Source organism: Aquisalinus flavus (assembly GCF_014640095.1).
GTDB classification, from domain to species: Bacteria; Pseudomonadota; Alphaproteobacteria; order Caulobacterales; family Parvularculaceae; genus Aquisalinus; species Aquisalinus flavus.
This window is the reverse complement of sequence record NZ_BMGH01000001.1, coordinates 2,426,380-2,541,722: the sequence shown is the minus strand read 5'-3', so window position 1 is coordinate 2,541,722 and position 115,343 is coordinate 2,426,380. Positions and strand designations below refer to the sequence as shown.

Here is a 115,343-nt window from a genome sequence, read left to right as displayed (position 1 = left end):
GGCGCGGCAATCCTATCGCATGAGCGAGATGGATTTCGAGGCGAACAAGAAAGACGGGCACGGAAACGATTGGCCGATCCGCTATGCGGATCTGGCGCCATGGTATGATCATGTCGAACGGTTTGCCGGGATTTCCGGTCAGGCAGAGGGCTTACCGCAATTGCCCGACGGCCAGTTCCAGCCGCCGATGGAGCTGAACTGTGTCGAGGAGATATTCCGCGACCGGCTGCACGAGACGTTCCCGACGCGCCGACTGACCATTGGCCGCTGCGCTCACCTGACGGCGCCGACGGCAGAGCAGCAGGCGCTGGGCCGGGGGCCATGCCAGTCGCGCAGCCTGTGTTCGCGCGGCTGCTCCTATGGCGCTTATTTCTCCAGCCTGTCAGCGACACTGCCGGCCGCCCGCAAGACCGGCAACCTGACCATCGTGACGGACGAGATCGGCCACAGCGTCGTCTATGATGTGGCGACCGGCAAGGCCAGTGGCGTGCGCGTCGTCGATGCGATCACCCGCGAGCACAGGGTCTACACCGGCCGTATCATCTTCCTGTGTGCCTCGGCGATCGGCTCGGCGCATATCATGCTGAATTCGCGGTCGGAAAGATTCCCGACCGGCATCGCCAATTCCAGCGACATGCTCGGCCGCAATTTGATGGACCATGTCAGCGGCCTTGGCGCTGGCGGCTATATGCCGGGCTATACGGATCAATATTACAAGGGCCGCCGCCCGAACGGGTTCTACATTCCGCGATTCCGGAATGTAACCGAGGATGCCGATTTCGTGCGCGGCTACGGCTTTCAGGGCGGTGCCTCGCGCGGCGACTGGCGCCGTGGCGGCGGGCAGGCCGGAATTGGCGCTGCGCTGAAGCAGGACCTGCGCAAGCCCGGCGGCTGGAGCGTCTGGCTCGCCGGGTTCGGTGAAATGCTGCCAAACCCGGACAATCGCGTCACCCTGCATCCCACAAAGGTCGACAAATGGGGCATCCCGCTGCTGCATATCGACTGCGCCTATGGTAAGAACGACCTGAAGATGGCGCGCCAGGCCAACAGGGATGCGGTCGAGATGCTGCAGGCCGCCGGCTTCCAGGGCGTCAATGAGCGCAAGGCCGAACCTGATGAGCCGGGCCGGGCGATTCACGAGATGGGCACGGTCGGCATGGGCCGCGATCCGGGAACATCCGTCCTCAATGGATTCAATCAGGCCCATGACGTGCCGAACCTGTTCGTGACCGATGGCGCATGCATGGCCTCCACGGCCTGCCAGAATCCCTCGCTCACCTATATGGCGATTTCGGCCCGGGCCGCCCATTATGCAGCGGAATTTCTGAAGGAAGGAAAGATCTAGGCGATGAGTGACAACGATCCAATGACCATCAACCGGCGCACGCTCTTGCGGCAGGCCGTCTACATGGTGGGCGGCGCTGCCGGGCTGAATGCGCTGGCGGCCTGTTCCGACCAGAGTGCGGAGGGCGATGCGATACCGCGCCTCAGCGGACCGGGACGCTATTTTACCGGTGTGCGCATGACGCGGCTGAAAGTGATCGTCGATACGATCATTCCGGATACGGATACACCCGGCGCCGTTGCCGCCGGCGTTCACACCTTTATCGACCAGATGATGGCCGACTGGGCCGAGCCGGATACGCGCGATCAATTCGACAAGGTCATCGACGAGATCGACGAGCGGGCCGTCGCCGCGCATGGCGACCGGCTGACTCGCCTGCCGCAGGAGCAGCGGTTTGCAGTCATTCGCGATTATGATGCGGAGAAGCTCGGCCAGCGCAACTGGCCCTATCGCCGGTTCAAGGACCTGGTGCTGGTCGGCTATTACCACTCGCAGATCGGCGCGACGGAAGAGCTGCAATACGAACTGATCCCGGGAGAGTGGAAGGCTTGCCTGCCGCTGGCGGAAGTCGGCTCGGCCTGGGCGGATTGATCGATATAATAGTAAGTATACGACTGAAGATGAAAGAGATGCGTGATGGAATTTGATGCGATCGTTGTCGGCTCCGGCATGAGCGGCGGCTGGGCGGCCAAGGAATTATGCGAGCGGGGCCTGAAAGTGCTGGTCATCGAACGCGGCCAGCATGTCGAGCATGGCGCCGATTATAATGACATGCAGGAGGTCTGGGAGGTAGAGAATCGCGGGCGCATTCCCGAGGCGGAACTGGACGAGCATTACCAGGTCCAGCGCGGCTGCTATGCGATGAACACGGCGAACAAGCACCTTTTCGTCAAGGATTCCGATCATCCTTATGAAACGCCCGAGGGCAAGCCGTTTGCCTGGCTGCGCGGCTATCATCTCGGCGGGCGGTCGCTGCTCTGGGCGCGCCATTCCTATCGCTTGAGCGAGATGGATTTCGAGGCCAACAAGAAAGACGGGCATGGTGTCGACTGGCCGATCCGCTATGGCGACCTTGCGCCGTGGTACGATCACGTCGAGCGCTTTGCCGGCATTACCGGAGAGAAGATGGGCCTTGACCATCTGCCGGATGGCGAGTTCCAGCCAGCCATGGCGCTCAACTGCGCCGAGAGCGAATTCAAGGCCCATCTGGAGCAGACCTATCCGGGCCGCACGCTGCTGATGGGGCGGATCGCGCATTTGACACAGCCGACGGAAGAGCAGCAGTCACTCGGGCGCGGCAGCTGTCAGTACCGGGATCTTTGCTATCGCGGGTGTTCCTTCGGGGCGTATTTCTCCGCCCTGTCGGCGACACTGCCGGCGGCGGAGCGTACCGGCAATCTGACCATCGTCACGGACGCCATCGGCCACAGCGTCGTCTACGACCCGGCGACGGGCAAGGCGAGCGGCGTGCGCGTCATCGACTATCATACGAAAGAGGGCCGTACCTATACCGCCCGCATGGTGTTCCTGTGTGCCTCCGCCATCGGCTCGGCCCTGGTGATGCTGAATTCGACGTCGGAGCGGTTTCCCAACGGCATTGCCAACAGGTCCGGCGCGCTTGGCCGCCACCTGATGGATCACATCTCCGGCATTCGCGCCGGTGGCATCTATCCGGGTCATGAGGATCAATATTATTCGGGCAAGCGGCCCGGCGGCATCTATATCCCACGCTATCGCAACCTGCCCGGCCAGGAGCAGGAAGAGTTCGTGCGCGGTTTCGGCATCCAGGGCGGTATCGGCCGCATGAACTGGACCCGCGGCGGCGGCGAGCCGGGTGTCGGCGTCGACCTGAAGGAAAAGCTGCACATGCCGGGGCCGTGGCGGATTGGCCTGTCCGGCTTTGGCGAGATGCTGCCGGACCCGAACAACCGCGTCACCCTCCATCCGACCAAGGTCGACAAATGGGGTATTCCGCTGCCCGTGATCGACTGCGCCTATGGCGAGAACGAAATGAAGATCGTCGAACGCTGCAAGGCCGATATCGTCGCCATGCTTGAATCGGCCGGTGTACAGAATATCGAGGTCGGCGGCGATCCGGCACCGCCGGGATATGGCATCCACGAAATGGGTACGGCCCGCATGGGGCGCGATCCGTCGACATCGGTGCTCAATGGCTGGAACCAGGCCCATGACGTGCCGAACCTGTTCGTCACCGACGGGGCCTGCATGACGTCGTCAGCCTGTCAGAACCCGTCCTTGACCTATATGGCCGTAACCGCACGGGCGGCCAATCATGCTGCAGATCTGCTACAGGAGGGAGTATTATGATGCGTAAACGGATTTTCGAGGACAGTGTATTGTCGCGCCGCAATTTCATTGTCGGCGGGTCGCTCGCGACCACCGCCGTGCTGGCAGGGTGCGGTCAGCCACAGGCCGTCACCAGTGCTGCGCAGCCGGTGCCGGGCATCCAGCTCTATACCGTGCGCGAGCCAATGGCGCGCAACATGGCCGGAACGCTCGCGCGGATTGCGGAGATCGGCTACAAGGAGGTCGAGTTCGCCGGCTATTTCGACAAGAGCCCGGCCGAGGTCAGGGCGATCCTGTCCGATACCGGCCTTGCCGCGCCGAGCACCCATGTCGGTCATGATGTGATCCGCGACAATCCGGGACCGGCGATCGAGGCGGGCGCGGAAGTCGGCCATGACTGGCTGGTGCTGAACTGGCTCGCCCCCGACCAGCGCGAAACCATCGACCAGTACAAGCGCTGGGCCGAGGTGATGAACCGGTTCGGCGAGCAGGCCAGGGCGGCTGGCATGAAGGCCGCCTGGCACAATCACGATTTCGAGCTGATGCCGATCGACGGCACCGTGCCCCTCGATATCCTGATGGAGGAATGCGACCCTGATCTGGTCAAGTTCGAGCTTGACCTGTTCTGGGCGGAAAAGGCGGGTACGGACATTCTGGCGCTGCTGGCGCGCGATCCGGACCGCTTCACCATGTGCCATGTGAAAGACATGGACGAGTCCGGGAACATGGCCGATGTCGGCACCGGCGTTATCGATTTCCGGTCCATTTTCGCCAGCGATGTGTCCCGCTTCCAGCACTTCTTCATCGAGCGGGATGATGCGGCGCGGCCATTCAAGACGGCGGCGGTTGGCCATGCGACGCTCGACAATGTTCTGCAGGCGGTCAGCGAGAGCCGGCAGTAACAAGAAGGGCAGATGCAATGAGGGGCGCGATGAGAGGACGACTGAGGAGACTGCTGGTGTCCGCCAGTATGCTTGGTCTGCTGGCCGGTGCCTGTTCCGGGCCTGCCGGGCAGGTTGAGCAGGGGCTGGCTGAAGAGGTGCGCGATCTCGGTCAGTTCAACAGCCACGCCGATATCGGCGATGTCGGCGCGCCGGGGTCCGTTACCTATGATGCCACGAGCGGTGTCTATGAGATTTCCGCCAGCGGCACGAATATGTGGGGGGCGGACGACCAGTTCCACTATGTCTGGACCGAGATGAGCGGCGATGTGATGGTCGCCGCCGATATCGGCTTTGTCGGGGAGGGCGTCGATCCGCACCGCAAGGCCGGCGTGATGATCCGGGCCGGGCTGATGCCGGATGCGCCCTATGCGGACATTGTCGTCCATGGCGACGGGCTGACCTCGATGCAATATCGCGACAGGCCGGGCGGCGAGACGCGGGAGATCGTCGCCTCCATCGCCGGTGCCGACAGCGTGCGGCTGGAAAAGGAAGGCGATTATGTCTATATGTCCGTGCGCGAGGCTGATGGCCCGTGGATCACCGGCGGTAATTACCGCCTGGCCTTCGCCGAGCCGTTCCTGGTCGGCCTCGCCGTCAGTGCTCATAATAGTGACGTCGTCGAGACGGCCCGGTTTTCAAATGTCGAGATATCAGCCCTCGACCTCGCGCCGGTGACCGAGACCGGCTATGCTGCGAGCGTGGACTCAACGCTGGAAATTCTGGATGTGACAAGCGGCAATCGCCGTGTTGTGCATGTGAGCGATGACAAGTTCGAAGCGCCGAACTGGTCGCGCGATGGCTCCTTCCTCGTCTATAATGCCGGCGGCAGGATCTATCGCATTCCGGTCGAGGGCGGCGAGCCGGTGGAGATCAATACCGGTCCGTATATCAACAATAACAACGATCACGGGATTTCGCCCGATGGCTCGCAGCTGATCATCTCCGACCAGTCTGGCGCGGATAACCAGTCGCGGATTTATGTCCTGCCGATCGAGGGCTCCGACAATCCGCGCGCGGTCGTCTCGCATCCGTCGGCGCCGTCCTACTGGCATGGCTGGTCACCCGATGGCGACATGATCGTCTATACCGCCCAGCGGCCGGAGGTCTCGCCCGCCTATAATCTGTGGGCCAAGCGCCTGTCGGGCGGCGCTGAGTTCCGGCTGACGGATTCCGGCGGTCTCGACGATGGCGCGGATTTCTCGCCCGACGGGGAATGGATCTATTTCAACTCGACCCGGTCCGGTGCGATGCAGCTCTGGAAGGTGCGGCCCGATGGCAGCGAGCCGATGCAGGTCACCTTCGATGAAAACTATCGGGACTGGTTCCCGCATCCGTCGCCCGATGGCGAGCACATCATCATGGTTTCCTTCGGGCTCGATGTGGATCTTGCCGACCATCCGCCGAACCGGGATGTGTGGCTGCGCATGATGCCGGCGGACGGGTCCGAGCCGCCGCAAATCATTGCCAAGCTGTTTGGAGGGCAGGGCACGATCAACGTGCCGTCGTGGTCGCCGGATTCCAGCAAGGTCGCTTTTGTCAGCTACCGGATCGATCGCGACGACCGCCCGGAATAATTCATTGGTGGGCTGCTGCGCAGCCGCCTCAGGATGAGGACGCAACAAGAAAGGGCCGGTCAGTGACCGGCCCTTTTGCTTTTCGGGTACTCGATACCTTATGCCCGCTTTGCCGGATCGTCGGCCGGCTCGGCGGCGGCGCTCGATACGGGCGCCCCTTCATGGACGACCGCTTCCGGCGCGTGTTCTTCCGGGCGTTTCAGGCGCATGAAATACAGGATCGCGAAGGCGACAATGAGCAGGATCGGGAATACCATCAGCCGGCTGATGACCGCCTGACCGGCTGCGATCTCGGCTGCTGCGCCATCGAGGCCGCTGGTGGTGGCCGCCTCGCTGGCGCTATCGAGCCAGCCGCCGATGACCGGGTTCCAGATCGAGACGCCGAACATGCCGGCCCCGCCCATCAGCGACATGCCAAGGGCACCCGTGCGCGGCAGGTACTCGCCGATAAAACCGATCATGGTCGGCCAGAAATAGGTCACGCCCAGCGCGAAGACGATCGCGGCGACATAGACCATGGCACCGGAGGTCTGGGTGAACAGGAAGAGGCCGAGGGCCGAGAAGATGGCCGAGCCGAGGAGAACCCCGACCGGGTTGAAGCGGTGGACGATCGGTCCGGCGAAATAACGGCCAACAGCCATGAGGCCAGCGGTCAGTGCCAGCACCATCAGGCCGGATGCGCCGGAGCCGGCAAGGATGGTCTGGATCCACTGGCCCGTACCGAGCTCGGTCGTCGCGGTCATGGTCATCAGAATGAGCATGACGATGAAGAGCGGCTTGAACAGGGCACGGATATTTTCCCCCGTATCGGTCAGCGTGAACTCCGATTTCGGGAAGGTTTCGGTGAAGACCATGTAGCCATAGACGGCGGTCGGGATCAGCATGATGCCGACCTGGATCTGCCAGCCCATGCCGATCGAAGACAGCCCTTGCGAGGCGAGGGCGCCGATGAAAATGCCGCCGGGGAACCAGACGTGAAAGCGGTTGAGCATCGCTGTCTTGTTCTTGTGATACATGTCGGCGATCATCGGGTTGCACGCCGCCTCGACCGCGCCATTGGCAAAACCGATGAAGAATGTCGAAATGATCAGTCCCCAGAAGCCGGTGGCGATGATCGTCAGCACCAGGCCGAGAAGATGGCCGAAAAAGGCGACGATCATCAGGTTTTTCGGACCGAGCCGGTTATAGACCAGACCGCCGATCATCATCGCGACGGGGAAGCCGAGAAACGCCATCGAGTTCATCCAGCCAAGCTGGGTGGCGGTCAGGGCGAATTCGTCACCAAGCTGGTTGAGGACGCCGGCGCGGATCGCGAAAGTCATCGCCGTCACGACCAGTGACAGGCATGCCATGATGAAGAGCCGGTTGCGATTGACGGACGGCATTGTCCCCGCCGTGGTAGCTGATGCTGTATTCATTGTAGTCCTCCCTCAAGCCGCCGCTTGTTATTGTCTGGTGGCGGGTGCTGTTTTCAAATTACCCCTGGCCGCTCCGAGCGGCCAAGGGATTAGTATTGTCCTCAGTCGAGACCGAGTATGCGCCGGTTGCGGGCCGAGTCGCTGTCAGCCCCGGCGAAATCGTCGAATGCCTTGTCGGTACGGGTGATCATGTGCGCGGCGATGAACGGCGCGCCCTCGGCGGCGCCCTGTTCCGGATGCTTCAGCGCGCATTCCCATTCCAGCACCGCCCAGCCGTCATAGCCATATTGGGTCAGCTTGGAGAAGATGCCGCCGAAATCGATCTGGCCGTCGCCGAGCGAGCGGAACCGGCCCGGGCGCTCGACCCAGCCCTGATAGCCGCCATAGACGCCTGACTTGCCGTTCGGGTTGAACTCCGCATCCTTGACGTGGAAGGCCTTGATGCGGTCGTGATAGAAGTCGATGAACTGCAGATAGTCGAGCTGCTGCAGCACGAAATGGCTCGGGTCATAGAGAATGTTCGCAGCCGGATGATCGTCGACGGCGTCGAGGAAGCGCTCGAAGGTCACCCCGTCATGCAGGTCCTCGCCGGGATGCAGCTCGTAACAGGCGGCAACGCCATTGTCCTCGAACACGTCGAGGATCGGCTTCCAGCGGCGGGCAAGCTCGGCAAAGCCTTCCTCAACCAGGCCGGCCGGGCGCTGCGGCCACGGATACATGGTGTGCCACAGAAGCGCGCCGGAGAAGGTCGCGTGCGACGTCAGCCCGAAATTGCGGCTCGCCTTTGCGGCCATCTTGCACTGCTCGATCGCCCAGTCGGTACGGGCCTCCATATTGCCATGGACCTGTTCCGGTGCAAACGCGTCGAACATTTCCGTATAGGCCGGATGCACGGCGACGAGCTGGCCTTGCAGGTGCGTCGACAGCTCGGTGATCTCGACGCCATTGCCCTCGCAGATGCCGGCGATCTCGTCGCAATAATCCTTGCTTTCGGCGGCTTTTTCCAGATCGAACAGGCGCGGATCGTCAGAGGGCAGCTGCACCCCCTTATAGCCATGGCCGGCGGCCCATTTGGTGATCGTGTCGAGATCGTTGAAGGGTGGCTCGTCGCCCATGAACTGGGCAAGGAAGATGGCGGGACCTTTCATGATGTCTCTCCTGTGCTAGCTGTTCTCGTTTATCTGTTCTCGATGCCGGACAGAGGTGTCCAGGCGGATTTGTTCTTGCTGGAATTCACCGCGGCACGAATGAAGCGCATGGTGGCGATGCCATCCTCGATCATGGCAAAGCCTGGCTCTTCGTCCGTGTCAGGATAGGTCTTCACGGCGGCAGCGAAAGCGCCATAAATATTGGCGAAGGCCTCGATATAGCCTTCAGGGTGGCCGCCGGGCGTGCGGCAATTGGCGAGCGCGCGCTCGCTCAGGAACGGCATGTTGACGCCAGGGCGCAGGATCTGTTCCGGCTTGCCGCGGGTCTTCACGATCAGCTCGTTCGGCTGTTCCTGCTGCCAGTGCAGGCTGGCCTTGTCGCCATAGATCTCGATCTTCAGCGCATTGATCGCGCCGGAGCAGACCTGGCTGGCGGACAACAGCCCGGAGCCGCCGCCCGACAGGCGGAACATCGCCTGGCCGTCATCGTCGATGGCGCGGTCCGCAATGACGGAGCGCAGCTCGGCAGCGACATCGGTGATGCGCTCGCCGGTCATGTATTCGACAAGGTTGAAGGCATGGGTGCCGATATCGGCAAAGGCGCCGGACTCGCCGGAGCGGGCCGGGTCGGTGCGCCACGAGGACTGCTTGGAAGAGGCCGTGTCTTCGGCCTGCGACAGCCAGTCCTGCAGATAGGCGACGGCAACGCGCCGTATACTGCCGATTTCGCCGCTGGCGACCATGGCGCGGACCTGCATGACGAGGGGATAGCCGGTATAGGTCTGGGTCAGGCCGAACAGTCTGCCGGATTTCTTCACCGCCGCCTCGATGGCGAGCGCATCATCCAGCGTGCCGGCGAGCGGTTTGTCGCAGATCACGTGAAAGCCGGCCTCCAGCGCCGCGATGGCAACCGGCGCATGGGTGTCATTCGGCGTGACGATGGAGACGCACTGGATCCGCTGGTCTTCCGGCAGGGCGTTCTCGGCATCGAACATTTCCTGATAGCTGCCATAGGCGCGGGCGCCATCGAGACCGAGCTCGTTGACGCCGAATTCCTTCGAAGCCGCTGCATCGCGGCTGAACGCCCCGGCGACAAGGTCGATGTCTCCCGCGATGTTCGCGGCGAGGCGGTGGATTGCGCCGATGAAGGCGCCCTTGCCGCCGCCGACCATGCCCATGCGAATTTTCTCAGCCATTCATCCTCCAGCTTTCCGTCAGTTTTTTACCAAACTACGGCACTATGAGACCGCTATCAAGCAAGACCCATGCTGCACCTGCTCACGGCAGATATTTCGCTTCCGGCATCGCCAGTCCCAAGCTCGTCAGTACACGCTCGAGATGTTCGATCGCTTCCGGTGTCGGGCCGGGATAGGGGCCGATGACGGGCTTGTTGCCGAGATAGCCGATATCCTGAACGCCGGCTTCCGAGGCGAAGAACGCCCCGATGGCGATGTCGCGGAAGGAGCGGAATGCCGCCGCCATGGTATCGAGGCCATCCTCGACGCGGCCGTACCAGGCAATCCGGTCGAGGACCTGCTTTTGCTGGTCCACGCTCGCCTCGGCAAAGCCGGTGTCGAACTGTTCCTGCGCTTCCTGCTCGAGCCAGTCGAACAGGGCAAGGAAGCGCTCGCGGTCATATTGCTGGTTGTCATAGGGCGCGCTGATCCATTCGTCGATGAAATCGGGCACGCCGACATCGCTGGCGGCGGGGGAGCGATCATCGGCCGGGAGGATCAGGTCGGACAGGCGCGCGGCGACGTCGAGCTGGTCCTGGCTCATGGACTTTTCCCAGGTCAGCGCAGGCTCGACAAGGTGCGGATCATAGCCATAGGTGGTGCCGCTGACAGGCCGCGCCGGGGCGAGGGTTTTGCGCTTGGCCATCCGCTCGGCATAGTCTTCTTGCGGCGTCGTGCGCTCAGGGCCGCAGGCGGTGGTGGCGCTGACGCCCATGGTCGCGGCGAGCCATTTCAACGTTGTGCGGCGGCTGATCCTGCTTGTATAGCTCATCAGATTTCCCTCGCGCGCATTTTCTCGATCAGATGGTCGCAGCTGCGGTCGGCGAGCGCCATGATCGTCAGCGTCGGGTTCTTGTGCGCCTTGGAGGCGAACATCGCGCCATCCATGATCCACAGGTTCGGCACATCCCAACTCTGGCCCGAGCCGTTCAGCACGGAGGTCGCCGGATCGTCGCCCATGCGCGCGGTGCCGACCTCGTGAATGATCTGGCCGCCCTTGGCCATCATGTCCTTCGGGTCGTCCTGCGTGCCATAGGTCGGCGTGCCGCCGAGCCGGTCGATGATCGCCAGAATGTTTTGCTGGAAATGCGCCGTCTGGTTGATCTCGTGATCGGTGTGCCGATAGTGGAAGCGCAGGATCGGGATGCCGAAAGCGTCGCGCTGGTCCGGGTCGAGCTCGGCATAGCAATGCTCGTTGGGGATCATCTCGCCGCGCTGGGAGAAGTGGATGAAGCTGCCATAATAGCGGCGCACGTCTTCCTTGACCTGCGGGCCATAACCATCGACGCGGCCGCTTGCCCCGCCCATGCCGATACCGGGCTCGCCGAACTGACCGCCGATCTCGATATGATAGCCGCGCGGGAAGTCGAGCGCGCCCGCCGCCTGGCGCTGGTAATCCCAGAAGGGGATGTAAAGATGCAGGCCCATCGTGCCGTCTTCATTATAGCGCGGGCGGTTCTCCAGCGCGGGCACCTGCGCGCCGATGCCGGCACCGACCGTGTCCATCAGATTGCGGCCGACCTGGCCGGACGAATTGGCGACGCCGTCCGGGTGTTGGGCGTTTTTCGAGTTCAGCAGGATGCGTGCGCTCTCGCAGGCACTTGCGGCGAGCACCACGACCCGGGCGGCAATGAATCGGTGCTCGCCGCTGATCTTGTCAATGTAATGGACACCGGTCGCCTTGCCCGACCGGTCGGTCTCGACCTCATAGACCATGGCATTGGTCAGGATTTCGAGATTCCCTGTCGCCCGGGCCCAGGGGATCAGCGATGTGGTCGACTGGAAGGCCGCGCCGATATTGCAGCCACGCCCGCAATTGGTGGCGTTGAAGCAGGCCTGGCGCTCGCCCATGTTTTTCGTCAACACGGCACGGCGCGAGGCGACGCAGGGAATACCGAGATCATTGGCGGCGGCCTTGATCGCCAATTCGTTGATGCGCGGCTTTGGCGGTTCATGCAGCACGCCCGGGCCTGAATCCGGGTGGTTCTCGAGCCCGTCATTGGCGCCATAGACGCCGATCAGCTTTTCAACGCGGTCGAAATAGGGCGCCATCTCGTCATAGCTGACCGGCCAGTCGACGCCGAGCCCGTCGCGTGTATAGGGCTTGAAGTCGTGCGGCCCCATGCGGAAGGAGTTGCGCGCCCAGTGATTGGTCCGACCGCCGAGCATGCGCGAGCGCCACCACATGAACTCGTTGCCCTCGGCGCTGACATAGGGTTCGCCCGGCAGGGTCCAGCCGCCGATCGAGGCGAGGTAATAGCCGAAATCCTTTTCCGGCGTGCCGCCGCCGAGCAGGGGCGCTTCCCGGCTCCAGTTGAACATCGGTGTCTCGGAATAGGGATCGTAATCGCGGCCGGCCTCGAGCATCAGCACCTTGACGCCGGCCGCGGCGAGCCGCCAGGCGGCCATGCCGCCGCCGGCACCGGAGCCGACAACGATGACATCGTGTTCGCCGCTTGGTGCATTCATGCCCTGTTCCTCCCGGCCGGGTTTTCCCGGCTATCCTTTGGCGCGGAGCATGCCCCAGCTCGGCAGGAATTGGTAGGGCTAGAAGCCGGCTTTGCGGCGGATTTTGGCGAGGGCCCGCCCTGGCTGGCTGATGGCGCGGCGCAGATTATTGACGAAGCGCTGCAGCGTCGACTGGCCCTTCAGCGCATCGGCCATGGCCTTGATGAAGGCAGGCTCCAGGCCGCGTCGCTCGGCCTCGCGCATACTCTCGGTCATGAACGAGCGGGTATTGGTCGCGACGATTTTCAGGGCGCGGATATTCTCGTTGCGCAGCGGCTCCGGGAAGGTCCGGCACCGGTCGAGCGCGCCGACGACCTTCAGCGCGATCATCGTGCGGTGGCACTTCTCGCAGCGGCAGCAATTATAGGCGCTGTCCGGATTCATCCAGCAGACGCGCAGCGTGTCGAGCACGATCTGGTGGCGGGCGATCGCCTCGACCTTGCGGATACGCCGCGCTTCAGCTCCGTCATTGACAATGTCAAGATCAGACAGGCTCCACAGCGGGTCAAGCAGCGGGTGCGAGCCGAAGGCGAACAGATGGGTATAGTCCTGCGAGGACGGGATGTAGATCTTGTCGAACTGGTCGGACAACAGATAGGCGGTGGCCGCGAGCGCCGGGCCGTGGCCATAGTCCCAGCCGATATAGCTGTCGAGGACCGGGCGGATATTCGTCTCCAGCCTGATCAGGTTTTTGCCGGTCTCGCCGGCGATATGCTCGATCATGGCGAGGGTCTCGCGATAGAGCGCCTCGTCCCCAAGCTTGATATCGAAGCCATGCACGAAGATGAGATCGGTGATCTCCTCGCGCCGCTTCATCAGCGTGTAGAATGAATCGACTCCGCCGGAGAAAAACGCCGCGACCCGTCCCGTCCCGGCGCGTGGCCGGGGCGCGGCAGACTCGAAGGCTTTTGCCGGCAGGCGGGTCAGGCCCGGCACCCAGGCGAGATAGAGATCCTGAATCTGCTCGAAACTGGCCAGCAGGCGCGGGTCCAGCGGCGCGGGCGCGCGAAAGGCGCGGCCCTTCTTCATGCAGGGCAGGATCGAGGTGACGAATTCAATCTCCGGCCGCGACGCGAGCCGCATGTCAGTCGACGCGAAATAAACCTGATGGCGGGTCTCGCCATCGGTGATCCCGAAGGTGACCCGGCTGCCCGGTTCGGCATTCGAACTGTTCGCTGTCATGGTCGCCCGCATGGCTGTCCCGCTGGTCTGCACCCGCAAGCGGGCAAAGCTGCAGCGGATTATGCCGGAGATTGACCAACATCCTGTTAATGGCGGTGGAGGGGGCGATATTTCAACCGAGCCGGTCGATCAATGCCATGGCGGCGAGGGGGTTCAGCGCCTTGTGGCCGCTGATGACATAGCAGAACACGTCGCGCGGGGCGGTTTTCATCGGTTTTGCCAGAAGCTCCGCCTTATCGTCGGCCTTTCCGGCGGCGAGGGCCTTGAGCTGTGCGGCGCGGTCATCGAGCGCCTTTTTCGAAAGCCCGAGCTTTTGCTTCTCCGTCGTGCCCATGCAGCGCAAATAGACGAAATCCGCCGTCACATCGGCGATCTCCGGAAAGCGCGAGTCAGAAGCGCGCACGATGGCGACATCATGCTTGCGGGCGAGCGCGATCATCTCCGGCGTGCAGAAGCTGGCATGGCGCACTTCCAGCGCATGGCGCAATTCGATGCCGCCAGCCTTGGCCGGCAGCATGGCGAGATAGGCATCGATCTCTTCCGGCTCGAACGTCTTGGTCTCGGCCAGCTGCCACAGGATCGGCCCGAGCCGGTCGCCCATTTCGGCGATACCGCCGGTGGTAAAGCGCTCGATGCTCTCCCCTGCCTCGCGCAAATCCTTGCGGTTGGTCGCATAGCGCGGCGCCTTCAGGGAAAAGACGAAGCCGTCCGGCACGCTTTCGGCCCAGCCGGCATAGGTCGCCGGTTTCTGGGCACGATAGAAAGTGCCGTTGATCTCGATCGTCGAGAGTTTTCCGGCAGCATAGGACAGCTCGTCCTTCTGCTTCAGCTCGTCCGGATAGAACACGCCGCGCCACGGGGCGAAGGTCCACCCGCCAATACCGATCCGAATGTCACCAGATTTTGCCATGGCAAGAGGATCGCCCGTCTGCGCAGAATCCGCAATTGCTGCATGCGCCCAAGGCAATTTTTATCCACCTCTTCTGGCCCGTTATGCAGGTTTTGCACGCCTCTCTTACCGAGTGGCCCGTTTTCAGGGGCGCAAGGGGAAGGTTTCCAGATGACTGTGATTTTCAAGACGAGCCTCAAAGCGCGGCTCATGCACTGTGCGGCGGCATCGGTTTTCGGTGCGGCCCTGGCGGCCGCGACACCGGCTGCGGCCCAGCAGACCCTACCGGGCATCAGCCCGAATTGTCCCATTGTCGATGGCGAGGCGGTCTGCGAGGGCGACCTTGAAGACGGCATCTATGCCGGGCCGGGCGGCACGCCGTTCGATACGATCACGATCCAGAACGCGACGACGCCGATCGCACCGCCGGGCTATTTCGGCATCGGCGTGGTGCGCAACACGGACACGACGATCACCATCGCCGACGACATCGTCATCGATGTCTTCGACAATCCCAATATCGCCGGTCCGGCACAGGGCCTGATCGCCATCGTCGGTCAGGGCGGCGACCTTTCCATCGATACCGGGGCGGATGTTACCGCCAACGGCAATGGCAGTATCGCGCTGGGGATCGAGGCCGTAACCCAGAACGGTGACGGCAATCTTGACATTGTCAATCGCGGCGATATCGAAGCCTTTTCCAGCTTTCAATCGGCGATGGCGATCCAGGCGCGGCAGATCAATTCCAGTGGTGCGATCAATATAGACAACAGCGGCGCGCTGATCGCGACCTCCGGCGGCACCGGTGAGCGTGACTTCGTCACCGCCGGCATCCTCGCCCTTCACGATAATGGCGGAGGTGATATCGACATCAACAATTCCGGCGCAATCACCGTGTCGTCAACGACGACCGATACCGACTTCAACGGCATCGCGGCGGGCATCGTGACCAACAGCTTTGTCGGCGCCAACACCACCTCGATCACCAATTCCGGCGTGATCAGCGCGACCGGACAAGCCACCCATGGCATTGTCGGCTTCACGTCGAACAGCAGCGTCACCGATACTGCAATGCTGAATGTCATGAATGAGGCGTCCGGCGCGCTGTCGACCGACGGCAGCGGGACGTATGGCATACTGGTCCAGACGGCTGGCACGCATGTCAATTCCTCGGCCAGCAACGCCGCTGCCATCACCATGGCGAATGGCGGGGGGTCAACCGGGATCATGATGCTGAGCACGGCGCAGACGGGCTCTTTCAGCCTGTCCAATGAAGGCGACATTGCCGGCGAAGGCTCGTCCCTGCGCGGTCTTGGCATCTTCACCTTCGATGCGCCGGTCGGCGGCGACTATGACATGCAGATCACCAATGAGGGCGACATCACCCTCGACACGCCGCTTGGGCGCGGCATCAGCATCGCGGCGACCGAGGACGATACGGTTGTCGCCACTGTCGTCAATAATGGCGCCATCGACATGGCGAATACGACCGATGCCAACTCCCACGGTATCGGCCTGAACATGGAAATCATCGACCCGAACGCCGCCGGTGCGATGGCCGGCAGCGCGATCGACCTGACCAATTCCGGCGACATCACCATGGGCTCTGGCGCGGGCATCTGGCTCGTTGCGGACACTATCACGGCTGAGAACAGCGGTGACATCGCCATGACCGATGGCACGGGCATGCTGATCACCGATTTCGACCAGCTTGCCCTGACCCATTCCGGCGCGATCACCACGACCGGCGCGAACAGTGACGGCATCGTTGTGGATGCAAGCAATTCTGCTGACTGGGAAGTGCTGGTCACCGAGACCGGGTCCGTCACCACCAGCGGGCCGGGCAGTGTCGGCATCCGGGTGACCGGGGTGACCGACGATTACCGCGAAACCCTGATCCACGAGACCACGGATGCGGTAACCGTTGAAAAGGCAAAGATCGCCGACCGCGCGATGAACGCGATCACGCAATATGTCACCTCCTCGGCGCCCGGTAATGGCGGGGTCTCATCCGCGTCGTCGGCGAGCAACACAGCGGCAGGCAGCGTCGCACCGGCCAGCCATGGCGGGGCGACAGATGTCGGCAGCGTCATCGTCCACGGCACCGTTACATCCGATGGCGGTGCAGGCGCGATCCTTGGCGAGGGGGCGCTGCGGGTCAGCTCCGACAATGCAGGGGCGGTCATCTCGACGACCGGCGACAATGCCCCGGTCATCTCGGCCCAGTCCTCGCTGTATCTGTATTCCGATGAGGGCCTGACCCTGTCGAGCACCGGCGCGAACGCGTCACTGTTCCAGGTGCTCGGTGGTGCCGACAATACAGCTTTCGTTACGCTGGATCATGTCAACGCGTCCACGACCGGGGATGGGTCGACTGCCTTCTGGCTCGACGGGCAGGGCGGGGATTCCGTCGCCCTGTTCGAGGTCGCCGCCCTCGACGCTGCGAGCCCCTCTACGATCTCGACCATGGGCGACAGTGCCGATGCGGTGCGCTTTGTCACCGCCGGCGGATCGACCTTTGCCGGGATTGTCGAGGACACGGACATTTCAACAGCCGGTAACGGCTCAGCCGGATTCAACCTCGATCTCGGCGGCACGAGTTCGGCGAGTCTCGCCCTCGCCGATACCAGCGTGACGACCGGCGGGGCGAACAGCGATGCCGTCCATGTCGGCGTCGGCGACAGCAGCGATGTGCTCCTGCTGGTCGAGCGTTCGACCATCGCCACCACGGGCGCAGGCAGCGATGCCATCGACATCCCGCAGGTCGCCAACAGCTCCGTCGGCGATGCGGTCATCATCGACAGCAGCATTTCCACCACTGGCGACAACGCCAGCGGCTTCGTCTTCGCGCAGCAGGGCGGCGCTACATCGAGCCGGACCTTTTTTGCGACCGGGAGCAATTTCACCACTGCAGGGGACGGATCGACGGCGCTTCTGCTCGGTGCCTTCGGCAATAGCTCAAGCAGCACGGCGACTATCTTCGACACGACCATTTCCACGGCCGGGAATGACGCAAGGGGGATCGACCATTCCCTGTCTGGCGATGGCAGTGCGGTGGAATTCACCATCGCGAACACGACCATTTCCACGACCGGCGGCGCCAATGCCGGTGCCCTCGTCATGGACGGCGCGGTTGACGGCGACTCGGCCTTCACGGTCCAGCTGACGGATGTGGACTTCTCCACACAGGGCAGCGCGTCCGACGCCATCTTCGTCGGTGGTGGCGGTTTCGACAATTCGGTCTTCAACATCGATGTTGCAGACGCGGTGCTGAGCACCGGGGGAGACGACTCGCGTGGACTGGTGATCGATCAGTTCATCGCCAGCCAGGACAGCATCTCCGTCTCCACCATGGACAACATCATCGTCTCTACAAGTGGCGCGCGGGCGAGTGGGATCGTCCTCGGCTCCAGCGCCGATGGTGCCATGGTCAACAGCTCGACCACGGTGACATTCGACAATCTCGACATCACCACCACGGGCAATAATGCGCGGGGCCTGCAGGTGCAGGGTCTGTCGGCGAACCTCACCGGCAACATTACCGATTCCGACTACGCCCTGTTGCTGCAGAACAGTACGATCTCCACGGCCGGCGATAACGCCAATGGCGTCGAGATGTTCGGCCTTGGCGGGACGGTGACGGGGTCCGATATCACCATCGTGTCGAACGGCGTCGATGTAACCACGACAGGGGCCCGCTCCGACGGGTTCGTTGTTGGGTCCATCCCGGAAGTTGTTGCCGGCGATGAGACCCGAACTTCTCTGGCGCTCTCCTTCGGGACGATTACCACAACCGGTGAGAATGCCGATGCCATTCGTATCGGTGCCGGCTGGGGCAGCCCGGGCGCTGACCCGAACCGGCCATCGACCGAAGACTCCCGCCTCGCCACGCTGGAGATCTCCGAAGATGTCTCGGCGACGGGTGCCGGCAGTGACGGTCTCGTCACCGGCAGCCTGATCAATGCGCTCAGGCTGACCGCCAGCGGCACGCTCACCGCCGACGGCTTCGCCATCCTGTCCCAGGGGGCGGGCGGCATCGAGGACCTGATCAATGACGGCACCATCACCGGCGATATCCGCCTCGGCGATGAAGACTCAGACCTGACGAGCGCCGGCACCATTACCGGCAATATCGACATGGGCGGCGGTGCAAATTCGATCATGATCGAAGAGACGGGCGTGTTGAACTCGCTCGACGAGATCCTGCTCGGCGACGGCAATGCCATCACCGTGGCGGGGACGATCGCGCCGGGCGGTGACGGACCGATGCAGACGACGATGATCGGCAGCAACCTCGTCTTCGAGGCGGGCTCGTCCTACCTCGTCGACATCAGCGGCACGATGGCAGATCCGTCGCTGGTTGACATTGCCCTGTCCGACCGTCTGGAGGTCGATGGCTCTGTCACCATCAATGGCGGCGACGTCGTCGTCTCCTCGCTGACGCCGGAGGGCAATTTCACCGACATGGCCGATTACCGCATCATCGGCGGGACCGACGGGGTAAGCGGCATGTTCGAGGGGCTGGAGGCCGACCTGCCCTTCCTCACCCTGTCGCTGGTCTATAATCCTGACAGCGTCCTGTTGCGGGCAGAGCGTCTCGGGTTCGGCAGCGATGCCGTGCCCTTCGCCTCCATCGCCCGCACGCCGAACCAGCAGGCGGTGGCCGAAGCTCTCGACGTGATCGAGGACGATGCGACCGGCGACATGGATGTGGTCATCGACCAGCTGGTCTTCTCCAGCGAGGCGCAGGCGCTGACCGCCTATGACCTGACATCGGGCGAGGTCTATGCGGCGCTGCTGAGCCAGTCCTCCCACAGCGCTATCGCCAGCGCCCAGCGCCTGGTCGCCCGCGCCCATGCCCGCTCGGGCGAGGGCTGGGGCCTCTGGGCCGGGGCGTCGGGCCGCGACGGGTCCATCGATGGCGACGGCAATGCCGCCGGTCTCGCCCATGACGAGACCGGTCTCGATTTCGGCGTCGACTATGCCGGGCCGGGCAACGCCTGGGCGGTCGGCGCGAGCGCCGGGATGATCGAGGGGTCCGCCAGTGTCAGCGACCGGATGAGCTCAGCCGATTATGATGGCTGGCGCGCCGGCCTCTATGCCCGTCACGGCAATGGCAATAAAGGCCTCGGCCTGACGGCGGCGGTCGATTACGCCGAGACCGATGCCGATGTCAGCCGCGACATCACCGTCAACGCGCTGTCGCGCATGGCGGTGGCCACCCTTGGGGCGGAGACCCTGGCCGTCTCGGCCGAGGCCCGCTACGGTTTTGCCGCCGTCGGCGGCTGGGCGCTTGGCCCCGTCGCGTCCGTCACGAGCGCCAGCAGCGATCTTGACGCGATATCGGAGAGCGGCGCCGACAGCCTCAACCTCGTCGGCGGTCTCGCCTCCCATGACGTGACCCGCTTCGGCGCCGGCATGTTCGCCAACTGGCAGGGTGCCCGCGGCACGGTCGACATCGCCGCGCAATATGTCGATGGTGACAGCGACACGGCTCGGCTCGAGACATCCTTCGCCGGCGCGCCGGGCAAGGCCTTCACCGTGATCGGCCCGCAGGTGGAAAGTGCGGCCACGATGCTCTCGGCCAATGGCAGCTATGTCCTCGGCGGCGGCTGGACCTTGGGCGGCGAGGTCAGCGCCCTGACCGGCAATGATCAGGAAAGCGTCGCTGGCGGCCTGACGCTGGGCTGGACCTTCCCATAGGGGGCACGGGCCCGCCGGACATCAATGGCCGGTGCCTCACATCACTACGAACAATCATCGGGACGGCGCGGCAACGCCCGTCCCGAACCTCATTCAGGCCACGCCGTCATCGAGGCGCGGGCGACGGCGAGCAGGGCCTCCCGATCCGCCCCGTCGCGGGCGAGGACGGACATGCCCTGCGTCACGGCGAGGGCGAGGTCGGCAAGGACGGGGGGTGCGGTCTCCGGCGGCAGACGTCCGGCCGCCACGTCTCTTTCGATCCGCCTGACGATGATCGCCCGGATGGCGCGCCGTTCCTGCGCCACCGCGTCGCGCACATCGGCAGCATTCTTCGATCCGGTGGCCGTGGCGCTGGCGAGCAGGCATCCCCGCGGGGTCGCGTCGCCGGTATAGAGCCGCGCCGCGTTTTCGAGCATGCCGGCCACGGCCTGCCGCGCCGAAGACGCGCTGGCGAAGGCCGCCGCGAGATCGGCTGGATCGCCGGCATAGCGCCGCATCGCCTCGAGGAACAAGCGCTTCTTGTCGCCGAACGCCGTGTAGATGCTAGGCGCGGTCACGCCCATCGCGGCGGTCAGATCGCTGATCGAGGTCGTCTCATAGCCATGTTCCCAGAAGGCGAGCATCGCTTTTTCGAGCGCGGCGTCGCGGTCGAAGGACAGGGGGCGGCCGGTCTTGCGGCGCGGTGTCGGCGGGTGTTTCATAGTGCCCACTATTAAAGTCGTTGACGCCTTCGATCAAGGCGTCCATAGCTGTTTCATAGCGTTCGATATGAAACAGGAGAAAACCCATGTCCCTTGCCAGCTATCGCGCCCTCGGGCGATCCGGCCTTGTCATCAGCCCCCTGTGCCTCGGCACCATGACTTTCGGCTCTACCGGCCCCGGCGGCTGGGGGGCGGACGAGGCTGCATCGCGCGCGATCTTCAACGCCTATCGCGACGCAGGCGGCAATTTCGTCGACACCGCCGACATCTATGCCGGCGGCGTCAGCGAGACATTCGTGGGCAAATTCATCCGGGAAACGAACTCCCGCGACGCCATCGTGCTGGCCACAAAGTTCGGCTTCAACGGATCATCCAGCCCGCTGACCGGCACGGCAGGCGGCACCGGCAACCCCCATGCCGGCGGGGCCGGATCCAAGAACATCCACCGGGCGCTCGACGCCTCGCTGCAACGCCTCGGCACCGATTATATCGACCTGTACTGGATGCATGTCTGGGATGGCGTCACGCCGGTGGAGGAGATCGTCCCGACGCTGGGCGATCTGGTCCGCGCCGGGAAAATCCGCCATTACGCCTTTTCCGACATGCCGGCATGGGTGGCGATGAAGGCCGCAACGATCGCGTCCGAACGCCGGGTGCCCGGCCCGATCGCGATGCAGGTCGAATACTCGCTGGTGGCGCGCGACGTCGAGGCGGAGCATGTCCCCGCCGCGCGCGAGGGCGGCATGGGCGTGATGGCGTGGAGCCCGCTCGCCGGCGGGTTCCTGACCGGCAAGTACCGGCGCGGCGAGACCGCCGGCACCGGACGGCTGAGCGGGGCGAACCCGTTCGGCGACAGCAAGTTCACCGACCGCAACTGGGCCATTCTCGATACGTTGGGAGAAGTCGCCGCCGAGCTGGACTGCGATCCGGCGCAGGCGGCGCTGGCCTGGGTCATGGCGCGTCCGGGCGTCGCCTCGACCATTGTCGGTGCCCGCACGGCGGCGCAGCTGGCCGGCAATATCGCCGCGGCGGGCCTTCGCCTCACCGACGAGCAGATGACCCGGCTGACCGAGGCGAGCACGCCGGCGGCGGGTTTTACCGCGTCGCTCGCCTCTGCGATGATCCGGAAGATGATCTATGGCGGTCATGACGTGACCGGATGGGGAGAGTAGGGCCAACGCTGTCCGCATTGCAAAGCCGGGGCAGGCGGGCGGTGCGGCGGGTCGGGGACCAGGCCCGGACCGGGCTGCTCGATATCCCCTTTTCGGGGGATGGCGGGCGCCAGTGGCATGGCGCAAGCTTCGCGTCAGACGGCGGCCCGTCCGCCGCACTCGATCCGGAGCTGTCACATGATCCTTTCCCAGCTTTGCCAAACAGCCCGGCGCACCGGGATTCTCTTTGCCGCCGCCGCTGGCCTCGCCTTCATCGCATCTGCGCCGGCGCTGGCGCAGCAGGACGCCGAGGCGCTCTACACGCAGGGTCAGACGTTGCTGGCGAACGATAATCCTATCGACGGACGTATCGCCCTGCGCCAGGCCTGCGAACTTGACCATATCGAGGCGTGCAAGGCCTATGGCGACGACCTCAATATGGGCGGCTTCTTTGGCGACACCGAAGCGGTGCGGGATCGCTACTGGGCTTATGGCCGCGCCTGCGATCTCGGCGACGGCGAAGCGTGTCTGAAACTCGGGGATGCGCGCGCTCCGATTGGCTTGTTCTCCGCCCCGCGCACCCCGGAGAACTGGGCCGGGGCCGCGGCGGCCTATCGGCGCGCCTGTGACGAGCATCGGATCGCTGAAGGGTGCACGAGGGCTGGCGCGGTGCTCGGCGATAATTCCAACCCTGACCGCGACGCCATGGCGAGCCTGACCTATCGCGACCGCGCCTGTGAACTGGGATCACAGACCGCGTGCGATGCTTCCGCGAACGAACGCGCCGTCGCCAATGTGCGCGCCCGCGAGGCGGCGGCAGTCGAGGAACATGAGCGCCTCTATGGAACGACCGACAGCCGGGTTCCGGTCGGGCAGGCCTTCTACGACGTGCTGGCGCAAATCCTTCAAAGCGACGGGCGTACCACCTGGAGCGAGGCCAAGGTGACCGCCCTGCGCGGTCACATTCTGGCCGACGGGGTGGTCGATGGCGAGGAGCGCGACCTCATTGTCGAGATGACCTTTCCGCGCCTGCGGGTCTTCGTCATCTATCCCTCCAGTCAGCCTGACCCTTTCTCGGGAGACTCCCTGTCGACCACCCCGGTCAGAGATGAGGCGCTGCGGTCAAGCCTTCTGGCGCTGCTGGACTATACACCGGCCGATCTGAGCTGGGACGAGACCGACCGGCCGGGAACGATGCGCCGTCTGTTCGACGCAAGCCTGCATTCGCCGGAACTGGCCGCGCCGGCGCAGGCGGTGATCGCCGAACAGGTCGCACGCCTCGCCGCCGCCTCGACGGTGGAAAACGCCTACGGGCCGCTGCGCGGATTCATCACCGAAGCCATGGGCGTGGTGAACACCTATGAGGGCGAGGACAACGCCGCCGTGCGCGGACTCTTGTACGACGCCATCGTTGAGGGCGTCGAAGGCGCGCCGCTGACCATGCCCCGCTTCCTCTACAACTGGATCAGGCCGGGCGGTTATGGCGGCCCCGAAAGGCCCCGGACGCCGTGAGAGCGCCGGTGAAGTCCCCGAGCACCGGGGATGGCACACCAAGCGGCTGCGTCTTGGAGTTGAGGGCATATGCGGCTTGCAGGCCGCCTTGGAGAGGGGGGCCATGCCGATGAGACAGGTTTGCAGCATAAGGGTGAAGGCAAGGGCGATCCTGGCTCTGGGCATAGCGATAGCCGTGTCCGTCAGTTTCGGGACACCCCTACGCGCGCAAAGCCCGGTGTTTGAAGCGGGCGTCAACGCCGAGACATGCTTTCTGGCCTATCGCTCCGCCTCCCAGATCGCCCGGAACATGCGTGCCCAGAACCGAATGTTCCGCTTGCGCCAGATCATGGAGAGCGAGCCGGAGGCGCCTGGCGACGAGCCTGCGACCGCCGACACCGCGCTCGTGACGACCCTGCACGCCTGCGAGCGTTCGCTCGCGACCTCTGGCTCGCCCTTTGCCGATTTCAGCTTTCTTCTCTGGCGCACGCGTGGCCCGGACGGTGGATGGACGCGGAGCAATTTCCAATGTGCGGCGACCTATTTGGCCCATGCCGAGATCGCCAACCGTCCCGCCAGCGCGACCCGCGGCGAGCTGTCTACGCTGCTGGCACTCTCGCAGCAGGCCTTCCGGGCGAGGCTGGCGGAGTTTCCCCTTGACCCCCCCGAGATCGTCGAGCAGGCCGTTATGCGTGAGGCGGCGGCGATCCTCGATCGGCGCGGGCTCTTGCCCGACGCTCGGGCGCAGGCCGATTTTGATCGAGGCCGCACCGATTGCGACACGCGATTTTCAACCCAGGCCCCACCCGGCTAGAGCCGCCGCCCCTCGGCCGGGACGTGCTCGGGGAGCGCGATGCCCCTGCCCGGGCGGCGCGGGCGAGCGGGGATAACCGAGCGTGCAGTGCGGCGAAGATGGCTTCGCAAGGGCTGGCACTCCTGTTCCGGATTTGAGTGTTCATCTAGTCATGCCGTGCCGCACACTGGAACGTTTCTCGGCGCGGCGGGTTTTGCAACGCAGGGATTAGACCATGAACCGAAAACATGAGCTTGGGCGACAATGCATTCAGAACGCGGCACTCGGCTGACAACCCTCAATAGCTTCGGAACTGACCCGGGGTCGTTGAGCGCGGATATCTATATCCCCGAAACCGTTCAGAAGGACGGGCCTCTTGTCGTTGTGCTGCATGGCAGCGATCAATCGGCAATGAGCTATGATTACGGGTCAGGCTGGTCGACTCTTGCCGACGAACGGGGGTTTGCGCTTCTGTTTCCGGGACAAAGACTGAGGAACAATGCCATTGGCAGCTTCAATTGGTTCAAGTCAGGCGACAACCATCGCGGTAGTGGCGAGGCGCTCTCCATTCGTCACATGATCAAGCAGGTCGTCAAGGATCATGCTGTTGATCCGTCGCGCGTGTTCATCACCGGACTGTCTGCCGGGGGCGCGATGACATCCGTGATGCTGGCAACCTATCCGGAAGTGTTCGCAGGCGGCGCGATCATCGCCGGTCTGCCTTACCGCACCGACAGCCTCCTGCAAGCGTTGGTTCGCATGAAGGGCTATGGCAGTGCGTCGGATCAAACCCTTGATGAATTTGTGCGCGGCGCCTCCAAGTTTTCGGGCCCCTGGCCGACAATTTCCGTCTGGCATGGCGACACCGACAGGACAGTCGACATTTCCAATGCTGGTGCAATTATCCGGCAATGGCAGAAAATCCTCAAGGTCGGCGACGCCCCGACACGCAGGGAAGAAGTCGACGGTTTTCCAAGGAAGGTCTGGTGCGACGCGGATGGAAGGGAGGTCATCGAGGAATACATAATTAGGAATATGGGGCATGGCACCCCGATCAATGCCGAGGGCAAAGAGGGCCTCGGCAAGGAAGGCAAATATATGCTGGAAGTGGGTATTTCCTCGACACGGCACATTGCGGATTTCTGGGGCCTGACCTAGCGATCTGCGAACGCAGCAATTGCCTTTCACAAGCGACAAGATCAGGTCGCCCAATGTTGGGCTGGGTCCTGAGAATATCGGCGCCCGGAGACCGCTTCCAGGCCACCTGGCGCCGAAGCCAGTGCGCAGCCCTCATAGCCCTCGAAACGACGGAAAAATCCGGCCGCAGCCGGATGGGGGAGAACGCATTCGCGAGGGCAAGTGGCGGAGGGGATGGGGCTGCCGCCGGGACCTGTGAATGGTCAGGGATAGCAATTTGGCTGCGTGCGGAACCACAATGGCTTCGGGAGTGTTTTATCCGGGTTAAGCCTCGCCACGATCGCGCTCCATGGGGGGGCAGGCTGGCGTCGCTAAAAGAGGAGGCGGAAAATGCTTATTCGTTCCATACTGGCGTCCGGCGTTATGATGACTGCACTGGCTGTTCCGGGTCATGCCCAATCCCAGGAAAACGCTGCGCCGTTTCGCGCGGCAGAGCCCCGGCAATTCACGGCCGAGGACATGCAGCGCTACGGTCTCGAAGAACAAGAAGCGGCGCGGGGCGCCGAACTGCAAGAGCAGGGCTATCGCATTGTCGCCCTGACGCCGGAAGAGGCCGAAGCCTATCAGGCTGGGGCTTTCACCCAGACCGAATGGATTCTCATCGGCGTCGGCGCGTTGGTTCTCATCGCCGTATTATAGTGATCTTCGCTGTATTGCGTGGATTGGCGGTGCTCGCTCTTGCGGCGGGCGCCGTCGGCTGTGCGATCACCCCGTCTTCGGATGTATCGACATTCGCGGAACGCACCGCTGCGAACAGTTTCGAGGTTTTCGACCGCTTGGTTACGCCAGAACAGGCGCTTGTCCTGCCCGTCGTGCACGACCGCCAAACGCAGGGGCCGGCCTGCGGTGCCCATGCGCTGGCGAGCGTGGTCAATTACTGGCAGGGCGGGCAGACGGTCACCGGGCGCGAGATCTTCAGCGAGACGCCACCCGCCCGCGAGACCGGCTATTCGATGGCCGAGCTGGTGGCGCTGGCGCAGGCGCAGGGGCTGCTGGCCAGCCCGGTCCGGCTCGCGGAAGGCGCCGTGATCGAGGAACTCGAACGGGGGCGCCCCGTGCTCGTGCCGGTACGCCTGCCCGCGGTCTATATCCAGCACCGCGTCCTGCCCGGCGGCGACATTCCCCTGGTGGGAATGGTGCGCAACGCCGTGATCGACCGGGCGGGCTATGTATCGGAGCTCGGCGGCATGGGCATGGTCGCCCATTATCTTGTCGTGGTCGGCCATGACGAAGACAGGATCGTCGTCGTCGAACCGATCGGGGGGTATCGCACGATCAGCAGCCGGAAGCTGGAGCGCTACCGTCGTGCCTTCGGGGACGCGGCGATTGTGTTCAGCGCACCGCCGCAAAGCGACTGAGCGAAGGTCCGGGCAGGAGGTTCCAGCCGGTCGCCTACGCCAGGCATTCGCTGCGTCACACATCTGCGACCCGGCGCCGCGTGAGTAATTGAAATGTTATGAGCTGAAGGCTTGTGGCGGAGGGAAAGGACTCATCCTCCAACTCTCTGATAAGGCGAGGCGAATAGCATACAACTCCCGCCATCCCTCGCATTTCGCCGTATGCGCAGCGTTACGTTATTCGAAAGGATGACGGGCCACGAAACTCATCGGCAATCTGCTCGACATGTTTTTCGACAATCGTTTGCATCTCGCTTAAGCGTGACGCACTTTTTTCTGCTGAGCCTAGACGCCGATTGTCGTTACAGAGTTTTCCATATGGTTTTTGTCCGAGCCACAAGGTTAGTCAGCATGTGCCGGCGGGATGGCAAGAACATCTACCGCCGAAGCCCGCAGCACCTGTTCCGTTACGCTTCCAATGACGAGCTTGGCGAGCCCGCCGCGACCATGGGTCGCAAGCACGACAAGATCGGCGCGCTCTTTCTCTGCTACTTTCAAAATCTCAAATGCCGCTGGGGCCTCTTCGTTCCGGAGTATGGTTTCTAGGCCGTGAATTCCCGCAGAAGACAGAAAGTCCGATAGCTGTTGTGCCGCATTCATGCGCTCGTCCGCTAGGTAATGCTCGCGCTCCTCCTTGACCACCGTATTGACCCGCATAAGGTGCAATGCGGGTGCATCGAACACGTACAAGACTGAGCGACGGGCTCTCGTGCCTATTCCGAGTGCCTCAACCCGCTGCATCGCATTGCGTGACCCCTCGGAGAGGTCAGTGGTCCGCATGACATGCCGGTATTGTCCCGCAGGTGGCGCATTCACCATAAGAACAGGGCAGCCGACCGACCGTATGATTCTCTCGGCTGTAGTGCCTACAAAAACGTCCCTGAGAATTTGACGCCTGTGGGGCCCAACGATCAAAAGATCGGGCGCCGTCGCCTCAGCGGCCTCCGCGATTCCAGCGAATGGCGAGCCGAGAATGACGCGAGCATCGCTGCGAATGCCGTCTACGTCACGGAGCGTGGCAGTCATCTGCCACAAAAGTTGCTCCGCCTCGGCCCGTTCAGCATCGACGATACGTCGCGGCTGATCATCGTCCACGACATGGATCAAGCTGATGCTGGTCGCCAATTCGCGCGCAAGAAGGGCTGCACGCCTTAGCGCGCGATCCGATCGTTCAGAAAAGTCTGTCGCCACCAGAATTTTTTTCATCGTCTTGCCCGCCTCCTCGGCGCGGACACGGACGCGCAAGGTCCGCCGCGAGTCTCTGTCCCGGTCATCGAAAATACACTATGGTACTCTAAACGACGCCAGAGTGCATTGAAAGGCGTTGATTATGCCCCGTGAAGGAGATCGCCGACCTTCTGCAGGTCAACGAGGTCACCGTACGACGCTGGATCAAGGACGGCGAGTTGAGGGCGATTGATATCGGTAAGGGATGGCGAATCGGCCCGCAGGACCTTGACGCCTTTCTCGAAGGTCACGCGACGGGGCCCGCCGCCAAGCAAAACGGCGAGACGAACACGGCTCCGGATTTGTCCGAAGAAAAAAATACAAAGGAACCGAAGAATTGATGGAAGTGATTGTTCAGTCGCCATTTGCGGAGATCGCTGCACTGCTCGTGCTTGCGGCGGTGATCGGGTTTCTCGGGATCCTCCTGCGCCAGCCGCTCATCGTCAGCTTCATCGCGGTCGGCCTGATCGCGGGCCCTTCGGCGCTGGACCTGGTGCGGTCGGACGAGCAGATCAGCCTGCTGTCCGAGCTCGGCATTGCGGTCCTGCTGTTCCTCGTCGGCATCAAGCTCGACGTGAAGCTCATCCGCTCCCTCGGGGCGGTCTCGCTTCTGACCGGGCTCGGGCAGGTCGCCTTCACCTCGGTCTTCGGCTACCTGATCGGCCTCGGCCTCGGGCTCGGGCATGTCACCAGCCTTTATGTCGCCGTGGCGCTGACCTTCTCCTCGACCATCATCATCGTGAAGCTGCTGTCGGACAAGCGCGAGATCGACAGCCTGCACGGCCAGATCGCGCTCGGCTTCCTGATCGTGCAGGACCTCGTCGTAGTGCTGGCGATGATCGTGCTCTCGGCCATCGGCATCGGCGCGGCAGGGGACGGCGGCCATGGCGGCGGGTCTGTGTCGCTTGTACTGGGCTCGGGGGTGGCCATGGTGGCGCTGGTGGTCCTCTTCGTCCGCTACGTCGCCAATCCGCTGACCGAGCGGCTGGCGCACGCGCCCGAGCTTCTCGTGATCTTCGCCATCGCCATGGCGGCGATGTTCGCGGCGGCGGGCGACATCGTGGGGCTGGGCAAGGAGGTGGGCGGCCTTCTCGCCGGCGTCGCGCTCGCCTCGACGCCCTATCGTGAGACCATCGCCGCGCGGCTGGCGCCGTTGCGCGATTTCCTGTTGCTGTTCTTCTTTATCGCGCTCGGCTCCGCGCTCGACCTGTCGCTTCTGGGCGCGCATGTCAGCGGGGCCATTGTGTTCTCGCTCTTCGTACTGATCGGCAATCCGCTCATCGTGCTCGCGATCATGGGGGCGATGGGCTACCGCAAACGCACGGGCTTCCTGGCGGGCCTGACAGTGGCGCAGATCAGCGAGTTTTCCCTGATCTTCGTAGCCATGGGGGTGTCGCTCGGCCATGTGCAGGAAGACGCGCTCGGTCTCGTCACCATGGTTGGGCTCGTGACCATCGCCGCCTCGACTTACATGATCACCTATTCGCATCAGCTCTATGCCGTGTTCGAGAGGTTCCTGGGTGTATTCGAGCGCAAGGGCACGCCGCGCGAGCCGTCCGAGGCCGGGGCGCATCGCAACGACGGTCACACGGTGATCATTTTCGGGTTGGGGCGCTTCGGTACCGCGATTGGGCTCCGCCTGCAGAAAAGGGGTATCAAGGTCCTGGGGGTCGACTTCAACCCGCTGGCCATTCGACGCTGGCGTGAGCTTGGCCTCGAAACCGAGTTCGGCGACGCGACCGACCCGGAGTTCGTTACAGAACTGCCACTCGCGCGGGCGGAATGGATAGTTTCGACCGTGCCGATTCACCCAACCGGCCTCAGCCACGAGGACACGCGCACGACGCTGATCCAGCTCACACGGACCGCCGGTTTCCGCGGGCGCGTGGCCGTCGCGTCTCATCACCCCAAGGACACCGAGGAGCTCTTCGCCTCCGGCGCGGACATGGTGCTGGAGCCGTTCCATGACGCAGCCGACCGCGCCGTCGATCTCCTCTGCGGCGCACCGGAGGAAGAGCGGACCAAGATCCCGCCCATCAATACGGAAGAGAAACAGACGGACTAAAAAGCGGCGTCCGACGGGTCTGTTGCGAAGGATCTGATAGTTTATTCGAAACCAGGCGAGTTGCGGACAACCGCAACGAACTTCTGCGAAATGGCGGAGAGAGAGGGATTCGAACCCTCGGAACGCTTGCGCGCTCAACGGTTTTCGAGACCGCCCCGATCGACCACTCCGGCACCTCTCCGCGGGGAAGGCAGGTCGTATCTTTTCCGTCAGTTTAATGCAAGAGCTATATGAGAGTAACGTGGTCGATCTCACTGAGAGCTAGCGCGCTTTGCGCGCGGGCGACCACTCCGGCACCTCTCCGATAAGCCAATTCTGTCACGCGCGGTCGTTCCGCATGCCTCGCCGGATGGATGACGTCCTCCGCCGGAAACGTCTTTCGCGCGCTGTGCGCGAGCGCCTGTTCCGGTCTTCATGGCGAGAAAAAGGTCTCTATCCATTCCATCGCCGGAATGCAAGAGCAGATCGGCCCCTCCGGGCATCCGGAGTGTCGGGGGCGGAGCTTTCCGTGGATTGTTGGCCGGACACCGCGGATTTTACCCGCTGCAATCCCACTTGCACCGACCCGAGCGGCGCCCAAACACCATTTCGTGGAGAAAAGTTCCAATAATTGATCGTCCTCGGGAATCTTCGTGCGCGCAATACGGCTTATTTAGTTGGCGGCGCAAATGCTTGTCAGGCCTTTGATTCCCGTGCAACTCTTGTGACTGCAATCAGTTAAGAGGGGCAGTTTGATGACCAAGAATTCTTTGCTCGCGCAGCCATTTTATGCGCTGCTGGCCGGCGTTGCCAGCTTCACCAGCGTGGCGGCGCTGGCGACCGTGATGACCGTCCAGCCGGTCTTCGCCCAGGACGATGAAGACGAGGAAGACGAAGACAAGACGATCGCCGATGTGGTCGAGGATTACGAAGAGCTCGATGGTCTGTTCCCGATGTGGCAGGACCCGGAAAACGGCGACCTCTACATGGAGATCACCGAGGACCAGCTCGGAGAGGAGTTCATCGCCTTCTCCTATACCGAGAACGGTGTTCTGGGCGCGGGCCATTTCAAGGGCGCCTATCGCGACCAGCGCATCATCTCCTTCGAGAAGCGCTATGGCACGATCGATGTCGTCGAGGTCAACACCGCCTTTTATTTCGATGAAGACAACGCCCTGTCGCGCGCATCCGACGCCAATATCTCCGATGCGATCCTCGCCAATGTGACGATCGAGGGCGAGACGGCGGCCTCGGGCGAGGGCGAGGAGGCGACCCCGGCGCGCTATCTGGTCAAGGCGAACGATCTGTTCCTGACCGAAAACCTGCATCAGGTCAAAGCATCCTCCGGCCCCAACGATCAGCCGACGGATTTCCGCATCGGTGAGCTGTCCGCGTCCAAGACCCATTATGACGAGGTCCGCAATTATCCGGAAAATACCGACGTCATCGTCAGCTATGTCTATGACCTGCCGCGTCCGACCAATTATGGCGGCGCTGACGTGACCGACGCGCGCTCGGTCACGATCCGCATGCAGCATTCGCTGATCGCCATGCCGGAAGAGGAGTTCACACCGCGCTTCGACGATTACCGCATCGGCTATTTCTTCGATCAGGTCACCGACCTGACCTCGCCGGATGCGACGCCCTATCGCGACATGATCAACCGCTGGCGCCTGGTCAAGCAGGACCCGAGCGCCGCCGTGTCCGACCCGGTCGAGCCGATCACCTGGTGGATCGAGAACACGACCCCGGTCGAGTATCGCGACATCATCCGCGACGCCGCGCTGGCGTGGAACGAATCCTTCGAGGCGGCCGGCTTCTCCAATGCGATGGAAGTGAAGGTGCAGCCGGACGATGCCGAGTGGGACGCGGGCGATATCCGCTACAACGTGCTGCGCTGGACATCCTCGCCGAACCCGCCCTTTGGCGGCTATGGCCCGAGCTTCACCAATCCGCGCACCGGCGAGATCATCGGCGCCGACATCATGCTGGAATATGTCTTCCTGACCAACCGTATCACCTTTACCGAGCTTTTCGGCGAGGATGGCGCAGCATCGCAGGCGGCGATGGCAGCCCTGCATGAGGCAAATGCCAGGGGCAAGGGCCTGTGCGATGTCGGCACACGCCTGCACCAGGACCTGATGTTCGCCCGCACCGCGGCGATGCAGGCCGGTGCCGGCGAGGATGACGTCAGCCAGCTCGTCGAGGACGGGCTCTATTACCTGATCCTGCACGAGATTGGCCATACGCTGGGCCTCAACCACAATATGAAGGCCTCGATCATGTGGGACGCACAGGAAGTCCACGACAAGGAACTGACGCAGGGGATCATCGCCGGCTCCGTCATGGACTATCCCGCGCTCAACGTCGCGCCGCAGGGTGTGACCCAGGGCGACTATGCCAACCGCCGCCCGGGACCCTATGACAATTGGGCGATCACCTTCGGCTATGCGCCGCAGATTGACGACCCGGCCGCGCGCGCCGCGCTGCTGTCCAAGTCGACCGAGCACGGGCTTGCCTTCGGCAATGACGCCGACGACATGCGCTCTGCCGGCGGCGGCGGTATCGACCCGCGCGTGATGATCGGCGACATGTCTTCCGACATGGTCACTTATGGCAAGGATCGCATCGATCTCGTCCAGTCGCTGATGCCGGGCCTGAAGGAGAAATACTCCAGTGAAGGCGACAGCTGGGAAGCGCTGCGCAATGCCTATCTCATCCTGACCTCCAACCAGGCCAGCATGGGCGGCGCCGTGTCGCGCTATATCGGCGGCGTCTATGTCGAGCGGGCCGCGATCGGCCAGGACGGCGAGACCCAGAGCTATACGCCGGTGTCGAAGGACTATCAGAAGGCCGCAATGAAGCTGCTCAAGGACGAGATCTTCGCCGCCGACGCCTTCGATGTGCCGGCTGACCTCGTCGCCAGCCTGCAGCCACAGCGCCGCGGCTTCGCCCTGTTCGGCGATACCGAGGACCCCAAGGTGCATGAGCGCGCGCTGTCGATCCAGTCGAGCGTCCTCAACCACCTGATGAGCGCCAATGTCCTCGACCGGATGACCAACTACCAGCTCTATGGCGGCGAGTATAAGCCGGCGGAGATGCTGCTCGACCTCAATGACGCGATCTATGGCGGCGACCTGACCGGCAAGCCGAACACGTTCCGCCAGAACCTGCAGGTCGAGTATACAAAGCGGCTGGTCGGCATCGTCGGCAATGGCGGCTATGGGCCGGTGGCCCAGTCCGCTGCGCTTGCCGCGATCAAGGATGTGAACGGGCGTATCGGCTGGTTCGCCTTCGGCCAGGATGCGGCGTCCGCGGCGCATCGCGAGCACATCAAGGCGATCATTGCGCCCGTCATGGAAAAGATCTGATGGAAACGATCTGAGGGAAAGGCGCCGCTGGCGTTTTGAGCCTGAAGAAGGCTTGAGGAAGGAAAGGCCGGGCACGCCCCGGCCTTTCCGGCTTTACGGGGGCGTTTTGTGGCCCCCTCACTATTGACGGACCCGCATTATTCTCGTATGACGCCGCCTCTTTTGGCGTATTCCTTGAAGGAAGCGGCAAACAACGCTGGCAGCAGTCCGGCGGATGAAAAAGGACTTCTCTTTATTAACCGCCCTGAAATCAGAGGGCATTTGAAAGGTCGCAAGATGTACGCAGTCGTCAAGACAGGGGGCAAGCAGTATCGCGTTGCCCAGAATGATGTGATCAAGGTAGAGCGCCTCGATGGCGATGCCGGTGACACGATCACCCTCGAAGAAGTCATCATGGTCGGCAATGGCGCAGACGTGAAAGTCGGCGCGCCGAAAGTCGATGGCGCATCGGTCGCCGCGGAAATTCTCGAGCAGGCGCGCACCAAGAAGATCACCGTCTTCAAGAAGCGCCGCCGCCAGAACTATCGCCGCAAGGCCGGTCACCGCCAGCACCTGACAGTCCTGCGCATCACCGACATCCTGACCGACGGCGCCAAGCCGGCCAAGAAAGCCGCCGCGAAACCGGCTGCCAAGACAGCCGAGCCGAAAGCCGAAACGGCGCCGAAAGACATCGCCGAGACGCCGGCAGTCGCCACGCAAGCGGCCGACTTCAAGGACGATATTTCGCTGATCGGCGGCGTTGGCCCGAAACTGAAGGAAAAGCTCGAAGGCTACGGCATCACCTCGCTCAAGCAGATCGCCGGGATGGATGACGCCGCTGTCGCCAAGATGGACGATGAGCTGTCCCTCGGCGGCCGCCCGGCCCGCGACGAATGGGTCGAGCAGGCACAGGAACTCGTCGCCGGCAAGCCGCCGCGCGCCAAAACAGACCAGAAAGCTGCGAAAGCTGACAAGGAGTAACGGACAATGGCACATAAGAAAGCAGGCGGTTCATCCCGTAACGGTCGCGACTCAGCTGGTCGCCGCCTCGGCGTGAAGAAATTCGGCGGTCAGTCCGTCGTGCCGGGCAATATCATCATCCGCCAGCGCGGCACCAAATATCACCCGGGCGACAATGTCGGCATCGGCAAGGATCACACCATCTTCGCGCTCGTCGAAGGCAGCGTCTCCTTCCGCAAGACCCGCGACGACAGGTCTGTCGTCAGCGTCCAGCCGGCCCAGGCTGCTGAATAAGGATATCCTCGTTGAAGGATTTCTGAGAGGAGGGCCCATCCGGCCCTCCTTTTTTATTGGACCAGAACGCGTAGAGACGATGCCGCATACGATCCGTACCGAGAGATTGCTGTTGCGCCAGCCCGTTGCGCGGGATGCAGGTGCCTTCACGCGCCATTGCAACGATCTCAGGGTGACGCGGATGACGGCGCGCTGGCCGGCCCGGTTCACCGAGGATTTTGCCCGCGCCCGCCTCGTCAGGGCTGCATCCTGGGACCCGGCGCGTGACGTGCTGTTCTCGATCCTGTTCAGGGGCGACTGTATCGGCGTCATTGGCCTGCATGCCGAGACGGAGGGCACCGGCCGGCTCGGCTACATGATCGGGCTGTCCGTCTCCGGCCAGGGCCTGATGACCGAGGCGGTCAACGCCGTCTGCCGCTACGGCTTCGCCGTTATGGGGCTGAAGGCGATCACCGCCGACCATTATCTCGACAACCCGGCATCAGGCCGGGTTTTGCAGAAGGCCGGGTTTGACTGTATGGGCTATGATCCGCCTGTGTGGTCGCAGGCGCGGGGCCGCGCCGATCCGGGCACGAAATATGCGCTGACGCGTGAAAGGCTGAAAAGATGAAGTTTCTCGACCGGGCCAAGATCTATATCAAAAGCGGCAATGGCGGTGCAGGCTGTCTATCCTTCCGCCGGGAGAAGTTCGTCGAGTTCGGCGGCCCGGATGGCGGCGATGGCGGCCGCGGCGGCCACGTCTTCGTCGAGGCGGTGGAAAACCTCAACACGCTGATCGATTTCCGCTACCAGCAGCATTTCAAGGCCGACACCGGCATCCATGGCATGGGCCGCAACCGCACCGGTGCGGCGGGCGAGGATATCGTCATCAGGGTGCCGGTCGGCACGCAGATCTTCGAGGAAGATGAGGAAACGTTGATCGCCGACCTCGACGTCGAGGGCGAGCGCGTGCTGCTCGCCAAGGGCGGCAATGGCGGCTGGGGCAATGCCCGCTTCAAGACCTCGACCAACCAGGCACCGCGCCGCGCCAATCCGGGCCAGGTGGGCGAGGAGCGTACCATCTGGTTGCGCCTGAAGCTGATCGCCGATGCCGGGCTGGTCGGCCTGCCCAATGCCGGCAAGTCGACCTTCCTTGCCGCCGTTTCCGCCGCCAAGCCGAAGATTGCCGATTATCCGTTTACGACGCTTCATCCCAATCTCGGTGTCGTGCGCGTCGGTCCGGCGAACTCCTTCGTGCTTGCCGACATTCCGGGGCTGATCGAGGGCGCCCATGAGGGCGCGGGCATCGGCGACCGCTTCCTCGGCCATGTCGAGCGCTGCGCCGTGCTGTTGCATCTCGTCGATGCCAGCGCCGATGACGTCGTCGCCAGCTGGCAGACCGTCCGCACCGAGATGGAATCCTATGGCCATGGCCTGGCCGAGCGCGAGGAGATCCTTGCCCTGAACAAGTCCGATATTGTCGGCGATGGCGATCTGGAAGAAAAGCGCGCTGCCCTGGCCGAGGCCAGCGGCAAGGATGTCTGGGTGATCTCCGGCGCGACGACGAAGAATGTCGACAAGCTGCTCGGCAAGCTGCTGGAGGTTATCAAGACGACCCGCGGCGAGGAAGCGGTGGTGGAGGTTGCGGCAGAGGCCGAGGAGGACGACAGCGACGACAGCTGGGTGCCGTAGCGCCGGCGATGGCCATCACCCTGAATCGTTTGCGTGTGGCAGTGGGCTGATTTGGCATTCAAGGTGTGTAAGGACAGACCTGTCCTTACAGACCTTGGCTGATGGTGATTTCAGAGGGCAGAGCCTGTCAAGGCCGCCTTCGGCGCCGCGCAGCGGTTACAGCCTTGACAGGCTCTGCCCTCTGAAATACGCCGGCTACTAGCTGTAGCGTCCTGAAGATCTGTAGACGAACCGCCTACACCGTCTCCGGTGAGAACTGGCCGTATTTGCGATAGCGCACCAGATAGGTCGGCAGGATGGAGAGCAGCGTCGCCGGCTCGATGCCGAGATCCTGGATCGTGCCGATATTGTCCTCGCCGCTAATCCCAACGATATTGTCGCGCTTCAGGAGCTTGACCTGATCGGCAGTGATTGGTGCGCTGACGAAGGGCAGGATGCTGGCCATGTCGCCCGCGGCGCCCATCATGCCGGCGATCGGGAACGGTACCGGCACCAGCGCGCGCTTGCGGCCGATGATCTTCAGCATCATTTCCATCAGTTCCCTGAAGGTCTTCACGTCCGGCCCGCCAAGCTCATAGGTCCGGCCATTGGCGGCCTCGCTTTCGAGCGCGGCGCAGACGGCGTCGGCGACGTCGTCGACATAGACCGGCTGGAATTTCGTCTTGCCGCCGCCGATCAGCGGCAGCGCCGGGGAAAAGCGGGTCATCTCGGCAAAGCGGTTGAAGAACTCGTCCTTGGCCCCGAAGATGATGGACGGGCGCAGGATGGTCGCCGATGGCAGCGCCTCGCGCATCGCGGCCTCGCCTTCGGCCTTGGTGCGGGCATAGTCGCTGTCGCTGTCGCCATCGGCACCGATGGCCGAGACATGCACCACATTGGTGATGCCTTCGCGCGCGGCCAGCTCGGCGATATTGCGCGCGCCCTGCGCCTGGACGCTGTCGAAATTCTGCTTGCCGGCCTTGGACAGGATGCCGACGAGATTGACCACGGCATCAGCGTCTTTCAGCGCCTCGGCGATCGACGGGCGATAGCGGACATTGCCCTGGAACAGCTGGATCTGGCCGACGGCACCCATCGGCCGCAGGAACTGTGCGTGGTGCGGCCGGCGCACGGCAACGCGCACGCGCCAGCCTCTCGCCGCCAGTTCGCGCACGACATTGCGCCCGAGAAACCCCGACCCACCGAATACGACTGCCAGCTTGCTCGCCATGTGTCTCACATCCTTGATGTTTCAATCCCGAGCGGGTTAGCCCAAAAGACGGCCCCGATCAATGCACGCCATCCTGATTCACAAACGTGCCGCAGGAGGTCTGTGTTCCGCCGGTCGAAAATTCCTCAGGCGGGTCCGCAATTGTGTTTGACATGCCTGCATTGGATGCCTAAAAACCGCCTCTCCGAAAGGGCCCAGGTGGCGGAATTGGTAGACGCGCCAGCTTCAGGTGCTGGTATCCGTAAGGATGTGGAAGTTCGAGTCTTCTCCTGGGCACCAAATCATTCTCCAGAACAATCCAGCTTTGTGCGTTAATCTCGTAAAATCAACGAGTTAACGCCATTTTGCGCCGTTTTCAGTCCGATGTTGTCCGGCTGGAGGTGTTGGTATCCCGGAGATTTGTTGGTACATTTGTTGGTACAGCACCCCTATATTGGGTTGGAAAGCCAGATGTACCAACAAATGTACCAACAAACAGGTGCTAAGTGCCTCTTTCCGATATCCAAATCCGCAACCTGAAACCCGAATCAAAACCCTATCGACGCAGTGACGGCGGCGGATTGTTCCTCGAGGTGCGCCCTGTCGGCTCGAAGCTGTGGCGTATGGCCTACCGGTTCGACGGGAAGCAGAAATTGCTGGCCATCGGCACCTATCCTGAAACGGGCCTTGCCGTGGCGCGGGAGCGGCGGCTGGAGGCGAAGGGGCTGTTATCGGACGGGATAGACCCCAACGTCCATATCCGCGCTGAGAAGGCCCGCCACCGCGCCCTGTCGGAAGATACCTTCGCCAACATCGCTGCCGAGCTGATCGCCAAGGGCGAGAAAGACGGGCTTTCACAGCGCACCTTGGACAAGAAGCGGTGGGTTATCGACCTCGCCTTGCCCGACCTGGGCAAGCGACCGATCACCGAAATCGACGCGGCGGAAATCCTGAAGGTGTTGCGCAAGGTCGAGGCCAAGGGAAACTATGAGACCGCCCGGCGCATGCGCTCCACCATCGGGCAGGTATTCAGATACGCCATCGCCACCGCGCGGGCGAGCAATGACCCGACTTTCGGACTGAAGGGCGCGCTGATCGTGCCGCGAACGTCCCACATGGCGGCGCTGACCGACCGGGACGGCTTTGCCGGGCTGGTAAAGGCGATCTGGGCTTATGACGCTGGAACGCCCGAAACACGCGCCGCGCTGAAGCTGATGGCGATCCTGTATCCGCGTCCCGGTGAGTTGCGGCAGGCGCGGTGGGCGGAATTCGATCTGGAGGCCGGTGTCTGGACCATCCCGAAAGAGCGCATGAAGATGCGCCGGGAGCATGTGAAGCCACTGCCACCGCAAGCCATCGAAATCCTGAAGGAATTGCGCGCCCTGAAGCCGGAGAGCGATCTTGTCTTCGCCTCGGCATGGGTGCCGGGCAAGCCGATCAGTGAGAACACGCTGAACACCGCCTTGCGGCGCATGGGCTTTACCAAGGAAGAATGCACCTCGCATGGCTTCCGCGCCAGTGCGTCCAGCCTGTTGAACGAAAGCGGGAAATGGTCGCCTGATGCCATCGAGGCCGAGCTTGCCCATATCGGCAAGGACGAAGTGCGCCGTGCCTACCACCGCTCGAAATATTGGGAAGAGCGGGTGCGCATGGCGGATTGGTGGGCTAGTGAAATCGAAAGCATCGTGAACACTGGTGCGAACTTGACTTGCTCAGACACAGAATCAGGTTATTAAACACTTAATAAAAATATGAGGGGATCTTTGGGGCGTCCAATAGTGGGCGTGGTACGACGCGACAAAGGAGTTGCATGCGTGCCGTCTTTTCCCCAAACCGGCTTTGTCCGGCTCAAGCAAATCCTCGCCCCTGTCGGGCCGATACCTGTTTCCAAGTCCACCTGGTGGGCCGGTATCAAGGACGGGCGTTTCCCCCAACCTTTGAAGCTTGGCGCACGGGTGACCGTGTGGCGGGCTGAAGACATTCACGCGCTGATCGAAACGGGCGTGACGGTCGATGGCGCGTAGGCTCAACGGGCGATCCTTCAGCATCCACCGCGCCTACACCGTCAGCGAGATTGCCGACAAGCTGCAAGTGCACCGCCAAACCGTCTTGCGGTGGATCAGGGCAGGCGAGTTGCTGCCTGTCGATGGAAGCCGCCCGATCCTGGTCGAGGGGGAAACCCTGAAAGCCTATCTCAAGGCGCGCCAGCCCAAGCGGCATAAATGCGCGCCCGATGAATGGTTCTGCATGAAGTGCCGCACGCCCCGGAAGGCCGCTTTTGGCGAGTGCGAAATTCTCACCGGCAATCGCGCTTCCTGCAACATCCGGGCACTGTGTGAAGACTGCGCAACTCTCATGCACAAGCGATTCTCTCTCGCCAGGCTGCCCGCGCTTGCCACCGCTTTCACCGTATCAGCGCCGCAGCACCTCAAACACCTAATGGATAGTATTCACCCCTGCCTGAATGTTCACTACAGAGAGGATGGCAAGACATGCCCAAATCATCCGCCAAGTCACCGGCAAAAAACACCCGTCTGAAGCGCGAATACCTCACTTGGCTGGAGGGCGCGAAGGGCCAGGACGAGAAGACCACGACGCAGGTCGCGGCGGCGCTGTCACTCTATGAAAAGTCCATCGGCCACCGCGATTTTGCGCCCTTCCATTTTGAACAGGCGCGCAAGTTCAAGCGTGATCTGGAAGCGGCGAGAAACGAGCGCACCGGCAAGCCGTTGTCGCAGGCGACCATCCGCGCCCGCCTGAATGCGGTAAAGGAATTCTTCCGCTGGCTCGCCATCCAGCCGGGCTATCGCCAGAAGGTCAGCTATGCCGACACCGAATATTTCAGCATGAGCCGGAAGCAGGAACGGGTGGCCACCGCGACGCGGGGCAGGCCCGTCCCGACCCTGGACCAGATACGCCATGCCATCGCCGCCGCGCCCGCCGCAAATGCGGTGGAGCGGCGCGACAGGGCGCTTCTCGCCTTCGCCATCCTCACTGGCATGCGGGACGCGGCCATGGCGTCCCTGCCGCTTGGCAATGTCAGTATCGAGCAAAGAGAGGTGTTTCAGGATGCGCGCCTTGTGAAGACCAAGGCGTCCAAGACCATGCGCACCGCCTTCTTCCCTGTCGGCGAAGACCTGGTCGCCATCGTCGCAGATTGGGTGGCCTATCTGAAATCGGATCTTCTCTATGCCGAGACTGATCCGCTGTTTCCCCAGACGGCGGTGGCGAGCGATGGCGGCCTGTTCACGGCGGCGGGCGTGAAGCCGGAATACTGGAGCGATGCCAGCGCGATCAGGCGCATTTTCCGGGAGCGGTTCGAGGCGGCGGGCCTGTCCTATTTCCATCCCCACAGCTTCCGCCACACGCTGATGCAAGAGGCCTTCCGGCTGAAGCTGGGCGGTGAGGCACTGAAGGCGTGGAGCCAGAATCTGGGCCACGAGAATTTGGGGACCAGCCTGAACAGCTATGGCAAGGTCGCCGACTTCCGCGTCGGCGAAATCATGTCCGGCCTGTCACAGCCGGAGACGGGCGCGGCGGTGGAAGCCGACATGCCGCCGGAGGCGCTCGAATGGATGGAAAAATTGCTCGCGGCGCGGAAGGGGAGGTAGCGGTGGCGCTTGCGCTTTAGAGTGATGGCCAGTTTCAACTTGCGGTCCGGGGCGGCTTCCGATTTGATTGCGGCCTTCGTGATGAATAATGAATGATAGGATAGGCGATGCCGACGCTGGACTGGATCGGGAAACAGGCGGTTGTGAACCACCACCGGGACGTGCCTTATCGGCTTATCCACTGCGATAGCGAGCTGTCAGCGGGCGATCCGGATGCGGGCAACCTGCTAGTGCAGGGCGACAATCTGGAGGCGCTACGCGCACTGCTGCCATACTATGCCGGGCAGGTGAAGTGCATCTATATCGACCCGCCTTACAACACAGGCAATGAAGGCTGGGTCTATAACGACAATGTCAACTCGCCGGAAATCAGCGCTTGGCTTAATTCCGTAGTTGGCAAGGAGGGCGAAGACTTATCGCGCCATGATAAATGGCTTTGCATGATGTATCCGCGTCTACGTCTTTTAAGCGAATTTCTCAGAGACGACGGGGTCATTTTGGTCAGTATAGACGATAACGAAATTCATGCGCTACGTTATCTGTTACAAGAAGTTTTCAAGTCAAATTTCATTAGTTCATTGATATGGGTGAATGAAGGTAACGTCGATAACCAAAGCAAGATTAAGCAATATCATGAGTATATATTGATATTTGAAAAGCGTCGCGGCAGCTTCGGCCTACCTGCTTTGGTTGATCCTAACATCGACGACGACTCTAAATTATCAAACCCAGAAATTGTAAATACAATTGTTAAGAACGGGCCAAAAAATCCAGTTTCAACAATTACCCTGCCGGAGGGTTTCCCGGCAGATTTTGAGAAGGGAGTTATAGATGTCCCTTCAAGCGATTTTTGGCCTCAATTCGATCAGCCAATAGAGGTTGAGAACTTCCGTCTTAAACATCCAGTCGACCTTCGTAGCGGGTGGAGCTCGAAAGCCATGTGCGAGCTATTTATTCAGTCAAGGTTCAACCCGTTACTTGACCGCAAAGGGCAACTTACAAGTTTCTATATCACGAAGTCAGGTGCGTTGTTCAATCGAAAGAAACGAAATGAAAGCCAAAGCCACGTGCTTTCCGTCCTGCACAACATGGGTTCGGTGCAGGAAAGCTCCTCCGAGCTAAAGGAACTCGGTATTGAGTTTACTTATCCAAAGCCGCGACGGTTGATTGAGTACCTACTAAAAATGTCTACGAAGCCCGGCGACATAGTCTTAGATTCCTTCGCTGGGTCAGGTACTACTGGTCATGCAGTCCTCGAACTCAACCAACAAGATGGCGGTAAACGCCGTTTCATCCTTATAGAGATGGATAAAAATATAGCTTCCGACGTTACCGCTGAGCGGCTGCGTCGCGTCATTGACGGCTATAACAAAGGCGGTGACAACGAGAAGCCTTTAGAGGGGCAAGGCGGGGGCTTCCGCTTCTGTAGCTTGGGCGTGCCGCTTTTCGACGAATTTGGCGACATAGAGAGCGAAGTCACCTTCCCGGACCTTGCTGCCCATATCTTCTTTTCCGAAACCGGTGTGCCGATCCCACAGCGGGCGCAATCGGAATTTCTTGGTACTTTTCAGGACCGGGCGGTTTATCTGCTCTTTGACGAAACCCATGCCGAAACGCCACGCGAGGCGGTGGGCAACGTGCTGACGCCCGACCGGCTCGATGCCCTGCCGCCTGCGCCGGAAGGCTTTGGAGGTACACGAATCATCTATGGCGAAGGGTGCACCGTTTCAAAAGATCGCCTGAAATCGGCGGGCGCTGTGTTCAAGCAGATTCCGTACCAGATAAATGGGGCTTGACGGTATGGCGAAAGTCAACTTTGAGCCCCGCAATTATCAGTTACAGGCGCTTGACGATTTGTCAAAATATCTCAAGCGCATAGGCGATATAGCGTCATCGCAAGGCGATGCGATTACGCCTGCAGCGCAAGCCTTCGCTGCGCGTACCGGTCGCGGCTATGTCGAAGCGCCTGATGTGGCCAGCGGCACGCCGTATGTCTGTGTGCGTATCCCGACCGGCGGCGGCAAGACATTGGTTGCCGCCCATAGCGTAGGTGTTGTGGCGCGCGATTATCTCCAGACGGACAATCCCATGGTGCTATGGCTTGTTCCCTCCACAACAATTCGCGACCAGACGCTGAATGCGCTTCGCAATCTGGACCACCCCTACCGCGCTGCACTGGAAGAAAATTTTGGGCGCAATTTGAGTGTCATGACGGTGGATGAGGCGCTTTCCCTCTCGCGCCCTGATGCGGAAGGTGGCGCGTGCATCATCGTCGCCACGATGCAGGCTTTCCGTGTGGAACAGGACAAAGACAGTGATGCCCGGCGGGTCTATCGCGACAATGGCAATCTGATGGACCATTTCAGCGGGCTGGATGCTGCACAGAAGATGCGTCTCGAAATGGTCGAGGGTACGAACCGCCCGGTTGCCTCGCTGGAGAATGTTCTTCGCCTCCACCGCCCCATGGTCATCGTGGACGAGGCGCACAATTCGCGTACCCCGCTATCCTATGAAACCCTGTCGCGCTTCCAGCCGGCTGTGATCCTGGAGCTGACGGCAACGCCGCAACTGAAGAATGACCCGGATAACGGGCAATATGCGTCCAACGTGCTGTTTCACGTTTCAGCGGCGGAACTGAAAGCGGCCGAAATGATCAAGATGCCGATCCGGCTGGAGACCGATCCGGACTGGCGGCAGACTGTTGGCAAGGCACTCGATGCCCGCGCCAAGCTAGAAGAAATGGCGAAGGCGGAAGAAGCCGAAACCGGCGCCTATATACGCCCGATTATTCTCTTTCAGGCACAGGCGAAGTCGAAGAACGATCCACACCGGATCGTGCCGGAAACGCTGCTGGAGCATCTGACAAATGACAAGAATATTCCGCGCGAACAGATTGCGCTGCATGGCGTCGGTTTCAAGGAGCTGGACGATATCGAAGATATTGAAGCGCGGGACTGCCCGGTTCGCTATGTGATAACGGTGCAGGCGCTGAAGGAAGGGTGGGATTGCCCGTTTGCCTATGTGTTGTGTTCCGTTGCCGAGCTTGGTTCGGCCACCGCTGTTGAACAGATACTGGGCCGGGTGCTGCGCATGCCGGGAACCGTGCGCAAGCGCCGGGAGGAACTGAACAGGGCCTATGCCTTCGTTGCCTCCAAGAGCTTCCAGTCTGCCGCTGCAAGCCTTCGCGACGGATTGGTGGATGGGGCAGGTTTCGAGCGGCTCGAAGCCAAGGACATGGTGCAGAATCATGGCGGCTATGACCTCGCTGAAGATCCTGCCGATTACGTGTATGATGCCGAGCCATTACCGGAAGACGAGACCACGACACAACAGGCGGTGGAAACGGTGCTTTCCAAATTGCCGCCGAAACTGAAGGAGCGGGTCAGTTACGATGGCGGGACACGCAAACTTTCCGTGCGCGGTCGAATGTCGAAAGAGGATCGCAACCTGATTATCCTGACCACCGCAAAAGTGAAGGGAGCCGACCGGCAGGTTGACCGGCTGTTCAGGCGCTCAAACAGGATCACAGAGACCGAATTGCCGGAGGGCGATGCAGAAAAGCCGCCTTTCATCGTGCCCCGCCTTGGCGTCTTTCGGCAGGGTGAACTGGAGCTGTTCACGCCCGATCATTTTCTGGACCTGCCTTGGAATCTTGCAGCATGCGACCCGGCGCGTTTCTTGGAAACCTTCAGGATCAAGGACGGTGGTATTGGCGGTGAAGTCGATATTGACGAGAAGGGCAAGCTGCGGATCAGTACGATTGAACAGGTGCAAGGCCAGCTTGCCGCTGTAGTCCGTGAACCCGCCTGGACCTTGCCGCGCCTTGTGAACTGGATTGACAAGGGTATTCATCATCCGGACGTGACGAAGCCTGCCGCCAGAATTTTCATCCAGACCGCTCTTGAAAAGGTCATGGAGGCGCGCGGCTATTCGCTGGATGAGCTGGCGCGCCATAAATATGCGGTAGTACGAGAACTGCGAACAGCCATCGAGGACTTGCGCAAGAAGCGTGAACAAGAGAGCTATGGCGCATTGTTCGCGGCGGATGCCTCCCGCTTCGAGACGAGCGCTGAAATCGGCATAGTTTTCGATGAGATCAAATACATTCCCGATCCGCCTTATCGGGGGGCGCGGAAATTCGACCACCACTACTTCCCCATTATCGGAGACCTGAAATCCCATGGGGAAGAATTCGATTGCGCCTGTCATCTGGATGAGCATCCAGACGTCCGGTACTGGCTGCGAAATGTGGACCGCAAACCGAACAGCTTTTGGCTGCAATTGCCGAGCGCAAGATTCTATCCCGACTTTGTTGCCATGCTGCATGATGGTCGAATTCTGGTAGTCGAATACAAAGGTGCCGACCGGTTTGATAATCCATCCGAACAGGAAAAGCTGAAAATCGGGAACCTTTGGGCAGACGCAAGTGGCGGGCAATGCCTGTTCGTGATGCCAACGCGCCGGGATTTTAAGGCTATCGACCGGGTGATAGAGACCGGCAAGTAATGCCAAGCGGATAAATTTGTTGGTACATTTGTTGGTACAGGCAAAACCAAATTTAAAAAATCGTTGAAAAAACAACGCACTGAATTGTAAATTCGATGCCTCTCCTGGCACCATCAAAAGTCGGTCCGCGACGCGGATCAGAAATGCCGGTGACATTTTGACGACTTTGAATGCCCCGGAAGGGGCGCGGCTTCTTCAACAGGTCAAGTGAACATATAGTGCCAGGGGCGTTTTTCGGCGGCAAATGCCACGGAAGGCGCGACGACAAGCCGGCCTTCTCTTCAAAAACATTGACCATCAGGCGCTCGCGCCCCTATCAATGGCTTTTGGAAATGTGCGAGGAGCGACCCGCGGTGACAATCCACCTTCACAAGAACGACCTGCCAGACAATCTGACCTTCTCCGGAGCTGTGGCCGTGGATTCCGAGACAATGGGGCTCAACCCGCTGCGCGACAAGCTGTGCCTGGTGCAGCTGTGCGGCAGTGACGGCGATGCCCACCTCGTCCAGCTCGACCGCTCGAGCTATGACGCGCCGAACCTGAAAAACCTGCTGGCCGATCCGGCCGTCGAGAAGATTTTCCACTTTGCCCGGTTCGACTTTGCCGTTTTCCGGCAGTATCTCGGCGTGGAGACCAAGCCGATCTATTGCACCAAGATCGCCTCGCGGCTGGTGCGCACCTATACCGACCGGCACGGGCTGAAGGAACTGGTGCGCGAGCTGATCGGCGTGGAGATGTCCAAGCAGCAGCAATCCTCCGACTGGGGCGCGGCCGAGTTGAGCGATTCCCAGAAGGAATATGCCGCGGCAGACGTGATTTACCTGCACGAAATCAAGTCGCAGCTGGACCAGATGCTGGAGCGCGAGGGGCGCACCGGGCTGGCCCGGGCCTGTTTCGGCTTCCTGCCGGCACGATGCTATCTCGACCTCGCCGGCTGGGACGATGTCGATATCTTTTCCCATTCGTAATCCAGCGGGCCGAATTCTGCCTTAAATTATGGTCAGTTATGATGAAAATGCTGCCCAGTGCATATAAATGTGTGCTCAAGTTTGTTATGCACTGCACAATGATTTGAGCGTGTGGAAGCCAAGTGGATCTGAACCGATGGGCCCGTCCTTAAAAAAAGCGAACCTCCCCGAACGGCGCTGTTCGAAGCGTCAGGCGCGCCGGCACAGCGTGGTCGTGCGCTCTGCCCGTGTCGTGCTGCCCGTGTTCATCGTCGCCCTCGCCTCGACCTATGTCGTGATGGCGACACCGCAGACCATCGACAACAGCTTCGTCAACCAGTTCGAGAATCTTGACGTTGCGACCGAGGATATGCGCCTCGACAAGCCGCGCTTCGTCGGCGAAGACGCCGCCGGCCGGACCTTCGAACTGCTCGCCGACGCTGCCCAGCAGAGCCCGGATACGCCAGACCTCGTTGCCCTCGCCAATCCTGAAGCGTTCAAGGATCTCGGCACGCAGGGGCTAGAATATATCAGGGCCCTCGAAGGGCTCTACAGTGCCGAGAACAAGACCGTCGACCTGCGCAACAATGTCCAGATCCGGCAGGGTATCGGCGCTGACAATTTCGAGTTGACAACCGAGACCGGCAAGATCGGCCTCGAAAACCGGACCTTCTCGTCCGATGTCCAGGTCTATGGCAAGAGCGCGCAGGGCACGATTTCGGCCGAGGGCATGACGGCCTATCGCGATGAAGACAAGGTTGTCTTCCGTAACGCGCATATGCGGTATAATGTATCCGAAGAAGAGACTGATGACAGCGACGCCGATCAGGCCGGGGCGGATGCGCCGGACGGGACTGACGGGGATGGCGATGCGGCAGCAGGCACTTCGGATAACGGGGATTCAGAATGACAACGGCCATTTCGCTGTTCGAGAGAGGGGAATAAGCACATGTTTTCAATGTTCAGGGATGTGGGGTCAAGCGCCGCGGGCCGTGCCGGTATCGTCTGCGCGCTGGTACCGGCCATGCTGTTCGGGACCGCTGCCGCGCAGTTCTCGCAGAATTCCAACGCGCCCATCGACATCACCGGTGCCCAGTTCGAGGCCTTCCAGAACGAGGATTATGCCCTGTGGACGGGTGACGTCCAGGTGGTCCAGGGCGAAGTGATCCTGACTGCGCCGGAATTGAAGATCTACGGCATTGGCGGGGGCCGCTTCAATCGTGTCGATGCGACGGGGGGCATTCGCTATACCAATGGCGTCGAGGCGATTTCCGGCGATCAGGCGATCTACCGTAAGGAAAACGAGACCATCGTCGTGACCGGCAATGTCGTCGTCGTCCAGGGCCGCCAGGTCATGACCGGCGAGAGAATGACCTATTTCCTCGATAGCGGTAAGATCATCTTCAACAATGAAGCAAGCTCGCGCGTCCGTGGTGTCTTCTTCACCGAGGATCAAGCCCCTTCCAACTGACGGCTGACTGCCGTATCACCGCATCACCCAGAGAAATGACAGGTTGACTGCACAATGCCGGATGGTGCCATGAGCAAGACCGAAACAGCGAGCGAGACCGATACCGGACCTGAAAAGGGCCTGGTCGCGACCAATTTGCAAAAATCCTATCGCCGCCGCGCCGTTGTCCATGGGGTGAACCTGTCGGTGCAGCGCGGCGAGGTTGTCGGCCTGCTCGGTCCGAACGGCGCCGGCAAGACCACCTGTTTCTACATGATGACGGGCCTGGCGCCGGTCGATCGCGGCAAGATCTATATCGACGGCTTTGACGTCACCAAGCTGCCGATGTATCAGCGGGCGCGGCTCGGTATCGGCTATCTGCCGCAGGAAGCCTCGATCTTTCGCGGCATGACCGTGGAACAGAACCTGCGCGCTGTTGTCGAACTGGTGTTCAAGGACGCCAAGGAGCGCGACCAGCTGATCACCCGGTTGTTGCAGGAATTCAAGATCGAGCATTTGCGCAAATCGCCTGCCCTGGCCCTGTCCGGCGGCGAGCGGCGGCGTCTGGAAATCGCCCGGGCGCTGGCAACCGGCCCTGAATTCATGCTGCTCGATGAGCCGTTCGCGGGGATCGACCCGCTTGCCATCGCCGATATCCGCGAACTGGTCGCGGAGCTGAAGGACCGTGGCATCGGCGTCCTGATCACCGACCACAATGTCCGTGAGACGCTGGAGATCATCGACCGCGCCTATATCATCCACCAGGGTGAGGTGCTGGCCGAGGGCACGCCTGACGAGATCATCGTCAACGAAGATGTCCGCCGCGTTTATCTTGGAGAAACCTTCGCGTTGTAGAGTGTCCCCTGATGTCGGGCCAATCAGGGCCTGTATGGATGGAACAACGGGGACACGTGGCGCTTTCACCCAAACTGGAGATGCGGCAGGGCCAGCAGCTGGTGATGACACCCCAGCTGCAGCAGGCGATCAAGCTGTTGCAACTGACGAACCTGGAATTGCAGGAATTCGTCGAGACCCAGCTGCTGGAAAACCCGTTCCTCGAGCGTGACGAGCGGGCCAGCAAGCCGGAACGCGGCGACGGCGCCGCCACCACCCGCGAGGACGGCCAGAGCAAGTCTGCCGACAGCGAGATTTCCTTCGAAAACGGCCATTCCAGCCAGGCCGACCAGTCCATCGACAGCGATTATGACAGCGTCGATCCGGATGCGTCGCGGGCCGAAAAGCTGGAAACCCAGCGCGCCGATGCAAGCCTGACCGACTGGTCGAGTACCGGTCAGCGTCAGTCCGGAGATTATTCCGACCTCGACAGCGCGGCCAATATTTCGCGCGAGAAAACCCTGCATGACCACCTCACCGACCAGTTGATGCTGGCGACCCGTAACGAGGTCGAGCGCCTGATCGGGGCGCATCTGATCGACATGATCGACGAGGGCGGTTACCTGCGTGCCGATATTCAGGAAGTCGCGGACCGGCTCGGCATATCCCACCAGGATGTGCGCCGGGTGCTGACCTATATTCAGGGCTTCGAGCCCGCCGGCGTCGGGGCCCGCAATCTGCAGGAATGCCTGAAGCTGCAACTGATCGACCGTGGCCGCTTTGACGGCGAGATGGAACGGTTCCTGGAAAACCTGCACCTTCTGGGCGCGGCTAACCGGATCGGCCTGCGCCGGGCCACGGGTCTTGGCGAGCCGCGCATCGTCCAGCTGATCACCGAGGTTCGCTCGCTGACACCAAAGCCCGGCTATGCCTTTGGCCGCGACGACCTCCAGGTCGTCATCCCCGACGTGATCGTCACCGAGGGCGATGATGGCGGCTGGCGGGTCGAACTGAACGCGGAAACCCTGCCGAAAGTCCTTGCCAACCGGCAGTATTTCGCCCGGCTCAGCACGGACCGGAAACTGCCGGAAAACGACAAGACCTATCTGTCGGAACAGATGGCGAGCGCCAACTGGCTGGTCAAAAGCCTCGACCAGCGTGCCCGCACCATCCTCAAGGTCGCGTCGGAAATCATCCGCAAGCAGGATGCCTTCCTGTTGCAGGGAGTGCGGTATCTGAGGCCGCTCAACCTGAAAGCGGTCGCCGAAGCCATCTCGATGCATGAATCGACGGTCTCACGGGTCACCGCCAACAAATATATCCAGACACCGCGCGGCATTTTCGAGCTGAAATACTTCTTCACCGCCTCGATCGCTGCGGCAACCGGGGAAGTGACCCATTCCGCAGAGGCCGTGCGCTATCGCATCAGGGAGCTGATTGACGCCGAGGACCCGGACGCGATCCTGTCGGACGACCGGATCGTGGAGCTGTTGAAGATCGAGAATATCGATATTGCCCGCCGCACCGTGGCGAAATACCGCGAAGCGATGCACATCCCGTCGTCGGTTCAGCGTCGGCGGATGAAGAAACAGGCGATCTGATTTCCTATATACAGTGGTGAACCCTGCGGCTGCCTCGAATGTTTTGCGATGGCAGGTCCTTGAAATATATTATACTTATAAACAGAAGGAGCACTCCCATGGACGTGAATATCACCGGCAAAGGCATCGAACTCGGCGAAGCGCTGCAGACCCATGTACAGGACCGGATCTCCAGCGGCGTGCATAAGTATTTCGACCGCCCGGCCGAGGCGCAGGTCACCTTTGCGCGCGATGGCTCGTCGATCCGCTGCGAGGCGACGGCCCATCTTGCCTCCGGCGTGTTCCTCAACGCCCAGGGCGATGCCCACGATGCCTATGGCGCCTTTGACGATGCCCTTGAGAAGCTCGAAAAGCGCGTCCGCCGCTACAAGCGCCGCCTGAAGGACCATCACGCCAATGGCAAGGAGGCGCTGCCGGCGGAGACGACCCCGTCCTATATCCTGCAGCCCCTGGAAGCCGATGAGGACGAGGATGACGTTGGCCATGATGGCGCCGATCCGCACCCGATCATCATTGCCGAAAGCACCACGGAACTGCGCACCATGACCGTTGGCACGGCGGTTCTGCAACTCGACATCTCCGACCAGCCGGTGATCGTTTTCAAGAATGCCGCGAATAACCGGATCAGCGTCGTCTATCGCCGTCCCGACAATAATATCGGGTGGATTGACACCGGTAAGGATGAGGCGTAAACGCCCCACCCTTATGCCGATAATTGGGCAATAACAAATTATCAGGCCAGCGTGCCGCCTTGCCGCGGCACGGTTCTGGCATCAAAGGCAGGATAACGCATCAGGCAGTGGGACCACCCTGCTTGGAGGTTTGAGTAAGAATGAGTGAAATCAAGGGTATGCTGGCGCCTGACCATGTCATGGTCGATCTTCATGCCAACTGCAAACGCGAGGCGTTGACGCTGCTGTCCCAGAAAGCCAGCAAGCTGACAGGCATCGCCGCAGAAACCATCCTCGATACGTTGATCGCCCGCGAAAAGCTGGGCTCGACCGGCGTTGGCGGCGGTGTTGCGATTCCCCATGGCAAGTTCGCCGATCTCGACGACATGGTCGGGATCGTCGCAAAGCTGGCGAGGCCCGTCGATTTCGATGCTGTCGACGACCAGCCTGTTGATCTCCTGTTCATGCTGCTGGCGCCGGAAAGCGCCAATGCCATGCACCTGAAGAGCCTGTCCAAAGTCGCCCGCCTGATGCGCAGCGACGAGGTGCGCGCGGCCATGCGCGGGGCCTCTTCCGACGATGCGCTGTTTGCGATCGTCATTGAACAGGAAAAACCCCGCGCTGCGTAGCGCGGGGCCTGCCTTAATGCTTTGATGATCGTCTGGCCAGGCGTCGCGCCTTGTGGACACTATGCCTTGTGGACACTGGCTCTAATGGACGCTGACCGGCGTCATCTCGTTCTGGCGCGCCGCAGCGAAGGCAAGATCGCGGTCGCCGGCAAGGGCCAGCCGCACACCGTCTGCCGCGTGCAGGGCATACAGCACGGTCTCGTCGGTAATGTGCGCGGTAATCTGCCGGTCTTCCTCGTCGGACAAATCGTCCATCACGTCGCGGGCGATGACCGGCTTGACGTAAACGAGGTTGCTTGAGCCAAACTCGGCAAAGGCCTGGTGGCTCATATCACGCATATTATCGGTGTTCTTATCGGTTCTCATTTCACAAGCTCCTTTCACCCCGGCGCATATGACATATACAGTCGGGAACGCCGCAACGCTGCGAACGCATTCCTCACAGTTCAGTGACTGACTTGAAACAGAGTGCCCAACGACTGATGCTGAAACTGTATCAGAGAACTTCTAGCAAACCGTAAAGGCTTGTCAGGATCACCGAGATGCCTGAAGGCGGATGCAACATCTATACCGTCAATATAGTGTAACTATATAACATTGCAAGTGTAACATTCTATATCAGTGCAACCGCAATGAGAATTGTCCCGAAAACCAGCCTGTAAATGACAAAGGGCGTGAAGCTCATGCGCTCTGCCATTTTCATGAACACGAATATGGCCGCATAGCCGGCGAGGAAGGACAGGATGACGACGATCAGGGCATCGCTTGCCGTGGCGGTCGCTCCGCCGGCGATTATGTCGAGCGCGACGACGGCACCGGAAATGAGAATTGCCGGTATCGACAGAAGCATGGAAAAGCGCGCCGCTTCGGGCCGCGCCATGCCCAGGAAGCGGGCGGCTGTAATGGTCACGCCCGACCGGCTTGCGCCGGGAATGATCGCGAGTGCTTGGGCAAGCCCGATCAGCGCCACCTTGCGGATCGACAGCGTGTTATTCGCCGGTTCCGGCTTCGGACGGTCGGCGATCCACAGCAGGATGCCGAACACGATGAAGGACGTGCCGATAATGAAAGGGTTGCGCAGCAGCCAGGTCGCATCGAGCAGGTAGAGAAGCCCCCCGGCGATGACGAGCGGCACCGTCGCCAGCGCCAGCAGCAGGAAAAGCGTGCGCTCCTGACTGTCGCGCAAGCGCAGTACATCAATGCCGCCGGTTACAAGCTGGCCGGTCTCCTTGCGGAAATAGATCATCACCGCGCCGAGCGTGCCGACATGGGCGGCGATGTCGATCAGTGGTCCCTGATCCTGCCAGCCCGGCACGAGATAGTGCGCCAGAACCAGATGGGCCGAGGAGGAGACGGGAATGAACTCCGTCAGGCCCTGGATGATGGCAAGGATGATCAACTGAAGGAGGGGCATGGGCGAGGTCTTTTATGTTGCCGTTTTTCGATCTTGTTATTCGGGGCCGTTGATAGACTGCTTCAGGCGGTCCGCCAGCATGCTTTCGGTTTGCCGTGGCAGGAAGATGGCGCTGGCAGACTTCTTGCGTGGCTGACGCATACAGACGCTGGCCGGTAACCATTTAAGCCTTTGTTTAGCGTGCCCGGCTTAACCTATCCTGAATACAAGGAGAATGATCCATGCGAGCCCTGATTTCCATTGTCTTCGCCCTGTTCATGCTTGCCGCCTGCCAGTCTGCGCCAATCGGTTCCTCACCAATGGAGCCTGCGACAGCACAGAATCCGGCTATGATACAGGCCGGCGCGCAGCCCGGCGTGGCCGACCCTGGCTCGCTCGACGATTACAAGCTCGGGTCCGGCGACAAGCTGCGGGTGATCGTGTTCGAGGAAGAGGGCCTGACCGGCGAGTTCCAGGTCGATGGTTCCGGCCTCGTCTCGATGCCGCTGATCGGCGAGATCCGCGCCGCCGGCCAGACGGTGCGTCAGTTCGAAGTCTCCGTCGCGGATGCCCTGCGCGGTGCCTATCTGCGCGATCCGCGCGTCAGCGCGGAGGTCCTGGATTTCCGCCCGTATTATATCCTTGGTGAGGTCAACCGGCCCGGTACCTATCCCTATATCTCCGGCCTGACGGTGTTCAATGCCGTCGCCACGGCCGAGGGGTTCACCTATCGCGCCAACCAGCGCCATGTCTATATCCGCCGCGCCGGCGAGAATGAAGAGCAGCGCCATCCGCTCAACTCGACCATACAGGTCAATCCCGGCGATACGATCCGGATCGGTGAGCGGATCTTCTGATCGTGCCAAGGCAAAAGGCGCCGATCGCCGCGAACATGACAACAACTGCCTGATCTCACGAAATCTGTCGTGATTAACAGATCGTTATATCCTCAAGGATTAAGGTGATTTCGCCTAATAGATGTCAGCAGGCATCCCGTTTGCACGTCTACCGGTATCGATGATCCGGACTGTGCCAAAACCGGCCAGGTGGCCAGACGGATTGCCTGTCAAATGACCCGGAGGGGTAAGAGTATGTCCAGTACGAAGCATTTAATGACCGGTCTTGCGGTCCTCGGCGCAATGGTCGTTACCGACAGCGCCATGGCGCAATCCCTGTTCACCCGCGACCGCAATGTCAGCGTCCTGCAGCGCGACCGGCCCGACTATGACGCGCCCGGCATCCGTGCCGGCAGCTTCATCATCAAGCCCAAGGTCGATCTCATGGCCGGCTATTCCGACAACGTCTTCGCCGTCAGCGAGGAGGTCAGCCCCGAATTCGGCGACCGTGACGATTACTATTTCATCCTGCGCCCGAGCGCGCGGATTGCCAGCGACTGGAACCGCCACTCGCTCTCCGGCGGCACCTATGTCGAAGCCTGGAAGCATGACGCGTTCGACGAGAACAATGTCGTCAATTACGGCGTCTTTGCCGATGGCCGTCTTGATGTCCGCCGCCAGATGGCGCTCGTCGCCGGGGCGACCTATGACCTGCTGCACGAGAACCGCAAGGCGACGAACACGGCGTTCCTGTCGGTCGACCCGGTCGAGTATGAGCGCGCTTCTGTCTATGGCGGGATCGAGCACGAGCTCGGCCGCATCCGCTATCGCGGCCGCCTGAACTACCGCGACTTCGATTTCCAGGATGCCGAGGACTTCGTCACCGGCGCAGAGCTGGACCAGGATTTCCGCGACCGCCAGGAGGCCTCGGTTCTCCTGCAGGCCGGTTATGCGGTCACCCGGGATTCGTCCGTGTTTCTGCGCGGAACGTATACGGAGCGCAATTACGACACGCTGACGCCTGCCGGCATCAACCGTGACTCCCAGGGCTACACGATCTCTGCCGGTGTCGATTTCGACATCACCCGCCTTGCCCGCGGTTCCGTTGCCGTCGGCTATCTGCAGGAAGAGTTCGATGATCCGGCGCTCGAGGCGATTGACGGCCTGAGCCTCGATGGCGCCGTCGAGTGGTTCCCGACCGACACGCTGACCGCCCGCCTGCTGGCATCGCGCGATGTGCGTGCGTCCGCCCTTGCCGAGGCAGGCGGCTATATCGCCAGCGATATCAGCGCCGGGCTCGACTACGAGCTGCGCCGCAATATCATCCTGTCGGCGACCGCCGGCTATGGCGAGAGCGACTATCAGGATATCGACCGCACCGAGGAGCGCTATGGCATCAACCTCGCCGGACAATATCTGATCAACCGCTATCTGCGCACCAAGCTCGAATACACCTACGAGCAACAGGAAGTCGACAATGCCGCGACCGCGCCGACCTTCTTCCTGCGCGATTACGAAACCAACGAAATCCTCCTGACCCTGACGGCCCAGCGCTAGCGCGAGGGCCGCCAGGCCGGCGGACTGAAACAGTACCGGCGCGGCGCGAGGCTGCGCCCGCCGGAAAATACCCCCGGCCGGGGCACGCGCAGCCCCGCTTACGGAAACAGGAAAAGACATGAATTCTCGTCGCGTCGTTCACGATTTTCACGAAGCCCGGAGCGAAGCCCATACGGGCAGCGAAGCGCCTGCAGGCAGCGACGTCGAGACGGCGACCTCTCCGGGCGGTATCCGGCGCGACCAGCCGCAAGAGGATACTTACCACCAGCGTCAGCAGGGCTGGACTGCGCCGCGGCAGGAAGCGCCGCAAGCCCCTTACGCTCCGTATCCGGCCTTTCAGCAGCCGTTCCAGCCATCCGGCGATAACGTGCTGATCGACCTGCCATTGCTGTGGGCGATCTTCCGCCGTCGCCTCGGCCTGTTCCTTGGCGGGGCGATCACGGTTCTCGCCCTCGTCATGATCTTCACCTGGCAGATCACGCCGAAATATGCTGCCCATGCGACCGTCGTCATCGATTCGCGCCAGAAGCAGGTGCTCGACTATTCGGCAATGATCTCCGGCCTGCCGGCAGACTCCGCCTCGGTCGATACCGAGGTGCAGCTGATCAAGTCGCGCGCGATCGCCGAACGGGTGACCGAGAAGCTCGGGCTCTATAATGACCCGGAATTCAACCCTGCTGCGGCCGGCGAGACCAAGCCTGCTGGCGGCATCAAGGGTTTCATCAAGGGGCTCATGCCGGGACAGGTCGAGAAAGACGCTGTCGATCCGCAGCTCGCCGAACGGCTTGAGCAGGAGGGCACGGTCAACGCCGTCATGGGCAAATTGTCGGCGACGCGGTCGGGCCTGACCTATATGATCGACATTGGCTATGTCAGTACCAATCCGGCCAAGGCCGCGGAAATCGCCAATGCCTTTGCCGACCAGTACCTGGTCCATCAGCTCGAGGCCAAGTTCGACTTTATCCAGCGAAACCGCGATACGCTGAACGAGAAGCGCGCGCAGTATCAGGACGAGGTGCGCGCCGCTGAAGCCAAGGTCGAGGCCTATCGCGAAGCGAACGGCCTGTTCGAGTCCGAGGGCGCCAGCCTGACCGAGCAGCAGATCTCGGATTTGAATGCCCAGCTGATTGCTCAGCGCGCCGATCTTGCCGAAGCCCGCGCCCGGCTGAATGCGGTTCGCAATGAAATCGACAATGGCCGCAGCGCCGATACGATCACTGAAGTGCTCGGCTCCCAGGTCATCAGCCAGCTTCGTGCCGAAATGGCGAGCCTGTCGCGCCGCAAGTCGGAGCTTGCCACGCGCTATGGTCCGGAATGGCCGGAAATGCAGAAGATCGAGCGCGAGGAATCTGACCTGCAAAACCAGATCGAGCAGGAGATCACGCGAATCGTCTCGTCGATCCAGAACGAGGTCGAGATCGCCCGCCAGCGCGTCCTGGCGCTGGAAGAATCCCTTTCCGGGATGCGCGGCGAGCTCGCGACGAACAACAAGGCGCTGGTCGAATTGCGCGAGCTCGAGCGCGAGGCCGAGGCCACGCGTGAGTTCTACGAGCAGATCCTGTCGCGCACCAAGCAGGTCAGCGAACAGGAAGCCCTGACCGAGGCCGATGCCTCGATCGCCTCCCTCGCAGCGATCCCGCGCGCACCGGCCTATCCGAACAAATCGCTGAACATGATGCTCGGGCTGATCATGGGCGGCGCGTTCGGCCTGTTCCTGATCGTCCTCGCCGAGGTTTTCGACAATGGCATTCGTACCGGCGACGATATCGAACGGGTGCTTGGCACCCAGATGATCACGACCGTACCGTCGATCAGCAGCGGCATCTTCGCCGCCAAGGCTGCCGGGATGAAGCCCGAGGATTATCTCGTCGAGCGGCCAATGTCTGCCTTTGCCGAGGCCTATCGAACCATTCGCTCAAACATTTTGATCAACCGCGACTATGGCCGCCCGCGGGTCGTCGCGCTGTCCTCTGCCGTGTCCGGCGAAGGCAAGACCGTCTCCGCCATGTGCCTTGGCCGCATCTGCGCGATCTCCGGCGACAAGGTGCTGGTCATCGATTGCGACGTACGCCGTCATATCCTGTCGGGCAGTGTCAACGAGACGAACGCCGGCCTGATGGAAGTCCTGACCGGCAAGGCCAAGCTGCGCGAGGCGATACAGAAGGACCCTCGCGTCAACATGCATATCCTGCCTGTCTCCGGCGACGATCCCGGCAAGGAAGACGTGTTCAACACCACTGCCTTCCGGTCGATGATCACCATGCTGAAGACCAAGTATGACCTGATCATCCTCGACACCGCGCCGGTCAACGCCGTTGCCGACACCCGCACGATCATTGATACGGCAGACATAGCCATGCTGGTCGTGCGCTGGCGCAAGACGCCCGTGCGGGCCTCGAAAGCGGCGATGAAAGTGCTGAACAAGCTGAAGACGCCGCTGCTCGGCGCGATCCTGACCCAGGTCGATACCAAGGCTCAGGGCGCGTATGGCTATGACGGCAGCTATGGCTATTACGCCACCCACCAGAAATATTATCACGACTGATAAGCCTGACCTTTGTCAGGCGGCTTTGCCGTCCCGCTCGACCTGGTCGCGGATGGCGAGGAAGACGCCCGTCCACAGGGTGACCATCGACAGTGACAGGAACAGGAACATTTCCGATTCCGTTTGCGAGCGGGCGAGGATGACCGCCAGCATGGCGATGAAGAAGCCATCGATGGCCCGCTGGTTGCGCCACCAGTGGATGACCAGAATATACAGGGCGATCGCCATCACGATCAGATAGAGGGTCAGCCCGGCATAGCCGGTGTGGACGGTCACCTCGTAATAGACATTGTGGAAGTTGAATTGATTGGCCGGGCTGTCGCCGAACATGCCGACGATCTGGCGGGCCTGGCCGACGCCGGGGCGCCAGAAGGCATCGGCGCCGACACCGAGCACGGGGTGCTGCTCGATGATGATATCCCCCCTGTCCCAGATCGCGGTGCGACCGGTCAACGATGAATCCTTGCCCAGCTTTTCCAGCGTATAGGTCCATGGATCGGTCTGGCTGAAGCTCGACAGGGCAAGCACGCCAGCGGCGGTAACGAAGATGCCGCCGGCGAGGACCATGGTCCTGAGGCCGCGCACCGCCGCCGCCGGGCGCCAGATACCGCCGATGGTCGCTGCCGCCGCGCAGCCAAGCGCCATCAGGACCAGCGCCGTTGCCGACTGGGCGTTGAACACGAAAAAGGCGCCGAGGCCGAGTGTCGGCAGGGCGGCGATACGCCAGATTTTCTCATAGCGGTGATCGAACAGAATGACGGTGGCGGCGATCATCATCGCCACCATGTGGCCGCCGAGAACATTCTTGTGCGGATAAAGGCCGAGGATCGCCCAGCCGCCATTCAAGCCGCCGACATAGGTCTGTTCCATGAACATCAGGCTGGCGATGGCGATCAGCAGTTTCGCCAGCATCAGGGCGACGACGATCTGGCGGTGGTCGAGCCGCACCGCCATCAGCGCCGCCGTGACGAGGGCAAAAGCGGTGAAGATCGAGAAGCGAATGGTCTCGAACGCAAACGCGCTCCACAGGACGGAGATCAGGCAGAACGCCGGAATCAGGAAAAAGATCCAGCCCCGGCGCAGCACAGGCACGAGATCGCGCCAGGCCAGCACTGCGAGACCGAGGATCAGCGCCAGCAGCGGCAGGCGCAGGAAGGCAAGCTCGGTGAACTCCACCGGGATGGCGAGGAAGATCGCGATCGCCAGCGCCTCGTCGATCATCGAGCCGCGCCCGGCCTGCAGCCGGGCAGACAGGAGCCGCTGCCCGGGCATCAGGGCCATATTGCGGAAAGCGGCAGGCGTTTGCGGAAAGGGCATGGCTCTCGTCTTCGCTGAAGTCAGGAATGGAGTGTGCCAAGCCGGCGTTAAGGGATGGTTTACCGCTTTCAGGCTTTTGCGGGTTTAACGTGGCGGCAAGACAGTGCTGCTAGATTTCTGCCCATGGATGGATCCTTGGAAATGACCGGCATGACGACCAAAGACGAGCCACGCGCGGCGCTCGCCCGCCGCATAATTGTCGCCGTGCCCGTCCTCAACGAGGCGCGGGTCATCGAGGCTTGTCTGCGGTCGCTTCTGGAAGGCGAGGACGCCCTGGAAAATGTCTCCCTCATTGTCGCAGATGGCGGCAGCACCGACGGTACGCAGGACATCGTGACGGCCCTGTCGACGGCGTTTCCCAATATCAGCCTGATCGACAATCCGGGCCGGTTGCAGTCCGCCGGTGTCAACGCCGTTGCCCGCGCCGCCGGCGAGGGGCGCGATATTCTCGTGCGCTGCGATGCCCATGCCGATTATCCGCAGGGCTATGTCATCACCGTCGCCGAGGCGATGGCAGCGAAGGGTGTCGACAGCCTGGTCGTGCCGATGGATGCGGTCGGGCAGGGCTGTTTTCAGGCAGCCAATGCATGGATCGTCGATACGCCGCTCGGCTCCGGCGGGTCGGCCCATCGCGGCGGCACCCGGTCGGGCTATGTCGACCATGGTCATCATGCCGCCATGCGCCTCGATCGCTTCCTCTCGCTCGGCGGCTATGACACCACTTTCAGTCACAACGAGGATGCCGAATTCGACGCGCGCCTGCGCCGCGATGGCGGCACGATCTGGCTCGATGCGACGATCCGTATCCGCTATTTCCCGCGCGACACCGTCGCCGGATTGTGGCGGCAATATTCAGGCTATGGCCGCGGCCGCGCGCGCAACGTGTTAAAGAACCGCGAACGGCCGCGCCTGCGCCAGATGATCCCGGTCCTGAACATCATTCTGCTGGCGTTCTCGATCCTGGTCCTGCCATTTACGCCGCTCGGCCTTGTCTGGCCGTCCGCCTATCTGGCTTTGCTGGCCGGTACGTCGCTGGTCATGCCGGTGCTGAAGCGCTCGCCCTGCGCGCTGTGGTGCGGGCCGGTACTGGGCGTGATGCACACCGCCTGGGGGCTCGGCTTCCTCGCCCAGGTTTTCCGTAGTCACCGTAACGGAGAGGTCTGACATGCGGATCGCCTATTTTGGCCATGACACCTATGACGCCGCAATTGCCCGACGGGTGCGGTCGCTCAGCGCGGCTGGCCATGACGTGACCGGGCTGATGATGCGCCGGGGCGCGGTCACCGGGATGCCGTGGGAGAATATCGACCTCGGCCGTACCTATGATGCCGCCTATGTCCAGCGCCTGCGCTCGATCTGGAAGGGCGCGGAGATTGCCGCTATGCATGGTCAGGTCCTGCGCGATGCGGATGTGATCATCGCCCGCAATCTCGACATGATGATCTGCGCCAGCCTTGCCAAGCGCCGCGCCGGGGCGACGGCACCCCTGATCTATGAATGCCTCGATGTCCACCACATGCTGACCACGCCGGGCCCGGCAGCCGCGATGCTGCGGCGGATGGAGCGCTCGCTGCTGCGCCAGTCGAGCCTGCTCGTCATTTCATCGCCAGCCTTCGAACGCGAGTATTTCTCTCGCTATCATGGCGGTGCGTATACACCGTTTCTGCTGGAAAACCGCATTGCCGCGGGTAGCCTGCCGCCCCGGCCTGAAGCCTTGCCGGGCGGGGGCGCGCGGCTGACGATCGGCTGGTTCGGCGTTCTGCGCTGCCGCCGCTCCCTCGCCATGATGGTGACAATCGCCCGGGACTTGCCGCAGGTGACAATCCATATCGCCGGCAAGCCGGTGATCGAGGGGTTTGAAAAGGCGATCGAGGGGATCGGCAATATCCGGTTCACCGGCGCCTATCGCGGGCCCGACGACCTGCCGCGCCTTTATGGCGGTGTCGATCTCGTCTGGGCCGGTGATTTTTATCAGGCCGATTTCAATTCGAAAGCCCTGCTGCCGAACCGCCTCTATGAAGGCGGCTATTTCGGCGTCCCGGCCATCGCGCCGGAAGGCACAGAGACCGCCCGCTGGCTGGCGCGGTACGGGACCGGCTTTGCGGTCGGCGAGCCTGTGGAATCATCCGTGCCGGTTCTGTTACGGGAGCTGGATAGCGACCGGGCGTCACTCACCGGCGCACAGCGCACGGTCCTTGCCCTGCCGGACGATGTCTTCGTCGAGCCCACCGACATGATCGACCGGATGCTCACGGCGGCCCTGTCTGTCCGGGAGGAAAGGGCCGCATCATGAAAGCCATCGACATCTGCATCCCGACCTTCCGGCGGGCCAGCCTCGAGAAGACCGTGTTGTCGGTCGCTGCCCAGGAACTCGACCCGGCCGTCAGCCTGCGCATCATCATCGCCGACAATGACGAAGGCGGCAGCGCCGAGCCGCTGGCGGTCGCCCTGTCGGCCCGGATCGAGACACCGCTCATCTATGTCCATGCTCCGGCGCGCAACATCTCCATCGCGCGCAATGCCTGCCTCGACGAAGCGACGGGTGACTACATCGCCTTCATCGACGATGACGAGACCGCGCCGCCGGACTGGCTCGGTCAATTGCTGCGCGTTGCCGAACACGGACCGTTCGATGCGGTCTTCGGCCCGTCCATCGCCCGCTACAGACCGGACGACCCGGCCTGGATCGTTGCGCGGGACTATCATTCGAACATTCCGCTTGCCCGCGATGGCGTCGTCGAGACCGGTCACACCAGCAACGCGCTGATCCGGCGCCAGGCGCCTGCCTTCGATGGCTTGCGCTTTGACATCGCCAAGGGGCTGACCGGCGGCGAGGATACGGACTATTTCTTCCGTGCCCACCGGGCCGGCGCATCCATGGGTATTGCCGCCGCCGCCATGGTGTTCGAGCCGGTAGAGCCGTCGCGTCTGACCTGGGACTGGCTGTCGAAACGCAGGTTCCGGGCCGGCCAGAGCTATGGCTATCATGCCCGCGCGGAGGGCGGCCGGATGGCGATGATCGCCGGATCGGCGCTGAAAACGGCCTGGTGCTATAGCGTGGCCGGCCTGTCTGCATGGTCGAAGGAGAAGAGGAATTTCTGGGTCCTGCGCGGCACGTTCCATGCCGGTGTCGTCTCGACGCTGTTCAAGGTGCGCGAAGAGGCGCTCTACGCGGACGCGGACAAGTAGGCGTCGCGAGTGCCCTAGCAGGCTCCGTCGAAGCTGAGTACGGCCGGCACCGTCTTTACCAGGATTTTTACATCGCGGGCGAAGGTCCAGTCGCGGACATATTCGGCGTCATAGATGACTCGCTCTTCATAGGACAGGCGGTTGCGGCCATTGACCTGCCACATGCCGGTGATGCCCGGGCGGGCGGCATAGTAATAGGCGAGCAGGGCGCCGTAACGGTCGAGTTCCTGCGTCGTCACCGGGCGCGGCCCGATCAGCGACATGTCGCCGCGCAGGATGTTGAACAGTTGCGGCAGTTCGTCGAGGCTCGACTTGCGCAGGAAGCGACCGATCGGCGTGATACGCGGATCGTTGCGCAGCTTGCGGGTGCGATGCCATTCCGCGCGCGCTGCCGGGTCGCGGGCGAGCAGGTCTTCCAGCGCCTTGTCGGCATTGGTCCGCATGGTACGGAATTTCAGGCACGGGAACAGCCGGCCGCCCTGGCCGCAGCGTTTGTGGCTGAACAGGATCGGGCCGCCATCCTGGATCTTGATGATGACGGCAATGGCGAACAGCAAGGGCAGGGTGAACAGGATCAGGCTGATGGAAGCGGTATAGTCGAAGGCGCGTTTTGCGAGACCGTCGATACCTGAAAAGGCGCGCTCCACGCTGTCATCGGCAATATCGAAAACGCTACCATCGAAAGTCTTGATCTCGGTCATTACGCACCATCCGTCGGATTTACTTTGACCCATACTCTGCAAGGTGCGTGCCATTTCCCGTACACGGAGTGCGAGATCCCTCTCATGCCCGCTATTGGCGCAGAGGCAGGGTTAACAGCTCATCAAGCAAATTATGCGACGGTCGATCCTATACAGATAATGCTTAAAATTTGGCTCTCCGCCGAAAGGTTACCGGCCCGGATGGGCTTTCAAGGCTGCGTTCAATGAAGCTGTCGACACACCTCGTCTTCCCATTCGGGCTCACGCTTATCGTGCTGGCCGGGGCAAGCCTGTTCTTCGGGGCCGATACACCGCTCGCGGTCTATCTCTTTTCGGCGGTACTGATGTTCACCGGCGCGGCGACAGTCGCGCTGTCGCCAAGGTCCACCGTCACGCCGCCAATGATGGTCGCGGTCGCCCTGGTGATCGGCTTCCTCGCGCTGGACATTTCCACCGGGGCGATCATTGGCGGGTTGCCCGGCTATGCCGGTCTCGCCGCGGCTGGAGCGATCTTCCTGACGGCCCGGACGGTGGCGCTGACGTCAGACAATGTCGCGCCGGCCTGGGCCTGGCTGACGCTCGCCTTCCTGCTGCTTGCCGGATGGGCGTTCTTCGATTTCATCATCAATCCGGACACGATCCATGGCCGGCCGCGGCCCTATCATCTCGGGCGGCTGTCGGCGGCGTTCCTGTCGGCCAATACGGCGGCGACGCTGTTCGGCACCGGCGTGCTGGTGGCGATGACCGGGCTGCTGAAAGCGGTCGAGCGCACCGGCACCTTCCACCCGATCGATCTCGTCGAGGGGCTGTTCCGCCATGGCACGCTCAGCCTCGTCAGCTTCCTGTTCTGCGCCGTCTGCCTGGTGCTCACGGCCTCGCGCGCCGGTATCGCCTTTGCGCTGGTCTGTCTCGTCATTCTCGTCGTCTGGCAGATGGCGGCGCTGCGCCGGTCGCGGTCGCGGACGACGGAGGAGGGTGGCGGCTTGCGCTGGCTGATCGCCGGCGGCGCTGCGTTCATCGGGCTTGCCGCTATCACCGTCTTTGCCATGTCGGGAGACATGGCGGCGGAGCGTTATGCCGATCTCGGGCAGGACAGCAATATGCGCGCGGTGATGTTTGCGACCTATTGGGAGGCGAGCATGGCCCATCCGCTGCTTGGCACCGGTTTTGACAGTTTCGCCGCTGTCAATGCCCGCGTCATGTCGGCGGACAATGCCGCCCTGCTGGCCGGGCAGGGAGCAGCGCATAATGTCTTCCTGCAATGGCTGCTGCAAAAAGGCTGGCTCGGTGCGCTCGCCATGGTCGGCACGGTCGCAGCGATCTACTGGAAGATCTGGCGCGGCCTCGCGTCGCGGCGGCGTCACAAGCTGTACCTGCGCGGCGTCCTGGTGATCGCGCTGTTCGTCAGCCTGCATTCCATGGTCGATTATGCCGTGGAGATTCCGGGCTTCATGTGGTGGTTTGCGCTGGTGCTGGGGCTCGGCGCCGGGATCGCCGCCGGGGGCAGCGGCGAGAGCGCTTAACCAGCCGTGGTCTAACGGGCGGCCGGCCGGTCAATGCCTGGCGTTGCCGCGCAGATCGGCTGCCAGATTTCCGGATAGGGATTCTCGCGGCAGGTTTCCACCCGCCAATCCCAGGTGACATAAATGCCGCCAATGACCGGCAATTGGTCCAGGGTCGCCCGGCGGATATCGTCCGGCAGCGATGTCCAACTGCGCGTCGCGAAATCGACCCGCCACATCATCACCTGCGGATTGCCATAGGGGCTGACCTCATAGCTTTTATAGATCGCGGCCATGCCGTCGCGCGACAGCCTTCCGTCATCGGCAAGGTCGATATAGGCAAGCCGGTTCCACGCACTGACATTGCCTGGATCGAGCGATAGTGTCTTGAGGCTGGCGGTGCGGGCCAGGTCGAGATCCGCTGGCGCCAGGGGCTGGCGGGCCAGCGCGGCCTGGGCCAGGGCTTCGTATCCGCGTATCGAGGCGGGTGTCGGGATCGCGGCAGCAAGGCTGGTCGCCGCCTCCGGGCCCATGGCATCGGCCTGCATCTCGGCATAAAAGCCGAACAGGGCAAGGGCGCCGGCGCCGGCAAGAAGACCAGAGACGGCGATTTTCATCAGAGCTTTGGTCGGTTTTTTCGGTCGTCTACTGGCCATAAATGCCTGGATCAGCTGGTCATCATCAACAAGGTATGTATATCATTAGGTGTAAAGAGCGGTTAATATGCTCCTGACAGGCTATGTTTTTGCCGGAACCGGCGGCTCGCTGCATTGTTCCTGCTCCGTTAAGGCCATGTTTACGGAACGCCCGCTAGCCTGACGCCAGAGGTGAACCATGCCGAAGCGCGCAATTGAGACGGAACACGAGATCGACGACGACCCGGAAAACGCCGGGACCGCTGGCTCCATGCCGTTGAACGTGCGTGACGGCCTCGATTCGCCTGCGCGTCGCCTGCAGAACTATCTCGGCGATGAATTCCACCATGACAGCGAGGTTTCCGCGTCGCGCTGGTCGCCGCGCAGCACCGTCCTGTTCGTCGCTGCGACCTGTGGCGGTTTCTGGCTGGCGGTCTGGTGGATCGCAACCCGCCTGCTCGCCTAGAGCCGCCCGCGTCCGGATGGGCGCAGATATGCGGGCTTAGCGCCCCGGCAGCGAACACCTTTCTGCACTCAAATCAATCCATTTGAATCCCCGGTGATAGAGGCATAGCCTTTCTTCGGTGCCGGACTGTGCATGGGCCTTTCCCGGGCTTCGGGAAGCCTTATCTGTTGCGGTGAAGGCTATTGCTGACCGCAACGAGAGGGCTGACCCCGTGATACGACCGATACTGGCCCTCTTGATCCTTCTGGCAAGCAGCGGCTGTGTGCGCCTGACCATGGCCTGGGCCGAGCTTGATCCGTCCGGGCGCCCCTCCGCGACACCGCCGGTACTGTCCGCCCTCGATGGCAGCGGCACAGTGCAAAGCGCTGCGGCGTGGCAAGACCAGCGCCCGGCGATCCGCCAGGCTCTCGAAGAGACTGTCTATGGCACGATGCCGCCGGGCGGCGAGGCAAGGCTGGTCGAGCGGCGCGTCGTCGATGACGCCTATCTCGATGGCCTCGCGGTACTTGAGGACTGGGATATCGCGGTGACGGCAATCCATCACGGACAGGCAAGCGCGCCGGCGCTGCTGCGCATGGCGGTAATGATCCCGGCAGGTCAGATGGATGCGCCCGTCATTCTGATGGAAACCTTCTGCCGCAACCACAACACTTTCCCCGATGCGGGCCTTTCGCGCCCCGAGGGCGAGGGCATGTGCGATGGCGATGGCGTGGTGAGCGGCATCATGGGCTATGTCTTCGGCCGGTATATCACGACGCCGCCGCTCGAGGAGATCGCCCGCCGCGGCTATGCGATCGCGGCGTTTCACCCGGGCGATATCGTGCCAGATGACGCGGCGCGGGCGCAGGCTGCCCTGGACGAGATCGCGGCGGGACTGCCGGATGATGGCGCGCGGCCTGGCGCCATCGCCGCCTGGGGGTGGCTTTTCTCGCGCGCTGTCGATGTTCTTGAGGCGGATGACCGGTTCTCCGGCAGCGATATCATCAGCTGGGGGCATTCGCGCTATGGCAAGGCGGCACTGGTTGGCACCGCATGGGATGAGCGGATCGACGGCGTCATCGCGCACCAGTCCGGTACCGGTGGCGCGGCGCTCAACAAGGCGAAACGAGGCGAATCCGTCGGCGAGATTACACGCAGCTATCCGCACTGGTTTGCCGGCAATTATGCCGCCTATGCCGGGCGCGAGGACGCGCTGCCCGTCGACCAGCATCACCTGCTGGCGCTGATCGCGCCGCGGCCCGTCTTTCTCGGCAATGCCCGCCGGGATGTCTGGTCCGACCCGTCGGGTACCTTCATCGCGGCGCAGGGGGCTGACCCGGTCTGGGAGCTTTTAGGCCGTCAGGGGCTGGACCAGGAGACGCTGGCATCATTCGATCCGCAAGCGGACATATCCTTCTTCATCCGGCCCGGAACCCATGGCATTACCGAAGAGGACTGGCCCGCCTTTCTCGATTTTCTCGACGCTCATTTCAGGTAAGCGCCCCGGTGTCAGGCGGTGCGCCGCAGTGGCTGACGGCCTGAATGGGTCAACCATCCGCTGAGGGTCTCATGCAGCTTCTTCTGTTGCACGGGCTTGGTGATGACGTCATCCATGCCGGCTTCGAGACAGCGCAGGCGATCCTCCTCCAGCACGTGGGCGGTAGCGGCGATGATCGGTGTGCGCGGCATGCCCTCCGACAGCTCTTTCGCCCTGATACGCCGTGTCGCCTCAAGGCCATCCATGCCCGGCATCGACACATCCATGACGATCAGGGCGGGCTTTTGTTCTGTGAACATGGCGACGGCCTGCTGCCCGTTCTCGGCAAGGCGGACATCGGCGTTGAAGGCATCCAGCATGGTCTTGATGACCATCTGGTTGACGACATTGTCTTCGGCAACGAGAATGTCGATCTTTTCGGCCGGCTCAAGTGAGACGACCTCCGGTTCTGCCATCTTCTTTGCAGTCTGACGCAGGCTGACGATCTGGCGATTATAGACCACCGTCGAAATAGAGTCGAGCAGGCGCGAGGCACGGACAGGCTTGGTCAGCCAGATATCGAAAAGGTCGACATTCTCCTTGCTGGCGTCGGACCGCTCGTTGATCGATGACAGCATGATCACCGGCCCGCCATAGGAGTATGGTTCTGCCTTGATTTCACGCGCCAGCATGACGCCGTCCTTGTCCGGCATGTGATAGTCGGTGATGACGAGGTCGAAATCGCGGCCTTCGGCCAGAATGCCCAACGCCTCGTCGGCAGATGTCGCAATGGTCGGCTCCAGCCCCCAGTCCCGAACCTGGTCGGACAGGATACGCCGGTTGTTTACATTGTCGTCGATGATCAGGACTTCAAGCCCGTCAACGGCGGGTGCATCGGCATACCGCCCTGCCGCGACCGTCTCGTCGACAGGCAGGGTGAGCCGTACCCTGAAGGTCGAGCCCCTGCCCGGGTCGCTGGTCACGCTGATCACGCCGCCCATCAGGCCGACGAGGTGTTTGGTGATGGCGAGGCCGAGGCCGGTTCCCTGGTATTTGCGGGTACTGGTCGTGTCGACCTGTTCGAACTGGTCGAAGATGCTTTCCAGCTTCTCGTCGTCGATCCCGATGCCAGTATCTTCGACCTCGATGCAAAGCGTTGCGTGGGTATCGGTCTCGACACCCCTGACCTTGACGATGACATGGCCGCGTTCGGTGAATTTCACCGCATTGCCGGCGAGATTGGTGATGATCTGGCGGATGCGGCCCGCATCGCCGATATAGCCTTCCGGCAATTCCTGGTCGAAGTCGACCAGAAGTTCCAGATCCTTTTCCCGCGCACGGCTCGACAGCAACGACATGACGTCCTCGATCGAGGTGCGCAAGTTGAACGGTTCCGGCATCAGCCGCATCTTGCCGGCCTCGATCTTGGAAAAGTCGAGAATGTCGTTGATGATCGTCACGAGACTGGTGCCGGACGACAGGATGATCTCCGACAGTTCGCGCTGCTTGGGATCGAGCTCCGTCTTCAGCAGGATTTCCGAGATACCGATCACGCCATTCATGGGTGTGCGGATTTCATGGCTCATATTGGCGAGGAAGTTGGATTTGGCGGTCGAGGCGGCATTTGCCTTCTGGGCAGCCTCGCTTGCCTCGGCGGCGAGCTTCCTTGCGCGGGCCGCGCTGCGCGTCAGGTCGGCGACCATCTGGCGCATCGTGTTGCCGAGGTGGCGGGTTTCGTGGGTGCCGCGTACCGGAATGTCGATGCTCCGGTCGCCCTGGGAGATCTTCTCGGCGGCGCGGGCGAGATCGCGCACCGGCCGCGTAATCTGGTGAGCGATCAGGAGGACGAGTGCGAAAGCGATCATCATCATGGGCATCCCGCCGATGACGTTCTTCCACAGGTTTTCGCTGGCAAGCGTCATCAGGCTGTCGCGACGGATACTCAACGACAGGACGCCAAGGGTCTGGTCGTTCCACAACAGGGGTTCGTAGACCGTCAGCAGGGCGCCTTCTTCACGGATCGTGCGGTTGGCACCCTTGAAGATCGCCTGCTCCTCGTCGGTCGGCTCCCCTGAAAAACGATAGGTGGCGGCTTGTTTGCCACTGCCGTCGATCTGATAGTTCAGGCCGGCATCAAGCACGTAGACATCGTGAATCGTACGGCGGGTACGGACGGTCGTCAGCGCCTGGTCGATTGTGTTCAGGTTGGACGTGCGCAAGAGCGATTCAATGTTCCGCGCAAGGAAGTCGGCGTCTTCGACGGCGACGTCGTAGATTCGCTGTGCCTCGGCCTTGGAATCGACATAGGCGCCATAGCCTGCGAGCATGAAAGTCAGGGCCGACATCAGCCCGATCACCAGAAGACAGAGCTGGCCCGGCAGGCCAGTTATAAACTTCAGCATCGCTTTTCCGGCCAGCAACAGCCACCGCCCCATAAACATCGCAAATGCTCCCCTCACCGATGGAGTTTGAGCCAACATGTTAAAAATCGGGTTAAGGATAAAAGGAGGCTCAAAATAAACCAGTTTACAAAATAAACCGATTATGCTTCCGTGGGTATGGCGGAATAATCCGTAATGGAAAAAGGGGGATGTCATGTCCGGTATGTCGACTGAGCGGCTGCATGCGCTCGATGCTGTCAGGGGCTTTGCCCTGTTGCTGGGCGTGGTGCTGCACGCCACCATGTCATTCTGGCCCGGTGACCAGGTCTGGATCGTCGCCGATGAGTCCCGCAGCCTCGGTCTGTTCCTGACATTCTATGTCATCCACATCTTCCGCATGGCGACCTTCTTCTTTCTGGCCGGCTTCTTCGGCAGGATGGTCTATCACCGACTGGGGGCCGGGCGGTTCGCGCTCAGCCGGGGCAAGCGCATCGCGCTGCCGCTGCTGATTTTCTGGCCAATCTCGATGGTCCTGATCATCGTCGCGGCGACGTGGGCGCTCGCCAAGGCGCATGGCTGGCCGATCCCGCCGGAATTCACCCAGGCGCCGCCGCAGGCCGACGTGCCGCTGCCCTTTCCGCTGACGCATCTGTGGTTCCTGTATGTCCTTTTGTGGTTCTATACCGGCATTGCGATCCTCAGGGCACCGATTGCCCTGGTTGACCGGAGCGGCCGGCTGCGTGGCAACGGCGACAGCATGATCTCCTTCCTGACCCGAAGCCACCTGGCTCCCATCCTGCTGGCCGTCCCGGTCGCGCTTGCCCTGTGGGCAAACAAGAGCTGGTACGTGCTCGGCGGCGTTCCGACTCCGGACAATTCCCTGATCCCTAACCTGCAGGCGGCGACCGCCTATGGCATTGCCTTCCTTTTCGGCTGGTTGATGAACCGCCGCATCGACCTGTTCGCGATCTGGCGCGGGCGCTGGGGGATCAATCTCGGCCTCGCCGCGGCCCTGACCTTCGGGTGCCTCGTCCTTTCGCGCGGCCTGCCGGACTCGATGCCGGCCCCGCAAAGCATGCTGTCGCTCGCCTATGCAGGGACGTATGCGCTGGCCATGTGGTTCTGGATATTCGGCCTGACCGGCGCGGCGCTCGCCGTGCTCGACCGGCACAGCCCGGCGATCCGCTATCTCGCCGACTCTTCCTACTGGGTCTATCTCATGCACCTGCCTCTGGTCATGGCATTGCAGGTCGCGGTCAGCGATATCGCCCTGCCAGCGGTGGTGAAATTCGCTATCGTGCTGGCGGTCGCCATGGCGATCCTGCTCGGGACCTATCATCTGCTCGTGCGCTACAGCGTCATCGGCTGGCTGTTGAACGGCAAGCGGAAACAGCGCCAGAATAAACGCAAGCAGCAAGATCTCCCGCATCAGGCGGAAGAAGCGGGAGCATGAACATGATCGACGGCAAAGGCACGCTCGAACCGGATCTGGAGTTTCTTCGGGCCCTCGTGGATGGCGGCGGTAACAAGACGCAATATCTGACCGGTCATGCCTTTGTCGTCGGCGGCAGTCTGTATGCCTTCCAGTGCATTGCCAACTGGCTGTTGATCATCTTTGCGCTGAACATGCCCGGGCCCGCCTGGCTGGTGCTGCACATCCTGCCCACCGTCATTTTCATCGTTTACTGCATCTGGCAGGGCATGCGGTATGGCATCGGCAATACAGGCAATGCGACGTCCCGGGCGATCACTGCGGCGTTCCAGGCCGCCGGCGTCACCAATCTGGCGCTGATCCTGATCTTCGCGCCTGCAGCCATCGCCCGCAATGACTTTACCATCTGGCTGTTCCATCCCGCGATTGTCTTTGCCCTGCAGGGCGCGGCCTGGCTGACGGCTTTCCAGTTGCGCCGCCGGGTTTGGCTGCTCGGCGTGGCGCTTGGCTGGATGGCGTCGGCCATTGCGCTCGGCTTGCTGATCGGCTCGCTGACCTATCTTCTGGTGGCGGGCCTCGCGCTGTTCTTTTTCATGACCGTGCCCGGCATTGTTATGATGCGCCTTTCAAAAAAACAGGATTAAATGCCGAGCGTGAGCAGATTTGATATCGCCAAGATCGACGACCTTATCCATTCCCGGCTGCGCCTTGGGGTGATGACCTATCTTGCCGATGCTGAGGTCGCCGACTTCACCGAACTCAAGGCCGTGCTCGAGGTAACCCAGGGCAATCTCTCGGTCCAGCTGCGCAAGCTCGAGGATGCCGGCTATGTCACGATCGAAAAATCATTTCTCGGCCGGAAATCGCGCACCCAGGTGCGCCTGACCAAGGACGGCCGCAAGGCCTTTGCCGATTATCTCAAGGCGCTGGAAAGCCTGGTCGGCAGGGGAATGTGACCTGTAATGCCGATCCTGCCTCGTTCGAGATGACAATCGGCAAATTCCGGCTACATCCATGAAGATGGATCCATATATCATCTGTGTCGCGCTTGTCGGCTTCGTTGCCCTGTCGATTTCCTGGGTCAAGCACGTCACCAACCTGATCAACATTTCCTATCCGATCGTTTACCTGCTCCTCGGCATTGTCCTCTACATTTTTGTCGATGAACTCCCCTGGGCGTCTCCCTATCGCAGCCAGACCCTGACCATGCACCTGACCGAGCTGATGGTGATCGTTGCCATCATGGGCACCGGGCTGCGCATCGATGTCCCTTTCAGGCTGAAACTCTGGGGGGCGCCGTTCCGGTTGGCGTCGATCACGATGATCTTGTGTATCGCGGCGTTGACCGCGCTCGGATACTGGGGGCTGGGGTGGGGACTGGCGAGCGCCGTCCTGCTTGGCGCCGTTCTGGCGCCAACAGATCCGGTGCTGGCCGGTGACGTACAGGTCGGCCCGCCCAACAGCGAGGACACGCGACAGGTGAAGTTTGCGCTGACGGGGGAGGCCGGCATGAATGACGGCCTCGCCTTCCCCTTTGTGTGGCTTGCCATCGGACTGGCGCTGTCGACCGCAGGGGAAGATTTCTCTCTGCTGGAATGGGCCGCCTACAGCGTCGTCTACAAGATAGCGGCGGGCATTGTGTGCGGATATCTCGTCGGCAGGCTCGTCAGCTATCTGTTCTTCCATCTGCCGGACAGGCACAACCTCATGCATGTGCAGCAGGGCCTGGTGGCCCTGTCGGCGACGCTGCTTGTCTATGGCGTCACCGAACTTCTGCATGGTTATGGCTTCATCGCCGTCTTCGTCACCGCCATCACCATGCGCAACAAGGAGATGGAGCATGAGTATCACGAGAAGCTGCATGAGTTCATCGGACAGATAGAGCACATCCTGCTGGCGGTCATGCTGGTCCTGTTCGGCGGCAGTCTTGTCGATGGCATCCTCGGCAGTCTCACCTGGCCCGCGGCGGCGGCCGGCCTGGTGTTCCTGCTCCTGATCCGGCCGCTCGCCGGTTACACCTCGATGGCAGGCACGAAGATGCCGTGGCAGGAGAAGCTCGCGATCGGTTTTTTCGGCATCCGCGGCATTGGCTCCTTCTTCTATCTCGCCTTCGCCCTCACGGAGGTGGATTTTGCCTATGACGAACAACTCTGGTCCCTCGTCTCCTTTGTCGTGCTGGTCTCGGTCCTCGGGCACGGCTTCACCGCCAGCTATGTGATGCGAAAACTCGAGCGATCCGGCAGCGGTTGACGATGGCGTCGCACGGGCGGGCGGGGTCACCGCGCGGGCCTGCCTTTGCGCGCCGCCAGCGCCGCGATGGCTTCGCCCGTATAGATGACTGCCATCACCGCAGCGGTGACCGGGAACAGCAGGGCGGCTATCAGCAATATCCCTGCAACTGTCCAGCGGCTGCGGCTATCGGCCATTGGCGCGGCAATCCTGCGCGCGCCTAGCGGGCGGCGGACCCACCACATGATGAAGCCGGACACGGCCATGACCAAGATCGCGATACAGAACAGCAGGTTCAGGATCAGGTTGAGGGCGCCGGCATTACCCATATGGATGGAGATGCCCGCGGCCATCGCCTTGCCCATGGGCGAATAATCCGCGAACGGCGCATCGGCGATCACTATGCCTGTCGCCGGGTCGATATGCATCGTCCTGTCCATTTCCGGATCGGTGATATCGCCCGCCATGGTCGTCGCTGAAATGGTCCAGGTGCCGCCCGGCCCGCGCGGCGGGAGGACCCGAAACCTGGTGAAGCCCTCATCGCGCGCAAAGGCAACGACCGCGTCGAGGCCGACCAACGGCTCGTCGCCATCATGGGCAGACACCGGCAAGGGCGTCTTTTCCAGCGCCCAGGAGACGATGCGGGCACCGGGCGCATTGAGCGCCTCGTGACGGGCCTCGCCGACCGGGGCGCTGAAGCGCTCAGCCGGAAAGCCCTGCCAGGCTTGCGTCACCTTGCCGCCCCAGATCGGCGTCCAGGCGAGGCCTGACACGAGGAAAAACACAAGCACGACGGACACGCCAAGGCCGGTCAGCCCGTGGATCCGCCGCCACAGGGATCGCCCGCCTTTCCCGAGCGGGCGCCTGCCCGCCGGCCAGTAGAGATAGAGCCCGGTCGCGATCATCAGGATGCCGAACCCGGCCACCGCCTCGAGGATCACATCGCCGACATCGCCCATCAGCAGCGTGCCGTGCAGGCTCTCGGCGAAGTCGGCCGGCGACATGCCGAGCGGTCCATAGCCGGTGATGGCGCCCGTATACGGATTGACATGGACGGCATAGGCAAGGCTGTTGCCGCCATCATGGGACGAATGCTCGCCCGACGCCATGGCTGCATGCCCGGGCGCGACATGGATGATCGCCGCCCGGTCCGGCGCCGATGGCGGAAGATAGGCCCTCAGCTCGGCTTCGGCCCAATATTCCATTGCGACGGCCACCTGTTGCGACGGCGGCAGCATCTCGGCACCGATTTCGACATTCAGCCGGGCGCCATGCACCAGCTCCGTGAACGGTGTTTTAAGGACCATGACCATGCCGGTCAGGGCAGCCATGACGAAAAATGGCATGACGACGAGACCGGCATAGAAATGCCAGCGCCAGACGGCGGCGTGATAGCGGCGCGTGGGTCTTGGTGTGGTGATGGACATGTCGATGACCTCTCGATGCGCCGGCTGCCCGTTCGGGACAGCCGGCCTATGATGCTACCGGCTGCCGCCGAAACCAAGCCTGATGCCGCCATAGATGGCGCGGCCCTCGCCCGGCACGAACACGTTGAGCGACGCTGACGGATCGCGGGCATCGGCAAGCGTGGAATAATTCACCGCATAGGCTTCGTCGGTCAGGTTACGGCCCTCGACGAACAGCGACATACCGGGCGAAAGGTCCCATGACGCTTCGACGCCATAGAGCTCATAGCCGGGCACATCGACCGTATTGGCATAGTCGAGGAAATTGTCCCCGGCCTGAACCGTGACGCTCGGCGCAATGCGGAACCTGTCACCGGCAACCACCACCTGCAGCCTACCGAAATGTTCCGGCATGCCGGCAAGGCGATTGTCGCCATAGATGGCGTCCCCGTCGAAGGCGAAATCGTTCCAGCCCCAGGACAGTTGCGGGGTCACGGAAAGCCCGCCTGCAGTCCTCAGCGCCTGCCAAGAAGCGAAAATCTCCGCCCCCTGATGGATCGTCTCGTCTGCGTTGAAGATTGCCGCGGGGATGCCCGGCGTCGTCGTGAAGGCGACGAATTCGCCATCGATCTCCTGGCGGTATACCGCCGCCTCGAAACTGACGTCACCGACAGTGCCGCGTGCGCCGGCCTCGTAGGACACGGCATCCTGCGCCTCGATCGGCTGGAAGCCGGCAACGCCGCCCTGCGTAAGGTCGAGGAAGGTCGGCGGCTCATGGGAGGCCGAGGCATTGGCGAAGACCTGGATTGTCGCGCTTGCCTCATAGAGAAGGCCGAGCTTCGGGCTGAGATGGGAGAAGGATGTCTGCGCATTCCGGCTGGCATCTGCGAGGTTCTCGAAATCGCGGCTGGTCTCGAGCCAGTTTGCCCCGACAATCGCCCACAGGCCCGGCGCGATTTCGAGGCGCCCCTCGCCATAGAGTTCAGCCGATCCCGATTCCTGCACGGAGTCCGTGATCTGCGGCCCGATGGCGCCGGCGAAATTGAGATAGACATCTGCATCCGTCTCTGTCTCCCGCAGCCGCATGCCGATCGACCATGCCGCAGCCCGCCCGGCAACGGTCCCGCCGCCATCATAGCGCAGGAAGCCGGAATAATCCTCCGCCTCCTGAATGAGAAAGACCGGCACCGGATGATACAGATCCCGCCGCGCCGCCGTGCCGCCGAAGGTCAGCGTGCCGCCGTCGAGCTTGATCGTCGTCGTGGTATAGGCGCGCAGGGAATCGATGTCGCGCTGCCAGTCCTGGCTGATCGCGCCGGAATTGCCTGCGGCCGGATCGCCGAGCGCCGTATCGAGGCTGACGGAGCCGGCCAGTTCCTGGTCGACATCATTATAGAACAGGCCAAAGCGGGTCTCTGCCCGGTCCGACCATTCATAGCCGATATTGACATAGCCCCGCTCATTGTTCTGCTGGGAATGGTCGCGGAAGCCGTCCTGGCGCTGCCAAGTGCCGGCGACCAGCATGTCGAAGCGCCCGAAATCGCGCGAGGCAACGGCGTGAAGCCGCGATGTGCCGAACGAGCCGGCTTCGGCGCGGAGCGCGTGGGGCGTGGCAACGCTCTTCGCCGTCAGCGTTTCGACCGAGATCGCGCCGCCCAGAGTTGCCGCGCCAACGCGAAAGGCGTTGCCGCCTTTCAGCACATCGATATGGGAGGCAACCAGCAGATCGACTTCCTGCAGGTCGCCAAAGCCGTCGGCGGCATTCATCGGCACGCCGCCGAGCAGCACCTCGACGCCGCGCAGATGCACGTTCTGGGCAAGGCCGGAGCCGCGGATCGACAGGCGGCCATCCTCCCCGGCGCTTGGTTGCATGATGACGCCGGGGGTCAGCGCCAGCGCATCGCGAAAGGTCGTGGCGTAGCGATCGCGGAATTCCTCGGCAGGCACGACATCGACATTGCCCGGCCGGCGCGCCTTTTCGGCCAGCGCCTCGGCCAGGGCGTCGCGCCGCTCGCCGGTAATGACGATCGTCTCGTCGGATTGGGATGAATCGGCGCTCGCTGCAGGGGACAGGACAGGCAGGATGAAGAACGGCAGGGCACTCGCGCCCGCCAGCAGAAATCTGGTCATGGGAAAAAACTCTTGTGTCTGATGAAATCGGATGCCGGCGCAGGCGGCATTATCGCCCGGTGGCCGGGGCTACGGAGAAATCATCAGGCCGCGGGCGGGGCCCTGCCGCCAAGCGGCGGCCCCTGGGGCTGGGCGGCAATCGCGCCATTGTCCAGCGGGCGGAGCGCCTCCCGCGTGAGCGGCGGGGCGGCAATCACCACCGTCTCGACCGGCGTTACCGGCGTGGCCGCGAGGTGGCAGAGGAAGCACTGGTCGTCATGGGCGCCGTTGCGGGGAACATCCTTGCGGCTGGTCAGCGCTGCGAACTCGCGTGCTGCGGCCCTGGCATCGGCGGTCATGCCGGTGCCGGCCGGAGAGCAGATCGAATAGCTGGTCTCGGCAAGGCGCGCCATGGCCGCGCCGCCAAACCCCGCCTGAAAGGCGAAGGCCAGCAGCATCATGCGCAACAGCCAGATCCTGAAATTCCTCATGAACCGGCCGATAGCAGCGCGGATGATCCTGCACAAGCCGGATCGATCAGGGGTGCGACAAGATGGATAGGGGTGATTGATCGGTGTGGCCCCTGCCGGGGCATTCTACGCTTAAAATCAATTCACAGGATTGATTTTTCTGCCTGCGGCAGACCAGCTACGAATGGTGGAGCTAAGCGGGATCGAACCGCTGACCTCTTGCATGCCATGCAAGCGCTCTCCCAGCTGAGCTATAGCCCCGTTCCATTCGGAATGCGGTGCCGCCTGTCGCAAGGGCGCTGGCGGCGCCGGGAAGACCGGGAAACTAGTGTCAGTTTCCCGGCTTTGCAAGTGTAATTTCGCTAAAAAACCAGCGTCCGATCAGCGTTCTTCGTCATCGTCGCCGGCACCGCCCACGATATCCTCTAAGTCGTCATCGTCCTCGTCGTCATCGTCGAGCAGCGTGTCGTCGTCATCCGTGTCGATGTCGATATCCTCGATGTCGGACAACTCGTCGTCATCGTCCTCGTCTTCATCATCTTCTTCATCGACCTTGACGGTCTTGCGTGCCTTGACGGAGGATGTTTCCTCCTCATCGGCTTCCTCGAGGCTGGTTTCCTCGTCCGGGGACGTATCGTCATCGGCCTCGTCTTCCACTTCCTCTTCGTCATCGGACTCATCGTCCTTGGCTTTTGCCGTATCGTCTTCCTTGCGCGTCTTGCGCGGCTTCAGGATGGCTTCGGGCACGAATTCATTGCCGCATTTGGGGCAATGGGCCGGTTCCTTGTTCAGGTCGTAGAAACGGGCGCCGCACTCGGGGCAATCACGCTTCTGGCCTAGTTCTTCATTCGCCACGGGCTTACCTTTGTCTTGACTGTAGAGCAGCTAAAGGACGGGTGTTGCCATGCAACCCCGGCGCTGTCAAAAGGAAAACGCAAATTCTCAAGGCGGGCTTTAACATGAGTACATTCGCGCATCGCGGTGCGTCCCTGAACGGCCGGGTGCAGGTGCCCGGCGACAAGTCGATCTCCCACCGGTCGCTGATCTTTGGCGCTCTGGCCCAGGGGGTGACGCAGGTGCGCGGCCTGCTGGAGGCCGAGGACGTGCTGCACACCGCTGCGGCACTGCGCGCGCTCGGCGTCTCGATCGAGCGCGACGAGAGCGCGGACGGCCCGGTCTGGACCATCGAGGGCGCGCCGTGGCAGGCGCCTGACCGCATCCTGTATGCCGGCAATAGCGGCACGGGTGTACGCCTGTTGATGGGCGCGGTGGCCGGCCAGGGCGTGGAAGCCGTCTTCGACGGTGATGCCTCGCTGCGCAAGCGCCCCATGGGCCGAATCATCGAGCCACTGGCGCAGATGGGCGCCTCGTCCGACAGCGATGACGGCCGTCTGCCGGTGAAAATAGCCGGCGGGAAACTCACCGGTATGCGCTACCGCCTGCCCAAACCGTCGGCGCAGATCAAGTCGGCAATCCTGCTTGCGGCCCTCGGGGCGGACGGCGAGACGATCATCGAGGAGCCGGTCCTGAGCCGCGACCACACCGAGCGGATGCTGTCGGCCTTCGGCGCTGAGATATCCTTCGGCCCGCTGGAGGGTGCAGAAGCAACCAGGGGCCGGACGATCCACCTGAAGGGCGGGCAGACGCTCAAGGCCTGCGATATCACCGTGCCCGCCGATCCCTCGTCGGCAGCCTTCCCGCTCGTCGCTGCGCTGATCGTGCCGGGCTCGGAGGTGACGGTCGAGGGCGTTCTGATGAACCCTCAGCGTACGGGGCTTTACCAGACGCTGATCGAAATGGGTGCCGACCTGACCTTTGCCAATGAACGCACCCTGGCCGGGGAAACCCTTGCCGATATCACGGCCCGCCACAGCGCGCTGAAGGGCGTCAGCGTCCCGGCCGGGCGGGCGCCGTCGATGATCGACGAATATCCGATCCTCTCGATTGCCGCGGCCTGCGCGACGGGCGAGACGCGCATGGAGGGGCTGGAAGAATTGCGGGTCAAGGAATCCGACCGCCTGTCCGCCGTCGCCGCAGGTCTTGCCGGCAATCGCGTTTCGATCGTGGAAGGGCCGGACTGGTTGACGGTTACCGGCTCAGGCGGCGAGCCGCTGAAGGGCGGCGATATGGTCAGTACCCATATGGATCATCGCATTGCGATGAGTTTTCTCGTCATGGGACTGGTTTCAGCCGATCCGGTCGGCGTCGACTCCACCGAAATGATCGCGACATCCTTCCCGGAATTCCTTACCCTGATGAAAACCCTGGGTGCTGATATTCGCGCTGAACGGTAAGCGAGCGCTTGCTTTCATGCCTGCGCGAGCCGCTTGACCCTCAGGCACGCTGCTGCGTAATCTTCTTCCCGAGAGAGAGGGAGAGATCCATGAAGCGCAGCGTTATTTTATCCGTGACCGCCGCTATCGGCCTCACTGCGTGTGATGCCGAAACCATGCAGGCCATCGGCGAGGGGCTGGCGCAGGCGAGCTACCAGAACTCCTATGGCTACGGCTCATACGGCTATGGCTCGGCCTATAATTCCCCCTATGGCGGGTATCAGCCGAACAATTTCGGCACTGGCTACTGGCCTGTCCCGACCTACAGCTATGGCAGCTGGGTCGGGTACAACCAGTGCCGCAATACCGGCACCTTCTATACCTGCGACTCCAATGGCGACGGCTATGCCGACATGTGGGGCGATACGTCGGACGGGTCCTATTCCTCGCAATATTCCCGCGTGAACGGCCGTGGCGAGGGGTTCCGCTGGGATAGCGGTTGCAGCTGCTGGGTGCGCGACCGGTCGATCGACGGACCCTATGACGGCCCGCGCGATAGCAAATATCGCGACCGGTATGACGACGATGACGATTACGATCGCGACCGAGACAGGGACAGGGATCGTTACTGATCAGCCTGCTGATCGAGCCGTTGCCATTCGGCCCTGACGGCGTCGTCCATTTCCAGCGCGTCATATTGCGGCTTGGCGCGCTTGGCCGCGCCGATGTCCAGTCGCGCCAGCGCCCAGACCGCCATCGCCCTGACAAGGGCCGATGGATCGGCCAGCAGGGCCTGCGCCGAGCTGGCAAGCGCCGGCGCGCCGGAATTCCCGATGGCGATCAGCACGTTGCGCACGAAGCGGTCGCGCCCGATACGCTTGACCGGCGAGGCGCGGAACATCTCCCGGAAAGCACCATCGTCAAGCGCGGCGAGGTCGGCCAGCAGGGGCCCGCGCAGAGCCTCGCGCGTGTGAAAGGCCATCTCCTCCGTCTGCGCTGCGAACTTGTTCCACGGGCAAATGGCAGTGCAGTCGTCGCAGCCATAGATGCGGTTGCCCATGGCAGCCCGGAATTCCAGCGGGATATGCCCCTTGTTCTCGATTGTCAGATAGGAAATACAGCGCCGTGCATCGATCTGATAGGGGGCGGGGAAGGCCTGCGTCGGACAGATATCGAGACAGGCCCGGCACGAGCCGCAATGATCCGTCTCCGGATCGTCCGGCGGCAGGTCGAGCGTTGTGTAGATCGCGCCGAGAAAAAGCCATGAGCCAAACTCGCGCGAAACCAGGTTGGTGTGCTTGCCCTGCCAGCCGATGCCGGCCTGCTGGCCAAGCGGTTTTTCCATCACCGGGGCGGTATCGACGAAAACCTTGACCGAGCAGTCATGGGTCTCGCACAACCAGCGGCCGATACGCTTCAGCCGCTTCTTGATGATGTCGTGATAGTCCTTGTTGCCGGCATAGACCGAGATATTGCCCTCGAGAGTGCGCTCGAGTTTCTCCATCGGGTCTTCGTCGGGGCCATAGTTGAGACCGAGCGCGATGACGCTGCGCGCCTCTGGCCACAGGGCGTCGGGCGAGGCCCGCTGGTCGCGCCGGTTCTCCAGCCAGTCCATGTCGCCGTGATGGCCGCGCTCAAGGAAGGCGGCAAGGCCCTCGCCAGCGCTTTGCGGCAGCCGGGCACCGGTAAAGCCCGCAGCGTCGAACCCTTCTGCAAGGGCGCGGGCGCGGATCTCCTCCCTGATATGCTGGCTGGTGGTCACGCCCCGGCAATAGCGCGCGGGGCGTTGTCACACAATGGGTGCTTCGCGGGCGCGCTCTATTCGCCGCCCGCTATTTTCCGCCCCAGGCGATGAAATACGGATTGTCGAATCCGCGCTCTTTCTTGCCATAGCCGAGCGGGCCCGTCTCCGCGTCACCCTCATAGGCATTGACGCTGCCGCCGGCCGCTTCCAGCACGGCCTGGCCGGCGCCGGTATCCCATTCCATCGTCCGGCCAAGGCGCGGATAGACATCGGCGAGGCCCTCGGCGACGAGGCAGAATTTCAGCGACGAGCCGGCCGGCGTGAAGTCGGTCGCGCCGAGTTTCTCCAGCAGGGTCTCGGTCTCGGCGGAGCGGTGCGAGCGGCTGGCGACGGCAATCAACGCGCCTTCCTTGCGCTTGCGCACGGTGATCGGCGCCGCGCGCAGGGCATCGGCCCGGTCAGCGCCCGGCGCGATCTTCTGGACGAACGCGCCCTCGCCAACGGTGCCGAAATAGAGTTTCTCCGCCGCCGGGGCATAGACGACGCCGGCGACCGGACGGCCATTTTCGATCAGCGCGATATTGACGGTGAACTCGCCGGTCTTGGTGATGAATTCCTTGGTGCCGTCCAGCGGATCGACGAGGAAGAATTTATCGCCAAGCTCGGGGATCTTGCCGGCCGCGGCGGACTCCTCCGCCAGCACCGGAATATCCGGCGCGATCTCTTTCAGCCCGGCAAGGATCAGCTCCTCGGCGAGTTGGTCGGCTTCGGTAACCGGCGAGCCATCGCCCTTGATCTCCTTGTCGAAATCCGTGTTGTAGATCGAGCAGATCTTCGCCCCGGCCTTCAAGGCAAGGTCGATCATTCCATCCATCATGGCAGTTGTAGTCATTGATACCCCCGTAAAGTCTCAGGCATCCTGTTTAGGCAGGGGGGGCAAGTGTGACAAGACCAATGGCGTGGCTATTGTGCACTGCGAGCAAAAAAGTTTTGGCGGCAGCAGGGGCGGCAAAGGCAGCAGGGAGTGGCTGGATCAACCTGCGTTCAAATGGAATCAATTGAAGGCAGGAAAGTTGATCGCTTCCAAAGTGTTAGAGCAGCTCCTCTGCGTCCATCCGGACGCAGGCTGCTCTAGGCGCGGCGCCGCTTCAGCAATTCCTTGATATGCGACGGCGCGCTGGGGCGTTGCCTGTGGCCTGCAGCGGTCGGCGCGGGCGACGACGCCTCTTGCTCACGCCTGCGCGCTGGCCTGTCACCGGCATTGGGTTCATTGGCGGCAGCCGGCACCGCATTGTCGCGGTTCTGGGCGGCGATCATTTCAAGCGTCTTGAGATGGCTGGCGAGACCGGGGCCGGTCAGGGTGACAGTTGCTGGTGGCAGGGATTTCTTGCGCGAGTGTGCCGCTGCCGGGTGGATCGGGTGCCGGCGCTGTTCCGTCACCGCCGCAGAACCAGCACTCTCCGTCGCGGTCGTTGCCGTTTCTGGCGCCCCGGTCTCTGACATCGTCGCGGCCAGCGCTTCGCCGGCATCGCCTTCGATATGGTGCCACAGGTCGAAGATATGCAGCAGCGCCTCGGCAGTGACCGACCGGGCTGCGTGGAACAGCATCTGGCCCGCGTCATCGACGAAAATCAGGTGAAAGCCCGACTTCGCGTTCAGCGTGTCGCGCAGCAGCTGGTTGTCGAGCCAGTCATAGACCTCGCCATTCTGGGTCGGCGCATTGGGGCCATAGACTTCGACGATGCGATAGCCGCCCGCCAGCAAGGGTCCGAGGATACGCTTCAACTCGGTGCGCTGGGCGCTGCACCGGGGATCGTTCATCTGCGGCCCGAACAGAAGGACGGCGCGGCGCAGGGTGAAGCCGGCACTGATATCGGACGGTTTCGCTGCCTCGTCGGACGCCCTGTCCGGGCGCCTCGCCCAGATCGCGACACCGGCGATGCTCATGAAGCACAGGCATGCGACTAGATACGTCATCTGCTGATCATCCCTCTCCCCGGAAGGGTATCAGCCGCCCTGTCAGGTAAAGCCCTGTAGCCCGACATTGCCTGCAACCCCACCCCTGTCTCGGGCGCATTGTTATCCGGTGAAACACAAGTTTTCAACACCGATCAGGTTGCAAAAACGATGCCGTCAGACCCGTGGAGGCTGTAACTTGTCAGGATCTGCATCAAGAAGTGGCGCGGCCTCCAGGGTCACGGGCGGGACGTGATGGCCGTTTTCGAGGATTTCGTCATAGAGCCCCTGAGGCACCGAGCGCCGGCGCAGGATCATGTAGAGCGTAACGGCCGCCTGCAATGCGGCAATGGCGAGGAAGGCGCCATGGGGCGCCATCGCTGTGCCGGTGACGAACAGCACCGACAGCGAGCCGATGCCGGCAGTCAGCGCGTTCAGCATATTGCCCGAGGCCATGATCCGGGCGCGGTGCTGTGCCCTCGCCCGGCGCTGGACGGCCGCCTGCAGCGGCACGGTGAACACGCCCATGGCCGCCGCGCAGATCATGAACAGCCCGGCGAGCAGCCAGCCATCGGGCCGTGACAGGAATTCCAATGCGTTGAGGCGGTCGCCATCATGGTCGAACATCGCGCTGGCGCCATAGAGCGCGAGACTGGCGAGCGTCGCCACGGTCATCGCGCTGGCCGCAAAGCCCAGTCCCGAGCGCCCGCGTGACAGGAGCGCGGAGATCACCGCGCCGACCAGCGCGCCGATGGCGAACAGGCCCATGATGGCGGTGGCGACACTGCCATCGGCGTTCAGCGTCTCGTCGGCATAGACCGGTACGGCGATGGTGACGGCGGTCGAGATGAAAAAGAACAGCCCGATACCGATCAGGGGACGGATGACCGGTGGTTCCTTGATGACATAGCCGATCTGCCGGTACAGCAGCGTTGCCGGATTGTAGTTGATTGTCAGGGCGGGATCGTCGGGCGCGGCCTCCGGTGCAACCCTGATCGCCAGCCAGCCGGCAAGGGCGGCCAGCGCGAGGACCAGGGCGACGATCACCGGTCCGCCCGGCAGGATGATCAGCATACCGCCGAGCAGCAGGCCGAGCAGGATCGAGGTATAAAGCCCGCCATTGCAAAAAGCATTGGCGCGGATCAGTTCATGGCTGGTCAGATATTTCGGCATCGCCGAGATCCGCACCGGGCTGAAGAACGCCGATTGCACCCCCATCAGGAACAGGGCCAGCACCAATACGAGGCCTGCGACCGGCGCGAGCGATGTGCCCAGCATCAGGAAGCCCGCCCCCGCCAGGACCATGAGCAGGAACTCGACGAATTTGGTCAGGCGGAACAGGCTGCGGGTCTCGTATTTGTCGGCGACCTGGCCGGCGATCGGCGAGAAGATCAGCATGGCGAGCGGGAACAGGGCGCCCGCCACCGGCACGATGCTGGCGCCATCGGCGATCCCCGGCAGGGTGATCAGCGCCTGGAATGTCAGCCCGATCAGGAGCGCCTGTTTCAGCATGTTGTCGGTAAACGCCCCCAGCACGAAGGCAACCCACATCGGCAGGAAGCGCCGCTGAAAGAAGAACGGACCCGTTGGGTGCTCAGGTGCAGGGGAGGGAGAGGCCATATCCGGAACTGCTCTTACTCGACCGGGGCAGCGGTGATCAGCGGGCGATGCTCCGGTGGCAACAATTCCAGCGAGCGGGTTTCGATCCGGCTTTCCAGCAGCAGCATGAAATCATCCTTGGCCATGCCGGGGGCGATCGGCTCGAGGAATTCAACGCTGGCGATGCCGGGGGTCACCTTGCCGCTCTGCTGCGGCCAGCACAGGCCGAGATTGGTCGCGACGGGCACCACGGGTACGTCGTAATCGCGATACATGTGATAGACGCCCTTGCGATAGCGGTGGCGCTCGCCGATCTTCGACAGATGCCCTTCAGGATAGATCAGGATGCGGCGGCCATCCTCGCGCGCCTGTTTCATGGCCGTGTCGAGCAGGCGGCCGCGCTCTGCCGGTCCGCCGCAATTATTGACGACGATCGCCCCCATCTTCTTCAGGATGCCGCCGACCAGCGGAAACTTCTCCAGATGGTCGCCGGTGACGAAGGCAAGATCGTGAAACTGCGAAAACATGATGAAACCATCGCCCCAGCTCTGGTGCTTGGCAGCGATGATACACGGCCCGTCGGGCAGGCGCTCGCGGCCTGTCACCTCGATACGGATGCCCGCGACATGCTCCATCCAGAAACACATGGTCCGTGTATAGAGCAAGATCCACAGCATCAGCGGGCCGCGATGCGGGACCAGCAGCAGCGGCACCGCGAACAGGGCGAAGAAGATGGAGGTCAGCCAATAGGCGAGCTGGAACAGGATCGATCTCATGACGGCCACTCCTTATGCGACAGGGTTGAGGACGGCAATGACGGCGCGCACCAGGTCCTCCTCATGGGCCGAAAGCGGACCCTTGAGGCGTCCATAGGCCATGTGCAGGGCTGGCTGCAAGACGGCACCCAGCGCCATGCCGGTGACAAGGATCGGGTCGCCCGGGGCAATCTCCCCCGCTGCCATCGCATCCCGGGTGATCGCCTCGGCCGCCGCGACAGGGTCCGGTTCGCCCTCGGGACCGGGCAGGAAGCGGTGCATCGAGAGCAGGTGAAAGGCAAACAGCTGCCAGTCATTATCGGCGGTCCGGCAATAGGCGCGCACCAGCGCCGCCGCGCGGTCGGATACGGTGTCGTTCTCCTTCGCGGCGTTTTCGATCAGTCGCCCAAGCTCGCCATGGATCGAGAAGAAAAGGTCGGTGAAGATGTCGTTCTTCGATTTGTAGTGGCGATAAAGCGCGCCTTCGGAAATCCCGGCCTCGGCCGCGATCGCCCGCGTCGTTGCCTTGTCCATCTCGCCGCGCGCAAAGACGGCCAGCGCCGCGCGCTCGATCCTCGCTTTCGTCGTCCCGTCCAGGGCAGTGACGCCGCGCACGGCTTCGTCCTCGCCTGACAGGGCTCTTTCTCTTGCCGATACGGGCATGCAAACTCTCCTCGTCCTTCCAGGGGCATCACGCCCAAAAATGAGTGAGTGATCACTCGATACACCGGACAGGACAGGGTTTCCAAGCGCCATCATTCCCGGGTCAAAAAATAAGTGAGCGATCACTCACAGGAATACAGATATCTCTTGGCGCAAGGTATGTCAAGATAATGAGTGAGCGATTACTCACATTTTCGGCGGGCTTTGCTGAAATGGGGGCATTGACGCCATGCGGGCTGTGCTTTCGGCGCGGGTCGGCTGTTGCCGGGCAGGGTGGCAGAGACCGCAATGGCGCTCACCCTTTAACAAAAAGCCGGCCTCACGGGCCGGCTCTCTCGCGCAAATCAGGTGTGACGCCGGCGGCTATTCCTCGCCCAGCACTTTCACGCGGATATCCTTGTAATGGACCTCGCTGTCCGGATCGTGGGCCTGCAGGGCGAAGGTGCCGCTGGCAAGTTTGCGCCCTTCGCGGTCCCAATCCTCGGGTTCGGTCCATTTCACCGTTGTCTCGCCATCGACCTTGATGGTCACGGTCTTGCCCTCGACGCGGATCGTATAGTCGAACCACTCGCCGTCGGTCGATGGGGCCTCATCGCGGGCGACGAAGCTGTTGCCGTTTTCAACGCGCAGGGCCGGCTCGTTTTCCTCGCCGGAGACATAGATATCGGCAACCGAATAGAGACTACCGGTCTTGCGCGGGTCGGACTGGGTGGAATTGACCTGGGCCTCGTAGCCGATCTCCGGCCAGTCATCCTCCTGATAGACTGTATGGAAATAGACGCCGGAGTTCGAGCCCTCGGTGGTCCGCACCTTCAGGCGCAGTTCGAAATCGGTGAAGTCGTGATCCGCAACCTCGCCGGAATAGAACAGATGCGCGCGATCGCCTTTTACGACGAGCACACCATCCTCGACGCTGAACGCTGCCGGATTGTCGAGCGACGAGGTCCAGCCATCGAGGCTCGTCCCGTCGAACAGGGTCACGAAGCCGTCTTCCGTCCCGGCGCCCATGTCGTCGGCATGATCGTCGGCGCCGGCAGGGGCAAGGGCGCAGACGCCGGCGAGTGTGGTCGCCGCCAGTGATGCAAATAGAATTCTCATGATCGTTCCTCCCGTTTTGATGGACCTTTTTTCTTGGCGACAGAATGCCAAAGGCAGGACGGATTGAACAGGACTATCCGCCAGCTTGCGGCACAGGCTCCGGCCGGCGCAGCTTTTCGGTGGTAAACATCACGCAGGCGGCAAGGATCGCAAGCCCGAACAGCCCTGCCGTCAGCGGCAATACAGTGCCGTTGAACGACTGGCCGATCAGCGTGCCGATGGTCACCGACATGGTCGTGGAGATGCAGCTCATGGCGGCGGCGGCGATCCCGGCGATATGACCCATCGGCTCCATCGCCATGGCATTCAGATTGCCGAACAGCATGCCGAAGAAGAAGAAGGTCGCCATGGCGAAAACGACGAACAGCGCCAGCGGCGGTGTTGAATCGACCAGCAATTGCCACGCCAGGAACAGGCTGGTCAGGGTGAAGATGCCGCCGATCCCGATCGCGACCAGCCGCCGCATGCCGAACCGGCGCACCAATGTCGAATTGGTGAAGGAGGCAACGCCGATCGACAGGGCGATCATACCGAAAAACAGCGGGAACATCGTGCCGGTGTCATACATGCCCTGGAAGATCTGCTGGGCCGAGGAGACATAGGCGATGATGCCGCCGAAAATGCAGCCGGCGCAGATCGTATAGCCGATCGTGACGGGTGTCGTCACCACGGCCTTCAGCCCGCTGAGGATCATGCCGACGCGATAGGGCTTGCGCCGCTCGACCGGCAGCGTCTCCTCGATGCGGAAATGCAGGAGGGCGAGACAGGCCAGCCCCTGCAGCGCGAGGAAAAAGAAGATCGTGCGCCAGCCACCGACGAACAGGATCGACTGGCCGATGGTCGGCGCGATGGCGGGCACGAGGATGAAGACACCCATGACCAGCGACAGCACGCGGGCCATGTCGCGTCCATGATAGCGGTCGCGCACCATCGCCATGGCGATGATCTGCCCCGCCGCCCCGCCGAAGCCCTGCATGAACCGGGCCGCGAGCATGACCTCGAAATTCGGCGTCACCATGGCGATCAGGCCGCCGGTGATAAAGAAGGCGAGCCCGATATAGACGGCAAATTTGCGGCCCGTGCTCTCGGACAACGGGCCGAACAGGATCTGGCCGAATGCCATGCCGGCGAACAGGATGGCGACGACGAACTGTGCCTGGTTCTCGCCCATGATCGACAGGTCCTTGGCCATCAGGCCAAGAGCCGGCAGCATGGCGTCGATCGCCATGGCAATCAGCGAGATGAGGAACGCCATGGACACGACGAATTCGCGGAACCCCGCCCGCGGCTTCGTCTCATCACCGGTGTCAGCAAATATGGGAGGGGTCTCGGCGCTCACGTGTCGGTCCTTACGCGCCTGATCCGGATTGGCTCACAACTGTGTCCGGCCAGTCGCCATCAGGCAAGCGAGAGAACGGATTTACTTGCCGAGCCGTTTCGCATTTGCCTTCAGGATGCGTTCGGCGGGCTTTGTCAGGGCATCCATGTAATTGGTAAACACGGATGTCCCATTGTGCCGGTTTAACATCATGTCCGCCATGTTTTGGCAAGCGATATGATGCGCCGCAACAAGACCTTCCACCAGGGCTTCCTGTTTTTCCGAGAACATCAGCTCGGCTTCTCGCTGTCGGCCGGGTGTCGGGTCAACGGCAAGCATATAGAGGATGGGCATACGGGCGACAACAACCTGCGTCGCCAGCATGGCATTCGACCAGGCCTTGAAATAATCACTGAACATGTATGGTACGTGGTCCCTCTGGCGGCCTTAATCGACCAGCCCTTTGTTTTTATAGTCTTCCAGTCTGCCGCTGTCTTCTAGCGCGTCTGCGACTTCTGCCGGCATGTAGTTCTCGTCATGTTTTGCCATGACCCGCGCAGCGACGAAAGTGCCGTCCTGCGCCAGGGTGCCCTGCACGACGACGCCCTGATTCTCGCCGAACAGGCCGGGCAGCATGTCACTGGTCACCACAGTGACAGTCTTTTCGTAATCCGTCACCTTAAAGCTGGTATCGGTTTCAAGGCCTTGCTGGATCGAGCCCTCGACGACCATGCCGCCGAGGCGCACGGTGCGCCCGCCCAGCTCGCTCGCAGAGGGCAGGTCGCGCGGTGGATAGAAATAGACCTGGGACTGGCCGATGGCGATGACGGCAAGCCCGATCGCGCCGGTCAGCGCCGGCACGATCAGCGCGGCCAGCATCAGCCTTTGCTGGCGGCGGCGGCGCGGCATGCGCGCGGCCGGCTTGTCCGGTTTTTCTTGCGGGCTGTCAGTCATGGTCTTTTCCCGACACCTTGCGATAGCGGGCGGTGACCCAGGCGGCCAGCGCCCCGAGGCATAGGGCGGAGATCACCCAGCTTGCGGTGATCGCCAGCGTAAAGTCCTCACCGATCAGCGATCCGTCCATTACGCATGCTCCCCTTGTCCGGGGGAAGAGGGATCAGGGCCGGCAGGCGCCGGATGGGAGATCGTCGCCGTGCTTGCAGCCCGCGCGGGCCGGGCGCGGGCGTCGCGGCGCTTCTCAAGGATCACCGTATGCATGCGGAGCATCACGTAAAAGGCAAAAAGCGCGGTGTAGCCGAGTGCCATGATCGCCAGCGGCCACAGCATGCTCGCGGGCATCGACGGGCCATCGGCGCGGATCACGCTCGCCTTCTGGTGCAGCGTCTCCCAGAAATCGACGGAGAATTTGATGATCGGCAGGTTGATCGCGCCGACCATGGCGAGCAGCGCCGCAGCCCGGGCGGCCTGGCCCTCATTCTCGATCGCCCGCCACAGCGCCATATAGCCGGCATAGATGAACAAGAGTGCCAGCATGGAGGTCATGCGCGCATCCCAGTCCCACCAGACGCCCCAGGTGATCCGCCCCCAGATCGATCCGGTAACGAGCGCCAGCAGGGTGAAGACGAAGCCGGGCAGGGCGGCTTCGCGCGCAGCAATATCGGCGAGCGAATGGCGCCAGACATAGCCGACAAGGCTCGCCACCGCGATGAAGGCATAGGCGGCCATTGCCATCCACGCGGCGGGCACATGCACATACATGATCTTCACCGCCTCGCCCTGTACCCGGTCGGCCGGCGAGAAGCCGAGCGCCCAGACGGCCCCGGCCAGGATCAGCCCCGCGGCCAGCAGCCCGGCGACGGGCAGGGCCGGTCCGGTCAGCCGCCGGAAGCGGTCGGGATTGGCAAGGAACGCTAGCATTTTCATGAGATGGACTGCTTATCCCAACCCGCCTCTCATGTCTATTGGCCCGCACTGCAACGTTCCATTTGTCACAGCGTTTTCTTTGTTGCAGACTAAGGCGAGTTTGGGGTGTTGCTACAGGGGTAAGGCATCATGAAGTCACTTGAAATCAAGGCAGTACGCACGCTGCGCTCGAAGATTTTCGCCAATATGGCCGTGCTGGAGAGCTTTTGCGGACATATGCGCCGCGTTCTGGCCGCCTCGCATGATGTCGAGGTCGACAATATCAGCGACCGCGAACTCGCCCAGATGGTCCAGCAATGGCTGTCGGTCGGCGACAATGGCGCGAAGATGAACGAGGGCGACGCCGCGCCGGAAGATATCGTTGCCTCCTTCGCCGTCCTTGAGGAAAGCTGCAAGCGCCTGCTCGGCCCGGATTTTACCCTCGAAGAGGCGCAGGCCCTGACCTCGCTGCAGCATTACCTGGTGCGCCAGGCAGGCGGCGGGAGCGCGCCGGTTCCGGCCCTCGCGGCGGCTGCGTCAGCGAGCCTCGATGCGGCACCGCCAGCGCCTCAGAAACGCGGCTTCATGGCCCGTTTCTGGGACGCGCTGAACAGCGCCTGAGCCAGGCGGCGGGATCGTTCCCACCTGACCCTGATTTACCGGTCGTCCAGCGACCCGGGCGCCGGAAAGTCCGATCCGTCGCCATCGAGTACCAGAACCCAATCGATCCTTTCGCCCGCCTCCGGCGGGGTGAACGCGAAATCCTCGCCGGTATCATGCTGGCCGAGGGGCGTTGCCGCGCCGGTGCGCGGATCGAACAGCCAGGCCGTCATGGTCTCGCCTGACACGGCCCCTGCCGCGATCGAAACGGGCCGGCTGACCGGCACATAGACCATCGCCCAATCGCCCGCGGCGCTGCGGGTCGCGACGACGGTCTGGGCACCGCCGCCGGGGACAGACTTGCCGCCATTGCGCTCGACGATGATTTCCGGCGCGCGGACCCGTTTCTCCCAGCCGGGGCGGGAGGTCAGCAGGGCCTTCCCGTGGCGCATGTCGTCCCCGCCCGTCGCAAGCAGTGCCTCCCGCCAGGTGACGATCGGATCGATCGCGCCCCAATAGCGCTCGTCGAACATCTGCCAGATCGAATTATGGCCATAGGTGTGGCCGGCGGCGCCGTTGAACAGGTTCCAGTAGAGCGGCCGGCGCACATCGAGGGCCATGGCATAGCCATTGGTCTCCGCATCGAACTGGATCGGGATCCCCTCATAGAGCGGCTCGCCCTCGACCAGAGGTTTCGCCGGGTCGCGCGCCCGGTCGGAGATCGTGCCGGTATAATGCCGATAGTCCGTATTGTGACCGTTCTGGCGCATGTTGAAATCGAGCCAGGGACGGTCGTGGAACCACTGCGCCGACCCCGACCCGCCCTGCGGGTGGAACGTGATCAGCGCGTCTTCCCCGGCAGCCGCCTCGATGCCGGCGGCCATGGCGTCGGTGATCGCCAGATGCTCGTCCGTCTCCGGATTGCGGTCTCCGCCGAGCACCCAGATCACATCCTTGCCGCGATAACGCGCGCCGATCCATTCGCCATAGACCCGAGCATTTTCCGGTGTGAAGACAACCGGCCCGAGCCCCCATTTCAGGTTCCACTTGTCGCCCCAGGTCGGCAGCAGGGCGACAATCAGGCCGCGGTCATTGGCGGCCTCGACCACGCGGTCGACATGGTCCCAGTAGTCATTGTCGGGCCCGTCGATCATCAGCGGGCGGGCCGGGTCGGTGCCGTGCAGCGGCAAATAGCCGTGCGGGGTCTTTGCCTTCAGGCCGTCATGTTCGGCCAGGGCCACCGCCTGGATCACGGTGAAGCCGCGGGCCGCGCGGTCGTCGAGATAGGCGATCGCCTCGTCATAGGCCAGGCGGTGGAACAGCTCCCACGCCGTGTCGCCGAGCCAGAAGAACGGCTCGCCATCCGGCGTGACCAGATACCGGCCGTCCTCCGAGACGGACAATGGCGCTGCCTGGGTTGGCGCAAAGGCGCCGGTCGCTGAGATAGCCCCGAGCAGGGGAAACAGAAATCTGCGAAGCATTGGAGACCGGCGCATTCAGGTTCGTCCTAATCGATGGCGATGACCTTCATCGTGTTGGTGCCGCCATGGCGGCCCATCGGGATGCCGGCGGTCAGCAGGATGGTGTCGCCTTTAACGGCAATGCCCATCTCCTTGGCGATCTGGGCGGCGGCCTCGTCGAATTCCTCGAACGTCTTGTAGTCTGGCGTCACCATCGCCTGTACGCCCCAGGCCAGACTGATGCGCCGCGCCGTTTCGGCGAACGGGGTTATGCCCACAATGTGGGTGCGTGGCCGCTCGCGGGCGACGGCAAAGGCTGTCGAGCCTGCCGAGGTGCCGGCCAGCACCGCCTTGGAGCCGAGAAGGCTGACCGTGTGGCGGATCGACGTGGCAATGGCGTTGGCGTTTTCGGGGGTGGCAGAGGCCGTCTTCAGGTTGATGTCTTCCCAATAGGTCTCGTCATTCTCGACCGCCTGGATGATCCGCGACATGATCGCGACCACGGTTTCCGGATGGCGGCCGACGGCGCTTTCTGCCGACAGCATCACCGCATCGGCGCCAAGATAGACGGCTGCGGCGGTATCGGAGGCTTCGGCGCGGGTCGGCATCGGCGAGTCGACCATGGATTGCAGCATTTGCGTTGCGACGATCACCGGCTTGCCGGCCTTGCGGGCGAGGTTGATGATACGGCGCTGGGCAACCGGCACCTGTTCCAGCGGCAGTTCGACGCCGAGATCGCCGCGCGCGACCATGACCGCATCGGAATGCTGGATGATCTCTTCCAGCTCATCCAGCGCGGCGGGCTTTTCGATCTTGGAGATGATGCCGGCCCGGTCGCCAATGATCTTGCGCGCCTCGATCACGTCCTTGGCCTTCTGCACGAAGGAGAGCGCGATATAGTCGACACCGGCCTCCAGTGCGAAAGCGAGGTCCTTCTTGTCTTTTTCGGTCAGCGCGTCGATCGGCAGGTAGCGGCCGGGGATGTTGATCCCCTTGCGGTTGGTCAGTTTGCCCGGCACGTCGACCTTGGCCCTGCCCTCCAGCCCGTCGATCTCGGTGATCGTCAGGCGCAGCAGGCCATCGTCGAGCATCAGTGCGTCGCCTTTCTGCAGGGCTTCGAACAATTCCGGATGCGGGATCGGGATGACGCCGTCCTCATGGCTCTCCCGGTCGCAGACCAGCTTGAATTCCTTGCCGTATTTCAGATCCTGCTCGCCGCCGTTCAACTTGCCGACGCGGATCTTGGGCCCCTGCATGTCGGCAACGACGGTCAGATATTTGCCGGTCGCCTCTTCGGCAGCGCGGACATTTTTCAGGCGCTGCAGGTGTTCCTCATGCTCGCCATGGGAAAAATTGAGGCGGAAGGCGTCGACGCCGGTCAGTGCGAGAGAGCGGATGCGTTCCGGTGCGTCGCTCGCAGGGCCGAGGGTTGCGAGGATCTTGCATCGTTTGGTTTGCTTGTAGCCTGTCATTAAACGCTCCGTGATGGGATAAATGGCTGATCTTGTCAGCGTTCGCCTTGCGGCATGGGTGTAGATAATCTAGGGGAAACCGGCAAGGGAGTATGAGGGGTTTCCTCGTGACACTATTATGAAGCGGGCGGCGCCACAATGACCACGGGTCTTGATGAGGAAATCAGGCAGATTGCCCGACGCGTACGGCTGACCGACTTCTTCTGGGCCGCCGGTCTGTCCGGCGGTGCCTGCGGAATTTTCGCCGCGATTACCGAGACGCCGTTTTTCCAGGCAGCGCTGATCTGGATCGTCATCGTCGCCGGCCTCGCCGCGCGCTATTTCCTCGCCCGCATCAACTGGTCCAGACCCGCCCGCCGCATGGTGCAGGAGCAGCTGATCCTGTTCCAGCGCCTGCGTACCGTGCTGAATGCCCTGCCCGAGCCGGTGATCCTGCTGCAGGCCGAAGGCAAGATCGAGCTCGCCAACCCCGCGACCAAGGAATTCTTCAAGACCGAGCCCGAGGGCAAGTTCCTGACCGAGATCTTTCGCGCGCCGATCGTCGGCAATGCGCTGGAAGCGGCGATGAATTCCGGCCAGCCGCAGATTGCCGATTTCACCATTGGCGGGTCGGTCGAGCGTCATTGCCGTCTGTTCGTCACCCCCCTCGCAGCGCGCCAGCAGGGCGGGGACGGGGATGGGCCGGTCGAGGACGGCTTGCTCGTGTTCATCTCCGATCTCTCGACGGAGCGGCGCCTGCAGAAGATGCGCACCGATTTCATCGCGAATGCCAGCCACGAATTGCGCACCCCGCTGGCGTCGATGCTCGGCTTTATCGAGACGCTGCGCGGCCATGCCAAGGATGATCCGGAGGCGCGCGAGCGCTTTCTCGGCATCATGCAGGCCCAGGCAGAGCGCATGTTGCGCCTTGTCCGCGACCTGATGAGCCTGTCGACCATCGAACTGAACGAGCACATGCCGCCGCGCGATATCATCGACCCCGTGGCGGTGGCCGAGGACGTGAAAGCCAGTCTCGCGCCCGTCGCCAGCGAGTATGAGGGCCGCGTCCGCGTCGAGACCGACCTCGACGGCGAGGTCCGCGCCATCCATGGCGACCGTGACGAGCTGGTTCAGATCATCCAGAACCTGACCGATAACGCGCTGAAATATGCCGGGCGCAACCCGACAGTGACGATCCGCATCGGCCGGGGCGAGCCCGAAGCGCCTGGTCCGGATGCGATCCGCACCGGCGACACGGCCGCCCAGATCAGCGCCCGGGCCGGATTGAAGACGGCCGACCTCATCTATGTCCAGGTCCGCGACGACGGCCGGGGCATTGACCGGGCCGACCTGCCGCGCCTGACCGAGCGATTTTATCGCGTTGACGTCGAGGAAAGCCGTTCGCGCGGCGGCACCGGCCTCGGCCTTGCGATCGTCAAGCATATCGTCAATCGCCACAATGGCGGGCTCCAGATCGAGTCGAGCCTCGGCCATGGCTCGTCTTTCACCTGTTTTTTCCGGCCCGCGCGCAAAATCGTGATATCGCCGCCAAGCCCTTGAACTGGTTATTCAATTTTGAAATAAGTCAGTTTTGTGACAGCGCTTGCACCGCGCCTGCGACCGGTGCTATCAAATCACGCTAAATTAATGTGTCTGCTTATAAAATTCTGTCACAAAACTGGTTCATACAGCCCCTCTCTTAATGGAGTGCCGACATGGCATTGAGCCTGATCAGATCCGGGGGCAACCAGCTCGAAAAACTGTCTCTCAGCGTGACCGCCATGGGCGGTATGGTTGAGCAACAGCTCTCCGACGCCATCACTGCCTTTGAAAAGCGCGACCTGTCGCTTGCGGAACAGGTCATCGACATCGACCGCCAGGTCGATGAGCGCGAAGCTGCGATCGAAGCGCTGGTCCATGAGATCCTCGAGGGCCGCCGTCTTGCCGGGCGCGAGCTGCGCCAGGTGATGACGGCGCTAAAAATCTCCAACGAACTCGAGCGCATCGGCGATCTGGCCAAGAATGTCTCGAAGCGCACCAAGGTCGTCAGCCGCGAAGATGCCGCCTCCTCGGTCGGCACCGTCGTGCGCATGGGCCGTATCGCCCTGCGCCAGGTCACCGACGTTCTGAACTCGATCATGGAGAAGAACCCGGAAGGCGCGATCGCCGTCTGGGGCGGCGATGGCGAGCTTGATGAGCTCTACAACTCGATCTTCCGCGAGATCCTGACGGTGATGATGCGCGATCCGACCCTCGTCAACGCCTGCACCCACATCGTTTTCGTCGCGAAGAATTTCGAGCGTATCGGCGATCATGCTACCAATGTCGCCGAATGCGTGTTTTATGACCAGACCGGGGAACAGCTGAAAACCGTCCGCCCCAAGCGTGACGTGACCAGTGTCACCTCCGTGCCGAAGGAAAAGGCAAAGCCCGAGTAAGGGCGGCCTGAAAGGAAACTGAGCCATGGCCAATACCAGTGTCCTGATCGTGGAAGACGAAGAAGCGCTCGCCACGCTGCTCGATTACAATCTCGGCAAGGAGGGCTTTGACACGACGCTCGCCGGCGACGGTGAAGACGCGCTCATGAAGGTCGAGGAGCGCGCGCCCGATATCATCATCCTCGACTGGATGCTGCCGAAGATTTCCGGCATCGAGGTCTGCCGCCGCCTGCGCTCGCGCAACGAGACCCGCAATATCCCGATCCTGATGCTGACCGCCCGCGCCGAGGAAGCCGACCGCATCCGCGGGCTCGATACCGGCGCCGACGACTACATGACCAAGCCGTTCTCGATGAACGAGCTGGTCGCCCGGATCCGCGCGATCCTGCGCCGCATCCGCCCGGGGCTGGTCGAGGAGGCGTTGACCTTCGGCGACATCGTCATCGACCGCTCGGCCCACCGGGTCAGCCGCGGTGAGCAGGAAATTCACCTCGGGCCGACGGAATTCCGCCTGCTCGACCATCTGATGCAGCATCCGGGCCGCGTTTTCTCGCGCGAGCAATTGCTGAATGCCGTCTGGGGCTCGGACGTGTTCGTCGAGGCCCGCACCGTCGACGTGCATATCGGCCGCCTGCGCAAGGCCCTGTCGCGCCACGGCCACGCCAATCCGATCCGCACCGTGCGCTCCGCCGGCTATGCGCTGGAGCATGTGAACTAGCCAGGCGCTTTCGCGCAACGTGCCAACAAAAAAGCCCGGGCGATCCCGGGCTTCTTCATGTGCCGATGATTGAGGGGCTCGGCTGGCCTTGCCCTCACCCGGCTTTACGATGGGCGAGAATGCGTTGCTGCGGGCGCGGGCGATCCTTCCGGCTCGTGTTGGACGGCTGGAACGCCATATGGGCGTGATAGGCGCAATAGGGTTTCCCGGTCTGGGCGGACTGGCCGCAGAAATGGAATTCCTCGCTGGTCGGATCGCCGACCGGCCATTTGCACATGTTCTTGTTCAGGGTGGAAACGGTCGCCATGTCGCCGCCATCGAGCACCAGCGGCTCGAGGAATTCCGGCTCGTTGTCGTCCGCCTCGAAGGTCTTCGGGGCCGGGGCGAAGCTGCGCGGGGTGGCGGCGCGGGTGCCCTCGTTGACGCGGCCGCGCTGCGGCTTGGCCGGGGTCGCGCGGCCGGACAGGCCGAGCCTGTGCACCTTGCCGATCACCGCGTTGCGGGTCACGCCGCCCATCTTCGAGGCAATCTGACTGGCTGACAGCCCCTCTGCCCATAATTTCTTCAGGAGGTCTACGCGTTCGTCTGTCCAAGCCATATTGATGCTCCCATCCGCCTATAAATGAATTCGTTAACATCCGGCCGTGAACGCACACCATATATAGTGTAGGCCGGTAACCCGCTCCGTTGAAGCGCATAGATATAGTATCTGGACGAGAAAAAATTACAATATGCAGGGTTAAGAAAGTTTTAACCACAACATCCTGATTCGGGAAATTTTTTCCCCAGTCGAGGAAAAACTGCCTGTCTTGACCTTGGCCGCAGCAGGGGCCACACCAGTTTCATTCCCACGCAACAGGAAATTTCCGATCATGGCTGCAAACTCCGAAACGATCGTCGACGCGCACACGGTCAAGAGCAGCGCCTTCGGCGAGCGCCGCTTCGGCCATGTCAACTGGCTCGGCCTGTGGACTTTGTACAAGAAGGAAGTGCACCGCTTCATCAAGGTGGCGTTCCAGACCGTGTTCGCCCCGATCATCTCGACGCTCCTGTTCCTGCTGGTCTTCATGGGCGCGTGGGGCGCGCGCGGCACCGGGATCGAGATGGAGGGCGTGACGCTGGCCGTCACCCAGTTCCTGCCGCCGGGCCTGATCATGATGGCGATCCTGTCGAACGCGTTCCAGAACTCTTCCTCCTCGCTGATCATTGCCAAGGTGCAGGGCTCGCTGGTCGACGTGCTGATGCCGCCCTTGTCGGCGGCCGAACTGACGGTCGCCTTCGTCGCCGGTGCCGCAACGCGCGGCCTGCTGGTCGGGTTCGTCACCGCGCTGACGGTCTTCGGTTTCTCCCTGCTCGGCGAGCCGATGGAGGTCGTGCATCTCTGGCCGATCCTCTATTTCTCGGTCCAGGCGGCGATCTTCCTCGGCGCGCTTGGCGCCATTGGCGGCATGTGGGCGGAGAAATTCGACCAGCTCGCCCTGATCCAGAACTTCGTCATCACGCCGCTGACCTTCCTGTCGGGCACGTTCTATTCCATGCGCTCGCCCTGGCTGCCCGACTGGCTACTGGCGTTTTCCCACGTCAATCCGGTGTTCTACCTGATCGACGGGTTCCGCTATGGTTTCATCGGTGTGTCGGACGCCTCGCCGGTCATCGGGGCGATCGTGGTCATGGTGTTGAACATCGCCACCTGCGTTCTTACCTTCTTGCTCTTCAAGGCTGGCTACAAACTGAAATCCTGACATGACCGACTTCGACAAAACCCCGGCGCGTGCCGCCGATGACTTCATCCTGCCGTTCCAGGTGGGCGAAACCTCCGTGCGCGGCAAGCTGGTACGCCTCGGCGCCAGCGTCGACGAGATCCTCTCGCGCCACGACTATCCAGAGCCCCTGTCGCAGCTGACCGGCCAGACCGCGGCTCTCGTCGCCATGGTCGGCTCCTCGCTGAAATTCGATGGCAAGCTGATCCTGCAGATTCAGGGCGATGGCCCGGTCGCCATGCTCGTTGCCGACTATTCTGCCGGCGGCGCCCTGCGCGCCACGGCAAAGATCGCCGAGGGCAAGGAAGACGTGGTGGCCAATGCCCGCGGCGCGGAGCTGCATTACCTGCTCGCCAGGGGCCACATGGTCATGACCATCGACCAGGGCGCGGACATGGAGCGCTATCAGGGCGTCACCCCGCTGGAGGGGCCGGATATCGCCACGGCGACGATCAACTATTTCAAACAGTCCGAACAGATCCCGACCGCGATCAGGCTCGCCGTCGGCCGCATCGAGGTGCCGGGGCAAAAGCCGCAATGGCGCGCCGGCGGCATCATGGTGCAGTTCATGCCGGGCGAGGGCGGCGGGCGCGATCGCGGCGCGGCCGAGCTGATGCGCGAGGCCGACCAGGAAGACTGGGACAATGCCGAGGCGCTCTTAAACACGACGAATGCGGACGAATTGCTCGACCCGACCCTGCAGGCCGAGGAACTGCTGTTCCGGCTCTATCACGAGAACGGCGTGCGCGTCTTCGACGGCTCGTCGGTCCATTTCGAATGCGGCTGCTCGCGCGAGAAGGTCGAAATGGTCCTGTCGCGCTATGATCGCGCTGACCTCGAAGACATGGTCGAGGATGGCAAGATCGTGGTCAATTGCGACTTCTGCCGCGAGGAATATGTGTTCGAGGTGGAGGCGAGCGAATAGCGAATAGTAACTAGCGAATAGAGGTCTGAACCACTACTCGCTACTCACTCTCACCGCCGCCAAAAGCTGGGCGCGAACAGCACCAATACCGTGAAGAATTCCAGCCGGCCGAGCAGCATGCCTGCCGACAGCACCCATTTCGCGCCGGTTGGCAGGCTCTCGTAATTGCCAGACGGCCCGACGATATCGCCAAGGCCCGGCCCGACATTGGCGATGGCCGACCCTGCGGCCGACAGCGCGGTGACCGGGTCGAGCCCGAACAGCGACAGGATCACCGCGACCGTCGCAAACCCGGCGAAATAGACGAAGAAGAACGACAGGACGGAGATGAACACGTCATCCGTCAGCGCACGGCCATTATAGTGCGCGATGAAGACGCCATGGGGAAAGATCAGCCGCTTGCCATAGACCGTCAGCGCGGCCAGCGCCACCTGCAGCCGGAAGATCTTCAGCCCGCAACTGGTCGACCCGGCGCAGCCGCCGACAAACATGATGCAGAAGAAGAAGCCATAGGCAAAAGCGCCCCACAGGCCGTAATCTGTCGAGGCATAGCCGGTGCCGGTCATGATCGAGATCACGTTGAACGCCGACAGGCGGAAGGCGGTGAACAGATCGATCTCGTAGAGATAGAACAGCCGCAGCAGGATCACGACGATGCTGGCCGAGGCGATCATCAGGAAGAACCGCACCTGGGAGTCCGTGAACAGCGCATTGATCCGCCCGCGCATGGCGAGGAGATAGATGCCGAAGGGCAGGGAGCCGACGATCATGAACGCCGCGGCGACGACGTCGACCGGGCCGTAATCGCCGGAATCGAGGAAATAGCCGAACGAGGCGTCTTTCGTGGAGAAGCCGCCCGTGGCGATGGTCGTCATCGCATGGTTGACGGCGTCGAAGGCGGTCATGCCCATGCCCCAGTACAACATCGCGCACAGCGCGGTGAAGAACACATAGAGCCCGGTGATCGCCGCGGCGATCTGCGACGCGCCGGGCAGGATCTTGTCGGAATTCTTGTCGGAGGATTCCAGCCGGAACAGCTGCATGCCGCCGACCGACAGCATCGGCAGGATCGCGATCGCCATGATGACGATCCCGATACCGCCCAGCCATTGCAGCATGGAGCGCCACAACAACAGGCCCGGCGGCGCGTCATCGAGGCCGATGATCACCGTCGCGCCGGTCGTCGTCAGGCCGGACATCGCCTCGAAGAAGGCATCGGTGAAGCTCATCTTGTACAGGCCGAGCATGAACGGCACCGAGGCGAACAGCACCAGAACGACCCAGCTCAGCGTGGTGATGAGAAAACCCTGGCGCACCGTCATCGTCTCGAAACCGCCGCCGCTTGCCGTGGCGAAAAGGCCAAGACCCGCAAACACGCACAATAGCGAGCCCGCGGCAAAGGCGCTCCAGTTCTGGCGCAGATAGGGGTCGCTGGCGGTCAGGTCTGCCAGCAATGGCAGAAGCATCAGCCCGCCAAGGGCGGCGGTCAGCGCGCCGATGACCAGAATGACGGGCCTGAAATTGATCATGGCGGAAATGCTTGGCCTGCCCGGCAGGACTGGTCAAGGGCCGGCCAGGTGCCGGTCAGGCCCTGCGGGGCGATTGGGAGGCACACGCGGGCCTAGTTGAGTTGGATGATCTCGTGCGGACTGTCGAGGGAGAAGGCCGGGATCGCTACATCGAACATAACGCCCTCGGCGGTTTCCATCGAATACTCGCCCACCATCAGGCCTGACGGCGTGGTCAGCGGCGCGCCGGAGGTATATTCGAAGCCCTCGCCCGGCTGCAGCACCGGCTGCTCGCCGACGACGCCCTCGCCGGAGACGATTTCCGTGCGTCCGCGCGAATCCGTGATCCGCCAGCGGCGGTTCTTCAGGCGCACGACCTCGTCGGAATTGTTGTCGATCCGGACAGTGTAAGCCCAGACATAATGATCGTCATAGGGCTCCGACTGGTCAGCCAGAAAATCGGGCTCCACCACAACCCGAATGCCCCGCGTGGTTTTTTCGTACATTTTCAAACCTTTACAACGCAAAGGGAACCGTTCCCGCCTGATTTCCCCATAAAATCGCGGCGGGCCGGTCGCTTCAATGCGGCACTTATATACTATTGAATGCCTGTGTGAAATCCTCCCACAGATCCTCGACATCCTCGAGACCGACGGAGATCCGCACGAGGCCGGGCGTGACGCCCTGTTCCAGCCGCGCTTCCTCCCCGATCCGGTGATGGGTCGTCGTGCGCGGATGGGTGGCGATCGATTTCGCATCGCCGAGATTGTTCGATATGTCGACCAGCTTCAGCGCGTTGAGGAAGGCAAAGGCCCTGGCCTGTGCCACATCCGCACTGCCGTCGAATTCCATGGTGATCAGCGTGCCGCCTTTTTTCATCTGGCGCCGCGCGATCTCGCAGCCGGGATGGCTGTCGAGGAAGGGATAGAACACGCGCGCCAGCGGTGACGACGTCAGACCATCGAGCCGGGTTGCCAGTTCCAGGGCGCAGTCGGCAGCGGCGTTGACACGCAGATCCATCGTCTCCAGCGATTTCAGCAGCACCCACGCGTTGAACGGGCTGATCGCCGGGCCGGTATTGCGCAGGAAGGGCTGCAGCTGGTCGGTCAGCAGCGCGTCGTCATTGCCCAGGATCGCACCGCCGAGCACGCGGCCCTGACCGTCCATATGCTTGGTCGCGGAATAGACGACGATATCGGCGCCGAGCGCGAGCGGCTTCTGGAAGACCGGCGAGGCGAAGACATTGTCGACGACCAGGATCGCGCCGTGCGCATGGGCGATCTGCGCCACCGCCTCGATATCGACGATCTGCAGCCCCGGATTGGACGGGCTCTCGAGGAAGAAGATTTTCGTTTCGGACCGCGCGGCCTTCTCCCACGCGTCGAGATCGGCACCATCGACGAAACTCGTCTCGATGCCGAGCTTCGGGCACAGCTCGCCAACGACGTAGCGGCAGGAGCCGAAAAGCGCCCGTGACGAGACGATGTGATCGCCTGCCGAGAGAAGCCCCAGCATGGTCGAGGTCACCGCCGCCATACCGCTCGCCGTGCCGCGGCACCAGCTGGCGCCTTCCAGCGTGGCGAGGCGCGTCTCGAACGCTTCCGTCGTCGGGTTGGAATAGCGCGAATAGATGAAGCCCTTGTCCTCGCCGGCAAAGCGCGCCTGCGCCTGTTCGGCGGAATCATAGGAAAAGGAGGAGGTCAGGAACAGGCCCTCGCTCGTCTCCTGAAAGGCGCGGTTGATGCCGGAGCGGATCGCCTGCGTGCGCGGGCGCCAATTGGCGTTGGCGGTGGAAGGTTTCTTGTCGTTACTCATGGTCGACTCCTGTCGAAGGGGAGCTTTATATGTTGTGGAAGCTACCCGACTCCGGCCTTTTAGCAGTTCGGCACCGGCGTGGTCACCGGTCATCGACGCAGCCGCAAGCCAGCCGGCCCAAACCCTGCGTCGAATGACAGGCGGATAGGCGGGCGGTGGATAGAAGTCAACGGGAATCGGGATGGCGATAATGGCGGGTCAGGATCAGGGCGTTTTTACCGCGGAAGCGATCGACCGGGCGATATCCGATGGCGCTATCCGCCTTGCCGGCCGGGCGGGCGAGAAGCAGATCCAGCCTTCCTCCATCGACCTGACCCTGGGCGACAGGGCCTATCGCATCCGCGCCTCCTTCCTGCCGGGCAGGGGCCGCACGGTCGGCGAGCGCCTGAAAGGCGACCTCAGGATGCACGAGCTGCCGCTCGCCGAAGGCGCGGTGCTGGAGCGCGGCTGCGTCTATCTCGTCCCCTTGCGCGAGCGGCTGTCCCTGCCCGAAGACGTTGCCGCCGCCGCCAATCCGAAAAGCTCGACCGGCCGCATCGACGTCTTCGTGCGCCTCGTCACCGATGGCGGCACGGCGTTCGAGACGGTGCCGGCGGGCTATGACGGGCCGCTCTATGCCGAGATCAGCCCCCGGACATTTTCCATCGTGGTGCGTACCGGCTCGACCCTGAACCAGCTGCGGCTGAAACGCGGCGCGGCATGGCTCGACGATGCCGCGCTGATGCAGCGCCATGACAAAAGCCCGCTCGCCAAAGTGCCCGGGGCGGATGGCGGCGCTGTCATTTCAGGCGGGCTGAACCTGACCGTGCAGCTGTCGGGCCGCGACGGCGAGATCATCGGCTATCGCGCCCGCCGCCATGCCGGGCTGATCGATGTCGACAGGCCGGGCACGCTCGACCCGGCGGAATTCTGGTCACCCATCACCGCGCACCGCTCGGGCAGCATCATTCTCGACCCGGATGAATTCTATATTCTTGCCTCAAAGGAGGCGCTGAGCGTGCCGCCTGATCTGGCCGCCGAAATGGTCGCCATCGACCCGCTGCTGGGCGAATTTCGCGTGCACTATGCAGGCTTCTTCGATCCGGGCTTCGGCTGCACCGTCCCCTCGCGCGGCGTGCTCGAAGTGCGCGGCCATGACGCCCCGTTCGTGCTGGAGGACGGACAGCTCGTCGCCCGCCTCGTCTATGAGCGCCTCGCCGGCACCCCGCAAAGGCTCTACGGCGCCGACCTCGGTTCCAACTATCAGGGCCAGGGCCTGAAACTGTCGAAACATTTCAGGGAATGGCGCGGCTAGATCAACCTGCCTTCAAATGGAATCATTTGAAGGCAGGAAAGTTGATCGCTTCCAAAGTGTTAGAGCAGCTCCTCTGCCTCCATCCGGACGCAGGCTGCTCTAGGCGGGCTTGTCCCGCGGTTGCGCCGCAGCCTGTGCGGCGTCCGGCCGTGACATGTTCTTCCCGTTGAACAGGAACGACAGCAGCGGCGAGCGGGCGATCAGGGTCACGTGGATCAGCCATGAAATGCCGAAGGCGCCAGTCAGGATGAAGGCGAATTCCGCCTCGGCCGGCCACTCGGTCCGGAAGATCACGAAGGCGAGCAGCACCACGATCGGATGATGCAAGAGGTAGATCGAGTAGGATGCGCCCGACAGGTGCTGCCAGACCGGCGACGGTGTGTTCAGGAAACGGGTGAACAGGGCGAACAGGCACTGGATCAGCGTGAAGGTCACGAACGCCACTTTCAGATTGTCCAGCAGCAGGTCTAGAGAGGCAGGGCCGGTCACCGCCGTACTGACGCCGATCAGCGCGATGGCGGCGGCGCAGAGCAGGGCGCTCGGCCGGGTGAAGCTGTTCCACAGCGACGGGAAGCTGCCCAGCGTCACGCCAAGCAGGAAGAACATGAAGTGGTGCAGGAAACTGTAGAGGCTGCTGCCGAAGAACAGCTCCGCATACATCACCGGCATGAAATGGCTGATGGCGACCAGGCACAGCTGGGCCAGGCTGACCGCGCCGAGCAGCACCATGACACGGGTGCCTTTCGGGGTCCTTTTCTGAACCAGGCGCAGGCGCGGCTCCAGTCTCTGGGCGAGGGGCAGCAGGACCGGCAGGCTTACCCGCATGATCATCGTGTAGAAGACCAGATTGACGAGGAACCACAGGTGCAGGACCCAGCCGCCGCTCAGATAGCCGAGGGAGAAGACCGGCTGATCGGCCAGTCCCTGCTGGCGCATCATCAGCGAGAAGGGCACGTTGAGCACGATGGCGGTGGTCAGCAGGGGCACGAGCAGCCGTTTCAGCCGCCGGTCGCCAAGCGCCGCCGCGCCGTGGCGCTTGGCGGTCATGACCGTGAAAATGCCGGAGACGACGAAGAATCCCTCGACATTGAACAGGGCGATAAACTCGATAAGGGTCGTGATCCAGATCCGCGGATTGTCTGCAGTGACGAGCCAGTAGCCCTCAACATCAAATACCGCCCCGGCATGCACGATGACGACCATCATCATCAGCACGCTGCGCGCGGAATCCAGAAAGAATACACGATCATTGGCCCGGCGCACGGCCTGCTTCTCCCGAAAACGCTGACGCAGCAGTAACGGCTGCCCCCCCGGGGCTGCCCGCCTCCATGCCTTGCAATTTCCGCGCCGCGGGCAGGCGGTCACCAGAACCGGCGCCCGGCACTTTGACCCGGCCTCTTTACCCCCCCGGCAGTTATCCCTAAAGATTTTGCTCGATGATGGATGAAACGCCCGATAAGCCGGTGATCAAACCGATAGTCATTGCCGTTGACGGGCCTGCCGCGTCGGGCAAGGGCACCGTGTCGCGGCGCATCGCGCATTTCTATGACCTCGAATATCTCGACACCGGGCGGCTTTATCGCGGGGTCGGCTGGCTGGTGCTCGCCAGCGGCCTCGATCCGCGCAACCCGGACGAGGCGGCCAGCATCGCCGAGACCTTCACCCTGCCCCTCATCGACGGGGCCGACATCCGCACGCCCGAGGTTGGCCGTGCCGCGTCCCATGTAGCCGCCGTCCCGGCGGTGCGCGCGGCGCTGTTGCAGTTCCAGCGCGATTTCGCCTTCAACCCGCCGGCTGGCCGCGCCGGCACCGTGCTCGACGGGCGCGATATCGGCACCGTCATCTGTCCCGATGCGACGGTTAAGCTGTTCATCGACGCGTCGGCCGAGGAGCGGGCAAAGCGGCGCTGGAAGGAATTGTCGCTGCAGGACCCCTCGATTGCGCTTGAAAGCGTGCTCGACGACATCAGGCGGCGCGACCGGCGCGATGCCTCGCGCGCGGCGGCGCCGATGAAAGCCGCACAGGATGCACACTTGATCGACACTACTAATTTGGATATAGACGGCGCATTCGCGGCGGTGCGCCGCGTGATCGACCGGGCAACAGGAGGCGCGTGACGGCAACTTTTCGATAAAGCTGACCTTCAACCCTTCTGATGCTTCTTTGTGTTTGGGTTGGTCCGCTCGTGCCGTCACCTTGAAAAGCTTCTAATACGCCCGCCCTGACTCTCACCATGGCCAGGTAAAACGGGAAGACCGCCGGACAAAACCGGTTGGCAGGAAAGCTATTGAAACTGGAGTAGACAACTTGTCTGAAACACTTAACCCATCCGTGGACGATTTCGCGGAAATGTTCGAAGCGTCGATCGTCGGTCGGCAGAACTTCGAAGACACTGTCGTCACCGGCACTGTCACGGCCATCGAAAAAGACATGGCCATCGTCGATGTAGGCCTGAAAACCGAAGGCCGCGTCCCCCTCAGAGAATTCAGCATCCCCGGCAAGCAGATCACCATCAAGGTTGGTGACAAGGTCGAGGTCTTCGTCGAGCGCGTCGAGAACGCCAATGGCGAAGCGGTCATCTCGCGCGAGAAAGCCCGCCGCGAGGAAGCCTGGACCAATCTCGAAAAGAGCTTCGAGGATGAAGACCGCGTCGATGGCGTCATCTTCAACCGCGTCAAGGGCGGCTTCACCGTCGACCTCGGCGGCGCCGTCGCCTTCCTGCCGGGTTCCCAGGTCGACATTCGCCCCGTTCGCGATGCCTCCCCGCTGATGAACATCACCCAACCCTTCCGTATCCTGAAGATGGACAAGCGCCGCGGCAATATCGTCGTGTCCCGCCGGGCCATCCTCGAAGAGGATCGCGCCGAGCATCGCGAGGAAGTCGTCAAGGAACTGGACGAGGGCGATGTCCGCGAAGGGATCGTCAAGAACATCACCGATTACGGTGCGTTCGTCGAGCTGGCACCGGGCGTCGATGGCCTGCTGCATGTCACCGACATGAGCTGGTCGCGCGTCAACCACCCGTCCGAGGTGATCAACGTCAACGACACGATCAAGGTCAAGATCATCAAGATCAACCCGGAAAGCCACCGCATCTCGCTCGGCATGAAGCAGCTGGCGCCGGATCCCTGGGAAGGCGTTGCCGCGAAATACCCGCTGGGTGCGAAGTTCACCGGCAAGGTCACGAACATCACCGACTACGGCGCGTTCGTCGAGCTGGAAGACGGCATCGAGGGTCTCGTCCACGTCTCCGAGATGTCCTGGGTCAAGAAAAACGTCCATCCGGGCAAGATCGTCGCCACCTCCCAACATGTCGAAGTCATGGTGCTGGAAGTCGATGAAGACAAGCGCCGTATCTCCCTCGGCCTGAAGCAGTGCGCTGACAATCCGTGGGAAAACTTCGCCGAGAAGCACCCGATCGGTTCTGTCGTCGAAGGCGAGATCAAGAACATCACCGAATTCGGTCTGTTCATCGGCATCGAGGAAGACATGGACGGCATGGTCCACCTGTCCGATCTCGACTGGAACCGCTCCGGCGACGACGCCATCAAGGAGTACAAGAAGGGCGACGTGGTCAAGGCCAAGATCCTCGACGTCGATCCGGACAAGGAGCGCATCGCGCTCGGCATCAAGCAGCTCGACGGCGACCCGATGGAAGCCGTTGGCGGCCTGCGCAAGGGTGCCGACGTGACCTGCGAGGTTACCGCGATCGAGAACGGCGGCATCGAGGTTCAGGTTGGCGGCGAGAACGGTCCGAAATCGTTCATCCGCAAATCCGACCTGTCCCGCGACCGCAACGATCAGCGGCCGGAACGCTTCGCCGTCGGCGACAAGGTCGATGCCCGCATCATCGCGGTCGACATGAAGTCGCGCCGCCTGACGCTGTCGATCAAGGCCCGCGAAATGGCCGAAGAGAAAGAGGCCGTCGAGCAGTTCGGTTCTGCCGATTCCGGCGCCTCCCTCGGTGACATTCTGGGCGCGGCCCTGAAGGAAAAAGACGGCCAGTAAGCCGCTTTCTTTTCCGACAACAACAAGAACCCCGGCCTCCAGGCCGGGGTTTTCTTTTGGGCAATCTTCTTCCATGAAAGTCTTCCACGAATGAAGAAACAGGGGCGCCCGTAATGCTGTTGAGATCCGTCATCGCTTTTGCCTGTTCTGCTCTGTTCGGGGTGAGCGCGGCCGCCCAAGACCTGCCTCATCTGCGCATGCAGGGCGACGCCGTCCAGCTGGTCGTCAAGGGCGAGCCGTTCCTGATCCTCGGTGGCGAGACGGGCAATTCCACGGCTGCGGACCTCGACTACATGGCCGCGCAATGGGATACGCTGCAGGCGCTGAACCTGAACACGGTCGTCGCGCCGGTTTACTGGGAGCTGATCGAGCCGGCCGAAGGCAGCTTCGATTTCGCCACCGCCGACGGGCTGATCGGCCAGGCCCGTCGGCGAGATTGCCATGGAGGCTCGTTTTGTCGATCCATGGACGCCGAAGCAAAGCCAGCAGATCGCCAGCCATGGCGGTCTGATAATCCAGACCGGTCCGGAGGAGTTCATTGTCGCCGGCAAGGGGATGACGCTGACTTTCCCGGACCGTGCGGATGGCACGCTGACGGGGATCGAAAGCGTGCAGGAAGGCCGCCTGGTCGGCGAGGAATGGCAGGGCGGGCGCTGGCTCAATGGTGACCAGACCCATCAGGGCCGCCATATCCGGCTGCCGCCAGACGATTTCTCGATCCAGCGAATCCGTCTTTACAGCTATCGCTGACGCTGGCGGACAGACCGTTCGTCGCAAGAATCCGCCCGTTCGTTGCGGATATTTAACTAAATAAATAGTAGTCTGCAGGTTACCCTTGCGCAGGGCGTGAAAGAGGGCCGCAAAAAAGTGGGAAAAAAGAGAAAATACCATGTCCCTGATGAAAAACATGCTGTCAGTCGCGCCGGCCGGGCTCTTCGTCGCGGCCCTGATCATGCCTGCCTATGCGGCAGACCCCGTCGTCGCGACGACCCTCACGGATGTGCGCGAATGCCGTACCGAGATGACCTCGATGACCGGCAAGCGCTCCAGCTGTTCCCGCACCATGGAGATCGAGGCGCCGTTTGGCTTTGTGCTGGACCCGCAAACCGTCACTATCGAGCCGCTCCGCACCAAGGGCGAGGTCAGCTATTGCGGCAAGGCGGTCATCATCTATGACGGCGACGTCCCCATCGGTGTCGAGGCCAATCTTGGCGCGATGTCCGGCATGATCCCGAACAGCCGCAAGGCCGACGTGAAATGCCGCCTGTCCGGCACGTTTCTTTTCAGCGCCGAACGCACTGCCGCGCTCAACCCGTCTGCCCGGCCCGGCCCGCTGCTGGAGCGTTACTGAGCGATCTTGATCCTGCCGCGATATGATCTTCGAGACTCGCTTTCGGCGGGATCATGGATTAGCGTTTCCGCCGGTGCGGCATGATCCGCGCAGAGGGCTCAACCGGGCCCTCGAGGTCCAACAACAGCACCCAGTGATCACGGCGGGACAATGCCCGAATTGCCAGAAGTCGAAACGGTCCGGCGCGGCCTCGCCCCGGTCATGGAGGGGGCGACAATTGTTGCCGCCACCAACCGGCGGGCCGATCTGCGCTTTGCGTTTCCGGACCATTTCTCCCGGCGCCTGACCGGCTGGCGGGTTGCAAGCCTCGACCGGCGGGCAAAATATCTGCTCGCGCATCTGACCAGCGGCGAGACGCTGGTCATGCATCTGGGCATGTCCGGCCGGTTCCGCATCGAGGGCGGCGACGAGACCATGGATCCCGGGCGCTTTCATCACCAGTTACCGGCGCTGGCGGCCCATGACCATGTCGTCTTCCAGCTGGCCGGCCCGGCTGGCGCCTTCAGGGTGACCTATAATGATGCCCGCCGCTTCGGCTTCATGGACCTGCTGCCGGGCGATGCGATCGAGACCTCCCGCCATTTCGCGACGATGGGACCGGAGCCCCTGGGCAATGACTTCTCCGGGCCCGTTCTTGCGGCGCGGCTGAAAGGCAAGGCAACGCCAATCAAGCAGGCGCTGCTCGACCAGCGTGTGGTGGCCGGTCTCGGCAATATCTATGTCTGCGAGGCACTCTACCGGGCCGGGATATCGCCCCGGCGCAAGGCGGGCACGGTTGCGGGCCAGAGGGCCGAGCGCCTTGCGGGCGAAATCAGGCAGGTTCTGAGCGAGGCGATAGAGGCTGGCGGCTCCTCCCTGCGCGACCACGCCGGCCCGGACGGGGCGCTCGGCTATTTCCAGCACACCTTCAGGGTCTACGACCGCGAGGGCCGTCCCTGCGGCGTGTGCGGCGGCGCGATCGCGCGTCTCGTGCAGTCTGGCCGCTCCACCTTCTTTTGCGGGGCCTGTCAGCGGTGAGGGGCGGGGGTGTGCACGGACCTTGAATTTTACGATTTTATTGTGTTGACTGGTCCTCCCCGGGCTCCTATAAGCCGCGTTCTAATTCACTTTTGACCAAGAGATTGACGAAAATGGCAAATACCTCATCTGCCAAGAAAATGGTCCGCAAGATCGCCCGCCGCACGGTCGTGCAGAAATCGCGCCGTTCGCGCGTTCGCACTTTCCTGCGCCGCGTCGAAGAGGCGATCGCCTCCGGTGATCAGGCCAAGGCGAACGAAGCTCTCCAGGCCGCCCAGCCGGAACTTCAGCGTGCTGTGACCAAAGGCATCTTCCACAAGAACATGGCGTCGAGAAAAATCTCCCGCCTGTCCGGTCGCATCAAGGCCCTGTCGGCGTAAGATTTCATTCGCTGACGCAGCAATATCAGTATACGGAGCCTGTCGCCTTTTTCGAGGCGGCGGGTTTTTTCATTTTAAATCAACCCTGTGTCAACGATATGATCTGGCGCACTCGGTGCTGGACGCACTGAATGCCGTCGAATTTGCTGAAATCCAGCCATATGCTCAAAATATGAAAGCGTGGATATGCAAAAAAGTTCACTAAATATTTTTTGCCGGAAAAAGGTTTTTAGATTCAATGAGTCAATAACCCGGTGCAACTTTTTTGTCATGAAATGACACCAAATGCACCAAATCCGGGCTTGATCATGCGCGGTCAATGCGCTTTTATTGCTGGACATTATGGCGAACGCGGACGAGTGATTACCCCTCAAGGTGGTGGTCCGGCGGCGAAGCGGAAGCCAGAAGGAAGGCCTTTGTCGGCCAAAAATTCGGTAGAGAGTTCATGCGGGGCGATCGAAAACGGGATATAGTCCGTACTCGGTCTGTGTGGGATATTTTAGAAAAGCGGGTAGGATAATGAAAACGACTCTTGGGATACGCAACGGGAAAACCTCTTCAGCCAACGGCATCATGGTTTCCGGTCTCAAGACGCGCTACCTTCCAGTCCGGTGCCTCGCGTCCGGTTTATAGCGACGCTTTTACCTCTCCACCTCTATTTAACCATTTAACCATTAACGCGAAAACAGCGCGTGACGGACCGGCTATGTCGTCCGTACCGAGAAGATGCGCGCGAAAGGCTGAACATGTTTAACGATACGCCAGAACGCAATTTCCATGAACGCCAGTCCCGGGAACGCAAATTCGAGGATTACAAGAAGGCGCTGCGCGGCCGCTATGGTGTCGCGACCTATGAGAGCTGGTTCAAGATGCTGGAGCTGGATGATTACGAAGAAGAGCGCGTCGTGATCTCCGCGCCGTCACAGTTCACCGCCAAACAGATTTGCGAGCGCTTTTCCGAGGACATGGTCGATATCTGGCGCGAGAAGTGCGGCCCGGTGCAGTCCTTCCAGGTGCGTGGCGGCAATGGCGGCATCGTCGCGTCGGTGCCGGTGCGCCGCAAGCCGTCCGGCGGCATGAAGATCGTCGCAAACAAGGGTATTGCCGCTCGCGAAATGGCCGCTGCCAATGATGCCCGCCGTCCGCTCGCGCCGCCGCGTCGGATTCAGGCCGTGCCGTCACCGGCCGGGCAGGCGCCGGAAGCCGATCCCGGTCTCAACATTGCCGCGCCGCTCAACGCCACCCTGTCTTTCGGGCGGTTCTGCGTCAGCGACTGCAACCGCCTCGCCCAGGCCGCGGCCAATTCCGTCCTCGATAATGAGACGACCGGCGTCGTCTACTATCATGGCGGTCCTGGCCGCGGGAAGACGCATCTGCTCAACGCGATCGGCCTTGACTGGCTGGGCCGCCGGCCGGGCGACAAGGTGCTGTACCTGACCTATGACAACCTCCTGAACGGCTATGTCACTGCCGTCATGTCGAAAAGCCTGCCGGAGCTGCGCGCCTATCTCGACCAGATCGACCTGCTGATGGTCGACGATGTCCATATGCTCCGTGGGCGGAAGGCGACCCAGGAAGAGCTGCTGACGCTGATCGACCGCCTCGTCGCCAAGGGCGCCACGGTGATCGTCGCCGGCTCCATGGCGCCGTCGGCGCTGGCCGAGACCGGCCTCAACCATCGCCTGACTGACCGCCTCGGCGGCGGCCTTGCCGTGCAGGTGGACAAGCCGGATTTCGGCCTGCGCCTGAAGATCCTGCGCCAGATGGCCGATTATGACTGCACCAGCAACCGCGTCTGCGTCGAGGAGCGTTACCTGCAGATGATCGCGCGCCGCTGCGATGCCTCGATCCGCGAGATCGAGGGCGCCTATCGCTCGATCCGCCTGCGGGCGGAGACCTGCCAGCGCTCCGCCGATGCAGAGCCTATGAGCGATGCCTATGTCCTGTCGGTGCTGCAGGAAATGCAGCGCTTCCGCAAGAAGGAGTTCACCCTCGACGACCTGATGAGCGCTGTCGCCGACGCCTTCGGCCTGTCTGTCGCCGACCTGAAGAGCCGCCGCCGCCCGCAGATCATCGTCAAGGGCCGCCACGCCTTCTGCCTTCTGGCGCGCAAGCTGACCGACTCGCCGCTGAAGGAAATCGGCGCCTGTCTCAACCGCGATCACACCACCGTCCTGTCCTCGCTGGACCGGGCCGAGGTGCTGGCCGAGACCAGCCCGGAATTCGGCGAGCGCATCTCCCGCCTGATGGACGAGTTCGGCGACTGAAATCGTGCTGGCTGCGCCATGAAAATCAGGGCCGGGGCTGGTCATTGCCCCGGCCTTTCGCTTATAGTCAGCTCCCCTGACTTGCGAGATCGGCCCAAATCCGCCGAATGGATCGGGTCCGGTTCTCGCGTATCCGCTGATACCTGCTGACGAAAAGGCGTGCTCAATGAAGGTCACCATCGAACGGTCCGTATTCCTGAAGGCCCTTGGCCACGTGCAAAGCGTTGTGGAACGCCGCAATACGATCCCGATCCTGTCCAACGTGCTGCTGCAGGCCGAGGGCTCGATCCTGTCGCTGACCGCGACCGACCTCGATATCGAGATTGCCGAGCAGGTCACCGCCGATGTTGAGACGCCGGGCGCAATCACCGCATCGGCCCTGACCTTGTACGAGATCGTCCGACGCCTGCCCGAAGGGGCGCAGGTTCGTCTGGATACGGATGGCGACAATGGCCGCCTGAAGCTGTCCGCCGGCAAGTCGGAATTCTCCCTCGCGGTCCTGCCGGACCAGGACTTCCCGATGCTGACCGCGGCCCAGGACGGCACGACCTTCACCATGCCGGCGCCGGCCCTGCGCCGCCTGATCGACAAGACGCGCTTTGCCATGTCCCAGGAGGAGACCCGCTATTATCTCAACGGTGTCTATTTCCATGCCCATGAGGATGATGACGGCCCATGCCTGCGTGCGGTCGCGACCGACGGTCATCGGCTGGCGCGCCTCAACACCGCCCTGCCCGATGGCGCCGCATCGATGCCGGGCGTGATCATCCCGCGCAAGGCGGTCACCGAACTGCGCCGCCTGCTCGACGATGCCGAGGAGACCGTGCAGGTCATGGTCTCGGAATCGAAGGTGCGCTTCACGTTCGCCACCCTGACGCTGACCTCGAAACTGATCGACGGGACCTTCCCGGACTATCAGCGCGTCATCCCGTCCGGCAATGACCGCATCCTCAAGCTCGACAACAAGGATTTCTCCAGGGCTGTCGACCGGGTCTCGACCGTGTCCGCCGACAAGACACGCTCGGTCAAGATGGTGCTCGACGCTGACCGGCTGAAGCTGATGGTCAACAACCCGGAGGCCGGCAGCGCGCTGGAAGAGCTCAGCGTCGATTTCGATGCCGAAGGGCTGGAGATCGGCTTCAACGCGAAATATCTGATCGACGTGTCCCACCAGATCGACGGCGAGACGGTGACGTTCAAATTCGCCGACCCGTCCTCGCCGACGATTATCTATGATGAGGAAGACACCGACGCGCTCTACGTGCTGATGCCGCTTCGGGTCTGACCGGGCTGATGAGCTTCCGCATCAGGCGGATAACCCTGACCGATTTCCGTTCCTATGCCGGCCTCGACCTCGCGCTCGATGGCCGGCCCGTCGTGCTGACCGGGCCTAATGGCGCTGGCAAGACGAACCTGCTCGAGGCCTTGTCCATGGTTTCCGCCGGGCGCGGCATGCGCGGCGCGAAGATGGACGAGCTGGCGCGCCTGGGC

Annotated in this window: 102 protein-coding genes and 3 tRNA genes (2 of these 105 only partly in view); 64 read left to right on the top strand and 41 right to left on the bottom strand. The window is 62.4% G+C overall.

All coding sequences use genetic code 11. The annotated features are described in order from the left end of the window. The 5 genes in view from IEV88_RS11520 to IEV88_RS11500 are tightly spaced (at most 56 nt apart) and all read left to right on the top strand, a layout consistent with a single transcriptional unit that may run on beyond the window. Nucleotides 1-1,345 carry the 3' portion of a GMC oxidoreductase gene (locus IEV88_RS11520; RefSeq protein WP_206711187.1) on the top strand. 335 nt of this gene lie to the left of the window's left edge, so 1,345 of the gene's 1,680 nt are visible here — the last part of the coding sequence; its start codon lies beyond the left edge, outside the window; the stop codon is at nucleotides 1,343-1,345. Nucleotides 1,346-1,348: 3 nt separating this feature from the next. Continuing rightward, on the top strand, nucleotides 1,349-1,936 hold the full coding sequence (locus IEV88_RS11515) for a gluconate 2-dehydrogenase subunit 3 family protein (protein ID WP_188158309.1): 588 nt from the start codon (nucleotides 1,349-1,351) through the stop codon (nucleotides 1,934-1,936). A 45-nt stretch (nucleotides 1,937-1,981) separates the two neighbouring features. After that, nucleotides 1,982-3,673, top strand: a complete 1,692-nt coding sequence (locus IEV88_RS11510) for a GMC oxidoreductase (RefSeq protein WP_188158310.1) — start codon at nucleotides 1,982-1,984, stop codon at nucleotides 3,671-3,673. Next, the gene (locus IEV88_RS11505; protein ID WP_188158311.1) at nucleotides 3,670-4,554 is read left to right on the top strand and encodes a sugar phosphate isomerase/epimerase family protein; all 885 of its coding nucleotides are present in this window, start codon (nucleotides 3,670-3,672) and stop codon (nucleotides 4,552-4,554) included. Before IEV88_RS11510 ends, IEV88_RS11505 begins: the two co-directional genes overlap by 4 nt. A 56-nt stretch (nucleotides 4,555-4,610) precedes the next feature. Beyond that, complete coding sequence (locus IEV88_RS11500; RefSeq protein WP_188158312.1) at nucleotides 4,611-6,170, top strand: TolB family protein; 1,560 nt, start codon at nucleotides 4,611-4,613, stop codon at nucleotides 6,168-6,170. Nucleotides 6,171-6,268: 98 nt separating this feature from the next. On the opposite strand, the gene IEV88_RS11495 is transcribed toward IEV88_RS11500, so the two are convergent. From IEV88_RS11495 to IEV88_RS11465, 7 genes are all read right to left on the bottom strand, one after another. Beyond that, nucleotides 6,269-7,555 (bottom strand): MFS transporter, encoded by a 1,287-nt coding sequence (locus IEV88_RS11495; RefSeq protein ID WP_188159198.1) that lies wholly within the window; start codon nucleotides 7,553-7,555, stop codon nucleotides 6,269-6,271. 134 nt (nucleotides 7,556-7,689) lie between these two features. Beyond that, nucleotides 7,690-8,736: a sugar phosphate isomerase/epimerase family protein gene (locus IEV88_RS11490; protein ID WP_188158313.1), complete on the bottom strand. Its 1,047-nt coding sequence runs from the start codon at nucleotides 8,734-8,736 to the stop codon at nucleotides 7,690-7,692. A gap of 29 nt (nucleotides 8,737-8,765) precedes the next feature. Next, the gene (locus IEV88_RS11485; protein ID WP_188158314.1) at nucleotides 8,766-9,932 is read right to left on the bottom strand and encodes a Gfo/Idh/MocA family protein; all 1,167 of its coding nucleotides are present in this window, start codon (nucleotides 9,930-9,932) and stop codon (nucleotides 8,766-8,768) included. 82 nt (nucleotides 9,933-10,014) lie between these two features. Further along, nucleotides 10,015-10,743, bottom strand: coding sequence for a gluconate 2-dehydrogenase subunit 3 family protein (locus IEV88_RS11480; RefSeq protein ID WP_188158315.1), 729 nt, complete (start codon nucleotides 10,741-10,743; stop codon nucleotides 10,015-10,017). Next, nucleotides 10,743-12,440, bottom strand: coding sequence for a GMC family oxidoreductase (locus IEV88_RS11475; RefSeq protein WP_188158316.1), 1,698 nt, complete (start codon nucleotides 12,438-12,440; stop codon nucleotides 10,743-10,745). Before IEV88_RS11475 ends, IEV88_RS11480 begins: the two co-directional genes overlap by 1 nt. A 78-nt stretch (nucleotides 12,441-12,518) precedes the next feature. After that, nucleotides 12,519-13,661, bottom strand: a complete 1,143-nt coding sequence (locus IEV88_RS11470; RefSeq protein ID WP_188158317.1) for a hypothetical protein — start codon at nucleotides 13,659-13,661, stop codon at nucleotides 12,519-12,521. Between the two features lie 112 nt (nucleotides 13,662-13,773). Then, nucleotides 13,774-14,571 carry a DUF72 domain-containing protein gene (locus IEV88_RS11465; RefSeq protein ID WP_188158318.1) on the bottom strand — a complete coding sequence of 266 codons (798 nt, stop codon included), beginning with the start codon at nucleotides 14,569-14,571 and terminating at the stop codon, nucleotides 13,774-13,776. A 150-nt stretch (nucleotides 14,572-14,721) separates the two neighbouring features. On the opposite strand from IEV88_RS11465, the gene IEV88_RS11460 reads away from it, so the two are divergent. Next, nucleotides 14,722-20,253 (top strand): autotransporter domain-containing protein, encoded by a 5,532-nt coding sequence (locus IEV88_RS11460; RefSeq protein WP_188158319.1) that lies wholly within the window; start codon nucleotides 14,722-14,724, stop codon nucleotides 20,251-20,253. Nucleotides 20,254-20,342: 89 nt separating this feature from the next. On the opposite strand, the gene IEV88_RS11455 is transcribed toward IEV88_RS11460, so the two are convergent. Then, nucleotides 20,343-20,954, bottom strand: coding sequence for a TetR/AcrR family transcriptional regulator (locus IEV88_RS11455; RefSeq protein WP_188158320.1), 612 nt, complete (start codon nucleotides 20,952-20,954; stop codon nucleotides 20,343-20,345). 86 nt (nucleotides 20,955-21,040) lie between these two features. Between IEV88_RS11455 and IEV88_RS11450 the strand changes: the two genes are divergently transcribed. The 6 genes from IEV88_RS11450 to IEV88_RS11425 all read left to right on the top strand — a co-directional run bounded on the left by IEV88_RS11450 (nucleotide 21,041) and on the right by IEV88_RS11425 (nucleotide 26,944). Continuing rightward, entirely contained in the window at nucleotides 21,041-22,126 is a 1,086-nt protein-coding gene (locus IEV88_RS11450; RefSeq protein ID WP_188158321.1) for an aldo/keto reductase, read from the top strand. A 177-nt stretch (nucleotides 22,127-22,303) separates the two neighbouring features. Further along, a complete protein-coding gene (locus IEV88_RS11445) occupies nucleotides 22,304-23,617 on the top strand; it encodes a sel1 repeat family protein (protein ID WP_188158322.1) in 1,314 nt (437 codons plus the stop codon). Nucleotides 23,618-23,720: 103 nt separating this feature from the next. Then, entirely contained in the window at nucleotides 23,721-24,410 is a 690-nt protein-coding gene (locus IEV88_RS11440; RefSeq protein ID WP_188158323.1) for a hypothetical protein, read from the top strand. A gap of 243 nt (nucleotides 24,411-24,653) precedes the next feature. Beyond that, nucleotides 24,654-25,547: an extracellular catalytic domain type 1 short-chain-length polyhydroxyalkanoate depolymerase gene (locus IEV88_RS11435; protein WP_188158324.1), complete on the top strand. Its 894-nt coding sequence runs from the start codon at nucleotides 24,654-24,656 to the stop codon at nucleotides 25,545-25,547. A 369-nt stretch (nucleotides 25,548-25,916) separates the two neighbouring features. Beyond that, nucleotides 25,917-26,225 (top strand): hypothetical protein, encoded by a 309-nt coding sequence (locus IEV88_RS11430; protein WP_188158325.1) that lies wholly within the window; start codon nucleotides 25,917-25,919, stop codon nucleotides 26,223-26,225. A gap of 29 nt (nucleotides 26,226-26,254) precedes the next feature. After that, on the top strand, nucleotides 26,255-26,944 hold the full coding sequence (locus IEV88_RS11425; protein ID WP_188158326.1) for a papain-like cysteine protease family protein: 690 nt from the start codon (nucleotides 26,255-26,257) through the stop codon (nucleotides 26,942-26,944). Nucleotides 26,945-27,325: 381 nt separating this feature from the next. On the opposite strand, the gene IEV88_RS11420 is transcribed toward IEV88_RS11425, so the two are convergent. Beyond that, complete coding sequence (locus IEV88_RS11420; protein WP_188158327.1) at nucleotides 27,326-28,189, bottom strand: universal stress protein; 864 nt, start codon at nucleotides 28,187-28,189, stop codon at nucleotides 27,326-27,328. Nucleotides 28,190-28,320: 131 nt separating this feature from the next. On the opposite strand from IEV88_RS11420, the gene IEV88_RS11415 reads away from it, so the two are divergent. Next, nucleotides 28,321-28,551 (top strand): helix-turn-helix domain-containing protein, encoded by a 231-nt coding sequence (locus tag IEV88_RS11415; protein ID WP_188158328.1) that lies wholly within the window; start codon nucleotides 28,321-28,323, stop codon nucleotides 28,549-28,551. Beyond that, complete coding sequence (locus tag IEV88_RS11410; protein WP_206711190.1) at nucleotides 28,551-30,275, top strand: cation:proton antiporter; 1,725 nt, start codon at nucleotides 28,551-28,553, stop codon at nucleotides 30,273-30,275. Before IEV88_RS11415 ends, IEV88_RS11410 begins: the two co-directional genes overlap by 1 nt. Nucleotides 30,276-30,366: 91 nt before the next feature. On the opposite strand, the gene IEV88_RS11405 is transcribed toward IEV88_RS11410, so the two are convergent. Next, nucleotides 30,367-30,456, bottom strand: a tRNA-Ser gene (locus IEV88_RS11405). Nucleotides 30,457-31,009: 553 nt separating this feature from the next. Between IEV88_RS11405 and IEV88_RS11400 the strand changes: the two genes are divergently transcribed. The 5 genes from IEV88_RS11400 (at nucleotide 31,010) to obgE (ending at nucleotide 36,529) form a co-directional block, all read left to right on the top strand. Continuing rightward, complete coding sequence (locus tag IEV88_RS11400; RefSeq protein ID WP_188158330.1) at nucleotides 31,010-33,625, top strand: zinc-dependent metalloprotease; 2,616 nt, start codon at nucleotides 31,010-31,012, stop codon at nucleotides 33,623-33,625. Between the two features lie 276 nt (nucleotides 33,626-33,901). Further along, nucleotides 33,902-34,585, top strand: coding sequence for a 50S ribosomal protein L21 (locus IEV88_RS11395; RefSeq protein WP_188158331.1), 684 nt, complete (start codon nucleotides 33,902-33,904; stop codon nucleotides 34,583-34,585). Nucleotides 34,586-34,591: 6 nt separating this feature from the next. Continuing rightward, on the top strand, nucleotides 34,592-34,858 hold the full coding sequence (gene rpmA / locus IEV88_RS11390; RefSeq protein ID WP_188158332.1) for a 50S ribosomal protein L27: 267 nt from the start codon (nucleotides 34,592-34,594) through the stop codon (nucleotides 34,856-34,858). 79 nt (nucleotides 34,859-34,937) lie between these two features. Continuing rightward, complete coding sequence (locus IEV88_RS11385; RefSeq protein WP_188158333.1) at nucleotides 34,938-35,468, top strand: GNAT family N-acetyltransferase; 531 nt, start codon at nucleotides 34,938-34,940, stop codon at nucleotides 35,466-35,468. Beyond that, nucleotides 35,465-36,529, top strand: a complete 1,065-nt coding sequence (gene obgE, locus IEV88_RS11380; protein ID WP_188158334.1) for a GTPase ObgE — start codon at nucleotides 35,465-35,467, stop codon at nucleotides 36,527-36,529. Before IEV88_RS11385 ends, obgE begins: the two co-directional genes overlap by 4 nt. Nucleotides 36,530-36,764: 235 nt before the next feature. Here the strand turns inward: obgE and IEV88_RS11375 are convergent, their stop codons facing one another. Continuing rightward, nucleotides 36,765-37,739: a complex I NDUFA9 subunit family protein gene (locus IEV88_RS11375; RefSeq protein ID WP_188158335.1), complete on the bottom strand. Its 975-nt coding sequence runs from the start codon at nucleotides 37,737-37,739 to the stop codon at nucleotides 36,765-36,767. A gap of 192 nt (nucleotides 37,740-37,931) precedes the next feature. Between IEV88_RS11375 and IEV88_RS11370 the strand changes: the two genes are divergently transcribed. The 14 genes from IEV88_RS11370 to ptsN all read left to right on the top strand — a co-directional run bounded on the left by IEV88_RS11370 (nucleotide 37,932) and on the right by ptsN (nucleotide 51,967). Continuing rightward, nucleotides 37,932-38,018 (top strand) — tRNA-Leu (locus IEV88_RS11370). 206 nt (nucleotides 38,019-38,224) lie between these two features. Next, nucleotides 38,225-39,454: a tyrosine-type recombinase/integrase gene (locus IEV88_RS11365; RefSeq protein WP_188158336.1), complete on the top strand. Its 1,230-nt coding sequence runs from the start codon at nucleotides 38,225-38,227 to the stop codon at nucleotides 39,452-39,454. 78 nt (nucleotides 39,455-39,532) lie between these two features. After that, on the top strand, nucleotides 39,533-39,742 hold the full coding sequence (locus tag IEV88_RS11360) for a helix-turn-helix transcriptional regulator (protein ID WP_206711191.1): 210 nt from the start codon (nucleotides 39,533-39,535) through the stop codon (nucleotides 39,740-39,742). Next, complete coding sequence (locus tag IEV88_RS11355; protein WP_188158338.1) at nucleotides 39,732-40,256, top strand: helix-turn-helix domain-containing protein; 525 nt, start codon at nucleotides 39,732-39,734, stop codon at nucleotides 40,254-40,256. Before IEV88_RS11360 ends, IEV88_RS11355 begins: the two co-directional genes overlap by 11 nt. After that, entirely contained in the window at nucleotides 40,211-41,329 is a 1,119-nt protein-coding gene (locus tag IEV88_RS11350; RefSeq protein ID WP_188158339.1) for a tyrosine-type recombinase/integrase, read from the top strand. Before IEV88_RS11355 ends, IEV88_RS11350 begins: the two co-directional genes overlap by 46 nt. A 107-nt stretch (nucleotides 41,330-41,436) precedes the next feature. Beyond that, nucleotides 41,437-43,125: a site-specific DNA-methyltransferase gene (locus tag IEV88_RS11345; RefSeq protein WP_188158340.1), complete on the top strand. Its 1,689-nt coding sequence runs from the start codon at nucleotides 41,437-41,439 to the stop codon at nucleotides 43,123-43,125. A gap of 4 nt (nucleotides 43,126-43,129) precedes the next feature. Next, nucleotides 43,130-45,835, top strand: coding sequence for a DEAD/DEAH box helicase (locus tag IEV88_RS11340; protein ID WP_188158341.1), 2,706 nt, complete (start codon nucleotides 43,130-43,132; stop codon nucleotides 45,833-45,835). 353 nt (nucleotides 45,836-46,188) lie between these two features. After that, nucleotides 46,189-46,803: a ribonuclease D gene (locus tag IEV88_RS11335; protein ID WP_188158342.1), complete on the top strand. Its 615-nt coding sequence runs from the start codon at nucleotides 46,189-46,191 to the stop codon at nucleotides 46,801-46,803. A gap of 136 nt (nucleotides 46,804-46,939) precedes the next feature. Continuing rightward, a complete protein-coding gene (lptC, locus tag IEV88_RS11330) occupies nucleotides 46,940-47,692 on the top strand; it encodes an LPS export ABC transporter periplasmic protein LptC (RefSeq protein WP_188158343.1) in 753 nt (250 codons plus the stop codon). Nucleotides 47,693-47,731: 39 nt separating this feature from the next. Continuing rightward, nucleotides 47,732-48,253, top strand: a complete 522-nt coding sequence (locus tag IEV88_RS11325) for an LptA/OstA family protein (RefSeq protein WP_188158344.1) — start codon at nucleotides 47,732-47,734, stop codon at nucleotides 48,251-48,253. A gap of 69 nt (nucleotides 48,254-48,322) precedes the next feature. Next, nucleotides 48,323-49,087 carry an LPS export ABC transporter ATP-binding protein gene (gene lptB / locus IEV88_RS11320; protein WP_229731462.1) on the top strand — a complete coding sequence of 255 codons (765 nt, stop codon included), beginning with the start codon at nucleotides 48,323-48,325 and terminating at the stop codon, nucleotides 49,085-49,087. A gap of 56 nt (nucleotides 49,088-49,143) precedes the next feature. Further along, on the top strand, nucleotides 49,144-50,667 hold the full coding sequence (gene rpoN, locus IEV88_RS11315; protein WP_188158346.1) for an RNA polymerase factor sigma-54: 1,524 nt from the start codon (nucleotides 49,144-49,146) through the stop codon (nucleotides 50,665-50,667). A gap of 98 nt (nucleotides 50,668-50,765) precedes the next feature. Beyond that, on the top strand, nucleotides 50,766-51,359 hold the full coding sequence (gene hpf / locus IEV88_RS11310; protein WP_188158347.1) for a ribosome hibernation-promoting factor, HPF/YfiA family: 594 nt from the start codon (nucleotides 50,766-50,768) through the stop codon (nucleotides 51,357-51,359). 140 nt (nucleotides 51,360-51,499) lie between these two features. Further along, entirely contained in the window at nucleotides 51,500-51,967 is a 468-nt protein-coding gene (gene ptsN / locus IEV88_RS11305; RefSeq protein WP_188158348.1) for a PTS IIA-like nitrogen regulatory protein PtsN, read from the top strand. Nucleotides 51,968-52,048: 81 nt separating this feature from the next. Here ptsN and IEV88_RS11300 read toward each other — a convergent pair whose 3' ends face one another. Continuing rightward, nucleotides 52,049-52,333 carry a DUF1150 family protein gene (locus IEV88_RS11300; RefSeq protein ID WP_206711192.1) on the bottom strand — a complete coding sequence of 95 codons (285 nt, stop codon included), beginning with the start codon at nucleotides 52,331-52,333 and terminating at the stop codon, nucleotides 52,049-52,051. A gap of 247 nt (nucleotides 52,334-52,580) precedes the next feature. Further along, nucleotides 52,581-53,381 carry an undecaprenyl-diphosphate phosphatase gene (locus tag IEV88_RS11295; RefSeq protein WP_188158349.1) on the bottom strand — a complete coding sequence of 267 codons (801 nt, stop codon included), beginning with the start codon at nucleotides 53,379-53,381 and terminating at the stop codon, nucleotides 52,581-52,583. Nucleotides 53,382-53,602: 221 nt separating this feature from the next. Here IEV88_RS11295 and IEV88_RS11290 point away from each other — a divergent pair, with 221 nt between their 5' ends. The 3 genes from IEV88_RS11290 (at nucleotide 53,603) to IEV88_RS11280 (ending at nucleotide 58,298) form a co-directional block, all read left to right on the top strand. Then, the gene (locus tag IEV88_RS11290; RefSeq protein WP_229731461.1) at nucleotides 53,603-54,217 is read left to right on the top strand and encodes a polysaccharide biosynthesis/export family protein; all 615 of its coding nucleotides are present in this window, start codon (nucleotides 53,603-53,605) and stop codon (nucleotides 54,215-54,217) included. 234 nt (nucleotides 54,218-54,451) lie between these two features. Further along, nucleotides 54,452-55,753 (top strand): outer membrane beta-barrel protein, encoded by a 1,302-nt coding sequence (locus tag IEV88_RS11285; protein WP_188158350.1) that lies wholly within the window; start codon nucleotides 54,452-54,454, stop codon nucleotides 55,751-55,753. Between the two features lie 118 nt (nucleotides 55,754-55,871). After that, nucleotides 55,872-58,298: a GumC family protein gene (locus IEV88_RS11280; protein ID WP_188158351.1), complete on the top strand. Its 2,427-nt coding sequence runs from the start codon at nucleotides 55,872-55,874 to the stop codon at nucleotides 58,296-58,298. Nucleotides 58,299-58,313: 15 nt separating this feature from the next. Here IEV88_RS11280 and IEV88_RS11275 read toward each other — a convergent pair whose 3' ends face one another. Beyond that, the gene (locus IEV88_RS11275) at nucleotides 58,314-59,615 is read right to left on the bottom strand and encodes an O-antigen ligase family protein (protein WP_188158352.1); all 1,302 of its coding nucleotides are present in this window, start codon (nucleotides 59,613-59,615) and stop codon (nucleotides 58,314-58,316) included. 123 nt (nucleotides 59,616-59,738) lie between these two features. On the opposite strand from IEV88_RS11275, the gene IEV88_RS11270 reads away from it, so the two are divergent. Genes IEV88_RS11270 through IEV88_RS11260 form a run of 3 tightly spaced genes read left to right on the top strand, consistent with a single transcriptional unit; the run spans nucleotide 59,739 to nucleotide 62,804 of the window. Further along, nucleotides 59,739-60,779: a glycosyltransferase family 2 protein gene (locus IEV88_RS11270; RefSeq protein ID WP_206711193.1), complete on the top strand. Its 1,041-nt coding sequence runs from the start codon at nucleotides 59,739-59,741 to the stop codon at nucleotides 60,777-60,779. 1 nt (nucleotide 60,780) lies between these two features. Then, nucleotides 60,781-61,908, top strand: a complete 1,128-nt coding sequence (locus IEV88_RS11265) for a glycosyltransferase family protein (RefSeq protein ID WP_188158353.1) — start codon at nucleotides 60,781-60,783, stop codon at nucleotides 61,906-61,908. Continuing rightward, nucleotides 61,905-62,804, top strand: coding sequence for a glycosyltransferase family 2 protein (locus IEV88_RS11260; protein ID WP_188158354.1), 900 nt, complete (start codon nucleotides 61,905-61,907; stop codon nucleotides 62,802-62,804). The genes IEV88_RS11265 and IEV88_RS11260 overlap by 4 nt, the downstream gene beginning before the upstream one ends. A 14-nt stretch (nucleotides 62,805-62,818) precedes the next feature. Here the strand turns inward: IEV88_RS11260 and IEV88_RS11255 are convergent, their stop codons facing one another. Further along, on the bottom strand, nucleotides 62,819-63,505 hold the full coding sequence (locus tag IEV88_RS11255; RefSeq protein WP_188158355.1) for a sugar transferase: 687 nt from the start codon (nucleotides 63,503-63,505) through the stop codon (nucleotides 62,819-62,821). Between the two features lie 224 nt (nucleotides 63,506-63,729). On the opposite strand from IEV88_RS11255, the gene IEV88_RS11250 reads away from it, so the two are divergent. Next, nucleotides 63,730-65,028 carry an O-antigen ligase family protein gene (locus tag IEV88_RS11250; protein ID WP_188158356.1) on the top strand — a complete coding sequence of 433 codons (1,299 nt, stop codon included), beginning with the start codon at nucleotides 63,730-63,732 and terminating at the stop codon, nucleotides 65,026-65,028. An 11-nt stretch (nucleotides 65,029-65,039) separates the two neighbouring features. On the opposite strand, the gene IEV88_RS11245 is transcribed toward IEV88_RS11250, so the two are convergent. Then, complete coding sequence (locus IEV88_RS11245; RefSeq protein ID WP_188158357.1) at nucleotides 65,040-65,624, bottom strand: hypothetical protein; 585 nt, start codon at nucleotides 65,622-65,624, stop codon at nucleotides 65,040-65,042. A 217-nt stretch (nucleotides 65,625-65,841) separates the two neighbouring features. Between IEV88_RS11245 and IEV88_RS11240 the strand changes: the two genes are divergently transcribed. Both IEV88_RS11240 and IEV88_RS11235 read left to right on the top strand, forming a co-directional pair. Then, complete coding sequence (locus IEV88_RS11240) at nucleotides 65,842-66,108, top strand: hypothetical protein (protein WP_188158358.1); 267 nt, start codon at nucleotides 65,842-65,844, stop codon at nucleotides 66,106-66,108. Between the two features lie 211 nt (nucleotides 66,109-66,319). Further along, a complete protein-coding gene (locus tag IEV88_RS11235; RefSeq protein ID WP_188158359.1) occupies nucleotides 66,320-67,585 on the top strand; it encodes a glucuronyl esterase domain-containing protein in 1,266 nt (421 codons plus the stop codon). Between the two features lie 11 nt (nucleotides 67,586-67,596). Here IEV88_RS11235 and IEV88_RS11230 read toward each other — a convergent pair whose 3' ends face one another. Next, nucleotides 67,597-69,966: a response regulator gene (locus IEV88_RS11230; RefSeq protein WP_188158360.1), complete on the bottom strand. Its 2,370-nt coding sequence runs from the start codon at nucleotides 69,964-69,966 to the stop codon at nucleotides 67,597-67,599. 193 nt (nucleotides 69,967-70,159) lie between these two features. Here IEV88_RS11230 and IEV88_RS11225 point away from each other — a divergent pair, with 193 nt between their 5' ends. The 4 genes from IEV88_RS11225 to IEV88_RS11210 are packed head-to-tail and all read left to right on the top strand — an operon-like array spanning nucleotide 70,160 to nucleotide 73,627. Then, nucleotides 70,160-71,398, top strand: a complete 1,239-nt coding sequence (locus IEV88_RS11225) for an acyltransferase family protein (RefSeq protein WP_188158361.1) — start codon at nucleotides 70,160-70,162, stop codon at nucleotides 71,396-71,398. 2 nt (nucleotides 71,399-71,400) lie between these two features. Then, nucleotides 71,401-72,021: a hypothetical protein gene (locus IEV88_RS11220; RefSeq protein WP_188158362.1), complete on the top strand. Its 621-nt coding sequence runs from the start codon at nucleotides 71,401-71,403 to the stop codon at nucleotides 72,019-72,021. A gap of 9 nt (nucleotides 72,022-72,030) precedes the next feature. Then, nucleotides 72,031-72,333 (top strand): winged helix-turn-helix domain-containing protein, encoded by a 303-nt coding sequence (locus IEV88_RS11215; protein ID WP_206711194.1) that lies wholly within the window; start codon nucleotides 72,031-72,033, stop codon nucleotides 72,331-72,333. 58 nt (nucleotides 72,334-72,391) lie between these two features. After that, nucleotides 72,392-73,627 (top strand): cation:proton antiporter, encoded by a 1,236-nt coding sequence (locus IEV88_RS11210; RefSeq protein WP_188158364.1) that lies wholly within the window; start codon nucleotides 72,392-72,394, stop codon nucleotides 73,625-73,627. 26 nt (nucleotides 73,628-73,653) lie between these two features. Here the strand turns inward: IEV88_RS11210 and IEV88_RS11205 are convergent, their stop codons facing one another. The 5 genes from IEV88_RS11205 to IEV88_RS11185 all read right to left on the bottom strand — a co-directional run bounded on the left by IEV88_RS11205 (nucleotide 73,654) and on the right by IEV88_RS11185 (nucleotide 78,446). Next, nucleotides 73,654-75,033, bottom strand: coding sequence for a PepSY-associated TM helix domain-containing protein (locus IEV88_RS11205; RefSeq protein ID WP_188158365.1), 1,380 nt, complete (start codon nucleotides 75,031-75,033; stop codon nucleotides 73,654-73,656). A gap of 54 nt (nucleotides 75,034-75,087) precedes the next feature. Continuing rightward, complete coding sequence (locus tag IEV88_RS11200) at nucleotides 75,088-77,142, bottom strand: TonB-dependent receptor family protein (RefSeq protein WP_188158366.1); 2,055 nt, start codon at nucleotides 77,140-77,142, stop codon at nucleotides 75,088-75,090. 83 nt (nucleotides 77,143-77,225) lie between these two features. Next, nucleotides 77,226-77,612 carry a DUF2946 family protein gene (locus IEV88_RS11195; RefSeq protein ID WP_188158367.1) on the bottom strand — a complete coding sequence of 129 codons (387 nt, stop codon included), beginning with the start codon at nucleotides 77,610-77,612 and terminating at the stop codon, nucleotides 77,226-77,228. Nucleotides 77,613-77,776: 164 nt separating this feature from the next. After that, nucleotides 77,777-77,852: transfer RNA gene (locus IEV88_RS11190), tRNA-Ala, on the bottom strand. A gap of 120 nt (nucleotides 77,853-77,972) precedes the next feature. After that, nucleotides 77,973-78,446, bottom strand: a complete 474-nt coding sequence (locus IEV88_RS11185) for a TIGR02300 family protein (protein ID WP_188158368.1) — start codon at nucleotides 78,444-78,446, stop codon at nucleotides 77,973-77,975. A 104-nt stretch (nucleotides 78,447-78,550) separates the two neighbouring features. On the opposite strand from IEV88_RS11185, the gene aroA reads away from it, so the two are divergent. Both aroA and IEV88_RS11175 read left to right on the top strand, forming a co-directional pair. After that, nucleotides 78,551-79,885, top strand: coding sequence for a 3-phosphoshikimate 1-carboxyvinyltransferase (aroA, locus tag IEV88_RS11180; protein ID WP_188158369.1), 1,335 nt, complete (start codon nucleotides 78,551-78,553; stop codon nucleotides 79,883-79,885). Between the two features lie 89 nt (nucleotides 79,886-79,974). Next, the gene (locus tag IEV88_RS11175; RefSeq protein WP_188158370.1) at nucleotides 79,975-80,496 is read left to right on the top strand and encodes a hypothetical protein; all 522 of its coding nucleotides are present in this window, start codon (nucleotides 79,975-79,977) and stop codon (nucleotides 80,494-80,496) included. On the opposite strand, the gene queG is transcribed toward IEV88_RS11175, so the two are convergent. The 12 genes from queG to ccmC form a co-directional block, all read right to left on the bottom strand. Beyond that, complete coding sequence (queG, locus tag IEV88_RS11170) at nucleotides 80,490-81,626, bottom strand: tRNA epoxyqueuosine(34) reductase QueG (protein WP_188158371.1); 1,137 nt, start codon at nucleotides 81,624-81,626, stop codon at nucleotides 80,490-80,492. The two genes, IEV88_RS11175 and queG, sit on opposite strands and share 7 nt — an antisense overlap. Before the next feature lie 70 nt (nucleotides 81,627-81,696). Continuing rightward, entirely contained in the window at nucleotides 81,697-82,500 is an 804-nt protein-coding gene (gene cysQ, locus IEV88_RS11165) for a 3'(2'),5'-bisphosphate nucleotidase CysQ (protein ID WP_206711195.1), read from the bottom strand. 239 nt (nucleotides 82,501-82,739) lie between these two features. After that, nucleotides 82,740-83,585, bottom strand: coding sequence for a hypothetical protein (locus tag IEV88_RS11160; protein WP_188158372.1), 846 nt, complete (start codon nucleotides 83,583-83,585; stop codon nucleotides 82,740-82,742). Nucleotides 83,586-83,741: 156 nt separating this feature from the next. Further along, the gene (locus tag IEV88_RS11155) at nucleotides 83,742-85,184 is read right to left on the bottom strand and encodes an MFS transporter (protein WP_188158373.1); all 1,443 of its coding nucleotides are present in this window, start codon (nucleotides 85,182-85,184) and stop codon (nucleotides 83,742-83,744) included. Between the two features lie 14 nt (nucleotides 85,185-85,198). After that, nucleotides 85,199-85,939 (bottom strand): lysophospholipid acyltransferase family protein, encoded by a 741-nt coding sequence (locus IEV88_RS11150; protein ID WP_188158374.1) that lies wholly within the window; start codon nucleotides 85,937-85,939, stop codon nucleotides 85,199-85,201. Nucleotides 85,940-85,951: 12 nt separating this feature from the next. Beyond that, nucleotides 85,952-86,581, bottom strand: a complete 630-nt coding sequence (locus IEV88_RS11145; RefSeq protein WP_188158375.1) for a TetR/AcrR family transcriptional regulator — start codon at nucleotides 86,579-86,581, stop codon at nucleotides 85,952-85,954. Nucleotides 86,582-86,944: 363 nt separating this feature from the next. Further along, complete coding sequence (locus IEV88_RS11140; RefSeq protein WP_206711196.1) at nucleotides 86,945-87,679, bottom strand: 3-keto-disaccharide hydrolase; 735 nt, start codon at nucleotides 87,677-87,679, stop codon at nucleotides 86,945-86,947. 73 nt (nucleotides 87,680-87,752) lie between these two features. Further along, nucleotides 87,753-89,018, bottom strand: coding sequence for a multidrug effflux MFS transporter (locus tag IEV88_RS11135; protein WP_188158376.1), 1,266 nt, complete (start codon nucleotides 89,016-89,018; stop codon nucleotides 87,753-87,755). Nucleotides 89,019-89,099: 81 nt separating this feature from the next. Continuing rightward, a complete protein-coding gene (locus tag IEV88_RS11130) occupies nucleotides 89,100-89,417 on the bottom strand; it encodes a hypothetical protein (protein ID WP_188158377.1) in 318 nt (105 codons plus the stop codon). Between the two features lie 27 nt (nucleotides 89,418-89,444). Further along, nucleotides 89,445-89,951, bottom strand: a complete 507-nt coding sequence (gene ccmE / locus IEV88_RS11125; RefSeq protein ID WP_206711197.1) for a cytochrome c maturation protein CcmE — start codon at nucleotides 89,949-89,951, stop codon at nucleotides 89,445-89,447. After that, nucleotides 89,944-90,081, bottom strand: a complete 138-nt coding sequence (locus IEV88_RS11120; RefSeq protein WP_188158378.1) for a hypothetical protein — start codon at nucleotides 90,079-90,081, stop codon at nucleotides 89,944-89,946. The genes ccmE and IEV88_RS11120 overlap by 8 nt, the downstream gene beginning before the upstream one ends. After that, on the bottom strand, nucleotides 90,081-90,875 hold the full coding sequence (ccmC, locus tag IEV88_RS11115) for a heme ABC transporter permease CcmC (protein WP_188159205.1): 795 nt from the start codon (nucleotides 90,873-90,875) through the stop codon (nucleotides 90,081-90,083). Before ccmC ends, IEV88_RS11120 begins: the two co-directional genes overlap by 1 nt. A gap of 135 nt (nucleotides 90,876-91,010) precedes the next feature. On the opposite strand from ccmC, the gene IEV88_RS11110 reads away from it, so the two are divergent. Then, complete coding sequence (locus tag IEV88_RS11110) at nucleotides 91,011-91,481, top strand: hypothetical protein (protein ID WP_188158379.1); 471 nt, start codon at nucleotides 91,011-91,013, stop codon at nucleotides 91,479-91,481. A gap of 35 nt (nucleotides 91,482-91,516) precedes the next feature. Here IEV88_RS11110 and IEV88_RS11105 read toward each other — a convergent pair whose 3' ends face one another. Both IEV88_RS11105 and pyk read right to left on the bottom strand, forming a co-directional pair. Further along, nucleotides 91,517-92,941 carry a glycoside hydrolase family 140 protein gene (locus tag IEV88_RS11105; RefSeq protein ID WP_188158380.1) on the bottom strand — a complete coding sequence of 475 codons (1,425 nt, stop codon included), beginning with the start codon at nucleotides 92,939-92,941 and terminating at the stop codon, nucleotides 91,517-91,519. 26 nt (nucleotides 92,942-92,967) lie between these two features. Beyond that, a complete protein-coding gene (gene pyk / locus IEV88_RS11100) occupies nucleotides 92,968-94,392 on the bottom strand; it encodes a pyruvate kinase (RefSeq protein WP_188158381.1) in 1,425 nt (474 codons plus the stop codon). 138 nt (nucleotides 94,393-94,530) lie between these two features. On the opposite strand from pyk, the gene IEV88_RS11095 reads away from it, so the two are divergent. From IEV88_RS11095 to phoB, 3 genes are all read left to right on the top strand, one after another. Continuing rightward, on the top strand, nucleotides 94,531-95,931 hold the full coding sequence (locus IEV88_RS11095) for an ATP-binding protein (RefSeq protein ID WP_188158382.1): 1,401 nt from the start codon (nucleotides 94,531-94,533) through the stop codon (nucleotides 95,929-95,931). Between the two features lie 155 nt (nucleotides 95,932-96,086). Beyond that, nucleotides 96,087-96,809, top strand: coding sequence for a phosphate signaling complex protein PhoU (gene phoU / locus IEV88_RS11090; protein ID WP_188158383.1), 723 nt, complete (start codon nucleotides 96,087-96,089; stop codon nucleotides 96,807-96,809). 25 nt (nucleotides 96,810-96,834) lie between these two features. Further along, nucleotides 96,835-97,527, top strand: a complete 693-nt coding sequence (phoB, locus tag IEV88_RS11085; protein ID WP_188158384.1) for a phosphate regulon transcriptional regulator PhoB — start codon at nucleotides 96,835-96,837, stop codon at nucleotides 97,525-97,527. Between the two features lie 94 nt (nucleotides 97,528-97,621). On the opposite strand, the gene IEV88_RS11080 is transcribed toward phoB, so the two are convergent. Further along, nucleotides 97,622-98,125 (bottom strand): GcrA family cell cycle regulator, encoded by a 504-nt coding sequence (locus tag IEV88_RS11080; RefSeq protein ID WP_188158385.1) that lies wholly within the window; start codon nucleotides 98,123-98,125, stop codon nucleotides 97,622-97,624. A 274-nt stretch (nucleotides 98,126-98,399) separates the two neighbouring features. On the opposite strand from IEV88_RS11080, the gene IEV88_RS11075 reads away from it, so the two are divergent. Together IEV88_RS11075 and IEV88_RS11070 are read left to right on the top strand one after the other, a co-directional pair. After that, nucleotides 98,400-99,269: an ABC transporter permease gene (locus IEV88_RS11075; protein WP_188158386.1), complete on the top strand. Its 870-nt coding sequence runs from the start codon at nucleotides 98,400-98,402 to the stop codon at nucleotides 99,267-99,269. Between the two features lies 1 nt (nucleotide 99,270). After that, entirely contained in the window at nucleotides 99,271-100,212 is a 942-nt protein-coding gene (locus IEV88_RS11070) for an Hsp33 family molecular chaperone (protein ID WP_188158387.1), read from the top strand. Nucleotides 100,213-100,262: 50 nt separating this feature from the next. Here the strand turns inward: IEV88_RS11070 and IEV88_RS11065 are convergent, their stop codons facing one another. The 3 genes from IEV88_RS11065 to metZ form a co-directional block, all read right to left on the bottom strand. Beyond that, on the bottom strand, nucleotides 100,263-101,741 hold the full coding sequence (locus tag IEV88_RS11065) for a TrkH family potassium uptake protein (protein WP_188158388.1): 1,479 nt from the start codon (nucleotides 101,739-101,741) through the stop codon (nucleotides 100,263-100,265). Nucleotides 101,742-101,833: 92 nt separating this feature from the next. Beyond that, nucleotides 101,834-102,226: a Co2+/Mg2+ efflux facilitator ApaG/CorD gene (apaG, locus tag IEV88_RS11060; protein ID WP_188158389.1), complete on the bottom strand. Its 393-nt coding sequence runs from the start codon at nucleotides 102,224-102,226 to the stop codon at nucleotides 101,834-101,836. Nucleotides 102,227-102,311: 85 nt separating this feature from the next. Beyond that, nucleotides 102,312-103,535 (bottom strand): O-succinylhomoserine sulfhydrylase, encoded by a 1,224-nt coding sequence (metZ, locus tag IEV88_RS11055; RefSeq protein WP_188158390.1) that lies wholly within the window; start codon nucleotides 103,533-103,535, stop codon nucleotides 102,312-102,314. A 190-nt stretch (nucleotides 103,536-103,725) separates the two neighbouring features. Between metZ and IEV88_RS11050 the strand changes: the two genes are divergently transcribed. Next, complete coding sequence (locus IEV88_RS11050; protein ID WP_206711199.1) at nucleotides 103,726-104,829, top strand: 2'-deoxycytidine 5'-triphosphate deaminase; 1,104 nt, start codon at nucleotides 103,726-103,728, stop codon at nucleotides 104,827-104,829. A gap of 99 nt (nucleotides 104,830-104,928) precedes the next feature. Here IEV88_RS11050 and IEV88_RS11045 read toward each other — a convergent pair whose 3' ends face one another. Then, nucleotides 104,929-106,092 (bottom strand): acyltransferase family protein, encoded by a 1,164-nt coding sequence (locus tag IEV88_RS11045; RefSeq protein ID WP_188158392.1) that lies wholly within the window; start codon nucleotides 106,090-106,092, stop codon nucleotides 104,929-104,931. Between the two features lie 173 nt (nucleotides 106,093-106,265). On the opposite strand from IEV88_RS11045, the gene cmk reads away from it, so the two are divergent. The 9 genes from cmk to recF form a co-directional block, all read left to right on the top strand. Continuing rightward, nucleotides 106,266-106,946 carry a (d)CMP kinase gene (gene cmk / locus IEV88_RS11040; RefSeq protein WP_229731460.1) on the top strand — a complete coding sequence of 227 codons (681 nt, stop codon included), beginning with the start codon at nucleotides 106,266-106,268 and terminating at the stop codon, nucleotides 106,944-106,946. A 190-nt stretch (nucleotides 106,947-107,136) separates the two neighbouring features. After that, nucleotides 107,137-108,837, top strand: coding sequence for a 30S ribosomal protein S1 (rpsA, locus tag IEV88_RS11035; protein ID WP_188158393.1), 1,701 nt, complete (start codon nucleotides 107,137-107,139; stop codon nucleotides 108,835-108,837). Nucleotides 108,838-109,272: 435 nt separating this feature from the next. Further along, nucleotides 109,273-109,587, top strand: coding sequence for a DUF5597 domain-containing protein (locus IEV88_RS11030; RefSeq protein ID WP_338155480.1), 315 nt, complete (start codon nucleotides 109,273-109,275; stop codon nucleotides 109,585-109,587). A 139-nt stretch (nucleotides 109,588-109,726) separates the two neighbouring features. After that, nucleotides 109,727-110,188, top strand: a complete 462-nt coding sequence (locus tag IEV88_RS11025; RefSeq protein ID WP_188158395.1) for a hypothetical protein — start codon at nucleotides 109,727-109,729, stop codon at nucleotides 110,186-110,188. Between the two features lie 150 nt (nucleotides 110,189-110,338). Then, nucleotides 110,339-111,205 (top strand): bifunctional DNA-formamidopyrimidine glycosylase/DNA-(apurinic or apyrimidinic site) lyase, encoded by an 867-nt coding sequence (gene mutM, locus IEV88_RS11020; protein ID WP_188158396.1) that lies wholly within the window; start codon nucleotides 110,339-110,341, stop codon nucleotides 111,203-111,205. Nucleotides 111,206-111,318: 113 nt separating this feature from the next. Beyond that, nucleotides 111,319-111,585: a 30S ribosomal protein S20 gene (gene rpsT, locus IEV88_RS11015; RefSeq protein WP_188158397.1), complete on the top strand. Its 267-nt coding sequence runs from the start codon at nucleotides 111,319-111,321 to the stop codon at nucleotides 111,583-111,585. Nucleotides 111,586-112,331: 746 nt separating this feature from the next. Further along, nucleotides 112,332-113,852, top strand: a complete 1,521-nt coding sequence (locus tag IEV88_RS11010) for a DnaA ATPase domain-containing protein (RefSeq protein ID WP_188158398.1) — start codon at nucleotides 112,332-112,334, stop codon at nucleotides 113,850-113,852. A gap of 166 nt (nucleotides 113,853-114,018) precedes the next feature. Then, nucleotides 114,019-115,137 carry a DNA polymerase III subunit beta gene (gene dnaN, locus IEV88_RS11005; protein ID WP_188158399.1) on the top strand — a complete coding sequence of 373 codons (1,119 nt, stop codon included), beginning with the start codon at nucleotides 114,019-114,021 and terminating at the stop codon, nucleotides 115,135-115,137. A gap of 8 nt (nucleotides 115,138-115,145) precedes the next feature. Continuing rightward, nucleotides 115,146-115,343: the start of a DNA replication/repair protein RecF gene (gene recF, locus IEV88_RS11000; RefSeq protein ID WP_188158400.1), read on the top strand. Its footprint extends 972 nt past the window's final position; the window shows 198 of its 1,170 coding nt (coding positions 1-198); its start codon is at nucleotides 115,146-115,148; its stop codon lies off the right edge, out of view.

Coding starts and splice junctions, on each gene's coding strand:
- IEV88_RS11515 (WP_188158309.1), top strand. CDS start 1,349: ATGAGTGACAACGATCCAATGACCATCAACCGGCGCACGCTCTTGCGG.
- IEV88_RS11510 (WP_188158310.1), top strand. CDS start 1,982: ATGGAATTTGATGCGATCGTTGTCGGCTCCGGCATGAGCGGCGGCTGG.
- IEV88_RS11505 (WP_188158311.1), top strand. CDS start 3,670: ATGATGCGTAAACGGATTTTCGAGGACAGTGTATTGTCGCGCCGCAAT.
- IEV88_RS11495 (WP_188159198.1), bottom strand. CDS start 7,555: ATGCCGTCCGTCAATCGCAACCGGCTCTTCATCATGGCATGCCTGTCA.
- IEV88_RS11490 (WP_188158313.1), bottom strand. CDS start 8,736: ATGAAAGGTCCCGCCATCTTCCTTGCCCAGTTCATGGGCGACGAGCCA.
- IEV88_RS11485 (WP_188158314.1), bottom strand. CDS start 9,932: ATGGCTGAGAAAATTCGCATGGGCATGGTCGGCGGCGGCAAGGGCGCC.
- IEV88_RS11480 (WP_188158315.1), bottom strand. CDS start 10,743: ATGAGCTATACAAGCAGGATCAGCCGCCGCACAACGTTGAAATGGCTC.
- IEV88_RS11475 (WP_188158316.1), bottom strand. CDS start 12,440: ATGAATGCACCAAGCGGCGAACACGATGTCATCGTTGTCGGCTCCGGT.
- IEV88_RS11470 (WP_188158317.1), bottom strand. CDS start 13,661: ATGACAGCGAACAGTTCGAATGCCGAACCGGGCAGCCGGGTCACCTTC.
- IEV88_RS11465 (WP_188158318.1), bottom strand. CDS start 14,571: ATGGCAAAATCTGGTGACATTCGGATCGGTATTGGCGGGTGGACCTTC.
- IEV88_RS11460 (WP_188158319.1), top strand. CDS start 14,722: ATGACTGTGATTTTCAAGACGAGCCTCAAAGCGCGGCTCATGCACTGT.
- IEV88_RS11455 (WP_188158320.1), bottom strand. CDS start 20,954: ATGAAACACCCGCCGACACCGCGCCGCAAGACCGGCCGCCCCCTGTCC.
- IEV88_RS11450 (WP_188158321.1), top strand. CDS start 21,041: ATGTCCCTTGCCAGCTATCGCGCCCTCGGGCGATCCGGCCTTGTCATC.
- IEV88_RS11445 (WP_188158322.1), top strand. CDS start 22,304: ATGATCCTTTCCCAGCTTTGCCAAACAGCCCGGCGCACCGGGATTCTC.
- IEV88_RS11440 (WP_188158323.1), top strand. CDS start 23,721: ATGCCGATGAGACAGGTTTGCAGCATAAGGGTGAAGGCAAGGGCGATC.
- IEV88_RS11435 (WP_188158324.1), top strand. CDS start 24,654: ATGCATTCAGAACGCGGCACTCGGCTGACAACCCTCAATAGCTTCGGA.
- IEV88_RS11430 (WP_188158325.1), top strand. CDS start 25,917: ATGCTTATTCGTTCCATACTGGCGTCCGGCGTTATGATGACTGCACTG.
- IEV88_RS11420 (WP_188158327.1), bottom strand. CDS start 28,189: ATGAAAAAAATTCTGGTGGCGACAGACTTTTCTGAACGATCGGATCGC.
- IEV88_RS11410 (WP_206711190.1), top strand. CDS start 28,551: ATGGAAGTGATTGTTCAGTCGCCATTTGCGGAGATCGCTGCACTGCTC.
- IEV88_RS11400 (WP_188158330.1), top strand. CDS start 31,010: ATGACCAAGAATTCTTTGCTCGCGCAGCCATTTTATGCGCTGCTGGCC.
- IEV88_RS11395 (WP_188158331.1), top strand. CDS start 33,902: ATGTACGCAGTCGTCAAGACAGGGGGCAAGCAGTATCGCGTTGCCCAG.
- rpmA (WP_188158332.1), top strand. CDS start 34,592: ATGGCACATAAGAAAGCAGGCGGTTCATCCCGTAACGGTCGCGACTCA.
- IEV88_RS11385 (WP_188158333.1), top strand. CDS start 34,938: ATGCCGCATACGATCCGTACCGAGAGATTGCTGTTGCGCCAGCCCGTT.
- obgE (WP_188158334.1), top strand. CDS start 35,465: ATGAAGTTTCTCGACCGGGCCAAGATCTATATCAAAAGCGGCAATGGC.
- IEV88_RS11375 (WP_188158335.1), bottom strand. CDS start 37,739: ATGGCGAGCAAGCTGGCAGTCGTATTCGGTGGGTCGGGGTTTCTCGGG.
- IEV88_RS11355 (WP_188158338.1), top strand. CDS start 39,732: ATGGCGCGTAGGCTCAACGGGCGATCCTTCAGCATCCACCGCGCCTAC.
- IEV88_RS11350 (WP_188158339.1), top strand. CDS start 40,211: ATGCCCAAATCATCCGCCAAGTCACCGGCAAAAAACACCCGTCTGAAG.
- IEV88_RS11345 (WP_188158340.1), top strand. CDS start 41,437: ATGCCGACGCTGGACTGGATCGGGAAACAGGCGGTTGTGAACCACCAC.
- IEV88_RS11340 (WP_188158341.1), top strand. CDS start 43,130: ATGGCGAAAGTCAACTTTGAGCCCCGCAATTATCAGTTACAGGCGCTT.
- lptC (WP_188158343.1), top strand. CDS start 46,940: ATGGGCCCGTCCTTAAAAAAAGCGAACCTCCCCGAACGGCGCTGTTCG.
- IEV88_RS11325 (WP_188158344.1), top strand. CDS start 47,732: ATGTTTTCAATGTTCAGGGATGTGGGGTCAAGCGCCGCGGGCCGTGCC.
- lptB (WP_229731462.1), top strand. CDS start 48,323: ATGAGCAAGACCGAAACAGCGAGCGAGACCGATACCGGACCTGAAAAG.
- hpf (WP_188158347.1), top strand. CDS start 50,766: ATGGACGTGAATATCACCGGCAAAGGCATCGAACTCGGCGAAGCGCTG.
- ptsN (WP_188158348.1), top strand. CDS start 51,500: ATGAGTGAAATCAAGGGTATGCTGGCGCCTGACCATGTCATGGTCGAT.
- IEV88_RS11300 (WP_206711192.1), bottom strand. CDS start 52,333: ATGAGAACCGATAAGAACACCGATAATATGCGTGATATGAGCCACCAG.
- IEV88_RS11295 (WP_188158349.1), bottom strand. CDS start 53,381: ATGCCCCTCCTTCAGTTGATCATCCTTGCCATCATCCAGGGCCTGACG.
- IEV88_RS11290 (WP_229731461.1), top strand. CDS start 53,603: ATGCGAGCCCTGATTTCCATTGTCTTCGCCCTGTTCATGCTTGCCGCC.
- IEV88_RS11285 (WP_188158350.1), top strand. CDS start 54,452: ATGTCCAGTACGAAGCATTTAATGACCGGTCTTGCGGTCCTCGGCGCA.
- IEV88_RS11280 (WP_188158351.1), top strand. CDS start 55,872: ATGAATTCTCGTCGCGTCGTTCACGATTTTCACGAAGCCCGGAGCGAA.
- IEV88_RS11275 (WP_188158352.1), bottom strand. CDS start 59,615: ATGCCCTTTCCGCAAACGCCTGCCGCTTTCCGCAATATGGCCCTGATG.
- IEV88_RS11270 (WP_206711193.1), top strand. CDS start 59,739: ATGGATGGATCCTTGGAAATGACCGGCATGACGACCAAAGACGAGCCA.
- IEV88_RS11265 (WP_188158353.1), top strand. CDS start 60,781: ATGCGGATCGCCTATTTTGGCCATGACACCTATGACGCCGCAATTGCC.
- IEV88_RS11260 (WP_188158354.1), top strand. CDS start 61,905: ATGAAAGCCATCGACATCTGCATCCCGACCTTCCGGCGGGCCAGCCTC.
- IEV88_RS11255 (WP_188158355.1), bottom strand. CDS start 63,505: ATGACCGAGATCAAGACTTTCGATGGTAGCGTTTTCGATATTGCCGAT.
- IEV88_RS11250 (WP_188158356.1), top strand. CDS start 63,730: ATGAAGCTGTCGACACACCTCGTCTTCCCATTCGGGCTCACGCTTATC.
- IEV88_RS11245 (WP_188158357.1), bottom strand. CDS start 65,624: ATGAAAATCGCCGTCTCTGGTCTTCTTGCCGGCGCCGGCGCCCTTGCC.
- IEV88_RS11240 (WP_188158358.1), top strand. CDS start 65,842: ATGCCGAAGCGCGCAATTGAGACGGAACACGAGATCGACGACGACCCG.
- IEV88_RS11230 (WP_188158360.1), bottom strand. CDS start 69,966: ATGCTGAAGTTTATAACTGGCCTGCCGGGCCAGCTCTGTCTTCTGGTG.
- IEV88_RS11225 (WP_188158361.1), top strand. CDS start 70,160: ATGTCCGGTATGTCGACTGAGCGGCTGCATGCGCTCGATGCTGTCAGG.
- IEV88_RS11220 (WP_188158362.1), top strand. CDS start 71,401: ATGATCGACGGCAAAGGCACGCTCGAACCGGATCTGGAGTTTCTTCGG.
- IEV88_RS11210 (WP_188158364.1), top strand. CDS start 72,392: ATGAAGATGGATCCATATATCATCTGTGTCGCGCTTGTCGGCTTCGTT.
- IEV88_RS11205 (WP_188158365.1), bottom strand. CDS start 75,033: ATGTCCATCACCACACCAAGACCCACGCGCCGCTATCACGCCGCCGTC.
- IEV88_RS11200 (WP_188158366.1), bottom strand. CDS start 77,142: ATGACCAGATTTCTGCTGGCGGGCGCGAGTGCCCTGCCGTTCTTCATC.
- IEV88_RS11195 (WP_188158367.1), bottom strand. CDS start 77,612: ATGAGGAATTTCAGGATCTGGCTGTTGCGCATGATGCTGCTGGCCTTC.
- aroA (WP_188158369.1), top strand. CDS start 78,551: ATGAGTACATTCGCGCATCGCGGTGCGTCCCTGAACGGCCGGGTGCAG.
- IEV88_RS11175 (WP_188158370.1), top strand. CDS start 79,975: ATGAAGCGCAGCGTTATTTTATCCGTGACCGCCGCTATCGGCCTCACT.
- cysQ (WP_206711195.1), bottom strand. CDS start 82,500: ATGACTACAACTGCCATGATGGATGGAATGATCGACCTTGCCTTGAAG.
- IEV88_RS11160 (WP_188158372.1), bottom strand. CDS start 83,585: ATGACGTATCTAGTCGCATGCCTGTGCTTCATGAGCATCGCCGGTGTC.
- IEV88_RS11155 (WP_188158373.1), bottom strand. CDS start 85,184: ATGGCCTCTCCCTCCCCTGCACCTGAGCACCCAACGGGTCCGTTCTTC.
- IEV88_RS11150 (WP_188158374.1), bottom strand. CDS start 85,939: ATGAGATCGATCCTGTTCCAGCTCGCCTATTGGCTGACCTCCATCTTC.
- IEV88_RS11145 (WP_188158375.1), bottom strand. CDS start 86,581: ATGCCCGTATCGGCAAGAGAAAGAGCCCTGTCAGGCGAGGACGAAGCC.
- IEV88_RS11140 (WP_206711196.1), bottom strand. CDS start 87,679: ATGAGAATTCTATTTGCATCACTGGCGGCGACCACACTCGCCGGCGTC.
- IEV88_RS11130 (WP_188158377.1), bottom strand. CDS start 89,417: ATGTTCAGTGATTATTTCAAGGCCTGGTCGAATGCCATGCTGGCGACG.
- ccmE (WP_206711197.1), bottom strand. CDS start 89,951: ATGACTGACAGCCCGCAAGAAAAACCGGACAAGCCGGCCGCGCGCATG.
- IEV88_RS11120 (WP_188158378.1), bottom strand. CDS start 90,081: ATGGACGGATCGCTGATCGGTGAGGACTTTACGCTGGCGATCACCGCA.
- ccmC (WP_188159205.1), bottom strand. CDS start 90,875: ATGCTAGCGTTCCTTGCCAATCCCGACCGCTTCCGGCGGCTGACCGGA.
- IEV88_RS11110 (WP_188158379.1), top strand. CDS start 91,011: ATGAAGTCACTTGAAATCAAGGCAGTACGCACGCTGCGCTCGAAGATT.
- IEV88_RS11105 (WP_188158380.1), bottom strand. CDS start 92,941: ATGCTTCGCAGATTTCTGTTTCCCCTGCTCGGGGCTATCTCAGCGACC.
- pyk (WP_188158381.1), bottom strand. CDS start 94,392: ATGACAGGCTACAAGCAAACCAAACGATGCAAGATCCTCGCAACCCTC.
- IEV88_RS11095 (WP_188158382.1), top strand. CDS start 94,531: ATGACCACGGGTCTTGATGAGGAAATCAGGCAGATTGCCCGACGCGTA.
- phoU (WP_188158383.1), top strand. CDS start 96,087: ATGGCATTGAGCCTGATCAGATCCGGGGGCAACCAGCTCGAAAAACTG.
- phoB (WP_188158384.1), top strand. CDS start 96,835: ATGGCCAATACCAGTGTCCTGATCGTGGAAGACGAAGAAGCGCTCGCC.
- IEV88_RS11080 (WP_188158385.1), bottom strand. CDS start 98,125: ATGGCTTGGACAGACGAACGCGTAGACCTCCTGAAGAAATTATGGGCA.
- IEV88_RS11075 (WP_188158386.1), top strand. CDS start 98,400: ATGGCTGCAAACTCCGAAACGATCGTCGACGCGCACACGGTCAAGAGC.
- IEV88_RS11070 (WP_188158387.1), top strand. CDS start 99,271: ATGACCGACTTCGACAAAACCCCGGCGCGTGCCGCCGATGACTTCATC.
- IEV88_RS11065 (WP_188158388.1), bottom strand. CDS start 101,741: ATGATCAATTTCAGGCCCGTCATTCTGGTCATCGGCGCGCTGACCGCC.
- apaG (WP_188158389.1), bottom strand. CDS start 102,226: ATGTACGAAAAAACCACGCGGGGCATTCGGGTTGTGGTGGAGCCCGAT.
- metZ (WP_188158390.1), bottom strand. CDS start 103,535: ATGAGTAACGACAAGAAACCTTCCACCGCCAACGCCAATTGGCGCCCG.
- IEV88_RS11050 (WP_206711199.1), top strand. CDS start 103,726: ATGGCGGGTCAGGATCAGGGCGTTTTTACCGCGGAAGCGATCGACCGG.
- cmk (WP_229731460.1), top strand. CDS start 106,266: ATGATGGATGAAACGCCCGATAAGCCGGTGATCAAACCGATAGTCATT.
- IEV88_RS11025 (WP_188158395.1), top strand. CDS start 109,727: ATGTCCCTGATGAAAAACATGCTGTCAGTCGCGCCGGCCGGGCTCTTC.
- mutM (WP_188158396.1), top strand. CDS start 110,339: ATGCCCGAATTGCCAGAAGTCGAAACGGTCCGGCGCGGCCTCGCCCCG.
- rpsT (WP_188158397.1), top strand. CDS start 111,319: ATGGCAAATACCTCATCTGCCAAGAAAATGGTCCGCAAGATCGCCCGC.
- IEV88_RS11010 (WP_188158398.1), top strand. CDS start 112,332: ATGTTTAACGATACGCCAGAACGCAATTTCCATGAACGCCAGTCCCGG.
- dnaN (WP_188158399.1), top strand. CDS start 114,019: ATGAAGGTCACCATCGAACGGTCCGTATTCCTGAAGGCCCTTGGCCAC.